The organism is Microbacterium sp. NPDC055442, from assembly GCF_053644215.1.
In genome coordinates this window covers 186873-302215 of record NZ_JBSHLF010000004.1, presented here as the reverse complement: position 1 = coordinate 302215, position 115343 = coordinate 186873, and the positions used below count along the sequence as shown (strand labels likewise).

General features: G+C 70.1%; 102 protein-coding genes (1 of these 102 only partly in view). 48 read left to right on the top strand and 54 right to left on the bottom strand.

Going from position 1 to position 115343, the window contains the following annotated elements; translation table 11 throughout:
- Nucleotides 1-586 carry the 3' portion of a GOLPH3/VPS74 family protein gene (locus ACWIBS_RS11080; protein WP_376129819.1) on the top strand. It extends 92 nt beyond the left edge of the window, so the window shows 586 of its 678 coding nt (coding positions 93-678); its start codon lies beyond the left edge, outside the window; its stop codon occupies nt 584-586.
- 16 nt (nt 587-602) lie between these two features.
- Here ACWIBS_RS11080 and ACWIBS_RS11075 read toward each other — a convergent pair whose 3' ends face one another.
- Both ACWIBS_RS11075 and ACWIBS_RS11070 read right to left on the bottom strand, forming a co-directional pair.
- Complete coding sequence (locus ACWIBS_RS11075) at nt 603-845, bottom strand: zf-HC2 domain-containing protein (protein WP_376129822.1); 243 nt, start codon at nt 843-845, stop codon at nt 603-605.
- The gene (locus ACWIBS_RS11070) at nt 842-1540 is read right to left on the bottom strand and encodes a sigma-70 family RNA polymerase sigma factor (protein WP_376129825.1); all 699 of its coding nucleotides are present in this window, start codon (nt 1538-1540) and stop codon (nt 842-844) included. Before ACWIBS_RS11070 ends, ACWIBS_RS11075 begins: the two co-directional genes overlap by 4 nt.
- Nucleotides 1541-1607: 67 nt before the next feature.
- Between ACWIBS_RS11070 and aroA the strand changes: the two genes are divergently transcribed.
- From aroA to bcp, 3 genes are read left to right on the top strand one after another with little or no spacing between them, the layout of a single operon-like run.
- Nucleotides 1608-2975: a 3-phosphoshikimate 1-carboxyvinyltransferase gene (gene aroA / locus ACWIBS_RS11065; RefSeq protein ID WP_376129828.1), complete on the top strand. Its 1368-nt coding sequence runs from the start codon at nt 1608-1610 to the stop codon at nt 2973-2975.
- Complete coding sequence (gene rsgA, locus ACWIBS_RS11060) at nt 2972-4015, top strand: ribosome small subunit-dependent GTPase A (RefSeq protein ID WP_376129831.1); 1044 nt, start codon at nt 2972-2974, stop codon at nt 4013-4015. Before aroA ends, rsgA begins: the two co-directional genes overlap by 4 nt.
- A 21-nt stretch (nt 4016-4036) precedes the next feature.
- The gene (gene bcp, locus ACWIBS_RS11055; protein ID WP_376129834.1) at nt 4037-4501 is read left to right on the top strand and encodes a thioredoxin-dependent thiol peroxidase; all 465 of its coding nucleotides are present in this window, start codon (nt 4037-4039) and stop codon (nt 4499-4501) included.
- 4 nt (nt 4502-4505) lie between these two features.
- Here the strand turns inward: bcp and ACWIBS_RS11050 are convergent, their stop codons facing one another.
- On the bottom strand, nt 4506-4916 hold the full coding sequence (locus tag ACWIBS_RS11050) for a histidine kinase (protein ID WP_376129836.1): 411 nt from the start codon (nt 4914-4916) through the stop codon (nt 4506-4508).
- A 214-nt stretch (nt 4917-5130) separates the two neighbouring features.
- On the opposite strand from ACWIBS_RS11050, the gene ACWIBS_RS11045 reads away from it, so the two are divergent.
- The gene (locus ACWIBS_RS11045) at nt 5131-5379 is read left to right on the top strand and encodes a WhiB family transcriptional regulator (protein ID WP_194425087.1); all 249 of its coding nucleotides are present in this window, start codon (nt 5131-5133) and stop codon (nt 5377-5379) included.
- Nucleotides 5380-5442: 63 nt separating this feature from the next.
- On the opposite strand, the gene ACWIBS_RS11040 is transcribed toward ACWIBS_RS11045, so the two are convergent.
- The 3 genes from ACWIBS_RS11040 to ACWIBS_RS11030 are packed head-to-tail and all read right to left on the bottom strand — an operon-like array spanning nt 5443 to nt 8824.
- Complete coding sequence (locus ACWIBS_RS11040; RefSeq protein ID WP_376129838.1) at nt 5443-6930, bottom strand: sensor histidine kinase; 1488 nt, start codon at nt 6928-6930, stop codon at nt 5443-5445.
- A gap of 26 nt (nt 6931-6956) precedes the next feature.
- Nucleotides 6957-8198 carry an AAA family ATPase gene (locus ACWIBS_RS11035; protein ID WP_376129841.1) on the bottom strand — a complete coding sequence of 414 codons (1242 nt, stop codon included), beginning with the start codon at nt 8196-8198 and terminating at the stop codon, nt 6957-6959.
- A complete protein-coding gene (locus ACWIBS_RS11030) occupies nt 8195-8824 on the bottom strand; it encodes an SAF domain-containing protein (protein ID WP_376129844.1) in 630 nt (209 codons plus the stop codon). Before ACWIBS_RS11030 ends, ACWIBS_RS11035 begins: the two co-directional genes overlap by 4 nt.
- A gap of 98 nt (nt 8825-8922) precedes the next feature.
- Between ACWIBS_RS11030 and ACWIBS_RS11025 the strand changes: the two genes are divergently transcribed.
- The gene (locus ACWIBS_RS11025; protein WP_376129846.1) at nt 8923-9204 is read left to right on the top strand and encodes a helix-turn-helix domain-containing protein; all 282 of its coding nucleotides are present in this window, start codon (nt 8923-8925) and stop codon (nt 9202-9204) included.
- Between the two features lie 6 nt (nt 9205-9210).
- Here ACWIBS_RS11025 and ACWIBS_RS11020 read toward each other — a convergent pair whose 3' ends face one another.
- Nucleotides 9211-9801: a hypothetical protein gene (locus ACWIBS_RS11020; RefSeq protein ID WP_376129849.1), complete on the bottom strand. Its 591-nt coding sequence runs from the start codon at nt 9799-9801 to the stop codon at nt 9211-9213.
- A 129-nt stretch (nt 9802-9930) separates the two neighbouring features.
- Between ACWIBS_RS11020 and ACWIBS_RS11015 the strand changes: the two genes are divergently transcribed.
- Nucleotides 9931-10371 (top strand): Rv3235 family protein, encoded by a 441-nt coding sequence (locus ACWIBS_RS11015; protein ID WP_376129852.1) that lies wholly within the window; start codon nt 9931-9933, stop codon nt 10369-10371.
- Between the two features lie 155 nt (nt 10372-10526).
- Here the strand turns inward: ACWIBS_RS11015 and ACWIBS_RS11010 are convergent, their stop codons facing one another.
- Nucleotides 10527-11750 (bottom strand): pyridoxal phosphate-dependent aminotransferase, encoded by a 1224-nt coding sequence (locus ACWIBS_RS11010; RefSeq protein WP_376129855.1) that lies wholly within the window; start codon nt 11748-11750, stop codon nt 10527-10529.
- Nucleotides 11751-11925: 175 nt separating this feature from the next.
- Nucleotides 11926-14748, bottom strand: a complete 2823-nt coding sequence (gene secA, locus ACWIBS_RS11005) for a preprotein translocase subunit SecA (protein ID WP_376129858.1) — start codon at nt 14746-14748, stop codon at nt 11926-11928.
- A 173-nt stretch (nt 14749-14921) separates the two neighbouring features.
- Here secA and ACWIBS_RS11000 point away from each other — a divergent pair, with 173 nt between their 5' ends.
- The 4 genes from ACWIBS_RS11000 to ACWIBS_RS10985 are packed head-to-tail and all read left to right on the top strand — an operon-like array spanning nt 14922 to nt 18455.
- Nucleotides 14922-15890, top strand: a complete 969-nt coding sequence (locus ACWIBS_RS11000) for an efflux RND transporter periplasmic adaptor subunit (protein ID WP_376129861.1) — start codon at nt 14922-14924, stop codon at nt 15888-15890.
- Nucleotides 15887-16648 carry an ABC transporter ATP-binding protein gene (locus ACWIBS_RS10995; RefSeq protein ID WP_376129881.1) on the top strand — a complete coding sequence of 254 codons (762 nt, stop codon included), beginning with the start codon at nt 15887-15889 and terminating at the stop codon, nt 16646-16648. Before ACWIBS_RS11000 ends, ACWIBS_RS10995 begins: the two co-directional genes overlap by 4 nt.
- Nucleotides 16645-17853 carry an ABC transporter permease gene (locus ACWIBS_RS10990; RefSeq protein WP_376129864.1) on the top strand — a complete coding sequence of 403 codons (1209 nt, stop codon included), beginning with the start codon at nt 16645-16647 and terminating at the stop codon, nt 17851-17853. Before ACWIBS_RS10995 ends, ACWIBS_RS10990 begins: the two co-directional genes overlap by 4 nt.
- A 14-nt stretch (nt 17854-17867) precedes the next feature.
- Nucleotides 17868-18455 carry a PadR family transcriptional regulator gene (locus ACWIBS_RS10985; protein ID WP_376129866.1) on the top strand — a complete coding sequence of 196 codons (588 nt, stop codon included), beginning with the start codon at nt 17868-17870 and terminating at the stop codon, nt 18453-18455.
- A gap of 47 nt (nt 18456-18502) precedes the next feature.
- Here the strand turns inward: ACWIBS_RS10985 and ACWIBS_RS10980 are convergent, their stop codons facing one another.
- Nucleotides 18503-18877: a PIN domain-containing protein gene (locus ACWIBS_RS10980; protein ID WP_376129869.1), complete on the bottom strand. Its 375-nt coding sequence runs from the start codon at nt 18875-18877 to the stop codon at nt 18503-18505.
- On the opposite strand from ACWIBS_RS10980, the gene ACWIBS_RS10975 reads away from it, so the two are divergent.
- Together ACWIBS_RS10975 and ACWIBS_RS10970 are read left to right on the top strand one after the other, a co-directional pair.
- The gene (locus ACWIBS_RS10975) at nt 18808-20586 is read left to right on the top strand and encodes a DEAD/DEAH box helicase (protein ID WP_376129872.1); all 1779 of its coding nucleotides are present in this window, start codon (nt 18808-18810) and stop codon (nt 20584-20586) included. The two genes, ACWIBS_RS10980 and ACWIBS_RS10975, sit on opposite strands and share 70 nt — an antisense overlap.
- Before the next feature lie 262 nt (nt 20587-20848).
- Nucleotides 20849-22195: a hypothetical protein gene (locus tag ACWIBS_RS10970; protein ID WP_376126816.1), complete on the top strand. Its 1347-nt coding sequence runs from the start codon at nt 20849-20851 to the stop codon at nt 22193-22195.
- A 156-nt stretch (nt 22196-22351) separates the two neighbouring features.
- Here ACWIBS_RS10970 and hpf read toward each other — a convergent pair whose 3' ends face one another.
- The 5 genes from hpf to mtrA form a co-directional block, all read right to left on the bottom strand.
- Entirely contained in the window at nt 22352-23011 is a 660-nt protein-coding gene (gene hpf / locus ACWIBS_RS10965; RefSeq protein WP_376126813.1) for a ribosome hibernation-promoting factor, HPF/YfiA family, read from the bottom strand.
- An 89-nt stretch (nt 23012-23100) separates the two neighbouring features.
- Nucleotides 23101-23766, bottom strand: coding sequence for a ComF family protein (locus ACWIBS_RS10960; protein ID WP_376126810.1), 666 nt, complete (start codon nt 23764-23766; stop codon nt 23101-23103).
- Between the two features lie 81 nt (nt 23767-23847).
- Nucleotides 23848-25524 (bottom strand): LpqB family beta-propeller domain-containing protein, encoded by a 1677-nt coding sequence (locus tag ACWIBS_RS10955; protein ID WP_376126807.1) that lies wholly within the window; start codon nt 25522-25524, stop codon nt 23848-23850.
- Complete coding sequence (gene mtrB, locus ACWIBS_RS10950; protein WP_376126804.1) at nt 25521-27233, bottom strand: MtrAB system histidine kinase MtrB; 1713 nt, start codon at nt 27231-27233, stop codon at nt 25521-25523. Before mtrB ends, ACWIBS_RS10955 begins: the two co-directional genes overlap by 4 nt.
- 7 nt (nt 27234-27240) lie before the next feature.
- Nucleotides 27241-27921, bottom strand: a complete 681-nt coding sequence (mtrA, locus tag ACWIBS_RS10945; protein WP_376126802.1) for an MtrAB system response regulator MtrA — start codon at nt 27919-27921, stop codon at nt 27241-27243.
- 156 nt (nt 27922-28077) lie between these two features.
- On the opposite strand from mtrA, the gene ACWIBS_RS10940 reads away from it, so the two are divergent.
- The 6 genes from ACWIBS_RS10940 to aqpZ all read left to right on the top strand — a co-directional run bounded on the left by ACWIBS_RS10940 (nt 28078) and on the right by aqpZ (nt 35100).
- Entirely contained in the window at nt 28078-29595 is a 1518-nt protein-coding gene (locus tag ACWIBS_RS10940; RefSeq protein ID WP_376126799.1) for a glycerophosphoryl diester phosphodiesterase membrane domain-containing protein, read from the top strand.
- The gene (locus ACWIBS_RS10935; RefSeq protein ID WP_376126796.1) at nt 29592-30266 is read left to right on the top strand and encodes a DUF4129 domain-containing protein; all 675 of its coding nucleotides are present in this window, start codon (nt 29592-29594) and stop codon (nt 30264-30266) included. The genes ACWIBS_RS10940 and ACWIBS_RS10935 overlap by 4 nt, the downstream gene beginning before the upstream one ends.
- Complete coding sequence (locus ACWIBS_RS10930; RefSeq protein ID WP_376126793.1) at nt 30263-31432, top strand: DUF4350 domain-containing protein; 1170 nt, start codon at nt 30263-30265, stop codon at nt 31430-31432. Before ACWIBS_RS10935 ends, ACWIBS_RS10930 begins: the two co-directional genes overlap by 4 nt.
- A complete protein-coding gene (locus ACWIBS_RS10925) occupies nt 31429-32415 on the top strand; it encodes an AAA family ATPase (protein ID WP_376126791.1) in 987 nt (328 codons plus the stop codon). The genes ACWIBS_RS10930 and ACWIBS_RS10925 overlap by 4 nt, the downstream gene beginning before the upstream one ends.
- A 114-nt stretch (nt 32416-32529) precedes the next feature.
- Nucleotides 32530-33831 carry a DUF58 domain-containing protein gene (locus tag ACWIBS_RS10920; protein ID WP_376126789.1) on the top strand — a complete coding sequence of 434 codons (1302 nt, stop codon included), beginning with the start codon at nt 32530-32532 and terminating at the stop codon, nt 33829-33831.
- 450 nt (nt 33832-34281) lie between these two features.
- Nucleotides 34282-35100, top strand: a complete 819-nt coding sequence (aqpZ, locus tag ACWIBS_RS10915) for an aquaporin Z (RefSeq protein WP_376126787.1) — start codon at nt 34282-34284, stop codon at nt 35098-35100.
- A 60-nt stretch (nt 35101-35160) separates the two neighbouring features.
- Here aqpZ and katG read toward each other — a convergent pair whose 3' ends face one another.
- The 3 genes from katG to ACWIBS_RS10900 are packed head-to-tail and all read right to left on the bottom strand — an operon-like array spanning nt 35161 to nt 39006.
- A complete protein-coding gene (katG, locus tag ACWIBS_RS10910) occupies nt 35161-37479 on the bottom strand; it encodes a catalase/peroxidase HPI (RefSeq protein ID WP_376126785.1) in 2319 nt (772 codons plus the stop codon).
- 29 nt (nt 37480-37508) lie between these two features.
- Nucleotides 37509-37967, bottom strand: coding sequence for a Fur family transcriptional regulator (locus ACWIBS_RS10905; protein ID WP_376126782.1), 459 nt, complete (start codon nt 37965-37967; stop codon nt 37509-37511).
- Between the two features lie 43 nt (nt 37968-38010).
- Nucleotides 38011-39006: a stage II sporulation protein M gene (locus tag ACWIBS_RS10900; protein ID WP_376126779.1), complete on the bottom strand. Its 996-nt coding sequence runs from the start codon at nt 39004-39006 to the stop codon at nt 38011-38013.
- 16 nt (nt 39007-39022) lie between these two features.
- On the opposite strand from ACWIBS_RS10900, the gene ACWIBS_RS10895 reads away from it, so the two are divergent.
- Nucleotides 39023-39877 (top strand): RDD family protein, encoded by an 855-nt coding sequence (locus tag ACWIBS_RS10895; protein ID WP_376126777.1) that lies wholly within the window; start codon nt 39023-39025, stop codon nt 39875-39877.
- 193 nt (nt 39878-40070) lie between these two features.
- Here ACWIBS_RS10895 and ACWIBS_RS10890 read toward each other — a convergent pair whose 3' ends face one another.
- Complete coding sequence (locus tag ACWIBS_RS10890; protein ID WP_376126775.1) at nt 40071-40277, bottom strand: DUF3499 family protein; 207 nt, start codon at nt 40275-40277, stop codon at nt 40071-40073.
- A 408-nt stretch (nt 40278-40685) separates the two neighbouring features.
- Here ACWIBS_RS10890 and ACWIBS_RS10885 point away from each other — a divergent pair, with 408 nt between their 5' ends.
- A complete protein-coding gene (locus ACWIBS_RS10885; protein ID WP_376126773.1) occupies nt 40686-41126 on the top strand; it encodes a metallopeptidase family protein in 441 nt (146 codons plus the stop codon).
- A gap of 37 nt (nt 41127-41163) precedes the next feature.
- Here ACWIBS_RS10885 and ACWIBS_RS10880 read toward each other — a convergent pair whose 3' ends face one another.
- The 4 genes from ACWIBS_RS10880 to manA form a co-directional block, all read right to left on the bottom strand.
- The gene (locus ACWIBS_RS10880) at nt 41164-42573 is read right to left on the bottom strand and encodes a DUF5719 family protein (protein WP_376126770.1); all 1410 of its coding nucleotides are present in this window, start codon (nt 42571-42573) and stop codon (nt 41164-41166) included.
- Nucleotides 42570-45416 (bottom strand): glycosyltransferase, encoded by a 2847-nt coding sequence (locus tag ACWIBS_RS10875; RefSeq protein ID WP_376126768.1) that lies wholly within the window; start codon nt 45414-45416, stop codon nt 42570-42572. Before ACWIBS_RS10875 ends, ACWIBS_RS10880 begins: the two co-directional genes overlap by 4 nt.
- A gap of 86 nt (nt 45417-45502) precedes the next feature.
- Entirely contained in the window at nt 45503-45829 is a 327-nt protein-coding gene (locus tag ACWIBS_RS10870; RefSeq protein ID WP_376126765.1) for a WhiB family transcriptional regulator, read from the bottom strand.
- A gap of 165 nt (nt 45830-45994) precedes the next feature.
- On the bottom strand, nt 45995-47143 hold the full coding sequence (manA, locus tag ACWIBS_RS10865; RefSeq protein ID WP_376126762.1) for a mannose-6-phosphate isomerase, class I: 1149 nt from the start codon (nt 47141-47143) through the stop codon (nt 45995-45997).
- Nucleotides 47144-47185: 42 nt separating this feature from the next.
- Between manA and ACWIBS_RS10860 the strand changes: the two genes are divergently transcribed.
- From ACWIBS_RS10860 to ACWIBS_RS10850, 3 genes are read left to right on the top strand one after another with little or no spacing between them, the layout of a single operon-like run.
- Nucleotides 47186-48586, top strand: a complete 1401-nt coding sequence (locus ACWIBS_RS10860) for an O-antigen ligase family protein (RefSeq protein ID WP_376126759.1) — start codon at nt 47186-47188, stop codon at nt 48584-48586.
- Entirely contained in the window at nt 48583-49908 is a 1326-nt protein-coding gene (locus ACWIBS_RS10855; RefSeq protein WP_376126757.1) for an O-antigen ligase family protein, read from the top strand. Before ACWIBS_RS10860 ends, ACWIBS_RS10855 begins: the two co-directional genes overlap by 4 nt.
- A 12-nt stretch (nt 49909-49920) precedes the next feature.
- Nucleotides 49921-50922, top strand: coding sequence for a glycosyltransferase family 2 protein (locus ACWIBS_RS10850; protein WP_376126755.1), 1002 nt, complete (start codon nt 49921-49923; stop codon nt 50920-50922).
- Between the two features lie 338 nt (nt 50923-51260).
- Here the strand turns inward: ACWIBS_RS10850 and galE are convergent, their stop codons facing one another.
- The gene (gene galE / locus ACWIBS_RS10845; protein ID WP_376126752.1) at nt 51261-52259 is read right to left on the bottom strand and encodes a UDP-glucose 4-epimerase GalE; all 999 of its coding nucleotides are present in this window, start codon (nt 52257-52259) and stop codon (nt 51261-51263) included.
- Between the two features lie 89 nt (nt 52260-52348).
- Here galE and rfbA point away from each other — a divergent pair, with 89 nt between their 5' ends.
- From rfbA to ACWIBS_RS10825, 4 genes are all read left to right on the top strand, one after another.
- Entirely contained in the window at nt 52349-53218 is an 870-nt protein-coding gene (gene rfbA, locus ACWIBS_RS10840) for a glucose-1-phosphate thymidylyltransferase RfbA (protein ID WP_376126750.1), read from the top strand.
- Complete coding sequence (rfbB, locus tag ACWIBS_RS10835; RefSeq protein WP_376126747.1) at nt 53218-54216, top strand: dTDP-glucose 4,6-dehydratase; 999 nt, start codon at nt 53218-53220, stop codon at nt 54214-54216. The genes rfbA and rfbB overlap by 1 nt, the downstream gene beginning before the upstream one ends.
- Nucleotides 54216-55640 (top strand): sugar nucleotide-binding protein, encoded by a 1425-nt coding sequence (locus ACWIBS_RS10830; protein ID WP_376126744.1) that lies wholly within the window; start codon nt 54216-54218, stop codon nt 55638-55640. The genes rfbB and ACWIBS_RS10830 overlap by 1 nt, the downstream gene beginning before the upstream one ends.
- A gap of 131 nt (nt 55641-55771) precedes the next feature.
- Complete coding sequence (locus ACWIBS_RS10825) at nt 55772-57682, top strand: glycosyltransferase (protein ID WP_376126740.1); 1911 nt, start codon at nt 55772-55774, stop codon at nt 57680-57682.
- 18 nt (nt 57683-57700) lie between these two features.
- Here ACWIBS_RS10825 and ACWIBS_RS10820 read toward each other — a convergent pair whose 3' ends face one another.
- From ACWIBS_RS10820 to glf, 4 genes are all read right to left on the bottom strand, one after another.
- Nucleotides 57701-58831, bottom strand: a complete 1131-nt coding sequence (locus ACWIBS_RS10820) for a polysaccharide pyruvyl transferase family protein (protein WP_376126737.1) — start codon at nt 58829-58831, stop codon at nt 57701-57703.
- Nucleotides 58828-59571 (bottom strand): ABC transporter ATP-binding protein, encoded by a 744-nt coding sequence (locus ACWIBS_RS10815; protein WP_376126734.1) that lies wholly within the window; start codon nt 59569-59571, stop codon nt 58828-58830. Before ACWIBS_RS10815 ends, ACWIBS_RS10820 begins: the two co-directional genes overlap by 4 nt.
- A complete protein-coding gene (locus tag ACWIBS_RS10810; protein ID WP_376126733.1) occupies nt 59571-60380 on the bottom strand; it encodes an ABC transporter permease in 810 nt (269 codons plus the stop codon). Before ACWIBS_RS10810 ends, ACWIBS_RS10815 begins: the two co-directional genes overlap by 1 nt.
- 100 nt (nt 60381-60480) lie before the next feature.
- The gene (glf, locus tag ACWIBS_RS10805; RefSeq protein WP_376126730.1) at nt 60481-61617 is read right to left on the bottom strand and encodes a UDP-galactopyranose mutase; all 1137 of its coding nucleotides are present in this window, start codon (nt 61615-61617) and stop codon (nt 60481-60483) included.
- Nucleotides 61618-61798: 181 nt separating this feature from the next.
- Here glf and ACWIBS_RS10800 point away from each other — a divergent pair, with 181 nt between their 5' ends.
- The 6 genes from ACWIBS_RS10800 to ACWIBS_RS10775 all read left to right on the top strand — a co-directional run bounded on the left by ACWIBS_RS10800 (nt 61799) and on the right by ACWIBS_RS10775 (nt 67780).
- Nucleotides 61799-63004 carry a glycosyltransferase family 4 protein gene (locus tag ACWIBS_RS10800; protein ID WP_376126727.1) on the top strand — a complete coding sequence of 402 codons (1206 nt, stop codon included), beginning with the start codon at nt 61799-61801 and terminating at the stop codon, nt 63002-63004.
- Complete coding sequence (locus ACWIBS_RS10795) at nt 63001-64182, top strand: glycosyltransferase family protein (protein WP_376126726.1); 1182 nt, start codon at nt 63001-63003, stop codon at nt 64180-64182. The genes ACWIBS_RS10800 and ACWIBS_RS10795 overlap by 4 nt, the downstream gene beginning before the upstream one ends.
- 84 nt (nt 64183-64266) lie before the next feature.
- Nucleotides 64267-65232, top strand: coding sequence for a glycosyltransferase family 2 protein (locus ACWIBS_RS10790; protein WP_376126724.1), 966 nt, complete (start codon nt 64267-64269; stop codon nt 65230-65232).
- Nucleotides 65229-66368, top strand: a complete 1140-nt coding sequence (locus ACWIBS_RS10785; RefSeq protein ID WP_376126721.1) for a DegT/DnrJ/EryC1/StrS family aminotransferase — start codon at nt 65229-65231, stop codon at nt 66366-66368. Before ACWIBS_RS10790 ends, ACWIBS_RS10785 begins: the two co-directional genes overlap by 4 nt.
- A 20-nt stretch (nt 66369-66388) precedes the next feature.
- Nucleotides 66389-67330: an NAD-dependent epimerase/dehydratase family protein gene (locus tag ACWIBS_RS10780; RefSeq protein ID WP_376126719.1), complete on the top strand. Its 942-nt coding sequence runs from the start codon at nt 66389-66391 to the stop codon at nt 67328-67330.
- Between the two features lie 3 nt (nt 67331-67333).
- The gene (locus tag ACWIBS_RS10775) at nt 67334-67780 is read left to right on the top strand and encodes an acyltransferase (protein ID WP_376126717.1); all 447 of its coding nucleotides are present in this window, start codon (nt 67334-67336) and stop codon (nt 67778-67780) included.
- A gap of 27 nt (nt 67781-67807) precedes the next feature.
- Here ACWIBS_RS10775 and ACWIBS_RS10770 read toward each other — a convergent pair whose 3' ends face one another.
- Nucleotides 67808-68773 carry a Gfo/Idh/MocA family protein gene (locus tag ACWIBS_RS10770; protein WP_376126715.1) on the bottom strand — a complete coding sequence of 322 codons (966 nt, stop codon included), beginning with the start codon at nt 68771-68773 and terminating at the stop codon, nt 67808-67810.
- On the bottom strand, nt 68770-69864 hold the full coding sequence (locus ACWIBS_RS10765; RefSeq protein WP_376126714.1) for a DegT/DnrJ/EryC1/StrS family aminotransferase: 1095 nt from the start codon (nt 69862-69864) through the stop codon (nt 68770-68772). The genes ACWIBS_RS10770 and ACWIBS_RS10765 overlap by 4 nt, the downstream gene beginning before the upstream one ends.
- A gap of 180 nt (nt 69865-70044) precedes the next feature.
- Between ACWIBS_RS10765 and ACWIBS_RS10760 the strand changes: the two genes are divergently transcribed.
- From ACWIBS_RS10760 to ACWIBS_RS10740, 5 genes are read left to right on the top strand one after another with little or no spacing between them, the layout of a single operon-like run.
- Nucleotides 70045-70770: an acyl-ACP--UDP-N- acetylglucosamine O-acyltransferase gene (locus ACWIBS_RS10760; RefSeq protein ID WP_376126832.1), complete on the top strand. Its 726-nt coding sequence runs from the start codon at nt 70045-70047 to the stop codon at nt 70768-70770.
- The gene (locus tag ACWIBS_RS10755; RefSeq protein ID WP_376126712.1) at nt 70767-71798 is read left to right on the top strand and encodes a lysylphosphatidylglycerol synthase domain-containing protein; all 1032 of its coding nucleotides are present in this window, start codon (nt 70767-70769) and stop codon (nt 71796-71798) included. Before ACWIBS_RS10760 ends, ACWIBS_RS10755 begins: the two co-directional genes overlap by 4 nt.
- A gap of 11 nt (nt 71799-71809) precedes the next feature.
- A complete protein-coding gene (gene lhgO / locus ACWIBS_RS10750; protein WP_376126710.1) occupies nt 71810-72997 on the top strand; it encodes an L-2-hydroxyglutarate oxidase in 1188 nt (395 codons plus the stop codon).
- Complete coding sequence (locus ACWIBS_RS10745; RefSeq protein ID WP_376126708.1) at nt 72994-75192, top strand: hypothetical protein; 2199 nt, start codon at nt 72994-72996, stop codon at nt 75190-75192. The genes lhgO and ACWIBS_RS10745 overlap by 4 nt, the downstream gene beginning before the upstream one ends.
- A gap of 44 nt (nt 75193-75236) precedes the next feature.
- Nucleotides 75237-77537, top strand: coding sequence for a hypothetical protein (locus ACWIBS_RS10740; RefSeq protein ID WP_454136967.1), 2301 nt, complete (start codon nt 75237-75239; stop codon nt 77535-77537).
- A 26-nt stretch (nt 77538-77563) separates the two neighbouring features.
- Here ACWIBS_RS10740 and ACWIBS_RS10735 read toward each other — a convergent pair whose 3' ends face one another.
- The 6 genes from ACWIBS_RS10735 to ACWIBS_RS10710 are packed head-to-tail and all read right to left on the bottom strand — an operon-like array spanning nt 77564 to nt 84380.
- Entirely contained in the window at nt 77564-78868 is a 1305-nt protein-coding gene (locus ACWIBS_RS10735) for a nucleotide sugar dehydrogenase (protein WP_376126702.1), read from the bottom strand.
- 38 nt (nt 78869-78906) lie between these two features.
- Entirely contained in the window at nt 78907-79725 is an 819-nt protein-coding gene (locus ACWIBS_RS10730) for an SDR family NAD(P)-dependent oxidoreductase (protein ID WP_454136965.1), read from the bottom strand.
- A 2-nt stretch (nt 79726-79727) separates the two neighbouring features.
- A complete protein-coding gene (locus ACWIBS_RS10725; protein WP_376126699.1) occupies nt 79728-81329 on the bottom strand; it encodes an aldo/keto reductase in 1602 nt (533 codons plus the stop codon).
- 11 nt (nt 81330-81340) lie between these two features.
- Nucleotides 81341-82399, bottom strand: a complete 1059-nt coding sequence (locus ACWIBS_RS10720) for a glycosyltransferase (protein ID WP_376126696.1) — start codon at nt 82397-82399, stop codon at nt 81341-81343.
- A complete protein-coding gene (locus ACWIBS_RS10715) occupies nt 82396-83457 on the bottom strand; it encodes an N-acetylneuraminate synthase family protein (protein WP_376126830.1) in 1062 nt (353 codons plus the stop codon). The genes ACWIBS_RS10720 and ACWIBS_RS10715 overlap by 4 nt, the downstream gene beginning before the upstream one ends.
- Before the next feature lie 2 nt (nt 83458-83459).
- Nucleotides 83460-84380 (bottom strand): SDR family oxidoreductase, encoded by a 921-nt coding sequence (locus ACWIBS_RS10710; protein WP_376126693.1) that lies wholly within the window; start codon nt 84378-84380, stop codon nt 83460-83462.
- Between the two features lie 139 nt (nt 84381-84519).
- On the opposite strand from ACWIBS_RS10710, the gene pseB reads away from it, so the two are divergent.
- From pseB to ACWIBS_RS10695, 3 genes are read left to right on the top strand one after another with little or no spacing between them, the layout of a single operon-like run.
- Complete coding sequence (gene pseB / locus ACWIBS_RS10705) at nt 84520-85515, top strand: UDP-N-acetylglucosamine 4,6-dehydratase (inverting) (RefSeq protein ID WP_376126690.1); 996 nt, start codon at nt 84520-84522, stop codon at nt 85513-85515.
- 55 nt (nt 85516-85570) lie between these two features.
- A complete protein-coding gene (locus tag ACWIBS_RS10700; protein ID WP_376126688.1) occupies nt 85571-87358 on the top strand; it encodes an ABC transporter ATP-binding protein in 1788 nt (595 codons plus the stop codon).
- Nucleotides 87359-87378: 20 nt separating this feature from the next.
- The gene (locus tag ACWIBS_RS10695; protein WP_376126685.1) at nt 87379-88830 is read left to right on the top strand and encodes a hypothetical protein; all 1452 of its coding nucleotides are present in this window, start codon (nt 87379-87381) and stop codon (nt 88828-88830) included.
- On the opposite strand, the gene ACWIBS_RS10690 is transcribed toward ACWIBS_RS10695, so the two are convergent.
- The 3 genes from ACWIBS_RS10690 to ACWIBS_RS10680 are packed head-to-tail and all read right to left on the bottom strand — an operon-like array spanning nt 88776 to nt 91287.
- Entirely contained in the window at nt 88776-89549 is a 774-nt protein-coding gene (locus tag ACWIBS_RS10690) for a HisA/HisF-related TIM barrel protein (protein ID WP_376126682.1), read from the bottom strand. The genes ACWIBS_RS10695 and ACWIBS_RS10690 overlap by 55 nt on opposite strands.
- Nucleotides 89546-90211, bottom strand: coding sequence for an imidazole glycerol phosphate synthase subunit HisH (gene hisH, locus ACWIBS_RS10685; RefSeq protein WP_376126679.1), 666 nt, complete (start codon nt 90209-90211; stop codon nt 89546-89548). Before hisH ends, ACWIBS_RS10690 begins: the two co-directional genes overlap by 4 nt.
- Complete coding sequence (locus ACWIBS_RS10680; RefSeq protein ID WP_376126678.1) at nt 90145-91287, bottom strand: N-acetyl sugar amidotransferase; 1143 nt, start codon at nt 91285-91287, stop codon at nt 90145-90147. The genes hisH and ACWIBS_RS10680 overlap by 67 nt, the downstream gene beginning before the upstream one ends.
- A gap of 139 nt (nt 91288-91426) precedes the next feature.
- Between ACWIBS_RS10680 and ACWIBS_RS10675 the strand changes: the two genes are divergently transcribed.
- Nucleotides 91427-92128 (top strand): glycosyltransferase family 2 protein, encoded by a 702-nt coding sequence (locus tag ACWIBS_RS10675; RefSeq protein ID WP_376126675.1) that lies wholly within the window; start codon nt 91427-91429, stop codon nt 92126-92128.
- A 4-nt stretch (nt 92129-92132) separates the two neighbouring features.
- The gene (locus ACWIBS_RS10670; RefSeq protein WP_376126674.1) at nt 92133-92498 is read left to right on the top strand and encodes a DUF2304 domain-containing protein; all 366 of its coding nucleotides are present in this window, start codon (nt 92133-92135) and stop codon (nt 92496-92498) included.
- Between the two features lie 7 nt (nt 92499-92505).
- On the opposite strand, the gene ACWIBS_RS10665 is transcribed toward ACWIBS_RS10670, so the two are convergent.
- The 11 genes from ACWIBS_RS10665 to ACWIBS_RS10615 form a co-directional block, all read right to left on the bottom strand.
- Nucleotides 92506-94455, bottom strand: a complete 1950-nt coding sequence (locus ACWIBS_RS10665; protein WP_376126672.1) for a DUF6541 family protein — start codon at nt 94453-94455, stop codon at nt 92506-92508.
- A 2-nt stretch (nt 94456-94457) separates the two neighbouring features.
- Nucleotides 94458-95198: an ABC transporter ATP-binding protein gene (locus ACWIBS_RS10660; protein ID WP_376126669.1), complete on the bottom strand. Its 741-nt coding sequence runs from the start codon at nt 95196-95198 to the stop codon at nt 94458-94460.
- Nucleotides 95195-96118, bottom strand: coding sequence for an ABC transporter permease (locus tag ACWIBS_RS10655; RefSeq protein WP_376126666.1), 924 nt, complete (start codon nt 96116-96118; stop codon nt 95195-95197). The genes ACWIBS_RS10660 and ACWIBS_RS10655 overlap by 4 nt, the downstream gene beginning before the upstream one ends.
- A 52-nt stretch (nt 96119-96170) precedes the next feature.
- The gene (locus ACWIBS_RS10650) at nt 96171-97280 is read right to left on the bottom strand and encodes a glycosyltransferase (RefSeq protein WP_376126664.1); all 1110 of its coding nucleotides are present in this window, start codon (nt 97278-97280) and stop codon (nt 96171-96173) included.
- A gap of 62 nt (nt 97281-97342) precedes the next feature.
- Entirely contained in the window at nt 97343-98785 is a 1443-nt protein-coding gene (locus ACWIBS_RS10645; RefSeq protein ID WP_376126661.1) for an LCP family protein, read from the bottom strand.
- The gene (gene purE / locus ACWIBS_RS10640; RefSeq protein ID WP_376126828.1) at nt 98782-99249 is read right to left on the bottom strand and encodes a 5-(carboxyamino)imidazole ribonucleotide mutase; all 468 of its coding nucleotides are present in this window, start codon (nt 99247-99249) and stop codon (nt 98782-98784) included. Before purE ends, ACWIBS_RS10645 begins: the two co-directional genes overlap by 4 nt.
- Before the next feature lie 253 nt (nt 99250-99502).
- Nucleotides 99503-100639: a 5-(carboxyamino)imidazole ribonucleotide synthase gene (locus tag ACWIBS_RS10635; protein ID WP_376126659.1), complete on the bottom strand. Its 1137-nt coding sequence runs from the start codon at nt 100637-100639 to the stop codon at nt 99503-99505.
- Nucleotides 100640-101408: 769 nt separating this feature from the next.
- Nucleotides 101409-101975 (bottom strand): PH domain-containing protein, encoded by a 567-nt coding sequence (locus ACWIBS_RS10630; protein ID WP_376126656.1) that lies wholly within the window; start codon nt 101973-101975, stop codon nt 101409-101411.
- Nucleotides 101976-102144: 169 nt separating this feature from the next.
- On the bottom strand, nt 102145-102942 hold the full coding sequence (locus tag ACWIBS_RS10625; RefSeq protein WP_376126654.1) for a biotin--[acetyl-CoA-carboxylase] ligase: 798 nt from the start codon (nt 102940-102942) through the stop codon (nt 102145-102147).
- Nucleotides 102943-103018: 76 nt separating this feature from the next.
- Nucleotides 103019-104143, bottom strand: coding sequence for a DUF1963 domain-containing protein (locus tag ACWIBS_RS10620; protein ID WP_376126652.1), 1125 nt, complete (start codon nt 104141-104143; stop codon nt 103019-103021).
- Nucleotides 104144-104209: 66 nt separating this feature from the next.
- Entirely contained in the window at nt 104210-105427 is a 1218-nt protein-coding gene (locus ACWIBS_RS10615; RefSeq protein ID WP_376126649.1) for a hypothetical protein, read from the bottom strand.
- A 230-nt stretch (nt 105428-105657) separates the two neighbouring features.
- On the opposite strand from ACWIBS_RS10615, the gene ACWIBS_RS10610 reads away from it, so the two are divergent.
- Nucleotides 105658-107265: an acyl-CoA carboxylase subunit beta gene (locus tag ACWIBS_RS10610; RefSeq protein WP_376126647.1), complete on the top strand. Its 1608-nt coding sequence runs from the start codon at nt 105658-105660 to the stop codon at nt 107263-107265.
- Nucleotides 107262-107486, top strand: a complete 225-nt coding sequence (locus ACWIBS_RS10605; protein ID WP_376126645.1) for an acyl-CoA carboxylase subunit epsilon — start codon at nt 107262-107264, stop codon at nt 107484-107486. The genes ACWIBS_RS10610 and ACWIBS_RS10605 overlap by 4 nt, the downstream gene beginning before the upstream one ends.
- Nucleotides 107487-107845: 359 nt before the next feature.
- On the opposite strand, the gene ACWIBS_RS10600 is transcribed toward ACWIBS_RS10605, so the two are convergent.
- From ACWIBS_RS10600 to ACWIBS_RS10585, 4 genes are all read right to left on the bottom strand, one after another.
- A complete protein-coding gene (locus ACWIBS_RS10600; protein WP_376126642.1) occupies nt 107846-108880 on the bottom strand; it encodes a hypothetical protein in 1035 nt (344 codons plus the stop codon).
- A complete protein-coding gene (locus tag ACWIBS_RS10595; protein WP_376126639.1) occupies nt 108877-110166 on the bottom strand; it encodes a sensor histidine kinase in 1290 nt (429 codons plus the stop codon). Before ACWIBS_RS10595 ends, ACWIBS_RS10600 begins: the two co-directional genes overlap by 4 nt.
- On the bottom strand, nt 110163-110849 hold the full coding sequence (locus ACWIBS_RS10590) for a response regulator transcription factor (RefSeq protein WP_376126637.1): 687 nt from the start codon (nt 110847-110849) through the stop codon (nt 110163-110165). Before ACWIBS_RS10590 ends, ACWIBS_RS10595 begins: the two co-directional genes overlap by 4 nt.
- Before the next feature lie 63 nt (nt 110850-110912).
- On the bottom strand, nt 110913-112223 hold the full coding sequence (locus ACWIBS_RS10585; RefSeq protein WP_376126634.1) for a class I SAM-dependent RNA methyltransferase: 1311 nt from the start codon (nt 112221-112223) through the stop codon (nt 110913-110915).
- A 74-nt stretch (nt 112224-112297) separates the two neighbouring features.
- Between ACWIBS_RS10585 and ACWIBS_RS10580 the strand changes: the two genes are divergently transcribed.
- Nucleotides 112298-112966: a Maf family protein gene (locus ACWIBS_RS10580; protein ID WP_376126631.1), complete on the top strand. Its 669-nt coding sequence runs from the start codon at nt 112298-112300 to the stop codon at nt 112964-112966.
- 75 nt (nt 112967-113041) lie between these two features.
- Nucleotides 113042-114820 carry an ATP-binding protein gene (locus ACWIBS_RS10575; protein ID WP_376126629.1) on the top strand — a complete coding sequence of 593 codons (1779 nt, stop codon included), beginning with the start codon at nt 113042-113044 and terminating at the stop codon, nt 114818-114820.
- The last annotated feature ends 523 nt before the right edge of the window (nt 114821-115343 follow it).

Below are 115343 nucleotides of genomic sequence, written 5' to 3'. Positions count from 1 at the left end.
CGGCGCGGTCCTCGTAGATCTCGTGCTCGACAGCGTCATCGACCTCGCCGCGACCGACGCGGACCGCACCGACGTGCGCATCGTACGCATCGCGGATGCCGCTGCCCTCGGCGCCGCCGCGGAGTGTCTGCCGCGGGACGCGCCCCTCACGCCCGGCCTCGTCTCGCGGGTGGGAAGTCGCTCGTACGACGACGCGGTCACCCGTCTTGTCCGACGAGGCCTGGTCGTGCGCGAGGAGGGCCGCGTGCTCGGACTCGTGCCCCGCACACGGGTGCGCCTGGCCGATGACCGCGTCGCCGAAGATGCCCGCGACGAACTGCGCCACGCGGCATCCGGACGCATCGAGATGGACCAGCGCGTCGCGACCGTCGTCACGCTGCTCGACGGCGCGGGAGTGCTCGATCGCATCGTGGGCGGATATGAAGCCCACGCTGCCCGCGACCGGATCGAGCAGGACACGACCGCCGCTGAGCAGGTCGCTCAGGTGCTCCACGGCATCTCGATCGTCGCGGGAGCCGCGAGCGCTGCCGCGACGGCGGCGGCGGCAGCCACCACGGCACCCGCTATCGCGGGGTGGCGCATCTAGGCGGAGCAGACCGCCGTCAGTGGGCCGCTTGCCGCTCGCGCAGGCGGGCGAGCACCTGGTCGCGCAGTTCTTCGGGCGCGGTCTCCTTGCACGCGCGCGCGACGACCTCGGTCAGAGTCCGGGCGACGAGCGCTTCGCTCTGGCATTCGGAGCAGTTCTCGAGGTGCTCCTTGATCTCGGAATGCTGGGTCTTGCAGACCTCGTTGCGCAGGTATTCCTCGAGATCCTTGCGCGCCTTCTCACACCCGCAGTCGGTCATTTCTTTCTCCTAGCCGCGGCCTCGGTGTCGATGCCGCGTTCCTTCGCGTAGTCGGCGAGCAGGTCACGCAGCTGCCGCCTGCCACGATGCAGGCGGCTCATGACCGTGCCGATGGGGGTCTTCATGATGTCGGCGATCTCCTGGTACGCGAATCCCTCGACATCGGCGAGATAGACCGCGAGCCGGAAGTCCTCGGGGATCGACTGCAGCGCATCCTTCACGACGGATGCCGGCATGTGATCGATCGCCTCGGCTTCGGCCGAGCGCGCGCTCGTCGCGGTCGTCGACTCGGCGCCGCCGAGCTGCCAGTCCTCGAGCTCGTCGATCGCGCTCTGATACGGCTCGCGCTGCTTCTTGCGGTACGTGTTGATGTAGGTGTTCGTCAGGATCCGATAGAGCCAGGCCTTGAGGTTGGTCCCCTGCGTGAAGGTGTGCCACGAGGCGAACGCCTTCACGAACGTCTCCTGCACGAGGTCGGCCGCATCCGCGGGATTGCGCGTCATGCGCATCCCCGCCGCATACAACTGATCCATGAAGGGCAGTGCCTGCTCTTCGAACTGGGTGCGCGGATCCTGCGTGTCCTGCGCCTGTTCTGCCTGCTCGGTCATCAGGCGCCAGTCTACGGGGGTCGCGTTCCACGACCGCTCGAGATCGTCGACGGAATCCGCCGTGAGGCGGTCAAGCGTTGCGTTCACTCGAGCTCCGTTCCGATCTGTGGGCTCCTCGCGGCACGAGCAGCGGGGTTCAGTAGGGTAGAACCCGATGACTGCCGACGGGTATTCCCCTTCTTCTGTGACCTCTTCGCGCGGCCGGTGGCACGCCCCCCTGGCCGGCGGACCGCTGCGCGCGACCGTGACCGTCCCGGGCTCGAAGTCGCTCACCAACCGAGAGCTGATCCTCGCCGCGATCGCCGACTCCCCCAGTCGCCTGACCGCGCCGCTGCACTCCGAGGATTCGGCGCACATGATCGAGGCGCTGCGCGTCCTCGGCGTGCACATCGAGCACGTGCCCGGCGAGGGCCGCTACGGCGACGACCTCATCGTGACGCCGACGTGGCCGCTGCGCGGCGACACGACGATCGACTGCGGCCAGGCCGGCACCGTCATGCGTTTCGTCTCACCGCTGGCCGGGTTCGCCGCGGGAGAGATCACCCTCACCGCCGACGAGAACGCGCTGCATCGCCCCATGGGCGCCATGATCAAGGCGCTGCGCGACGTGGGCGTGGACATCGACGACGGCGGCACGTGGTCGCTGCCGTTCTCGGTGCGCGGGCACGGCCGCGTGCGCGGCGGCGAGATCACGATCGACGCGAGCGGCTCGAGCCAGTTCGTCTCCGGCCTGCTGCTGGCCGCGGCGCGCTTCGATGTCGGCCTGCACCTCGTGCACACCGGCGACCGCCTGCCGAGCATGCCGCACATCGACATGACGATCGAGGCCCTCGCGCACCGCGGCGTGCACGTCGAGCGCCCCGCTCCCGGCGAATGGGTCGTCCCGGCGGGACCGGTCCGCGGCAAAGAGGTCGCGATCGAGCCCGACCTGTCCAACGCGGCGCCGTTCCTGGCGGCGGCGATGATCGCCGGTGGTTCGGTGTCGGTCACGGGATGGCCCGCTCACTCGACGCAGCCGGGCCACATGCTCACCGACATCCTCACCGTCATGGGCGCGCGCACCTCGCGTCGCGCGGGCACGCTCACCGTCTCGGCGGGAGCCTCGATCCAGGGCGTCGACCTCGATCTGTCCACCGCGGGCGAGCTCGCCCCGACGATCTTCGCGCTCGCCGCGTTCGCCGAGTCGCCGACCACGCTGTACGGCATCGGGCACATCCGCGGACACGAGACCGACCGCATCGCGGCGCTGATCGGCAACCTGCGTGCCATCGGCGGCGAAGCGCACGAGATGGAGGACGGCATCCGCATCGTGCCGCGCGACCTCCACGGCGGTCTGTGGCCGGCCCATCACGACCACCGCCTCGCCACGACGGGAGCCCTCATCGGTCTGGCCGTGCCCGACATCGAGGTCGACGACATCGGCACGACGGCCAAGACGATGCCGGCGTTCCCCGCCATGTGGCGGGGCATGCTCGACGGCGACGACACGACCGACGACCCCGAGGCGCAGCGCGCATCGTGAGCTGGCTCGCGGAGGACGACGAAGACGACGAACCGCAGTTCGACGAGCAGAGCGTGCGCGTCCGCCCCAATCCGAAGGCGAATCGGCCGCGCACGAAGCGACGCCCCGCGCACGACGACGCGCGGATCGCACGCGTGCTCGGGGTGGACCGCGGGCGGTACACGGTGCTCGTGGACGAAGACGAGCCCGATGAGCACACGGTGCTCGCGGTGCGGGCGCGCGAGCTGCGCAAGACCCCCATCGTGACGGGCGACCTCGCCCGTGTCGTGGGCGACGCGTCGGGCGACCAGGGGACACTCGCCCGCATCATCGGGATACAGGAGCGCACGTCGCTGCTGCGCCGCAGCGCCGATGACACCGACCAGGTCGAACGCGTCGTCGTCGCCAACGCCGACCAGATGCTCGTCGTCGTGGCGGCGGCCGATCCCGAACCGCGCGCGAGGCTCGTCGACCGTTATCTCGTCGCGGCGCTGGATGCCGGCATCCGCCCCCTGCTCGTCGTGACGAAGACCGACCTCGCCGACCCGAGCGAGTTCCTCGAGCACTTCGAGGGCCTCGATCTCGAGGTCTTCACGAGCGCGCGCGACGAAATGCCCGTCGAGCGGGTCGGCGCGGCGATCGCGGGGCATTCGACCGTCTTCGTGGGGCACTCCGGCGTCGGCAAGTCCACCCTCGTCAATGCCCTCGTGCCCGATGCGAAGCGTGCGACGGGGCACGTCAACGTCGTCACGGGACGCGGACGCCACACGTCGAGCTCGACCGTCTCGCTGCGCTATCGGGGACCCACCGGCGCGGGGTGGGTCATCGACACTCCGGGTGTGCGCTCGTTCGGGCTCGGGCACGTCGACACCGCCAACATCCTGAAGGCCTTCACCGACCTCGCCGTCGTCGCCGAGGAGTGCCCGCGAGGCTGCACGCACCTTCCGGATGCACCGGACTGCGCGATCGTCGAAGCCGTGGACGAGGGCCGTCTCGGGCCGACGGGTGCCGCGCGGCTGGATTCGCTGCAGCGCCTGCTCGAGACATTCGCCAAGTCCTGACGCGAGTGGTTGACTGGTCGTGTGACCCGTCTCGAGCCCGGCCAGCCCGCCCCCGACTTTTCCCTCGTCGACCAGGACGACACGACCGTGTCCTTGCGCGATCTGCGCGGCGGCAAGGTCATCGTCTTCTTCTACCCCAAGGCCATGACGCCCGGGTGCACGACCGAGGCGTGCGACTTCCGCGACAGCCTCGTCCCGCTGCAGCAGGCCGGTTACACCGTCCTCGGCATCTCGCGTGACGAGCCCGCCGTGCTGCGGCGCTTCCGCGAACGCGACGCGCTGACCTACGACCTGCTGAGCGATCCCGATCACGCCGTGCACGCCGCCTACGGCGCGTGGGGCGAGAAGATGAACTACGGCAAGGTCGTCGAGGGAGTCATCCGCTCGACGTTCGTCATCGACGCCGAGGGCTCCATCGAGCACGCGCTCTACAACGTCAAGGCGACGGGACACGTCGCGCGCGTGCGCGCGCTCGTCGGCGTCTGAGCTCTCACTCCGCGGCGTCTGCCGACGGCTCCTCGTCGGATGCCACGCGTCCGGCGGCGCGTGCCGCGAGAACCAGCAGCACGAACACGACGACGGCGGGCACCGCGATCGCCAGTGCCACCGTCGGGCTCGCCCACGCCCCCGTCGCCGCGCCGAGCGCGACGGCGAGGATGAGCAGCTGCGTCACGATCCCGCCGGAGCGCCCCCACGAGCGCCCGCGGTAGATCGCGACGGCGAAAGCGAGGAGCGCCGCGGCCCCGATGACGGTCAGCACGAGCAGCGCGATCGCGCTGCTGACGGCTTCGGTGTCGCCGGCGACGAGCGCGCCGGTCTCGAGCACGGCGAGCACGAGCACCCCCGCACCCTCGAGACCCACGAGCACGGCCGCGATCCGGCTGACGAGGTGTCGGCGCATCGTTCAGGGTTCTTTCGGTCGAAACGGACTCACGGCGAAAATTAGCAGGAAACTCGACGGAAATCTCTTGATCATACCGATGTGCTATGGGACGATTGGTAAAGCCGTGTGCTCCCACAGCGACGTGGGGCGAGTTCAATCTCGCACTCCCACAGGGTACCCGACCCGAACGAGTACCTCGCTAAAAACACCATCCCTAACAAGGAGCACAACCATGGATTGGCGCGACAAAGCCGCCTGCCTGACCGTCGACCCCGAACTGTTCTTCCCCGTCGGGAACACCGGTCCGGCAGTCGACCAGATCGAGAAGGCTAAGGCGGTCTGCGCTCGCTGCACCGTCACCGAGGTCTGTCTGCAGTACGCCCTCGAAAGCGGTCAAGACTCCGGCGTCTGGGGTGGGCTCTCCGAAGACGAGCGTCGCGCACTCAAGCGCCGCGCTGCACGCGCTCGCCGCGCGTCCTGACCCGCACCCGCGCGGGCTGACTCTCACCCGCGCGGGCGGACTCTCACCCGCGCGGGCTGACTCTCACCCGCGCGGGCGGTCGATGTAACGCAGCGGGATGTCGATCGTGACCTCGGTGCCGGCTCCGACCGCCGTGTGCCAGTCGATCGTTCCGCTGAGCTCGCCCTGGATCAGGGTGCGCACGATCTGCGTGCCGAGCCCGCGCCCGACCTGACCCTCGGGCAGGCCCACGCCGTCATCGCGCACCGTGACGGCCAGGTGCTCGTCGGAACGTTCGGCGACGATCTCGACCTCACCCTCCTGGCCTGCCAGACCGTGCTCGACGGCGTTGGTGACGAGTTCGGTGAGGGCGAGCGCGAGCGGCGTCGCGTATTCGCTCGGCAGCGTGCCGAAGCGCCCCGTCGTGCGGGTCCGCGCACGCGTGCTCGGGGCGGCGGCGACTTCGGCGATCAGTTTGAGGGCGCGTTCGAAGACGTCGTCGAAATCGACGTTCTGGGCGAGCCCCTCCGACAGGGTGTCGTGCACGACGGCGATCGCCGTCACGCGGCGCATGGCCTGCGTGAGCGCCTCGCGCGCCTCTTCCGAGTGCGAGCGGCGCGCCTGGATCCGCAGCAGCGATGCGACGGTCTGCAGATTGTTCTTGACGCGATGGTGGATCTCGCGGATCGTCGCGTCTTTCGTGATGAGCTCCTGCTCCTGGTGCCGGATCTCGGTGACGTCGCGGCACAGCACGATCGCGCCGATCCGTGCGCCGTGGTCCCAGAGCGGGATCGTGCGCAGCGACACGGTGACCCCGCGCGCCTCGAGGTCGGTGCGCCACGGGGCGCGGCCGGTCACGACGACGGGAAGGGTCTCGTCGAACTGGCGCTTGGCCGGGAGGATCTGCGTCACGACCTCGATGAGGGATTCGCCTTCGAGCTCGTCGTCGAAGCCGAGGCGGATGAAGGCCGACAGCGCGTTCGGGCTCGCGAACGTCGTGATCCCGTCGACGTCGAGGCGGATGAGCCCGTCCGAGGCGCGCGGCGCACCGCGGCGCGGCGCGGCGGGAGCTTCGAGGTCGGGGAACTCCCCCGACGCGATCATGCCGAACACGTCGTCGGCGCAATCGTTGAACGTGATCTGCTGGCGGCTGGGGGTGCGCGCCTCGCCGAGGTTGGTGTGCCGCGTCAGCACGCCGATCGTCTGCGGTTCCTCGCCGTTGGCCCGTCGCACGATCGGCACGGCACGCACCCGTGTGGGTGTCTCTTCGAACCAGTCGGGCGATGCGGAGTCGACGATGCGCGCGGTCTGGAAGGCCTCGCGAACCTGCGTCCGCCACTGCGGACGGACGTGATCCCCGACGATGTCGCGGTAGAACAGGGTCGCCGCACCGCCGGGCCGGGTGTGCCCGATCGCGACGAAGGAGTCGTCGCGGGTCGGCACCCAGATGACGATGTCGGCGAAGGCGAGATCGGCGAGCAGCTGCCCGTCGCCCGCGAGGCGGTGAAGCCATTCGACGTCTGCCGCGCTGGAGCGGCCCTGGGCATACACGAGATCGCTGAGGGTCGACACGCCTCCAGCGTAGGGCGTGCAGGCGTTCAGGCCGCGCGGCGACGCGACGTCGGGCGAGCCGCGCGTGCCGCGGGCACGAGCGCGTCGCCGACGAACCGCCGCAGCGCCAGCGTCAGGGGCGACTTCGGAGCGACCTCGGCGATGGGACGCGAGGCCAGCAGCGCAGCATCCGCCGAACGCGGGTCCTGGGGCACGAACCACACGTCGCGGATGCCGCCGAAGCGCTCGAGCGTGCGTCGCACCTGTCCGCGCGCGTCGATGCCGAGGGCACCGGGTCGCAGCCCGTTCGCGATCACCGCGACGGGGGTCGGTCCGACGGCTGCCCGCAGCTCGTCGTGCGCGCGCAGGAACCGCGCGACACCGACCGGGTCCGCCTTCGCGACCGCGACCACCGCGTCGGCCCGCTCGAGCGCTGCGAGGGTCGCGGCGTTGCGCCGTGGACCGTCGAGGTCGCTCACGATCTCCTCGTCGCGCTCGAGCGAGGAAGCGACGTCGACGACGGTGTAGTCGGCCCACTCGCGGCACACCGTCAGTGCGGCGGCGACCCGTGAGGCGGTCAGCTCGGGCCACCGCGACGGCCGGTTGATGCCCGTGAGCACGTCGACGCCGCTGCGGCCCAGCGGCAGGCTGATCCGCATGAGCTCGCGCGGATCGAGGCCGCCGAGCTCGGACTGCCGGCACGCCGCCGCGAACCCGGGCCCTTCGTCGGCCAGGCCGAGGGCGATCGCGATCGACGGGGCGTGGGTGTCGGCATCGACGAGCGCGACACGGCGGCCGCCGCGGGCGAGCTCGACGGCGAGCTCGATCGACAGGGTCGTCCGGCCCGGGGCACCGGCAGGACCCCACACGACGATCGTGCGCGGCCCCGGCACCGGCTCCGCCGCCTCGGCGGCTCGAACCGGCGGCGCCGCGAGCGCCGCCGCGAGCCGCCACGGTTCGATGTCGAGGGGACGGACGTCGTCGAAGCCGAACAGGGCCGCCGTGCGCGCGGCATCCGTCGTCGACCCGATCGGCACGATCCGCACCCCGGCACGGTCGCATGCCGCCACGAGCGCCGCCGTGGCCGATGCGCGGTGCGTCTCGAGCACGAGGATGTCCGCGTCGTCGATCGCGTTCGCGGCAGGCGCGGCATTCGGGTCGTGCGCGCCGCCGACGGCGCGGGCGGGGGCGGATGCCGCGACCACGTCGACGACGTCGACGTCCTCGCGCACGAGCCCGGCCGCGAGGCGCGAGCCGTGCGGCTCGTCGACGGCGACGATCACCCTCATCGGCTGCTCCCCGCCGACGGCACGACCGAAACCGCGGACTGGTCGGCGATCGCGGCGAGCACCGTCGCGACGTCGGCGCGCGGAATCGAGAGCTCGACCGACGCCGCACCGCCGCCCATCATCGACTCGTCGCGCTCGACCCGTGCGACGGTCGCATCGGCGACGAGGATGCGCGGCGGGTCGTAGAGTCCCCGCTCGACGAGCGGTGCGGCCCACACCTCGACCACCGAGCCGGGCCCGACGACGGCAGGCACGTCGGCTGCGCTGCGCACGACGACGCTCGTCGTGCGCGACGCCGACGCATCGCCGACGGCCGAGCGCGGGATGAGCTCACCCCGCGCCACCGTGCGCGTCGCGACGACGCCGGGCTCGAGGGCGCCGTCGGCGAGATACGTCGTGCCGGCCTGCCCGAGGGCGACCTCGACGACGCGGACGTCGTCGGCCGAGACGATCTGCCCCGCGACGATCGTGCGGGAGGCCGCGAGCATCGCGTCGGTCTGACGCGCCGCGCTCACGACGAACCAGACGCCGAGGACGGAGGCGACGATGAGCAGGATGCCGAGGAGGAAGCGGGCATCCGCCCACGGGGCGCGACGCGGCGCGCGGGTGTGTTCGACAGCGGTCATGCCTCCATCGTGAGACAGCGCGCGGGTGGGCTCCCGCGGTTATCCACAGGCCGAGCCCGTGCCCCGGCGCCCTCGCGCGAGGCCGCGATAATGGGACCATGCCCCGCACCCCGACGCCCGAGACGCGCCTGCTCGCGCTCGCGCAGGCGGCCGAGATCCTCGCCGTGTCGGTCGATGAGGTGCTCGATCTCGTGCAGCGCGCCGAACTGCGCGGCGTGCGGGTCGGCGCGTCGGCGCAGTGGCGGATCGACCAGGCGAGCATCTCCGACTACCTCGACGCGCAAGCCGAGATCGCACGCCGGGCCGCGCTGTGGAACCAGTCGCAAGAGGCCAGCTTCCCCGAGCTGTGGGGCACCGGGCCGGTCCGCCACACCGACTGAGGGGGCTCAGTACTCGAGCCGGGCTTCGAGCCGCACCCACACGATCGCCCACGACGGCACGACGCGATGCGCCGTCACGGCATCGGCGCGCCGGGCTTCGCCCGGCTCGTGCACCGCGAGATCGAGGTGGTCGGCGCCGGCACGGTCGATCGTCCCGGTGAGCAGCCGCTCGCCCGTGAGGCGGATCGTGACGCCGATCCGCCGGCGCGCGACGTCACGCAGCACGTATCCGAACGTCTGTCGCTCCGCGAGCCGGTCGGGAGCGGTACCGGCGGGCCGGGCGCTGCGCAGCAGGTCGGCGTGCGGCATCCCGATGCTGCGGATCGAGGCGAACGGCACGACGAGCGCTCGTCTCGGGGTGTCGTCGAGGTCGAGCCCGACCCAGTCCGCACCGACGGCTCGCACGCGGGCGGCGACGGCGGTGCCGTCGGCGAGGTCGACCGCGGCAGAGACGCCCTGGACGGCCGTGAGGCGCTCGCGCAGCGAGAGGCCCGAGCGCTGCAGACGCTCGGCCTCGGTGGCCAGCGCGGCGCGTTCGGCCTCCCATTCCGAGGCGATCTGGTCTTCGAGGTCGTCGAAGAATCGGTCCCAGCGCACCCGGGCAGAGTACGGCACCGGTCACGAGTGCGTCACGAGTTGTCCACAGATCGCCGCTCGGTTCGTCGGGGCGCTCGGGGATGTGCTGTACTTCTGCGTGGCATCCCCCCTGGCCAAGTAAGGCACCGCATGGCAACGTCGCCCGCGGGCAGCGCCCGCGCCTTCGTCCCGCCCGCCGACGCATGGGAGCTGTCGAAGTTCTTCGCGCCGCAGCGCACCTCGTCCACCGTCCTCCCCGACCCGGAGCCCCTCCTGCGCAACCTGACGCGGGGTGTGCTCGAGGTGTTCGCGGGGGTGCGCGACGTCGACCAGCTCGCGCGCTGGCTCACCGAGGACCCCTACCGCCGGCTCGTCGCCCGGGCGAACCTCGCCGCCCGGGCGCGCTCGGCCCGCGGCATCCCAGCGCGTCGTCCCGTGCACGCGCTGACCTCGGTGCGGCACCAGTCCCCCGCCGACGGCGTCGTGGAATCGGTCGTCATCGTGCAGGGTCCCGCCCGTACGCGCGCCGTCGCTCTGCGCCTGGAGGGCATGGACGGCCGGTGGCGCGCGACGTCTCTCGCCCTTCTCTAGCCCGGCGCCCCGTCTCGGCCGCCACCCGGTCGCGCCGCCCTGATCAGCGACTCAAGACGGCGAGACTGCAACGGGGCGCCGAGACTGCGGGTAAAGCCCACGGTCTCGGCGCGCCGTTGCAGTCTCGTGGTCACGGGCTACGGCGGGGGCGGCGGCTACTGGCGGTACGACGAGAGGAAGTTGCCGAGGCGCTCGACGGCCTCGGCGAGCACACGTGCTTCGGGCAGCGTGACGATCCGCAAGTGGTCGGGCGAAGCCCAGTTGAAGCCCGTGCCCTGCACGAGCAGCACGTGCTCGGCGACCAGGAAGTCGTAGACGAGCTTGCCGTCGTCGTGGATCTCGTGCACCTCGGGATCGAGCCGCGGGAACGCGTACAGCGCCCCCCGGGGCTTGACGCACGAGACGCCGGGAATCGCCTCGAGGCCCTGCCACGCGGCATCCCTCTGCTCGTGCAGGCGCCCCGATGGCGCGAGCATCGCATCGATGGACTGCACTCCCGAGAGGGCCGCCTGCACGGCATGCTGTGCGGGAACGTTGGGGCACAGCCGAGTCGACGCGAGCAGCGTGATGCCTTCGATGAACCCGCGGGCATGCCCCTTCGGCCCGGTGAGCACGAGCCAGCCCGAGCGGTATCCGGCGACGCGATACGTCTTGGACAGGCCGTTGAAGGTGAGCACGAGCAGATCCGGCGCGACGGATGCCATCGGGATGTGCACGGCATCGTCGAACAGGATCCGGTCGTAGATCTCATCCGAGAGCACCAGCAGCGAGTGCTCCCGCGCGATCTGCGCGATCCCCTCGAGGACGTCGCGCGAGTACACCGCTCCCGTGGGGTTGTTCGGGTTGATGACGACGATCGCCTTCGTGCGCGGTGTCACCTTGGCCCGGATGTCGTCGAGATCGGGTTGCCAGCCGTTCTGCTCGTCGGCGAGGTAGTGCACGGGCGTGCCGCCGCCGAGGCTGGTCATCGCCGTCCACAGCGGGTAGTCCGGCGCGGGGATGAGCACCTCGTCGCCCTCGTCGAGCAGCGCCTGCATCACCATCGTGATGAGCTCGGACACCCCGTTGCCGAGGTACACGTCCTCGGGGCCGAACGCGGGAAAGGTCGGGTCCTGCTCGTAGCGGTACACGACCGCCCGCCGCGCCGACATGATGCCCTTGCTGTCGCTGTAGCCGTGCGCGTGCGGTATCGAATCGATCATGTCGCGCACGATCTGGAACGGCGCCTCGAACCCGAACACGGCGGGGTTGCCCGTGTTGAGCTTGAGGATCGTGTGGCCCTCGGCCTCGAGCCGATCGGCCTCGACGAGCGCCTGCCCGCGGATCTCGTACAGGACGTCTTTCAGCTTTCCGGACTGGTCGAGGGGGCGCAGACTCATCGATTCAGACTAGCGCCGGATGCTGCACCCTCAGCGCCGGATGCTGCACCTCAGCGCCGCGGCCTCACCCACGCGGCATCCCCCATGACCGCGAAACCGCATCGGGGCGCCGAGACTGCGGGTAATACCCACTGTCTCGGCGCCCCGATGCAGTCTCACCGGAAAAGAGGGCGGGCTACTTCTTCTTGCTCGCGCGGCGGTCGGCGCGGTTCTGCGGAGCGGGTGCGGGGGCGGCTGCGGCATCCGTGCGCTGGCCGAAGGCACCGCGAGGGCCCTGGGGCTGGGTGGGTGCGGGCTGCGCGGGCCCGGCCGCGGCTGCCGCCTGGCGCAGCTTGTCGGTCGCCGCGCGCTGCACCTGTCCGCGCTCGTTGCGCACCTCGACCTCGCCGGCGTCATTGGCCGCCGAGTACTGCAGGCGCTGCGCGTCGACGGATGCTGCACCCAGGCCCTTCGCCTCGACCTGCGTGACCTCCGCGCCCTCTCCGTCGCCCTGGGAGCGCACCTCGACCTCGAGGTTGTAGAGGTAGCCGACCGACTCCTCCTTGATCTGTCCCATCATCGACTGGAACATCTCGAAGCCCTCGCGCTGGTACTCGATGAGCGGGTCGCGCTGGGCCATGGCGCGCAGGCCGATGCCGTCCTTGAGATAGTCCATCTCGTAGAGGTGGTCGCGCCAGCGGCGGTCGAGCACCTGCAGCACGACGCGCCGCTCGAGCTCGCGCATCGCCGGTGCGCCGAGGGACTCCTCGCGCTTCTGGTAGGCGATCGTCGCGTCCGAGAGGATCTCCCGCTTGAGGCCCTCTGCCGTGATGCCGCCCTTGCGGCCGGCACCCTCGGCGACGACCTCGTCGATCGTCACGCTGACGGGGTACAGCGTCTTGAGCTCGGTCCACAGCGAGTCGAAGTCCCAGCTCTCGTTGTGTCCCGAGCCGGTGTGCTCCTTGATGACCTCGTCGATCGCGTCCTCGATGAAGTGCGTGATGCGGTCGGCGATGTCATCGCCGTGCAGCATGTGACGGCGGTCGGTGTAGATCGCCTCGCGCTGGCGGTTCAGCACGTCGTCGTACTTGAGCACGTTCTTGCGGATCTCGGCGTTGCGCGATTCGACCTGGCTCTGCGCGCTCTTGATCGCGCGGCTGACCATGCTGGATTCGATCGCGACGTCGTCGGGGAAGTTCGTGCGCGAGAGGATCGCTTCGGCCGCCCCCGACTGGAACAGCCGCATCAGGTCGTCGGTGAGCGAGAGGTAGAAGCGGCTCTCGCCGGGGTCGCCCTGACGGCCCGAGCGACCGCGCAGCTGGTTGTCGATACGGCGCGACTCGTGCCGCTCCGTGCCCAGGACGTAGAGCCCGCCCGCCTCGGCGACCTTCGCCGCCTCGACGGCGACGACGTCGCGGGTCGCCTCGTACACGGCGTCCCACTCGGCTTCGTACTCTTCGGGCGTCTCGACGGGGTCGAGGCCCTTCGCCTTCATCTCCTGCACCGCGAGGAACTCCGCGTTGCCGCCGAGCATGATGTCCGTTCCACGACCGGCCATGTTCGTCGCGACCGTCACGGCGCCCAGGCGCCCCGCCCGCGCGACGATCTCGGCCTCACGCGCGTGGTTCTTGGCGTTGAGCACTTCGTGCTTGACGCCCTTCTTCGCCAGCAGCCGCGAGAGGTATTCGCTCTTCTCGACGCTGACCGTGCCGACCAGCACCGGCTGGCCCTTCGCGTGCCGTTCGGCGATGTCGTCGACGACCTGGGCGAACTTGGCCTGCTCGTTCTTGTAGACGAGGTCGGGCTGGTCCTTGCGGATCATGGGCTTGTTCGTCGGGATGGGCACGACGCCGAGCTTGTAGGTCGACATGAACTCGGCCGCCTCGGTCTCGGCGGTACCGGTCATGCCGGCGAGCTTGTCGTACAGGCGGAAGTAGTTCTGCAGCGTGACGGTCGCGAGAGTCTGGTTCTCGGCCTTGACCGGCACGTTCTCCTTCGCCTCGATCGCCTGATGGATGCCCTCGTTGTAGCGTCGTCCGGCGAGGATGCGGCCCGTGTGCTCGTCGACGATCATGACCTCGTCGTTGATGACGACGTAGTCGCTGTCGCGCTTGAACAGGGCCAGCGCCTTGATCGAGTTGTTCAGGAACGAGATGAGCGGGGTGTTCGCCGACTCGTACAGGTTGTCGATGCCGAGGTAGTCCTCGACCTTCTCGATGCCGGGCTCGAGCACGCCGATCGTGCGCTTCTTCTCGTCGACCTCGTAGTCGACGCCGGCCTCGAGGGTCTTGGCGATCTTCGCGAACTCGAGGAACCAGCGGTTGGCCTCGCCCGAGGACGGGCCCGAGATGATGAGCGGAGTACGGGCCTCGTCGATGAGGATCGAGTCGACCTCGTCGACGATCGCGAAGAAGTGACCGCGCTGCACGAGGTCTTCTTTGCGCCAGGCCATGTTGTCGCGCAGGTAGTCGAAGCCGAATTCGTTGTTGGTGCCGTAGGTGATGTCGGCGTTGTACTGCTCACGGCGCACTTCGGGCGTCTGGCCGGCGACGATCGTGCCCGTCGTCATGCCGAGGGCGCGGTAGATGCGACCCATGAGCTCGGCCTGATACGACGCGAGGTAGTCGTTGACCGTGATGACGTGCACGCCCTTGCCGGCGATCGCGTTCAGGTAGACGGGGAAGGCACCGGTGAGCGTCTTGCCCTCACCGGTCTTCATCTCGGCGATGTTGCCCAGGTGCAGGCCCGCGCCACCCATGATCTGCACGTCGTACGCGCGCTGACCGAGCGTGCGCTTGGCCGCCTCACGGACGGCGGCGAACGCTTCGGGCATGAGCTGGTCGAGGGTCTCGCCCGCTTCGTGCCGCGCGCGCAGCTCGGCGGTCTCGCTGCGCAGCTCCTCGTCGGTGAGGTGCTCGTAGTCCTCTTCGAGGGCGTTGACGCCCTTCACGACCTGCTGAAGTCGGCGAAGGATGCGTCCCTCGCCGGCGCGGAGCAGTTTCTCGAGAGGGTTGGCCACGGGGCATCTCCATCTGTCGGGTCGGGCACCGGTCGGCGCCAGTGCCGGGCGGGCGCGCAGTGCGCCCGGGCATACCTCCCCATGTTACTGGGCTGTGATCTTTGCGTGCGCTGTGTGCGTGTCATCGCCGCGCGGCATCCCGGATATGTATTCTCAGAAACTAGATACAGGGTATGCATCGCACCCCGGGCGTCCGCGCCGGAAAGGTTCTCATGATCGTCTGGCGCCGCTGGGTCTTCCCGATCCTCATGGTCATCGTGTTCTCGGCGATCGCCGCCGCCCTCGTCAAGCTCGCGTTCTTCCCCGACCGCACCGAAGCGGCCGTCGAGCCGACGGCGCAGATCGCCGACTCGATCGTCGTGGCCGAACGCGGTTCCGTCGTCAACGAGCTGAGCCTGTCGGGCACGGTGGCACGGGATGCCGCGTTCTCGATCCGCTCCGAGATCGACGGCACCGTGGCCACGGTCCATGTCGCGGCCGGCCAGGCGGTCACGGCGGGGCAGGTGCTCTTCACCATCAAGCAGGCCTCCCCCGAGCGGCTGATCGACGTCGTCGCCCCCGAAGCCGGCGACCTCACGGTGCTCGACATCGTGAAGGGCCAGACGGCCTCGGTCGGCGGCGAGCTCGCGCAGCTCACACCGGCGCGTTACCACGTGCTCAGCACGGTGCAGCCCGTGCAGCTGTACCGGCTGATCGACGCTCCCCGCGAGGCATCCGTCACGATCCAGGGCGGCCCCGAGCCGTTCACGTGCACGGGCTTGGCGGTGCAGGTCGCCGAGGACGGCGCGACGAGCGTGCGGTGCGCCATCCCGGCCGACCAGGTCGTGTTCGCGGGGCTGCAGGCGACGCTCGACATCACCGTCGGCACGGTCGAAGACGCCCTGCTCGTGCCGACGACGGCCGTCAAGGGCGGATCGGGAACGGGTGTCGTGTGGGTGGATGCCGGCGACGGCGGCACACCCGAAGAACGGTCCGTGACGCTCGGGGTGAGTGACGGCACGGTCGTCGAGGTCACGGAAGGGCTCGAGGCGGGCGAGCAGATCCGCCAGTTCGTGCCCGGTCTGACCGCTGACGACGAGCCCGTCTGCTACGACGACGGCATGGGCGGCCAGTACTGCGAAGAGCAGGGGTGGAGTTGGTGACGCTCGTCCGTCTGGAGGGCGTCACCAAGAGCGTCCTGCTGCCCGACGACTCGCGCCTCGAGATCCTGCGCGGAATCGACCTCGATGTCTCCGCGGGCGACCACGTGTCGATCGTCGGACGCAGCGGCTCGGGCAAGTCGACGCTGCTGAACATCCTCGGGATGCTGGACAGCCCGACCGACGGCATGGTGTCCTTCCGCGAGCGGCCGGTCGGCCGGATGCGCAAGGGCGCCCTCGATCGTCTGCGCGGGCGCAACGTCGGCTTCGTCTTCCAGCAGTTCAACCTGCTCGCGGGGCGCTCGGCGCTCGAGAACGTCGAGATGCCGCTCAGCTACGCCTCCGGCCGTGCGTTCTGGACGCGCCGGCGCGTTGCGACCGACATGCTCGAACGCGTCGGATTGGGCCACCGCATCGACTCGACCCCCGAGCAGCTGTCCGGCGGCGAGCAGCAGCGCGTCGCGATCGCGCGGGCGCTCGTGCGGCGCCCCTCGCTCATCCTCGCCGACGAGCCCACGGGTGCGCTCGACGTCGAGACCGGCGGCGCCGTCATGACGCTGCTCGACCAGATCGCCTCCGAAGCGGATGCCGCGCTCGTGACGATCACGCACGACGTGCACGTCGCGGCGCGGGCGCGACGGCATTACCGGCTCGAAGAGGGCGTGCTCACGCCCGTGCGTCTCGATCGCGCCTTCCGCGAGACGGCGCTGGGGGCGGTCACGACGGCCGAAGCGGTCGGCGACGCCGGAGTCCGCTCGTGAGCGGCGTCATCGGCGCGCTCGCGGACGCCTGGTCCGAGCTGCGGCACCACAAGCTGCGGGTGCTGCTGAGCCTCATCGGGATCGCCGTGTCGGTCGGTGCGATCACCGCCGTCGTCGCGTTCGGCGAGTACCAGCGGCAGTTCGCCGCCGAGCAGTCCGACCGCTCGGGCGGCCGCGTCGCGACGATCAACGTCTCGGCGAACACCTCGGACGGCTCGCCCATGGACTGGGCGGCGTTCGGCGACCGCGTCGAGCGCGTCTCGGAGCGCTTCGACTTCTCGCACGCGTCCCGCATCGTCGACGGGCTCATGCTCGACGTGCAGACCCCCGACCAGGTGCGCGCCGTCATGGCGCGCCTGGTCGATCCGGCCCATCCCGTCATCCACCGCACTCCCCTCCTCGAGGGACGGTGGTTCCGCGACGCCGACGCCGAACTGCTGGCGCCGCCGGTCGTCATGACCGAGGCCCTGTGGGAGAGCTTCGGCCGCCCCGACCTCGGCAGCGGATTCACGCTCGACGTGCAGGGCGAGGCGGGTGGCAGCTACGCTGTGATCGGTGTGACGCCGCGCCAGTACGCCGGCGACGAAGAGAAGTCGGTCACGCTCCTCTACGACGCGTACGCCGCGCGCGTCGACGCGCTGCCGCCCGACGTCTACGCGCAGTGGGAGTTCTGGGTCGGCGAGGACATCGTCGCCGATCTCGGCCCCGTGCTCGCGATGGATCTTCGCGCGGGGCTCGAGAACACCGACGTGTCGGTGTCGCGCAGCGACTGGGGGTCGCGCCCCGACATGGCCGCATCCACCGTCGTGTTCGAGCTCGTGACGGGATCGATCGCGGCGCTCGTGCTGCTGCTGGGAGGACTCGGCCTGGTCAACATCCAGCTCGTCGCGATGCGGCAGCGGATCCGCGAGATCGGCGTGCGGCGCAGCTTCGGCGCGACGGCGGGGCGCATCTTCACGTCGGTCATGCTCGAGAGCGTCGTCGCGACCGCCGTCGCAGGCGTCGTCGGGATCGCGATCGCGATCGTGGTTCTGCGGGCCCAGTTCGTGCTCGACATGTTCCCCGGCATGCAGGACATCCCGCCCTTCCCGCTGCGCGCCGCGCTCACGGGTCTCATCGCCGCCGTCGCGATCGGTGCGCTGGCCGGCTTCATCCCCGCTCTGGTCGCCGTGCGCGCGAAGGTCATCGACGCGCTGCGGTTCTGACGCAAGGAGTCATCATGTCCGTCCGGCAGAGTCTGCTCGCGATCCTCGATCAGGGGCCGTGCTACGGCTACCAGCTGCGCGCCGAGTTCGACCGGCGCACGGGGTCGACCTGGCCGCTCAACGTCGGTCAGATCTACAACACGCTCGACCGACTCGAGCGCGACGGCCTCGTCGTGAAGGACGACGTCGACGAACACGGGCACGTCTACTGGCAGATCACGGATGCCGGCACGGCGGCCGTGCGCGATTGGCTCGACTCGCCCGTGGAGCGCGGTCAGGGCACGCGCGACGAGCTCGCGATCAAGCTGGCGGTCGCCGCGACCCTGCCGGGCGTCGATGTCGCCGGGATCATCCAGGCGCAGCGGCGCTCATCCCTCGCGCGGCTGCAGTCGCTCAACCGCGCGAGGTACGCCGGCGCGAATCCCGAGGGGCCCGAAGAGCTCGCCTGGGCGCTCGTCGTGGACTCGATGATCTTCGCGGCCGAGGCCGAGGTGCGCTGGCTCGATCACGTCGAGCAGCGACTGGCGCAGCATCCGGAACACGCCCTCGAGCTGTCGCTGTCCACCGAGCGCCCCAAGCGCGGGCGACCGGCGGCGGAGTGAGCACGTCGGAGTCGGGCAGACGGCGCACCGCGATCACGTGAGCCGCGTCAGCCCTTCCACGGATCGAGCACCCGCACACCGAGCGGCGCGAAGTCTTTGGTGTTGCGCGTGACGACCGTGAGATTGTGATGCAGCGCCGTCGCGGCGATGAAGGAATCGGCGAGCGGCCTGGGATCGGGAACGTGCAGCGACGCCGCGATGATGGCCACGTCGGCGTCGACCGGGAGCACGCGCGCGACGTATTCGACCGTCCATCCGGAACTGACGCGTCGCGCAGAGTGCCCGGGTACCCTGAACTGTGTCCACAGATCAAGACCCGATCGATGTCGAGGCTCCTGCCGAGCCCGCGCCGATGACGTTCGCCGACCTCGGGCTCGGTGACGCGGCGCTGAAGGCCCTGCGCGACGTCGGATACGAGACACCGTCGGCGATTCAGGCGGCCACGATCCCGACGCTGCTCGACGGGCGTGACGTCGTCGGACTCGCGCAGACCGGCACGGGCAAGACGGCCGCCTTCGCGCTGCCGATCATCGACCGGCTCGACATCGAGCAGAAGACTCCGCAGGCGCTCGTGCTCGCTCCGACGCGCGAACTGGCACTGCAGGTGTGCGAGGCGTTCGAGAAGTACGCGTCGCACCTGAAGGGCGTGCATGTCCTGCCGGTGTACGGCGGGCAGGGGTACGGCGTGCAGCTGTCGGCCCTGCGCCGCGGCGTGCACATCGTCGTGGGCACCCCCGGTCGCATCATGGATCACCTCGACAAGGGCACGCTCGACCTGTCGGAGCTGCGCTTCCTCGTGCTCGACGAAGCCGACGAGATGCTCAAGATGGGCTTCGCCGAAGACGTCGAGACGATCCTCGCCGAGACCCCCGACACGAAGCAGGTCGCCCTGTTCTCGGCGACGATGCCCGCCGCGATCCGCCGCATCTCGAAGCAGTACCTGAACGATCCCGAAGAGATCACGGTCAAGTCCAAGACGACCACCTCGTCCAAGACGACGCAGCGCTATCTGATCGTCTCGTTCGCGCAGAAGATGGACGCCCTCACGCGCATCCTCGAGGTCGAGAACTTCGACGGCATGATCGTGTTCGGCCGCACCAAGAGCGTCACCGAGGAGATCGCCGAGAAGCTGCGCGCGCGCGGATACTCCGCCGCCGCGATCAACGGCGACGTCGCGCAGGTGCAGCGCGAGCGCACGGTCAACCAGTTGAAGTCGGGCAAGCTCGACATCCTCGTCGCGACCGACGTCGCCGCCCGCGGCCTCGACGTCGAGCGGATCTCGCACGTCGTGAACTTCGACATCCCCACCGACACCGAGTCCTACGTGCACCGCATCGGCCGCACGGGGCGGGCCGGACGCTCCGGCGACGCGATCAGCTTCGTCACGCCGCGCGAGCGCGGGCTGGTCCGGGCGATCGAGCGCGCAACCCGCCAGGAGCTCACCGAGATGCAGCTGCCGAGCGTCGACGAGGTCAACGTCACGCGGCTCTCGCGGTTCGACGACCGGATCACCGCCGCCCTCGGCGAGACCGCCCGCGTCGAGCGGTTCCGCGACATCGTCGCCCACTACGTGCGCCACCACGACGTGCCCGAGGTCGATGTGGCCGCAGCCCTCGCCGTCGTCGCGCAGGGCGAGGTTCCGCTGCTGCTCGAGGCCGAGCCCGAACGTCCCGCCCGCAGCAGGGACGACCGCGAACGCGGCGACCGGCCCGAGCGCGGTGACCGCGGCCCACGCCGGTCGCGCGAGGGCATGGCGACGTACCGCATCGCCGTCGGCAAGCGCCACCGCGTCGAGCCGCGGCAGATCGTCGGTGCACTCGCCAACGAGGGCGGCCTGCGCCGCGACGACTTCGGCGCGATCCAGATCCGACCGGACTTCTCGCTCGTCGAGCTGCCGGCCGACCTGCCGCGCGACACACTCTCACGCCTGGCCGACACCCGCATCTCGGGCAAGCTGATCGAGCTGCGCCCCGACACCGGCGGCCCCTCGCGGCGCCGGGACGACCGCGACGACCGCGCGCGTCGGGACGACCGTCGGGGCTCGTACCGCGACGACCGCGGGCACCGCGACGCCGCGCCCGACGACCGTCCCGCCCGCAAGCCCCGCCACAAGGCCGCCGACGACGCCTGACCCGCACCCCGGCGCCGGACCCGCACCCCGGCGCCTGACCCGCACCCCGGCGCACTCGACCCGAGCGGATGCCGCGACCCCGCGGCATCCCTCACCGCGAGACTGCAACGGCGCGCCGAGACCGTGGGGTTCACCCGCTGTCTCGGCGCGCCGTTGCAGTCTCGCGGTCTTCGGGGCTCGCGGTCGGGGGTTCGCGGTGGGCGGACGCACCGGGCCGCCCCCGCGCAGCCGACGTTCGGCCACCGCCCGTAGGATCGGAGGCATGGCTGGATTCTGGGGCAAACGCAAGCGCGAGCAGGAAGAACTGCAGACCCACGACGCAGATCTCGCCCGTAAGGCGCGCACCGCCCTCGTCGCCGCCGACGAGCGGATCCGCGTCACGAGCGACGAGCTCGCGTTCGCCGAAGCCGAGCTCGGACCCGACTCGACGAAGGAGCTGCGCGAGGCGCTCACCGCCGTGAAAGAGCACCTCGGCGAGGCCTTCCACCTGCACCAGCTCAACCACGACGAGATCCCGGACACCCCCGAAGAGCTGCGCACGCGCAACGCGCGCATCGTCCAGCTGTGCGGGTGGGCCGAAGACCTGCTCGATGACCGTACCGAATCCCTCGCCGAGCGCATCGCCCGCGCACGTCGCGCTCCCGAGATCATCGCGAAGGTGCGATCGGATGCCGCACACCTGCGCGCGCGCATCCCCGCAGCCCGCGACACGGTCTCCCGGCTCGCCGCGCGCTACGCTCCCGAGGCGCTCGCGCAGGTCGAGTCCAACCCCGCCGAAGCCGACCAGCTGCTCGTCTTCGCCGAGCACAGCGCCGGCGTCGCGGAGCGTCGACGCGAAGCAGGACAGCGTGAGCAGGCGAACCTCGCCCTCGAGGCCTCGACCGAGTCGGTGCGCCGCGCGGCGACGCTGCTCGATGCCGTCGAGACGTTCGAGGTCGAGGCACTGCGCGCCGAGTCGACGCTCGCCGCGATCGTCGAGGACTCCCGCGAAGACATCGTCGTCGCGCTCAAGGAGCCCCGCTCCCCCGGCGTCTCCGCCGCGATCAACGACCTCCAGGCCGCGCTCGCGGCGCTTCCCGCCGCGGGGGTCAACACCGACCCGTTCACGCAGCTCACGCGCCTGCGCGCCGCGAACGAGGGGCTGGATGCCGCCATCGCGACGGCGCGCGAGCGCGCTGCCCGCCCCATCCCACCGCTCGAGCACGTGCGGCACAGCATCGACGACTCCGACCGGCAGCTCGCCGTCGCCCGCGACGTCATCGCCGGTCACCGCGGCTGGATCGGCGCGGACGCGCGCACGCGCCTCGCCGAGGCCGAGCGCGTGCGGGTCGATCTCGACCGCTACCTGGGCACCTCGGCATCCGTCGTCACGCAGATCGACGAAGACCACCGCGAGCAGGCGATGGCGATGGCGCGCCGGGTGGCGTTCCTCGCCGGCGAAGCCCTGCAGCTCGCCCAGCGCGACATCGACGCGGCCCGCCCGCAGCAGGACCAGTGGGGCGGGAACTGGGGCGGTGGTCGCCGCGGCGGCGACGGGGGAAACGGCGTCATGGGCGGCATCCTCGGCGGCCTCGTGATCGGCAGCCTGCTCGACGGCATGTTCGACTGACCACCTCAGGCGGTTCGGGGCGCGTTCCTGGCGCGACACCCCGAGCACGACGGCGCGTCGCGATCGAAATCCGCCCCGAACCCGCCGGGCAGCGACCCCACGACACAGCGGATGCCGCGAGCCTGAGCCCGCGGCATCCGTGCGATCAGGTCGGTGCTACGACGCGACGGCCTCGGGCGAGGCCTGCGTCGCCAGCGAGATGACGCCGTAGTCCCAGCCCTTGCGGCGGTAGACGACGCTCGGGTGGTCGGTGCGCACGTCGATGAACAGGAAGAAGTCGTGCCCGACGAGCTCCATGCGGTCGACGGCGTCTTCGACGGTCATCCACTCGGGGGCGAACTCCTTCGTGCGGATGACGACGGGCGTGTAGTCCTCGTCGTCCTCCGCCCCCGCGAGGACCGGCACTTCACCGGTCGCGACCGCGCGCAGCGCTTCGACCGACGCCGGCTGGATGTCCACGCCCTGCAGCGATCCGCTCTCTTTGTCGAGCTTCGCACCGCGGGGGTGCTTGCGCGCGTCGATGCGCTTGTCCTTCGCGCGCCGCAGCTGCTCGGTGAGCTTGTCGACCGCCATGTCCAGCGCCGCGAACTTGTCGCCGTCGACGGCCTCGGCGCGGACGATGGGTCCTTTGCCGGTCACCGTGAGCTCGACCGTCTCGTCTTCGACACGGCCGTTGTGATAAGCGCGGTGCGTGACCTTGACGTCGAGTCGCTGCGCTTTCGGAGCGAGGTTCTCGATGCGGACGGCCTTCTCGTCGACCACGCCGCGGAAGCGATCCGAAATGCTCACTCCCACGCCGGCGATGTTGGTTTCCATCCTTGACCTCCTTGTTCCGGTCCGCCCGGTCAAGGGCGGACCATCAGTCGCCTTGTCCTCCCCACGCTATCGGCGCGGACCATGCCGTGTCACGCACGGCTTTCCCCTGTCAGCGAACGCCGCGGCGTGGCGGCGATCGTGACCGCCCCGAGAACGTCGGCCCCGGCCTCGCGCAGCGCCCGCGCAGCCTCGGCGAGCGTCGCACCGGTCGTCACGACATCGTCGAGCACAACGACGCGACGGGATGCCGCACCCCGCGCGATCACACTCCCCGCGACGTTGCGGCGCCGCTCGACCTCGTCGAGACCACGCTGGTCCGCCGGCTGCCGCACGAGCCGCAGGCGCCGCTCGACGCGCAGCCCCGCCCGCCGGGCGACGAGCTCGGCGACGTGATAGCCGCGGCGGCGGAACGACGCCCGCGAGGTCGGCACCGGCACGACGACGGCGGCCGCTCCGAAACCCCCGTCGATCGCCGCCCGCAGTGCGGGCGCCAGGGGCCGGGCGAGACCCGTGCGCCCCTCCTCCTTGAGCGCGCGCAGCACGCGCGCCGCGACACCGTCGAACGGCAGGCCGCTGCAGACATCGAGACCGGCGACGGTCCGGTGCTCGACGGCGGGCGCCAGCAGCCCGACGCACTGCTCGCACAGCGCGACATCGGGCACGCCGCATCCCGCGCAGTCGACGGGCAGCACGAAGGTGAGGGCATCGGCGAGCGCGCGCCGGACGGGCGATGACGGGTCCACGGCGCCGAGCATCGCAGCATCCGTTCGCACCGGCTGCCGCGCGGCCGCGTCCGGTGCACAGTCCGGCCCCGCCCGCGACTGGGGAGGGACCGTCTATTCGGGCGTGCCCTGCTGTGTCGCGAGCACGAGCACGCCCGCGCCGCTCTCCTGCCAGTTCGGACCCCGTCGCGTGTAGAGGAAGCCGTCGGCTCCGCGCAGTCGCGTCGAGGCGAGCGTGCTGCCGGTCGCGATCGAGACGGCTTCGGAGGGAGCCGTGACCGATGTGCCGGGCCCGCCGACGGGCTGTGTGAGCACGCTCGCCGTCTCGCCGCCACCCGCGAGCGCTCCGAGTGTCGTCTCGTCGAGCCACGCCAGCGCGCGCCCGTCGTCGCCGGCGATTCCGAGCACAATGGGCGCGCCGAGACCCGTCGGCACGCCGGCGTCGCCGCGCAGCACGCCCGAGACCCACACGGCGGTGCGGCCGCCGGCGGTCACGAGCCCCGCGATGCGTGCGCCGTCGCGCGACATCGCCATCGCCGAGATCTCGGTCGTCTCGGGCCAGGCTTCGGTGACGTCGACGACGGTGCCGTCGGGCAGCTGGGCGCGCACGGCGTGCGGGGTGTCGCGCGGGACGCTCCAGATGATCCCGAACGGGTCGACCGACGGCTCGACGAGCCGGGGCCGGTCATCGACGAGACTCGCCTCGCCCCCCGCGGGGACGCGCCATACCGAGCCGTCGGTGCGCTGCACGGCGGCGAGGTCGCGGTCGCCGGTGACCTGCACGGCGGTCGCGTCGACGTCGGCGATGGTGCCGGACAGGCCCGGGATCGGCAGCAGCTCGTCTCCCGACAGGAATCCGAAACCCGCCTCGGTCTTGACCAGGGCGGGCCCCGACACCGCCGTACGGCGCACCGGCACCGGCTCGGCGCTGAGCACCGTCGTGCCGACGACCATCTCGACCTGCGTGATGTTGGCCGTTCGGAGGCTCTCCTTGAGCTGCGTCTGCATGCGGTCGCGCGTCTCCTGATCGAGCGCGAGCGCGTCTTCGGTGAGGCCGACCGTCGCCACACCGCCGGCCGCGACCGTGACCGACGGCACGGCCGACACGCCCTCGGGGAAGGCTGATCTGACGGATGCCGCGAGCCACTCGCTCTTCGGACGGTTCACCAGCGCCGCCACGATCCTCGAGGCGACGCGCGAGCGGGGGAACCAGCGCACGTCGGGCACGAGGTAGTTCCACGTCGTGTCGAAGTAGGCGAGCGAGTAGTCGTTGAAGATCGAGGTGAACAGCGATCGGTCGAGCACGATGCCGTCGGGCGCTTCGGCGATGCGCCACTCGCCGTCGTCCTGCTGTGCGAGTTCGAACGTCAGTGTCGTCGGGCCCTCTTCGACGCGCTCGTACGATCCCTTCTCGTCGACGCGCGCGACCTGCGACACGAGCACCGAGACGGTGTCGTCGTCGAGCAGGCGCGTCTCGCGTGAGCCGAGCACGTCGATCGTGACGCCGGCGTTCGGATCCCACTCGCCGCGGAACTGCGGCGCGAGGAACTCCTGCGCGCGCGCCCAGTCGTCGGCGACCCCTGAGCCGGCGCGCAGGAAGCCGTCGACGATCTGCTCGGGCGTCGCCCCGGCCTGCGGCCGATCGGGGATGAGCGAGATGTCGGGCGGATCCACATCGCCGCCGCCCGCGAGACCCTCGTTGACGCCGCCGCCCGTGGGCAGACCGGTGCACGCCGACAGCGCGAGGGCGAGCACGGCCACCATCGCGACTGCCCACCGCCGGCGCGTCATCGTCTGCCCCCTGCCCCGGCGGCATCCGTTCCCGTCGTGTCGCGCAGCACCTCGATCGGCTGCGTGAGACCGAGGTCTTCCAGCGCCGCACCGACATCGTCGACGGGCTCGACGGGAAGGGGCGACGGTGCGGTGAGGCGTCCCTTGCGCCGGGGCAGCGTGAGCACGAAGTTCGTGCCGTTGCCGAGCTCCGACCAGACGGCGAGCTCTCCGCCGTGCAGTCGCGCGTCACCGAGGGCGATCGACAGCCCGAGCCCCGTGCCGCCGATCGTGCGCTTTCGCGACGGGTCGGCGCGCCAGAAGCGGTCGAACACGTGCTCGACCGATTCGGGGCTCATCCCCAGACCGTAGTCGCGCACGCCGAGAGCGACCGCGCCCCCGTCGCTGTCGACCGTGATGACGATGGGCCGCCCCTCGCCGTGCTCGATCGCGTTGCCCAGCAGGTTCCGCACGATACGGCGGATGCGGCGGGGATCCATGTCGACGAGCGTGTAGCCGCCGGGTGCCACGAGGCGCACATCGCTGCCGTGCTGCTCGGCCAGCTGCTCCATCGAGCCGATGACATCCTCGGCCAGGTGCGCGAGGCTCGTCGGCTCGAGCTCGAGCTGCACCGACCCGGCGTCGTAGCGGCTGATCTCGAGCAGGTCGGTCAGCAGCAGCTCGAAGCGCTGCACCTGCGCGTTGAGCAGCTCCGCCGCACGCGCCGTGGCGGGATCGAACTCGTCACGATGGTCGTTGATCATGTCGGCGGCCAGCCGGATCGTCGTGAGCGGCGTGCGCAGCTCGTGCGACACATCCGAGACGAACCGCTGCTGCACCAACGACAGGTCGGCGAGCTCCTTGATCTGCGACTCGATGCTGTCGGCCATCGCGTTGAACGAACGCCCGAGCGTCGCGAGCTCGTCTTCTCCGCGCACGGGCAGGCGCACATCGAGGCGTCCGGCGGCGAGCTTGGCGCTCGTCTCGGCCGCCTCGCCGATGGGTGTCGTGACCGAGCGCAGCACGAACCACGCGATGCCGCTGATGAGCAGCACGAGGGCGATGCCGACGCCCCACAGCGTGGCCTGCACGAACCCGAGCGTCTGCGCCGAGGCGCCGAGATCGTAGGCGAGATAGACGGCGTAGGGTCCGATGTCGGCGACGGGGATCGAGACCTGCTGCGCGACGACGATGCCGGGAACGACGGATCCGCCGATCTGCGGCAGCGCGACCGACTGCCACCACTGCTGACCGGAGTCCGCCTCGACGCGCTGGGCGAGCTCGGGAGTGATCGCCTGCTCGAACGAGGTTCCGACGGCGAGGTCCTGGGGCGCGATCTGCGAAGGCGCCGTGTCGATGCGGACGATGCGGATGCCGTCGCTCGCGGCCTGCGCCATGAGGTCCGTGCCGGTCGTGGAGAGCAGGTTCTGCAGCTGCGCCGCATCGCCGAGCACGGCGGAGTCGAGCGTCTCCTGTGCGGCCGTCGTCGCCCGGAGCGCGTCGGTGAGGATCTGATCCCGGCGCGAGTCGAACAGGTCGCGCTGAACCGAGATCGCCATCCACACGCAGGCCACGATGACGGCCAGCGCCGTCAGGGCGAGCGTCACGAGCACCGTCCGGAAGCGCAGCGACCGCCGCCACAGGCGCGCCACGTTGTCGGGCCACGCCCGCCAGCTGCGCCAATCCAGCACGGGGACGCGGACGATCCCGCCCGTGTCCACCGAGCTCATGTCCGCCTCAGGCGAGCGCGCCGGCGCGGTAGCCGACGCCGCGCACGGTCGTCACGATCTTCGGGTTGTCGGGATCCTTCTCGACCTTGGCGCGCAGACGCTGCACGTGCACGTTCACGAGGCGAGTGTCGGCCTTGTAGTGGTAGCCCCAGACCTGCTCGAGCAGCATCTCGCGTGAGAACACCTGCTGCGGCTTCGCGGCGAGCGCGACGAGCAGCTCGAACTCGAGCGGCGTGAGGGCGATGAGGTCGTCGCCGCGCCGCACTTCGTGGGCCGCGACGTCGACCGTGAGATCGCCGATGCGCAGCACCTCGCTCTCAGTCTGGGCGACGGGGCGCAGACGCGTGCGGATGCGCGCGACCAGCTCCTTCGGGTTGAACGGCTTGACGATGTAGTCGTCGGCGCCGGACTCGAGCCCCTTGACGACGTCAGCGGTATCGGTGCGGGCCGTGAGCATGATGATCGGGATGCCGGACTCGGCCCGCACACGCGTGCAGATCTCGATCCCGTCCATCCCGGGAAGCATGAGGTCGAGCAGGATGAGGTCGGGACGCTCGTCGCGCCACGTGTCGACGGCCTTCGCGCCGTCCGCGCAGAAGACGGTCTCGAAGCCCTCCGTGCGCAGCACGATCCCGATCATCTCGGCCAAGGCGGTGTCGTCGTCGACCACCAGGATGCGTGAAGTCATGACCCACTCGTCCTTTGCGTCCGCGGGGCGCCGATCCGGGAGCACCCATGCATTCCCACAGAGTAGTCGACACCGGCCGTACAGACGCCGAGCGCGTCGGCGGGGTGTGACACGATGGATCGACCCCGGCCCGCCGAGCCCTCAGGAGGATCAGCCGTGACCGCCTATCCGGCTTGGACGCCCGCATCCCGCCCGGGCATCGTGCCGCTGCATCCGCTCGGCTTCGGCACCATTCTGGGGCGATCCTTCGTCGCCCTGCGCCAGAACCCGCGCGTGCTGCTGGGCTTCGCGCTCGTCGTGCAGACCGTCGCCTTCGTCGTGATCCTCGTCGCGATCGGGCTCATCTCGTTCGCGTCCTTCTCGCGCCTGGACACGGTGCGCCCCGGCAGCGAGGAGTTCGAGGCGGTCCTCGCCGGCTCGATCGCCCTGACCGTCGTCGCGAGCTTCGTGCTCGGGCTGGCCGCGACCGCCCTGACCGTCATCGTGCAGGCGGTCGTCGTCGTCGAGGTCAGTCACGCCGTCGTCGCCGAGAAGCGCACGCTCGGTGCGCTCTGGCGTCAGGTGAAGCCCGTCGTGTGGCGCGTCATCGGGTGGTCGCTCATCATCGGAACCGCCGCGCTGCTGGCCATCGCCGTCCTCGCCGGTGTCGTCATCGCGGTCGGGTTCGTCGCGTGGCCCGTCGCGATCGTGCTGGGCATCCTGCTCGTCCTGGGTGCGATCCCGCTGTACTGGTGGCTCATGATCAAGCTGCTGCTCGTGCCGGCGGTCATCCTGATGGAGCGCGCCACGATCCGCGGTGCCGTGCGCCGCTCGTGGTCTCTCACGCGCGGGCGTTTCTGGCCCGCGCTGGGCGTCATCGTGCTCATCAGCGCCATCTTCGGTGTCGTCGGCCAGGTCGTGAGCCTGCCCTTCTCGTTCCTGTCGGCGGGGCTCGGCGTCATCATCTCTCCGACGGGTGAGAACGAGGCGACCTACGTCATCAGCATGATCGTCACGTTCCTGCTGACGTACGCCGTCGCGTTGCTCATCCAGTCGATCGCGCTCGTCGTGCAATCGACGGCGACGGCCCTCATCTACGTCGACTGCCGCATGCGGCACGAGGGTCTCGACCTCGACCTGCTCGAATACGTCGAGAAGCGAGATGCCGGTGCCACCGGTCTTCCCGACCCCTACGCCGCCCACATCGGCCGCGACATGCCGTCGCCGTACCTCACTCCCACGTACCCGGCCTACGCCGGCCAGCCGGGGTACGCGCCCCAGCCGGGCTACGCACCGCCGCCGGGGTACCCACCGCCGCCGGGGTACGCGCCCCAGCAGGGACACCCCACGCAGCAGGGGCACTCGCCGCAGCAGGGCTCCGCTCCGCAACAGGGCTACCCGGTGCCCCAGGGCCCGTCCGGCCCGCAGGGATACCCGGCACCCCCCTATCCGGCCGCGAATCAGCCGCCCTACGCGGCGCCGACGCCGCCCTACGCGACGCCGATGCCGCCCGACGCGTCGCCCGCGCAGCCGTCGCCCGCGCAGCCCTCGCACCCCGCGCAGCCCGCGGATGCCGCGGACGCGTCCCCCGCAGGTCCGGCGGCCTCCGCCCGGCCCCCCGCTCCTCCCGCAGCGCCGACGCAGTGGACGGCCCCCGGCGCCGCTCCGCCCGAGGCGGGCCGAGAGGCCCCGTGACGGTCGCCGCCACGCTGACCCGACTCGCCGACCTGCCCCTCATTCCCGACGGGGACGAGGCCCGCGAGTGGGCCGAGCGCGAGCTCGCCGATCCCGCCTACCGTGAGGCGGAGCCGACCTTCTTCGACCGCGCCGCACGCGCCGTCGCGCAGTTCATCGAACGGCTCTTCTCGACGCAGGTGAGCGGCGAGTGGGGCCTCGTGCTCGCGCTCATCGTGACGGGGATCGTCGTCCTCCTCATCGTCGTCGCCTTCCTCGTGTGGGGCATGCCGCGCTCGACCCGTCGTCTGCCTGCCGCCCGCGGCGTGCTCTTCGGCGAGACCGACGATCGTTCGGCGGCCGAACTGCGTGCGGCCGCGGCATCCCACGCATCGAAACAGGAATGGGATGCCGCGATCGTGCTGCGCTTCCGCGCTCTCGCGCGCGGCCTGCACGAGCGCGGTGTCGTCGAGACGCCGCCCGGAACGACGGTGCACGGGTTCGCGCGCGCCGCGTCCGCGGTGTTCCCCGCCTCGGCTGCGCCCCTCGAGGCGGCAGCGACGGCGTTCGACGATGTGCGGTACCTCCGCCGTCCCGGCACGCGCGACCTGTATGCCCGCGTCGCCGACGTCGACGACGCGCTCCGCGCCGCCCGCGCCCCGATCCCCGAGACCGCGGCGGCGAACGCGTGACGGCGGTCGAGGTGCGCGAGGGGACGCGACGTCGCCGCGTGGGGGCATGGGTCGTCATCGCCCTGATCATCCTCGTCGTCGGCGGCATCGGCGGCGCCATCGTCCAGCTCGGCGAGTGGACGCAGCGCGACGCGCTGGACCCCGACTCCGCGGGCATCCTCGGCACGCGTGCCGTCACCCAGCTGCTGCGCGCGCAGGGCGTCGACGTGATCGTCGCGCGTGATCGCGCCGAGGCCGCGTCGGCCCTGTCCGCTGCTGAGGCGACCCTCGTGCTCCCCGCCGCCCCCGCCCTGTCCGACGACGCCGTCGAGGAGCTCGGCGACGCCGCCACCGACCTCGTGCTGATCGAGCCGCGCTCGCGCGAGCTGCGCCTCTTCCTCGCCGGCTCCGCGACGGCGGGCTTCGCGTCGGGCGACGCCGTGGCCCCCGCGTGCGACCTCGCCGACGCCGAACGCGCCGGGCCGGTCGCGCCCGGCCGCGTCTTCTCCCCCGGCTCCGGCAGGACCGCCTGCTACCCGGCGGGCGAAGGCATGGGGCTGCTCGTCGGCACCGACGGCGATCGCCGCATCTCGGCCGTCGACGGCGAGACGCTGTTCACCAACGAGTACCTCGCCGACGCCGGCAACGCCGCGCTCGCTCTGAACCTCATGGGGCGGCATCCGCTCGTCGTCTGGTACGTGCCGAGCCTCGGCGACACGGATCTCGCCGCAACCGATCCGACGCTCGGCGAGCTCACTCCCCCGTGGGTCAGCCCCGCCATCGTCGTGCTCCTGGCCGCCGGGATCGCCGCCGCGATCTGGCGCGGACGCCGGTTCGGACCCCTCGTCGCGGAGCGGCTCCCGGTGACGGTGCGCGCGTCCGAGACGACCGAAGGACGCGGGCGGCTCTACGCCCGAGCCCGCGACGCCGGCCATGCGGCCGACCAGCTGCGCATCGGCGCGCTCGGACGGATCAGCCGGGCGCTCGCCCTCGGGCCCGCGGCATCCGCGCCCGAGATCGCCGACGCCGCCGCGTCCCGCACCGGCATGCCGCGCGGCGACGTGCGGGCGCTCCTCATCGACGACGTGCCCCGCACCGACGGCGACCTGCTGACGCTGCGCGGGCGCCTCCGCGACCTCGAAGACGCCGTGCACGCGGCCGTCCGCCCGGAAAGGAACCTGCCATGACCGACCTGAACCCCGAGCCCGCATCGCACGACGATGCGGCGCTGCGCGAGACGATGAACCGCGTGCGCCTCGAAGTCGGCAAGGCCGTCGTCGGGCAGGACGGCACCGTGACGGGCCTGCTGATCGCGCTGCTCGCGGGCGGCCACGTGCTGCTCGAGGGCGTGCCCGGCGTCGCGAAGACGCTGCTCGTGCGAGCCTTCTCGACGGCGCTCGGACTCGACACGAAGCGCATCCAGTTCACCCCCGACCTCATGCCCGGCGACGTGTCGGGCTCGCTCGTCTACGACGCGAAGGCAGGCGAGTTCGAGTTCCGCGAGGGGCCGGTCTTCACGAACGTTCTGCTCGCCGACGAGATCAACCGCACACCGCCCAAGACGCAGTCCGCTCTGCTCGAGGCGATGGAGGAGCGTCAGGTGTCGACCGACGGCGTGAGCCGGCGCCTGCCCGACCCGTTCCTCGTCGCCGCGACGCAGAACCCCGTCGAGCACGAGGGCACCTACACGCTGCCCGAGGCGCAGCTCGACCGGTTCCTGCTCAAGCTCCTGGTCGACGTGCCCGGACGCGACGCCGAACTCGACGTCCTGCGCCGCCACGCTGAAGGCTTCAATCCGCGCGACCTCGCGGCCGCGGGGGTCCGCCCTGCCGCGACGGCCGATCAGCTGCGGGCGGCGCGCGAGGCCGCGGCATCCGTCACCGTGTCCGACGACGTGCTCGGCTACGTCGTCGACCTGGCGCGGGCGACGCGCGAGAGTCCCTCCGTGCAGCTCGGGGTGAGCCCGCGCGCCTCGACGGCGCTGCTGGCCGCCGCGAAGGCATGGGCGTGGCTCGGCGGCTATCCCGCCATCACGCCCGATCACGTGCAGACGATGCTCGTGCCGACGTGGCGTCACCGCATCCGCCTGCGCCCCGACGCCGAGCTCGAAGGCGTCTCGGTCGATGCCGTGCTCGGCTCGGTGCTGCAGCAGACGCGGGTGCCGATCTGACGCGGGTCGGATCAATGCCGCGCAGCGGCGTTGATGCGACCCGGGTCAGATCGAGTAGCGCGCGAAGCGCGCGTATCGAGATCTCGTCAGCCTCAGGAGACCCCCACCCACACCATGTACCTCACCGGCCGCCTTCCCCTTCTCGTCGCCCTCGGCGTCGTGCCCGTCGTGCTGCTCTCGCTCGGCGGCGTCGACGCGTGGGTCGCAGCGGCGGGATGGCTCGCCCTGTGCGTCGTGGCGGCGATCGCGGATGCCGCGGCGGCACCTGATCCGCGCGCCCTCGCCGTCGAGCGCCCCGCACCGGCACGCACGCTTCTGGGTGCGCGAGTGGACACGACGCTGCGGCTGCGCAATACCGGAAGGCGCGGCATCCGGGGTCGCGTGCGCGACGCGTGGCAGCCGACCGCCGGTGCCCCGCTGGAGCGCTCGACGATCTCGATCCCGCCCGGCGAGAGCCGCGCGCTGACGATCCCGCTGCTGCCGCGGCGTCGCGGTGAGCTGCGCTCGTCGTTCGTCGTCGTGCGCTCCGACGGGCCGCTCCGCCTCGCGGGCCGCCAGGTGCGTCTGGATGCGCCGGGCAGCGTGCGCGTGCTGCCGCCCTTCACCTCCCGGCGGCACCTGCCGTCGCGCCTCGCGCGGCTGCGCGAGCTGGACGGTTCCACGAGCGTGCAGGTGCGCGGCCAGGGCACCGAGTTCGACAGCCTGCGCGAGTACGTGCGCGGTGATGACGTGCGCTCGATCGACTGGCGGGCGACCGCGCGCTCGGCGACGACGATGATCCGCACGTGGCGCCCCGAGCGGGATCGGCACGTCGTCATCGTCATCGACACGGGGCGCACGGCGGCCGCGCGCGTCGGCGACGGCGTGCGGCTGGATGCCGCGATGGAGGCGGCGCTGCTGCTCGCGGCGCTCGCGAACCGCGCGGGCGACCACGTGCACCTGGTCATGTTCGACCGCACGATCCGGGCGCGCGTGACGCGGGTCGACGGGCCGGGGCTGCTTCCCGCGCTCGTCGAGGCGATGGCTCCCGTCGAGCCGCAGCTGATCGACACCGATTGGGATGCCGCCTTCGCCCAGGTGCGCGCCCTCACTTCGCGCCCCTCGCTCGTGGTCGTACTGACGGCGCAGGACGCCGTCGACGCGTCGCGCGGGTTCCTCGGATCGCTGCCCGCGCTCGCGCAGCGCGCGCACGTGCTGGTCGGCACGGTCGCCGATGAGCGCCCCGGGCCCGTCGCACGTCCGGACGCGGCCGACGTCTACGGCGAAGCCGCCGCCGAGCGCACGGCGCGCGAGGCCGAGCGCGTCGCGAGCGCGATGGCCCGCGCCGGCGCCGAGGCCATCACCGACACCCCCGACGCCCTCCCGCCCCGCATCGCCGACCGCTACCTCGCCCTCAAGGCCGCCGGCCGCCTCTGACGGCTCCCCTCGAGGGCTCCCGGGGTTCAGTTGCCTCACTCTGCTGCCCGGGCCCGGGGCCGAGCACAATGTGAGGCAAACGAACCAAACGCCGACCGGGTTCAGTTGCCTCACTCTGCTGCCCGCGCCCAGGTTCGAGAGCAATGTGAGGCAAACGAACCAAACACCGACAGGGTTCAGTTGCCTCACTCTGCTGCCCGGCCCGGATTCGAGCACAATGTGAGGCAAACGAACCAAACGCCGACCGGGTCAGTTGCCTCACTCTGCTGCCCGGCCCGAGTTCGAGCGCAATGTGAGGCAAACGAACCGAACGCACCGAACGCACCGAACGCACCGAACGCACCGAACGCACCGGAGCCGGATGTGCCGCTTCGGACACGCGAGCGCGCCGAAACCTGGGAAACGGCTGTGCAGGGTCTACGCTCCGGATCGAGGAAAGGAGGCCGTCACATGTCGGACACCCTCGTCACCCCACCCACCACGGCCAACAAACTCGTCGCCGAGGCGCTCGGCACGTTCCTGCTCGTCTTCGGCTCTATCGGAACCGCCCTCTTCGCCGCCGACTTCGGCACCGGAGCCAACGGCACGTCCCTCGGCGTCGGCTTCGTCGGCGTCTCGTTCGCGTTCGGCCTGACCCTCATGGCGGGCATCTACGCGTGGGGCAACATCTCGGGCGGACACTTCAACCCCGCCGTGACCTTCGGCCTGGCCGCCGCGGGCCGCTTCGCGTGGAAGGATGCACCCGGCTACATCATCGCCCAGCTCGTCGGCGGAGCCGTGGGCACGACGCTCATCGTCCTGATCGGGCTGTTCGGGCCGGCGAACTGGCTCGCGAACGCGCAGGACGGCGGCTTCGCGAGCAACGGCTTCGACGCGCACTCTCCGGGCGGGTTCGGGCTGGGCGCGGCGATCGTCGCCGAGATCATCCTCACGGCGATCTTCGTCATGGTGATCCTCGGCGTCACGCACACCAAGCGCGGCAACGGCAACGTCGCGGGGCTCTCGATCGGTCTGACCCTCACGGTCATCCACCTCATCTCGATCCCGATCGACAACACGTCGGTGAACCCCGCGCGCTCGATCGCGACGGCCATCTACGGCGGCATCGACGCGCTCGCGCAGCTGTGGGTGTTCATCGTGTTCCCGCTCGTCGGCGCGGTCCTTGCGGGCTGGCTGCATCGCGCACTGTTCGAGCCGGTGCAGCTGCCGCCGCTGCAGTCCGAGGCGCGCGTGCCCGACGCCCGCGGCGCGAAGCGCCGGGGTCGCTGACACGAACGCGAAGCGGCCCGCCCCGAGGACATCGGGACGGGCCGCTTCTGCGTGTGTGCGTCAGCTCAGGTCGAACCGGTCGAGCTCGGTGACCTTGCCCCACGCCTCGACGAAGTCGCGCACGAACTTCTCCTGCGCGTCATCCGAGGCGTACACCTCGGCGACGGCGCGCAGCTCGGAGTTCGAGCCGAACAGCAGGTCGACGCGCGTGCCGCGGCCGAAGAACTCGTCCGAGCCGTCACGGCGTCCTTCGAACGCGTGCGAGCCCGGGTCGAGCGGCTTCCACGTCGTGCCGAGGTCGAGCAGGTTCACGAAGTAGTCGTTCGTGAGCACGCCGACGCGGTCGGTGAACACGCCGTACTCGGACTCGTCCCAGTTGGCGCCCAGCACCCGCAGGCCGCCGACGAGCACGGTCATCTCGGGAGCCGTGAGCGTGAGCAGGTTCGCCTTGTCGAGCAGCAGGTACTCGGCGGGCGTGGCCATCGCGGTCGTCGCCTGGTAGTTGCGGAAGCCATCGGCTGCCGGCTCGAGGAAGCGGAACGACTCGACGTCGGTCTGCTCCTGCGTCGCGTCGGTGCGTCCGGCGCGGAAGGGCACCGTGGCATCCACACCGGCATCCTTCGCGGCCTTCTCGACACCCGCGTTGCCCGCGAGCACGATGAGGTCGGCGAGGGAAACCTGCTTGCCGTCGGTGCGACCGTCGTTGAACGAGGACTGGATGCCCTCGAGCACGCCCAGCACACGCTGCAGCTGCGACGGCTTGTTGACGACCCAGTCCTTCTGCGGGGCGAGGCGGATGCGGGCGCCGTTGACGCCGCCGCGCTTGTCGCTGCCACGGAAGGTGGATGCCGCAGCCCATGTCGTCGAGACGAGCTCGGTGACGGTGAGGCCCGACTCGAGGATCTGCGCCTTCAGCGCCGCCGCGTCGGCGTCGTCGATCAGTTCGTGATCGACCGCCGGCACGGGGTCCTGCCAGACGAGTTCCTCGGTGGGAACCTCGGAACCGAGATAGCGTGCGACCGGGCCCATGTCACGGTGCGTGAGCTTGAACCAGGCGCGGGCGAACGCGTCGCCGAACGCCACGGGGTCATCCTTGAACCGACGCGAGATCTTGTCGTACTCGGGGTCGGTCCGCAGGGCGATGTCGCTCGTGAGCATGCGGGGCTCGCGACGGGCCGACGAGTGCGCCATCGGAACCATGTCGGCGCCGCCGCCGTTGATGGGACGCCACTGGTGGCCGCCGCCGGGGCTGCGCATGAGCTCCCACTCGTACGCGTAGAGGATGTGGAAGAACTCGTTGTCCCAGCGGGTGGGGTGATAGGTCCACGTCACCTCGAGGCCCGACGTGATCGTGTCGTCGCCCTTGCCGGTGCCGTGGTTGTTCTTCCAGCCGAGGCCCTGGCGCTCCAGGCCCGCGGCCTCGGGGTTGTCCTCGAGGTTCGTGTCGGGCGCCGCGCCGTGGGTCTTTCCGAAGGTGTGGCCGCCCGCGATGAGCGCGACGGTCTCTTCGTCGTTCATGGCCATCCGGCCGAACGTCTCGCGGATGTCGCGCGCCGAGGCGAGCGGGTCGGGGTTGCCGTTGGGGCCCTCGGGGTTGACGTAGATGAGGCCCATCTGCACGGCGGCCAGCGGCTTGTCGAGGTCACGGTCGCCCGTGTAGCGCTCGTCGCCGAGCCACGTGGTCTCGGGGCCCCAATACACGTCGTCGTCGGGCTCCCAGACGTCGGGACGACCGCCGGCGTAGCCGAAGGTGTTGAAGCCCATCGACTCGAGCGCGACGTTGCCCGAGAGGATCATCAGGTCGCCCCACGAGAGCTTCTGGCCGTACTTCTTCTTGACGGGCCACAGCAGACGGCGGGCTTTGTCGAGGCTGACGTTGTCGGGCCAGCTGTTCAGCGGCGCGAAGCGCTGCTGGCCGGTGCCGGCGCCGCCGCGGCCGTCGGTGACACGGTAGGTTCCGGCGGCGTGCCACGCCATGCGGATGATGAGCGGGCCGTAGTGGCCGAAGTCGGCGGGCCACCAGTCCTGGCTCGTCGTGAGCGTCTTCTCGATCTCGGCCTTGACCTCGGCGAGGTCGAGGCTCTCGAACGCGGCCTTGTAGTCGAAGTCCTCGCCGAGCGGGTTACGCGCGGGCGGGTTCTTCGCGAGGATCTTGATGTTCAGCTGGTTGGGCCACCACACGCGGTTGGCCGATCCCGTCGCCGGGTGCGGCTGGCTGTCGCCGTGGATGACGGGGCAGCTGCCCTCGTCCTCGTTCGGGCGCGGGCGGGTCTCGCCGTCCTCGCGCTCGTCGACGGGCGTGTCGATGGGGGTGACGGCCTGATCGGTGTCGGTCGGGTTCTCGCCGATGCCGGTCTTCGTGTCGTCGATGTCGCTCATGGTTTCCTTCCTCGTGGATGTCGGTGGAGTCAAGCGGTGGGGGTGGATGCTGCGGCCGCGCAGTCGGGACACAGGCCCCAGTACGTCACCTCGGCCGTGTGCAACGTGAAGCCGTGCGGATTGGACGGCGTCAGGCACGGCGCTTCGCCGACGGCGCAGTCGACGTCTCGAACGTCGCCGCACGTCGTGCACACGAGGTGGTGGTGGTTGTCGCCGACGCGCAGCTCGAACAGTCCGGGACGACCCGCGGGCTCGATGCGTCGCACGAGACCGGCTTCGGCGAAATCGCCGAGCGCGTTGTAGACGGACTGCAGGCTCGTCTGCGGAACCGTGCGCGCGACGACCTGGAAGATCGCGTCGGCGCTGGCGTGCGGGTGCGTGCGCAGGGCGTCGACCACGGCGCGGCGGGGCTCGGTGACGCGCAAGCCGACGGTGCGGATGAGCTCGGCAGCATCCGTCTCGTAGACGTCGACCGCGGGTGCACTCATGGCACCATCTTACCGCGTTATTTTGAAGAATTCAAAGTAACGGTCACCCGGAAACGAGGGTCGGAGTTCCCGTCTCGTACTCGGTGAGGTCACCCGACTCGCCCCGGCGTGCGGCGCGCCCGCCGATGACCACCATGTAGAACACGAACGCGCCGAGCGCGAGCGCGCCGATGCCGATCTTGACGGGCCACGGCCACGGCTGAGCCGTCACGAAGCCCTCGATGAGCCCGGCGACGGCGAGGGCGATGACGAGCCCGATCGCGATCGTCGCGAGCGAGCGTCCCGCTTCTGCGAGGGCGGCGCCCCGCGACCGGCGCCCGGGGGCGACCCAGGCCCAGAAGATGTGCAGACCCGCCGCTCCGGCGACGAAGATGCAGGTCAGTTCGAGCAGGCCGTGCGGAAGGATGAAGAGCACGAAGACGTCGCCGCGATCGAACGCCAGCATGATCGCCGCCGCCGTGCCGACGCCGACGGCGTTCTGCACGAGCACCATGAGCGGCCAGAACCCGGTGATGCCGAACAGGACGCACTGCGCGGCGATCCAGGCGTTGTTGGTCCACACGGTGCCCGCGAACACGGCTGCCGGGTTCTCGCTGTAATACTCGGTGAACTGGTTCTCGGCGTAGTCCTCGAGCTGCAGCTGCGTTCCGAGGGTGGCCACCAGCGCGGGATCCGACGAGACCCAGAACGCCACGAGGGCGCCGACCGCGACGAAGCCGAGCGCGATGACGAGGGTCGTCCATCGCACGCGGTACAGCGCCGCCGGCAGCTGCAGGGCGAAGAACCGCGGGATCTGCTTCAGCACGTTCTCGGGTGTGCCCGTCAGCGCGAGCCGTGCCCGGGCGAGGATCGTCGAGACGAGGTCGCCCTGCGGCGTGCGGCCCGCCGAGGTCTTCAGATCGGCCAGATCGGCCGAGGCGGACTGGTAGCGCGCGACGAGTTCGTCGGCCTGCGCACCGCTCAGGCGACGGGCCCGGCTCAGCTCGTCGAGACGCTCCCATTCCTGCCGGCGGGCGGCGGTGAGCGCGTCGAGGTCCATTTGGTTAACTGTACGCATGCCTTCGACCGTCGTGCCCGACTCGCGGATGACGACGATCCATCAGGACGAGGTGCTCACGGGCGAGGCCGTCGCCCTCGATGTGCAGCCCGTCGGATTCTTCCTGCGCGCGCTCGGCGCCCTCATCGACATCGTCGTCGGGCTCGTGCTGCTGATCGTGTTCGTCCTCGTCGCGACGTTCCTGTTCGGGCTCGACCTCTTCGCGGATTCGGCCGCGCAGATGGTGACGATCGCGATGGTGGTCCTCGTGCTGGTCGTGATCCCGACCGCCGTCGAGACGTTCACGCGCGGGCGCAGCCTCGGCAAGCTCGCCGTCGGCGGGCGCATCGTGCGCACCGACGGCGGGGCGACGGGGTTCCGTCAGGCGTTCATCCGCGCCCTCGTCGGAGTGCTCGAGCTGTGGTTCACCTTCGGCGGGCTCGCCGCCATCGTGGGTGCGTTCACGCCGCGGTCGCAGCGGCTGGGCGATCTGCTCGCCGGCACGTACTCCGAGCGCACCCGCACGCCGCCCCTTCCCGCTCCCGCGCCCGGTCTGCCGCCCGCCCTGGCCGAATGGGGAGCCGTCGCCGACGTCGCCCGCCTGCCCGACCGCCTGGCGCGGCGCATCGCGCAGTTCGCGCGACAGGCTCCCGAGCTGGAGCCTGCGGCGCGGGCACGCCTGGCGGCATCCCTCGCCTCGGAAGCCGCGGCCCACGTCTCCCCCGTGCCGGCGGTCGACCCCGAGTCGTTCGTGTGCGGCGTCGCCGCGATCCGGCGCGACCGCGAGCTGAACGCCCTCGTGCTCGAGGATCAGCGGGTCACCGCCCTCACCTCCGGCGTCCCCGACGTGCCGCGCGGTTTCCCCGCCCGCTGACACCGCCCGTCTCCCGCGCGCCCTTGACCGCGAGGCCTTGACCGCGAGACTGCAACGGCAGGTCGAGACTGCGGGTACTACCCGCTGTCTCGGCGCTCCGTTGCAGTCTCGGCGTCATGGGATGCCGCGGAGCGGCGGGCGCGGATGCCGCGGCGCGGCGGCGGCGGAGGGCGGCAGCGTCCGCGGTCGCGGGTCAGGCGCGGAGCGTCTCGTGCCGCACGACGACCCAGCCCTTGGGTACCGACAGGCGATCGGTGTGGATCGCGCAGAGGTCGTGCGCGTGCGGATCGCCCGACGCTCCGAGCGGACCGAGGGCCGCCATCTGGTCGTTGTAGTCGTAGGTCAGGGTCGACACCGCCTCGCGGGCGCATCCCACCTTGGAGCAGAGTCTCTCGCGCATCGCTCCGACACTAGTCGCGCCCTGACTCCGATTCCGGATGCCGCGCCGCGCGGTCCGCCGCTGACCCCGGCCACCGGGCGGGGGCACTCCCGGTTCACTTGTCACAGAACGTCGCCCGACCGGTGGGCAGGCAGCCGAGTGAGGCAAGTGAACCGAGGGCCCGCACCCCGACCAGCTCACCACCCCAACGTCGCTCACTTGTCGCAGAACGTCGCCGACCCCGCACCCCGACAGCAGAACGAGGCAAGTGAACCGAGGGCCCGCACCCCGACCAGCCCACCACCCCAACGTCGTTCATTTGTCACAGAACGTCGCCCGACCGGTGGGCAGGCAGCAGAGTGAGGCAAGTGAACCGAGGGACCCAGCCCTCGTGAGCCCGCTACGCACCACCGCCGTAGGATGGGGCGCATGCCATGGCGTCGTTCCTCGAGTGCGTCGAGGCCTGTCCGCCGCCCCGCGCGGCACGGCCGCCACGGGCGTCTCGGACGCAGCGCGGTCGTCCGCCCGCCGCTGCCTCCGCTCGATACCCGCGTCGAGCGGTTCGACCTCGCCGTCGGCACGGCGGCGGAGTTCCTGCGGTCGGCGTGGCCCGAGCTGCGCGAGGTGAGCTTCGAGATCGCCGACATGCCCGCGGCATCCGATGCAGACGGCATCCCCCGCTGGCTCGTGCTCAGCGCGAAGAAGCGGATCATCGTGTTCCGGCTGCCGATCGAACGCCTCAGCCACCTGCACCGCGACGACGAGCTGCACCGCCGCATGATGATCGAGAGCGCCGTCTTCCGAGCAGCGGCCGAATACCTCGATCGCGACCCGTGGGACCTCGGCCCCGAACGGTTCCGCTACTTCTGACGACGACGACGCACCCGCACCCGCACCCGAACCCGCCTCACGGGTAGACGCGGATCGCGGGAGCGGCGGCATCCGCGGGCCAGATCGGGAACCCGGCGAGCGCGCCCGGCCCGCTCATCGTGACCGCCGCGAGCACGGGAGCCCCGCCGCTGTCGAGCGTGTAGATCGTGCGCGACTGCACGCCCAGCGTCGCACTCTCGCCCGGCTCGAGCATCAGCTCGCCCGCGAGTGAGCCCGTGCGATCGGTCACGGCGACGGTCACCGGCGCCTCACCGGGGTTGGCGACGGTGAGCGTGGCGTCCGGGCCAACGGGAACCGCGAACAGGCTCGGGACCGTGATCTCGGGCGAGGGCAGCAGCCAGGCGAAGTCGGCTCCTTCTTCGAAGCCCGAGGCCTGCCACAGTCCGGCCACGACGGGTGAGCCCGCAATCACCTCGACGTCGTACTCGCCCTCGGCGAGCCCGCCGAGACCGACCTCGGTCGGCACCCCCGCCGCGAGCGGCACGCTCAGCGGCTCGAGCATCTGCTGGTCGCCGCCGACGGCGCGCACCATGACGGTCGCCTCGGTGTCGGCGCCGGGCGACAGCACGCGCAGCACGGTGCCCGCTCCCGTGGGACTCGCCACGTCGGACTCGGTCACGACGACGCCCAGGATCCGCTGCACGGGCGCGGTCGCCCCGACGCCGCCCGTCTGGTCGACGCCGAGCGGTTCGAGCACGCGCGTCAGGCTCGACTGCACCGATGCCTGCACGGGGGCTCCGACGGCGCTCACGCGCACGACGGGGCTGGTCTCGCCCCGCACGAGCCCGGCGAGGGGCACCACCCGCTGCGCACCGGCGGCGACGACGAGGTTCGAGCCGCCGGGAGGAGTCTCGGGCCCCGTCGCACCGTAGACGGTGAGCTGCACGGTCGCCCCCACGGTGCCGGGGTTGGACAGCAGCACGAAGTCCGCCGACCCGGTCGCCGCCGATCCGGCGACGATCCACGATTCCATGAGCGGCGGTCGACACGCGGATGCGGCGAACCCGGCCATATCGTCGGAGTCGGCCGTCATCGAGCCTGACGCCGCGACGTCGGTGCGCTCGGCGCCCGACGGCGGTGCCGTGTAGGCCTGGGGGCTCGCCCCCGGCGCCGACCCGATCAGGCTCCGCCCTTCGGGCTGCGGAGCGTCGGGCAGCGCCCCGACCGTGACGGTCTGCGGCGCGACGAGGGCGAGGTCGCTCGGCGAGTCGAGGTCTCGTCCGAGCGCGAGCAGGCCGCCCGCGCACGCGATGACCGTATCGGCGGGTGCGGGCTTGGCCGAGACGGCGACGGGCTCGCGCTCGAGCGTCGGCCAGGGCAGCGTCACGGCGGTCGCGACGGCGACGACGGCGCCCGCGGCGACGACGGTGCCCGCGAGCATCCGCGCGCTCGTCGAGGCCCAGCGGAAGAAGCGGCGATCGCTCATCGTCCCTCCTCCCAGTGCGGTCCGACGATGCGCGGCATCCGCTTCGCTTCGCGTCGGGATGCGGCGGTGGGCGCGGCGAGCAGCACCGCGATCGCGACGACGGCGAGTTGCGCGGTGAAGATGATCCCCGATATCCGATCGACGGATGCCGCCGGCTGGGGCCGCGGCGGGATGTCGAGTTCGACGCGCCACAGCGAACCGCGCGCGGTCTCGCCGACGGCTTCGAGGTTGTCGCGCTGGTCGATGGCCGATTCGGCGGCGAGGCGGAACGCGCGGGCGGCGTCGGATTCGGGTGCGGCGCCGTGCGCGAGCAGCACGAAGCTCACCCCGTGAGCGGCGAGCTGGGTGACGGGGTCGTCGGCGGCACCCGTCGTGAGCCCTGCCGCGAGCTGGGCGATCTCGCGGTCCTGCGCCGACGGCACGGTGCGGGTCGCGAGCACGGTGCTCTGCGCGCCGAGGGTTTCGCTGCCGCCCCACACGACACGGGCCGAGAGGGCGCCCGAGTTCTGCGGTGTGAGCACGAACGTGCCGACGTCGGAGTCGTCCGCGCCGCGCGCCGCGACGTAGGCGGGCAGCGTGCTGGCGGGGCCGTTCGTGAGCAGCGTCGTGTCGCGGGCGGCCGAGGTGAGCGCGGGGACGGCCAGGGCGATGACCCCCGCCCCGACGAGCACGACGAGTCCGCCGCGCAGCAGCGCGACCTTGGGGGCGAGACCGGCGTCGAGGGTGACCAGCGCGCCGCCGACGACGCCGAGCCACGCGAGGCTGAGGCCCGTGCCCGGCCACAGCGGCACGGCCTCGGACTGTGCGAACGCGACCGAGATGCCGACGGCGGCGAACGCCGTGCCGATGCCGAGGGCCGCGATGCCGAGCAGGGTCATGCCGGCGGCCCACCGCTGCGTGAGCGGCGCGACGAGGGCGAGGATCGCCAGCGGCGCCGCGAGCAGCGGCACCCACCACGTGGGGGCGTCGCCGAGCAGCGTCGCCCAGCCCGCGACATCGGCGGTGGGGATGCCCGCGGCGAGCAGGCTGCGACCCGCGGCATCCGGCCCCACCTGGGGCCCGGCCCACGGCACACCGGGGTCGGCGAGCAGGCCCCACACGCCGTTCGAGGTCAGCGCGTGCCACACGAGCGGACCGGCCATCGCCAGGGTCGGGATGACGGTCCAGATCAGCCGGGCGACGCCGCGTCCGGCGCGCAGCGCGATCGACAGCACGATCGTGACGACCCACAGCACGATGAGCGCCGGGGCGAGCGACGGGGCGCACGCGATGACGCCGGCCAGAGCGAGGGATGCCACACCCGCTCCCGACCACGAGCGGTGGGCGACGGCACCGGCGCAGAACAGCCACGGCAGCAGCAGGTGGGCGATGACGGCGGCGGGGCGGCCCTGCGTGAGCGCCATGAGGAACGTCGGGGCGAGCGCCCACACGGCCCCGCCCAGCACGCGCAGCACGCCGCGATCCGTGACGCGCGTCGCGGCGAACCAGCCGCCCAGCGCTGCGAGCGGCAGGGCGAACAGCCACAGCAGCACGAGGCCGCGGGAGGGATCGCCCGGCCACAGGGTGCCGACGACGGCGACGACCGTCGCGAAGGGGTCGGCGGGCGCGATCGTGTCGAGCCCGAGACCGCGCTGGCCGTACAGCGTGTCGGCCCACAGCTGCCCCACGGTCGTGCGCAGCGGCTGGACGCCGCCTCCGCCCAGCACGGGCCAGGCGAGCAGCATCGGCAACGCCGCGATCGAGGCGACGAGGGCACCGAGCACGAGCCATGCGCCGCCGCCCGAGAAGAACCGCAGCTCGCCGCGCAGGCGCGCGCCGGGTTCGACCGGGTCGTCGCCGAGACGCGCCCGCAGCTGCGCGTTCGTGACGCGCAGGGGGGCGATCTGGCTCCACGGCAGCCGGCGCGTGCGCCTCAGGTGCGCACGCGCTCTGACGACGGCGACGACCTGCACCATGGCCAGCGCCGAGGCGACCCATTCGGGGCCGATGCGTGCGGGCTGCTTGCGCACCAGGTGCACGATCGTGCGCAGCAGCGCGAGCGGAAGGAGCGAGAGCCAGAGCAGCGGAACCGCCCACAGCGCCGCGTAGACCAGGCGGCGGTGCAGCTGCGCGACCCGCTCGGCGAATGCGATCCGGCGGCGGTGCTGCCGCGTGACCGGTGCGGGAAGCCCCGCCACGCCGTCGTTCGAGACCGCCACGATCGCGGTCGGGGCGAGAGCGACGCGCGAGTCGGCGAGCCGGGCGCGCACGCCCAGGTCGAGGCCTTCGTCGGCGCCGTGCAGCGCGGGGTCGAGCCCGCCGAGCGCGGTCCACGCGTCGGTGCGCACGAGCACGCCGCGCACGTCGGCGCCGAGCACGTCGTCGGCGGCGTCGTGCTGGCCTTGATCGAGTTCGCCGTCGGTGAGGCCGACGGTGCGCCCGAAGCGGGTCATGCCGACCCCGAGCGACACGATCTCGCTGCGGTCGTCGGCGCGCACGAGCTTGGGTGCGGCGAACGCGACCGACGGAGACAGCTCGAGCACACCGGCGAGCCGGGCGAGGGCCTGCCGGTCGGGTGTCGTGTCCTGCGCGAGCAGCCAGACGGCGTCGGCGCCGCGCGCGGGGGTCGCGAGCGCGAGCGCTTCGGCGAAGCGGGTGGATGCCGGTGCTTCGACGACGGTTCCGGCCCGCGATTCGCGGGCCGCCTCGACCACGCCGGGCTCGGCACCGCACAGCACGATCGTCAGGCTGTCGACGGGGCGCGTCTGCGCTGCGAGGGCTCCGACGGTGCGCCGCAGGTGGTGCGCTGCGGGTGTTCGTCCGTCGGGGCGCACGACGAGAAGAGCGTGGACACGTGCGGGCATGGCCTGGTCAGCCTAGGCGCGCGTCGCGCGTGAGCCGTGTCGCACGCGCCGTTCGCCGCGATCCGGCCGCGGATTCGGACGACAGATCAGACCGCGCGGCGCTTGAGCTTGCGGCGCTCGCGCTCGCTGAGACCGCCCCAGATGCCGAAGCGCTCGTCGTTCTGCAGCGCGTATTCGAGGCACTGGTCGCGCACGTCGCACGTCGTGCAGATGCGCTTGGCGTCGCGCGTCGAGCCGCCCTTCTCGGGAAAGAACGCCTCGGGGTCGGTCTGCGAGCACAGGGCGTCGGTCTGCCACGACAGCGGGTTGTCGTCGTCGCCGTCGACGGCACGGCGAACGCCGGGCACCCCGAGATTGACGGGGTCGACGAACCAGTTGTCGGGTACCGCAGAGCGATACTGGGAACCGGTCATGTCGTTCTCCCCCCGGAGGTCCTACCCGCGACATGGTTGCCGCGTTAGGGATAATTACACCCGTGTAGTTCGGCTCGGTCAAGTCGCAGATACTAAAGCCTCATGCAGGGGTTGAACCTTCACGACGCGCCGACGGCGTGTCGCCTTCGCATAACGACCGCGTGATCAGGATGCCGGTGTCGCGAGGAACACCTCGCCCGAGCCCGCGACCCGCACGGTCCGCTCGTCGGCCGTCACGAGCACGGCCTCGCCCGGCGAGAGCGTGACCGCCTCGCCGCTCGCTGCCCCCGCGACGGTCACCGAGCCCGATGTCGCCAGGATGATCGCGACGCCGTCGATCCCGACCTCGAGCGCTGCCCCGTCGGGCCGCGCGACGCGCAGCGCGAAGTCGGGCACCGGCGCGGCGTAGCGCTCGACGCCCGGCGCCTCGGCGACCGGCCGCACGACCGGCGGCGGGCCCGTGCGCGCGTCGAGCACGGCGACGAGCTCGGCGGCATCGATGTGCTTGGGCGTCAGGCCCCCGCGCAGCACGTTGTCGCTCGTCGCCATGATCTCGACGCCGAGGCCCTCGAGGTAGGCGTGCAGCACACCGGCGGCGACGAACAGCCCCTCGCCCCGGCGCAGCGTCACGAGGTTCATCAGCAGCGCGACGACGATCCCCGGATCCCCCGGGTACCGGTCGTCCAAGCGTGCGGCGAGCGCGAGCTCGGCGGTGAACTCCGCGTCGGCCTGTGCGGCCCCGGCCGCACGCGCGGCGCCGATGACGGCGCGCACGTCGCCGGTGGCGGCATCCGACAGCAGCCAGGCGATCGCGGCGCTCGTCGCCTCGGGCGACCCGTCGAGACGCGACGACAGTCCGGCGGTCGCGTCGCCGATCAGCGCCAGCAGACGACGCGTCTCGGGCAGCGGCCGCAGACCGGCGAGCGCGTGGAACTCGGCGCTCAGCGCGACGATCAGCTCGGGCTTGTGGTTCGCATCGCGATACGTGCGATGTGCGCCGTCACGCGGCATCCCGGCGTCCTCTTCGCGCACGAAGCCCGCCTCGGCCTGCGCTTTGGAGGGGTGCGCCTGGATCGACAGGGGGGATCCCGCGGCGAGCAGCTTCAGCAGGTAGGGCAGCGGCTGCGCGCCCCGGGCGGCGAGCCACGCGCCGAGCGGTGCGCCGTCGGCGGCGAAGGCCGGTGCGCCGGGGTGGTCGCCGAACCACAGCTCGGCCTCGGGTGCGCCCGAAGGCGTGCGTCCCTGCAGCTCGGGCAGCAGCGTCGTGGAGCCCCACGCGTAGTCGCGGGCCGTGTTCGACAGGAGGGTGAGCATGCCCCCGAGCGTATCCGCGCGACCGAGTACCCTTGGGAGGCGATGGCCGTCTATTCGAAGCATCCGGCATCGGCACCGCCGACAGCCCCGGTCCGCGAGAAGACGGGGCAGCTCTTGCTGCGCGGCTGGTGCGTCTTCGTGCTCGTCACGGCGTTCGCCGGCACGGCGTGGGTGCACGCCTTCGGCGACCTCGTCGCGGCCGTCGTCGGCGTGGGCGGGATGCTCGTGTCGATCCTGCTGTGGTTCATCGTGCGTCCGCCCGTGCAGTGGCGGCGTCTGCCGTGGTTCGCCGTGGCGTACATCGTGTGGGCGACGCTGTCGATCCTCTGGTCGGCGTGGCCGGCGACGTCGGCGCTGACGCTGCTGCTGCTGTACGTGACGACCGTGCAGGGGTTCTTCGTGGGGGCGGTGCTGACGTGGCGAGAACTGGTGCGCACCGTGGCATCCGCTCTCAAGTGGACGCTCGCCCTCTCGCTCATCTTCGAGCTGTGGGTGTCGATCTTCGTGCGCGTGCCGCTTCTGCCGGGCTTCGTGCCCCGTGATGAGCCGGTCGATCCGATCCTCTACTGGTCGCGCAACAACCTCTTCGACGGCGGCCGGATCCAGGGGATCATGGGCAACGCGAACCTGCTCGGGCCCATCGCGCTGCTCGCGTTCGTCGTGTTCGCGATCCGGTTCGCCGCGCGCGCTCCCCGCCGCGCTCTGCTGGTCGGCTGGATGCTGCTGTCGGCGTTCCTGTTCGTGCGGGCAGCGTCGGCGACCGCGTTCGTCGCGGCGGCCGCGGTCGTGCTCGTGCTGGCGACGGTGCTGCTCATGCGCACGACGAAGCGGCCGGGCGAGCGCACCCGCTACTACATCGGCTACGCCGTCGTCGGTCTCGGCGGGGGCCTCGGCCTGTGGCTGCTGCGCGACCGCCTGTTCGAGGCGATCGGGCGCGGCTCGGATCTGACGGGCCGCGAGGCCATCTGGCAGTCCGTCGCCGAGCGCGCCGGCGAGCGGCCGTTCGCCGGCTGGGGCTTCGCGACGCCCTGGATGCCGTGGGACCCCGCGTTCGACGGCTGGATCGTCGACCACGGCGAGACCGTCATGCAGGCCCACAACGTCTGGGTCGACGTCTACCTGCAGCTGGGCATCGTCGGGATCGTGCTGTTCGCGCTGCTCATGTTCGCCTACGTGTGGCGCACGTGGTTCTTCGCCGTCGACCGTCCGCGCTGGGATCTGCGCGCCGACCGGCCGTACTCGCCGCTCACGCTGCTGCCCACGCTCGTCGGCACGATCCTGCTCGTGCAGGGCATCGCCGAGTCCGCGCCCCTGTTGCTGTGGGGGTGGATGCTGCTGGTCATGCTCGGCTTCAAGATCAAGCAGTCGCCGCACATCGGCGTCGGACCGGCCGAGCAGAGCGCGGCGATCGAGCGGGGCGAGCCGACGAAGCAGGAGCCGTGACGGTGGGCCCGAGCGAGCAGCGGCGCTGGCTCGGCGCGCTGCTCAGTTCGCCCTCGTTCGCGCGGGCCTACACTCTCACGGCCCTCGCTGCGGTGTTCTCATCGTTCGCGATCGAGCGGCTCATGAGCCCCGTGACCTACGTCACGATCGTCGCGGGTCTGTGCGTCGTCGGCGCCGGCGTCCTCTTCGCCCGGCGCCGCGAGATCTCGTTCGTGCGGCTCGTGCCCACGACGCTCGTGGTGTTCCTCGGCTGGGCGCTCGCGAGCGTCTTCTGGTCGTTCGACCGGCCCGAGTCGTGGTGGGGCTGGGTCTCGCTCGCGGCGATCGCGTTCCTCGCCATCGTCGTGGGCCACATCCGCGACACGCTGCAGACGGCGCGAGCCGTCGGCGACGTGCTGCGGGTGCTGCTGTCGATCTCGCTCGGCGTCGAGATCCTCTCGGGCATCCTGCTCGACATCCCCTTCCGCTTCCTCGGGGTCGAGGGGCAGATCGCCGCGCTCGGCCCCGTGCAGGGCATCTTCGGCACGCGCAACATGCTGGGGTTCGTCGCCGTCGTCGCGCTCATCACGTTCCTCGTCGAGTACCGCACGCAGTCGGTGCGACCGGGGGTCTCGCTCTTCTCGGTCGTGCTGGCGGGCATGCTCGCGGCCTTCTCGGACTCCCCCACGGTGCTCGTGCTCGCCGTCGGCGTCGGACTCGCCGTCGGCGCGCTCGCGCTCGTGCGGCACGCGCGGCCGGCGCAGCGCAGCGCCCTGCAGTGGGTGCTGGGCGGCCTCGTCGTGGTCGGAGTGATCGTGGGCTATCTGGCGCGGCATCCGATCATCGCGTGGCTCGGCGCGGGCAGCGACTTCTCGACGCGCGTCGACCTGTGGAACGTCATGGTCGACTACCTGCGCACGCGGCCCGTGCAGGGCTGGGGCTGGTACGGGCTGTGGCCGCAGGACGGCGTGCCGTTCGGATCGATCAACTTCCTGCTCAACGACACGCACGCGACCGGCCTGAACGCCTACTTCGATGTGCTGCTGCAGCTGGGCTGGGTGGGTCTCGTGCTGTTCCTCGGGTTCGCCGGTGTCGCGCTCGTGCGCTCGTGGCTCGACGCGAGCGAGCGCCGCTCGATCATCTACGCCTGGACGCCGCTCATCCTCGTGGCGCTGTTCATCGACTCGTTCTTCGAGAGCTTCACCCTGATCGGGATCGGGTGGATGCTGCTGGTCCTGTGCGCCGTGCGCGCGGGGCAGTCCCGCTCGTGGCGGGAGCGGATGGGCTCGTCTGCGGCGCCGGGGCTTCCGCGCATCCAGGATCCCCCGAACGCGGCGGGGTAGGATGCTGAGGCCATGCCCACTGCCTCTGACAGCCCTGCGAAGACGTCCTCCACCGGCCCATTCCGGCCCGCGTCGGCGACGATCGCCGTCGTGACCTTCAACCGCTCGGGACTGCTCACGCGACTGCTCGAGAGCATCGAGCGCATGGAGCCGAAGCCCGGTCACGTCGTGATCGTCGACAATGCGTCCTCCGATGACACGACCGAGGTCGTCGAGTCGTTCCGCGCGCGGATCGGCACCGACCTCGTCTACCGCAGGCTCGACACGAACACGGGCGGGTCAGGCGGCTTCAGCGAGGGCATGCGCGTTGCGTTCGAGCTGGGGTCCGAGTGGATCTGGCTCATGGACGACGACGTCGAGGTCTTGCCCGACGGCCTCGCCAAGATGGGCAGGTGGGCGCCGCGGTTCAAGAGCATCCAGGGCCGCCGCTACGACTACGACGGCAGCGAGTTCTACTGGCAGTACCGCATCGCCGAGCGCTTGGGCATCCCGATCCCCTTCGCGCCGTCGAAGTTCGACGCCTCGGGGTTCAAGGAGATGAACTCCGGATGCTTCGAGGGCATGTTCATCCACCGCGACATCGTCGAGCAGATCGGTCTTCCCGACCCACGCTTCTTCATCTACTGGGATGACCAGACCTACGGCTGGCTCGCATCGCGCAAGACGACGTCGGTCATCGTCGACGAGTTCGTGCTGCGCCGCACGCGCGAGATCAAGCAGTGGGACATGGGCATCCGCCACATGAACGCCTCGAGCGACAACTACCGCTACTACATCATGCGCAACCGCGCGATCATCAAGCAGTACTACCGGGCGCACGGCGTCTACAACCCCGTGCTGTTCGGATTGGGCACCGCACTGACGTTCGCGAAGGAGCTCATCCGCCTCATCGCGGTGGAGCGCAAGGTGCGCGGCACGTCGAACCTCTTCCGAGGGCTGAAGGACGGTCGCGCGATCGCCAAGGACGCAAGCTGGCGCCCGATGGAGCCGCTCGCCGCACCCAGCAAATCCTGAACACCGCCACGCCACCGATCTCGGTGATCGGGTCGGGCTACCTCGGAGTGGTGCACTTCGTCCCGGTCGGTACTCAGCACTAGCGCGATTAGATACGGTCGACCTGTCGTACGCGCGGTCGGCGTTCGCGCAGCTCGCTCCTCATCTCGCGCCGGGTGCGATCGTCGGCGGCAAGCCGACGGTGCTCGTCACCGAGCGGGACGGGTATCGAGCTTCACACCCCGCCGCCTCGCGGGTCCCCGCCGGCAAGAACATCGTGGACTGCCGCAATGCGCTCATTCCGCGCGCTTGGCGCGACACGGGCGGGAACTGCCGCGGGATGAGCCGGGGGTCGCGCGTCAGCGCTGAGCTTCGGTCTCGGAAGCCGCGCGGTCCTCCCACGCGAGAGCGTCGCGGATTGCGTCGTCGATCGACAGCTCGGCGCGCCACCGCAGGGCGTGCTCCGCCGCATCGACGAGGGCGAAACCGCCGGCGACGTCGCCTGGACGGCGAGTACCTTCATTCACCGGCAGCGGCCCGGCGATCGCGACGAAGGCGTCGACGAGCTCGCGCACTGTCGTGCCGCGACCCGTACCGACGTTGAGCACGACGGCGGGGACCTCGTCTGTCACGATCTCGTCGAAGTGCTCGACGGCCGCTACGTGGGCGCGGGCGAGATCCCACACGTGCACGAAGTCGCGCAGGCCGGAGCCGTCACGGGTGGGCCAGTCGACACCAGTGATCGTGAAGTCTCTGTCCTCGCGTCGCGCCGCCAGCAGCAGCCCGAGCACATGGCTCGGGCGCGGTGACGTCGGTCCGGTCCGCAGCCGCGGGTCGCAGCCAATGGGGTTGAAGTATCGCAGCGACAACGTACGCAGGTCGCCGGACGCTGCGGTGTCGGAGAGGATGCGCTCCACGTCGGCCTTCGTGCGCGCGTACGGGCTGGCGGGAGCGAGTGGCGCGGACTCGTGGAGCCCGCCGACGAGGTCGCCGGCGTACACCGACGCCGAGGAGCTGAAGACGATGCGGCGGACGCCACGCCGGCGCAGGTGCTGCAGCATCCGCACCGTGCGCCCCACGTTGACGTCGTAGTAGCCGAGCGGATCGGCAACCGACTCGGGCACGACGGTGCGAGCGGCGCAGTGGATGACGGCGAAGACCTCGGGATGCTCGTCGAGGATCCGGTCGAGAAGCCCGCCGTCGGCGATGTCGCCGTCGAAGAAGATCCGACCGACGGTGTGCGCGGCGATCCCCTTCGAGAGGTCGTCGAGGATGACCGGTTCGATCCCCGCGTCGAGACAGGCCGAAGCGATTGTGCTCCCGATGTAGCCGGCGCCTCCCGTGATGAGTATCTTCATGCTCCACTTCCTGTGCCCGGCGTCTCCCCGCATCGATCGTACCGAGGCACCCCGGGTCGCCACCCCGAGCACTGTGCCACGATTGATCCGTGAAAGGCATCATCCTCGCGGGCGGATCGGGTACGCGGCTGCACCCCATCACGCTGGGCGTCTCGAAGCAGCTGATCCCGGTGTACGACAAGCCGATGGTTTACTACCCACTGTCGACGCTCATGCTCGCTGGGATCGATGACATCCTGGTGATCACGACGCCCCACGACGCCCCGTTCTTCGAGCGTCTGCTCGGCGACGGGTCGCAGTTCGGCATCCGGCTATCTTTCGCACAGCAGCCATCTCCGGACGGACTCGCGCAGGCGTTCACGATCGGCGCGGACTTCATCGGCGACGACTCCGTTGCCCTCGTGCTCGGCGACAACTTGCTCTACGGCCCCGGGCTCGGCTCCCAGCTCACCCGCTTCGCCGACATCGACGGCGGCGCGATCTTCGCGTACTGGGTGGCCGAGCCGACCGCGTACGGCGTCGTCGAGTTCGACGCGCACGGCGCCGCCGTCTCGCTCGAAGAGAAGCCCTCCGCTCCCAAAAGCAACTACGCCGTGCCCGGGCTGTACTTCTATGACAACGATGTCGTCGAGATCGCACGGGGCCTGAGGCCCAGCGCGCGCGGAGAGTATGAGATCACCGACGTCAACCGCGCCTACCTCGAGCGCGGCAGGCTCCAGGTGGAGGTTCTCCCCCGCGGCACCGCGTGGCTCGACACGGGGACGTTCGACCAGATGCTGGATGCTGCGGAGTACGTGCGCACCATCCAGCGGCGGACGGGCATGAGTATCGGCGTGCCTGAGGAGGTCGCTTGGCGTCGCAGGCGCCTGTCGGACGACGCCCTGCGCACCCGCGCCGAGAAACTCGTGAAGTCCGGCTACGGCACGTATCTGCTCGAAGTCCTGGAGAGGGGTCGCTGATGTCGCATCTGCTCGTGACGGGAGGCGCCGGTTTCATCGGGTCGAACTTCGTGCACCACGTCGTCCGCCACACCGATCACCACGTGACTGTGCTCGACGCGCTCACCTACGCCGGCAACCTGGAGTCGCTGGCAGGGCTCCCGGAAGACCGTGTCACGTTCGTCAAGGGCGACATCACCGACGCCGGCCTCGTCGACGAGCTGTTCGCCCGAGTCGACGCCGTCGTGCACTACGCGGCCGAGTCGCACAACGACAATTCGCTGCACGATCCGCGTCCGTTCCTCGACACGAACATCGTCGGCACCTACACGCTGCTCGAGGCCGCCCGCCGGCAGGACCAGCGGCTCCACCACATCTCGACCGACGAGGTCTACGGTGAGCTCGAGCTGGACGATCCTGCCCGGTTCACGGAGTCCACGCCCTACAACCCGTCGAGCCCCTACTCGTCGACGAAGGCCGGCAGCGATCTGCTCGTGCGCGCGTGGGTGCGCTCATTCGGCGTCCGCGCGACGATCTCCAACTGCTCGAACAACTACGGTCCCTACCAGCACGTCGAGAAGTTCATCCCGCGTCAGATCACGAACGTCATCCGCGGCATCCGCCCGAAGCTGTACGGCGCGGGCGAGAACGTGCGCGACTGGATCCACGCAGACGACCACTCGTCCGCCGTGCTGACGATCCTCGACAGGGGTGAGATCGGCGAGACCTATCTGATCGGCGCCGACGGCGAGAAGAACAACAAGGACGTCATCGAGCTCATCCTCGGGCTCATGGGCGAGCCGACGGACGCCTACGACCACGTCACGGATCGCGCGGGCCATGACCTGCGCTATGCGATCGACTCGACGAAGCTGCGCACCGAGCTGGGCTGGACGCCCTCATACGGCGATTTCGAGGCCGGGCTCGCGGCGACGATCCAGTGGTACCGCGACAACGAATCGTGGTGGGCTCTGTCGAAGCACGACGTCGAGGCCTTCTATGCCTCGAAAGGCCAGTGATGAGTTTCGGCAAGTCCCTCGAGCGCGTCGAGACCCCGATCCCGGGGCTCGTCGTGTGGGAACTGCCCGTCCACGGCGACAATCGTGGATGGTTCAAGGAGAACTGGCAGCGCGAGAAGATGATCGCACTGGGGCTCCCCGACTTCGGGCCCGTGCAGAACAACGTGTCGTTCAACGACGCCGTGGGCACCACGCGCGGCATCCACGCCGAGCCATGGGACAAGTGGGTCTCGGTCGCCACAGGCCGCATCTTCGGCGCGTGGGTCGACCTGCGCGAGGGCCCGACGTTCGGGGCCGTCTTCACGACCGAGATCGATCCATCCCGCGCGATCCTCGTGCCGCGCGGAGTCGGCAACGGGTACCAGACGCTCGAGCCCGACACGGCCTACACCTATCTCGTGAACGACCACTGGTCGCCCGAGGCGGAGTACACGTTCCTCAACCTCGCTGATGAGACCGCGGCGATCGCGTGGCCGATCCCGCTGGTCGACGTCGAGATCTCGGCGAAGGACGCCGCGCACCCGCGTCTCGCCGATGTCGTGCCCATGGCGCCGCGCAGGACCCTCGTGATCGGTGCGAACGGTCAGCTCGGCCGTGCGCTGCGCCAGGAGTTCGGCGACGCCTCCCACATCGAGTACACAGGACGCGACGATTTTGATCTCGCTGGGGGCGATTTGGCGACCGCACGTCGCTGGCGCGACTACGGCGTCATCGTCAACGCCGCCGCCTACACGGCCGTCGACCTCGCCGAATCGGCAGAGGGACGCAGGGAAGCATGGGCGGCCAACGCGACGGGAGTGGCAGCCCTCGCCCGCGTCGCGGCGGAGAACAGCATCACCCTCGTGCATGTCTCGAGCGATTACGTGTTCGACGGCACGCGCGACGGCGCGTATCCCGAAGATGCGCCGTTCGCGCCGCTCGGCGTGTACGGCCAGACAAAGGCCGCCGGCGACGCGGCCGTCACGACGGCACCACGACATTACATCGTGCGCACGTCGTGGGTAATCGGCGACGGAAAGAACTTCGTGCGCACGATGGCCTCGCTCGCCGAGCACGGCATAGATCCGGATGTCGTCGATGACCAGGTAGGGCGCTTGACGTCCACGGACGACATCGCGGTCGGCATCCATCACTTGCTCACCACCGGAGCCCCGTTCGGCACGTACAACCTCACCGGCGGGGGGGAGCCGATGTCATGGGCGGACGTCGCGCGCGGTGTCTACGAGCTCACGGGCCACGACCCCGCACGGGTGACCGGCGTGCCGACAGAGCAGTACTTCAGAGGGGTTGCCGCGCCCGTCGCGCCGCGCCCGCGTAACTGCGTGCTGGATCTGACGAAGATCACCGCTGCGGGGTTCGCGCCAACCGACTCGATGAAGATACTCGCGGCCCATCTGCGCAGGGACACCACGTCGCACGCGTGACTCGCGACATCCTGCGGAGCTCGGCGACCGCCCCGTAGCTGAGTACGCACTCATGCTGCCGGAGCGGGGAAGGGTAGGATTTCGAGTTGGCCCCGACGCCTTCGGCGCCTGTCCGCCTACGGAGACCCCTCGTGTCACACATCCTCCAGAACATCGTCTTTCCACTCGATCGCGACCCTGATCTCCTCCCCCTCTACGTCGACCCCGAGACCTGGTCGGTCATCGACGAACAACCCGTGCGCGTGTCCAGCCGGGCGCAGCTCGGCAATATCCTCGACCGCACGACGGCACGCATCGTCGCCGGTCGCCGTGTCTCGTTCGGCACGTACTTCAATGCCTTTCCCGCATCGTATTGGCAGCACTGGACCGCTGTGCGCGACGTGAAGCTGCACGTACGGACGAGCGGACCCGCGACGATCCTTGTCTACCGCTCGAACGGCGGCGGCACAAAGCAGCGCCTCGACACCCGCGAGGTCGACGGCATAACCGAATCGACGTTCGACCTCGTCCTTGACCAGTACAGCGACGGCGGGTGGATCTGGTTCGACATCGTCGCGGACGAGAAGAACGCCGTCTTCCAAGGCGCGGAGTGGACAACCGAACAGGAGCCCGCCCGCGCCGGCAACGCCTCCATCGGCATCACGACATACAACAAGCCCGACTACTGCGTCGAGACGCTCAAGACGCTCTCGGAGTCGCCGGGGGTGATGGAGCTCATCGACCGCGTCTACGTCATCGATCAGGGCACCGAGCGCGTCGCCGACCGCCCCGAATACCCAGAACTGCAGGAAGCCCTGGGCGACGCACTCGCCGTACTGACACAGCCCAACCTCGGTGGCTCCGGCGGTTTCGCGCGCGCGATGTCCGAGACTCTCGACGCGGGCGCGAGCGAGTTTGTCCAGTTGCTCGACGACGATGTGCGTATCGAGCCCGAGTCGTTGCGCCGCTCGATCATGTTCGGCCGGTTCGCCACCACGCCCATGATCGTGGGCGCGCACATGTTTGATCTGCTCGACCGACCGAAGCTCCATGCGTGGGCCGAGGTCGTCGACGATCGCTCCTTCATGTGGCGTAATCTCTTTCAAGAGAAGATGCCGCACGACTTTAGCGTGTCGAACCTGCGTCAGTCGCCGATCCTCCACATGCGGCTCGATGCCGACTACAACGGCTGGTGGATGTGCCTGATCCCGGTCCAAGTGATCCGCGAAGTGGGGCTGTCGCTCCCCGCGTTCATCAAGTGGGACGACGCCGAATTCTGCCTACGCGCGCGAAAGTCGGGCTTCCCGACCGTGTCGGTCCCGGGAGTCGCGCTGTGGCACGTCTCGTGGGTGGGCAAGGACGACTCGATCGACTGGCAGGCGTACTTCCACGCCCGCAACCGCATCGTCGCGGCGCTATTGCACTCGGGTCAGCCTAACGGCGGCACGCTACTGCGCCACAGCCGCCGGGTTGATCTGAAGCACCTCATGATGATGCAGTACTACCCCGTCGCGCTGCGCCACCGCGCCCTCCGCGACCTGCTGACCGGCCCGGCGCACATGTGGGACACCCTCGGCACGGCGATGCCCGCCGCCCGCAAGATGGCCGCGGACTTCCCCGAGACCGTCGTGCACCGCAAGGCCGGCGTGCCGCTGCGCGCGCGGCGCGGGCGCCTCGTGTTCAAGCGACTGAAGATGCACCAGTTCGACAGCCCCACGGGGCTGCACCTGAGGTGGTTCACTCTGAGAACCATCGTGTCGCACTGGTTTCACAGACCGGACGCCGCCAATGTAACCCAGCCCGAGGTCGAGTTCGGCAAGGGCGATGCCAATTGGTGGCGTGTGCCGCTCTACGACAGCGCGCTCGTCAACTCGGCGGACGGCTCGGGCAAGTCGATCTATACGCGCGACCGCGCCAAGTTCCGCCGCATGCTAATCGACAGCGTGCGTCTGCACGGCCGCATCGCGAAGGAATGGCCCCGCCTGGCGGCGGAGTATCGCGCGGCGCTGGGCGATCTGACGTCGCACGAGGCGTGGCATCGGCGGTTCGACGAAACGCGCTGACCCCGCCGGGCGCCAGAGTTACGGGCGGTAAAAGCCGTCGGCGACATCCCGCTTGCGCCCGGCGAGCCGACGCGCCAGCGTTGGGAAAGCGGGGTCGGCGGTGGGGCGGTTCTGCTCCTCGCGCAGGTCGGCCCCCGCCTCGACGAGGTTCCACCCGGTGCCGAGATCAAGCAACGACTGGTGCTTGATGTCGTAATAACCTGGCCGCCCGAGGATGACGGTTCCCGCGGCGCCCGCCGCAGCGGCCATGAGGTGCAGGTGGAATCGCGTGGTCAGCCACTGCTGGCGCGCCCGTGCGGGCAGCCCATCGTTCCATACTCGCCCGAACGGGTAGAAGGTCGCCTCCGGCCGCAGACGGGCGTAGTGCGCGTCGTCGGGAGCGACGGCTTCGACGAACCCGACCTCCGCTTTCGGGTTCCCCCCAGTAAAGGTGAGCACCGAGTGCTCCGCCGCCTGCTCAGACCACGCGCGCATGTCGCCCTGGACGAGCACCATCCGATCGGGCGTCGGTTCCTGCGCATACAACGCCCGTCGCATACCGATCGCGAGAAAGGCATCGTCCAGTCCGACCGGCACACCGCAGAACGCGGAGGTCGCGGCATCCCGCACCTCCACGACGTCAAACTGGGCGAGCTGGGATCGCACCCACTCAGCGTGCGCGTCGTCGATAGGGAGCAGACCCAGGCCCGTCACGGCGATGCGGACGCCGAACTCTCGGTGTACCGCGGTCGCGGCGGCGAGCAGCCCAAGATTGTCCTGCCACATCGAGTTGAGATAGCCGCCGCCGACGATGTGGAGTGACGCGATGTCGCGGAGCGCGAGCAAACCTGCGTCGAAGCGAGGTGAGCCGAGGTCGAGGATGAGGGCCGAGATCCTCCCCTCATCCTCGACCGGATCATGGCTCGGGCTCCCCATCGCGAGCTCCCATAGGGTGTTCGTCACCTGAAGGTGCGGATGCGCGCCGCGAAAGAGGTGCGCGGCGCGGCCCGGATGCGGTGAGTCGAGCCACACGGGACTGCGCGGATGGGTCTTGGCGAGGTAGTCGAGCCAGGATCGCGTAATGAGCTCATCGCCGTAGTTGGGATGACCCGCCGTCGACACGAGGTACAGGGGCTTCGGACGCAGCCACGGCCCGACCACGCGCCTCACGAGGCGTACTCGGCGTTGTAGCGGTCGAGCACCTCGGCGATCGGAGCGTCTAGCTGCAGGCGTCCCTTGTCGAGGTAGAGGCCGCGTTTGCAGAACCGGCGCAGGTCGCGCTCGCTGTGCGAGACGAAGAACAGGGTGCGCCCTTCTGCTAGAAGCTCGTCGATGCGCTGATAGCACTTGTTGCGGAAGGCCTTGTCCCCCACGGCGAGCACTTCGTCTACGAGGAGGATCGGCTCCTCGAGCTGCGAGACGACCGAGAACGCGAGGCGAACCTTCATGCCGTTGGAAAGGTGCTTGTAGGGGGTGTCGATGAAACCCTCAAGCTCGGCGAAGCCGATGATGTCGTCGAAGCGCCGGGCGACCTCGGATTTTCGCATCCCGTGAAGGCCCGCCGTGAGGTCGACATTCTCACGCACCGTGAGGTCTCCGACGAAACCGCCTGTGATCTCGATGAGCGGCGCGACGCCGCCGTGTACGGTAACCGAGCCCTCGTCGGGCAGCAGCACGCCCGCCACGAGCTTGAGCAGCGTCGACTTGCCTTGGCCGTTGCGCCCGACGACGCCGATCGACTCGCCCGGACGCACACTGAAGGTCACGTCCCGCAGCGGCCAGAACTCGCCCGGCCGGCTGCGGCGCGGCGAATCGGCGAACAGGTCTTTGATGCTGCGCCGACCGCGTCGATTGCGCCGGAAGCGCACGCCGAGGTCGCGCACCTCAATCGCCAGTTCGCCAGACGTCATCACAGCTCCTTCAGCACGGGTCGCTCGAGTCGGCGGAAAGTGTAGACACCCGCTACGAGGAAGCCAACGCACATGACGACGCCGACTACGACGCTCAGGGTGTCCCACGCCTCGGAGAAGAATCCGACGCGATAGAGGATGAAGACCCCCGACAGGGGATTGAAGGCCGCGATCGGCTCGGCCCAGCTCGGCAGATCCGACACCGAGTAGATGATGGGCGAGGCATAGAAGAGCACGCGAAGGATGAGCCTGGTCGTGCGCTCGAGATCGGAGTAGAGCACGCATAGCGGCGCCACCAGCAGACCCAGCCCGACCAGGAGCATCGTCTGCAGCAGTGCGGCGACCGGGAACAGCAACAGACTCCAGTTAATCTCGATGGCGGTCGTGCTGGTGAACATCGCGACGACGACGAAGCCGGCGAGCACGGGCAGAGAGCACAAGAACTCGATGCCCTTGCTCAGCACGATGCGGTTCACCCAAATCGAGCGCGGGATCGCTGTCGAGCGCACGAGCCGCGCATCTTTGCTGAACGCCCGTGTGAAGTCCGACACGCACGCGTTGAACCATACCCACGGCAGCAGCGCCGTGATTAGGAACACGATGTATGGGTCGTGGCCTACTGTGCGCTGGAATACCTGCGTGAAGACGAACCAGTAGATGAGGCTCATGACCAGCGGATCGAGGATCGACCACAGGTAGCCGAGCGCGCTCGTCGCATAGCGCACGCGCAGATCGCGCGCCGAGAGTAGCCACAGCGAGTGGAGGTAGCGTTGCGGGGATCCCGGCGCGCCGACGGTGGCGGAGCTCACAGTATCGATCCTAGGCGGCGCCTCGCGTGCACGACGTCACCAGCCGAGCCGCGCATCCCGAGCCGGGTGGTCGAACGAAGTCATACCTGAAGAGAGGACCTCACGCGAGCTGGTTGTTCCACATCGACAGTGCCGAGCCGATGGCCATGTGCATGTCGAGGTACTGATATGTGCCGAGCCGGCCGCCGAAGAAGACGTCCTTCTCGCCCTTGCCTAGTTCGCGGTACGCGAGCAAGCCATTACGGTCGTCGGGTGTGTTGATCGGATAATATGGCTCGTCGTCCCGGTCGGCGAAGCGCGAGAATTCGCGCATGATGACCGTCTTGTCCTTCGGATAGCGGTCTTCGCGCTCGGGGTGGAAGTGACGGAACTCGTGGATGCGGGTGTACGGCACACCCGCATCGGCGTAGTTCATGACCGACGTGCCCTGGAAGTCGCCGACCGACAACACCTCCTGCTCGAGGTCGATCGTGCGCCAGCTGAGCGCACCCTCGGTGTAGTCGAAGTAGCGGTCGACGGGGCCGGTGTAGACGATGGGGACCTGCCCAACGGTCGCCTTCTTGTTATAGGGCTGTGACTCGTCGAAGAAGTCGGTCGATAGGCGAACCTCGATGTTCGAGTGGTCGGCCATCCGCTCGATCCACGCGGTGTAGCCGTCGGTCGGCAGGCCCTCCCATGTGTCGTTGAAGTAGCGGTTGTCGTAGGTGTAGCGGACGGGAAGGCGGCTGATGATGTCGGCCGGCAGCTCCTTGGGGTCGGTCTGCCACTGCTTGCCGGTGTAGTCGCGAATGAACGCCTCGTACAGGGGCCGGCCGATGAGACCGATGCCGCGCTCCTCGAGGTTCTGCGCCGTCTTGGGGTCGAACTCGCCCGCGAGTTCGTGCACGAGGGCGCGCGCCTCGTCGGGCGAGTGGGCGCTCTGGAAGAACTGGTTGATCGTGCCGAGGTTGATCGGCAGTGGGAACACGACACCCTTATGGTTCGTATACACGCGGTGGACATAGTCCGTGAAGGTCGTGAAGCGATTGACGTACTCCCACACCGTCGGATTCGACGTGTGGAAGAGGTGCGCTCCATAGCGGTGCACCTCGATGCCCGTCTCGGGCTCGTTTTCGCTGTATGCGTTGCCGCCGATGTGGTGACGGCGGTCGATGACGGTGACCTTGCGGCCGGCGGCCGCGGCCCGTTCGGCGATCGTAAGACCGAAGAAACCGGAACCGACGATGAGGAGATCCATGCGATGCGAGTGCTTTCGTGAGGCGGATGCCGCCGACACGGCGACGCGGCGGACAGAGGCGCCGACACGGCGTTCGAGTCTACCGGGTGGCAACGGCCGCACCCTGTGAGACCGCCTCCTGGTGCCGCCTCCCGCTGCCGCGTTCGGGAGAGGCGGCGCCTGCTCCTGCACAATTGGCTTCATGCATTCTCTCGCCGGTCGCCGCGTCGCGATCATCTCACGGATCTACGGCCCCGAACCAGGAGCCGCGTCCTTCCGGCTCGGCTCGCTCGCCCGTGTTCTTCGCGACCGTGGCGCCGAGGTGACGGTCCGCACCACGACGAGGCCCGCCGGCTACGAGGGCGACCCGCCGGATCATGAGGGCATCACGATCCGGCGGGCGTGGGCGTTGCGCGATCGCGCCGGTTACATCCGCGGCTATCTGCAATACATGAGCTTCGACATCCCCGCGTTCTTCCGAGTGCTGTTCTCCCGCCGTGTCGACTTCGTGATTGTCGAGCCGCCGCCCACGACGGGCGCCGTGGTGCGCATCGCGTGCGCTCTGCGCCGCATCCCCTACGCCTACTACGCCGCCGACGTCTGGTCGGACGCCGTCGAGCTCACGGAAGCACCCTCGTTGGTCGCGCGGGTCGTGCGCACTTTCGAGCGCTTCGCGTATCGGGGCGCCGCGGTCGTCGTGTCGGTCTCGGAGGACTTCACCGCGCGGATCCGCGCCATCGCGCCGACGGCACGGATCGCGACGGTCGGCAACGGGTTTGACGAGTCGCTGTTCTCCGACGAGGGCATGCATCGCAGCCTGGCCGGGCCGTATCTGCTCTATGCCGGGACGGCGTCCGAGGTCCACGGTGCCGGCGTCTTCGTCGAGGCCATGCCGGCGGTGCGCGCCGCGGTCCCGGACGCCCGGCTCGTCTTCGTGGGCCAGGGCGCCGATCGCGCGGCCATGCAGGCGCGCGCCGACGAGCTCGCCCCTGGCGCCGTGCAGTTCCATCCGCGGCTCTCGCCGCAGGAGACGGCGGAGTGGATCCGCGGCGCGGCTGCCTCGCTCGCGAGCATGCGGCCCGAGGGGCGATACCGCGCATTCCCCGCGAAGATGCACGCCTCGGTCGGGTGCGGCACGCCCGTCGTCTACGCGGGCGACGACCCCGGACGCTCGTTCACCGAGATCAACGGCATCGGGTGGGGCGTCGACTACGACGTGGATGCCGCGGCCACCGCCATGATCAGCGCGCTCACACGCCCGCGGGACGACGGAGAGCGGCGTCGCCTCGCGCGGTGGGCCCGCGAGAACGTCTCTCTGCGCGCCGTCTCGGAACGGTTCGTCGAAGCCGTCGAGTCCGCTCCCGCCCAGCGCCGTCCCCCCGCTTCGCCCCAGGAGTCAGACCGTTGAGCAGTCTCGCCCCCCGCGCCCGCATCCTGTGCATCTCGCTGTCGCACATCGTCTCCGATGCACGCGTGCTGCGGCAGATCTCGCTCCTCGCCGAGTTCGGCGACGTCACGACGATCGGCTATGGACCTGCCCCGGCCGACGCGACGGAGCACATCATCGTCCCCGATCACCTCAAGACCCTCCCCCAATCCCCGACCGGGGTGATCAAGCTGGCCCTCCGTCGGCTCAGCGCCGCCGAGCTCGCCGCGCCGGCCATCCAGTGGTCGCTTCGCGCCCTCGAGGGGCACGAATTCGACCTCGTCGTCGCGAACGAGGCGCGCGTGCTCGCCCTCGCCGATCGTGTCGCGCAGGGAGCACCCGTGTGGGCCGACATGCATGAGTGGGCCCCCGAGGAGCGCACCCACATCCTGTCCTGGCGTCTTCTCGTAGCGCCTCTCATGACCCACCTGTGCGCGCGCTATCTGCCGCAGGCGGCCGTCGTCACCACCGTCGCCGAGAACATCGCCGACCTCTACCGCGAGCGGTTCGGTGTCACGTGCGTACTCATGCGGAACGCCGGGCCGTGGCGCAACCTCGCCGTCACTCCGCTCGAAGAAGATCGGATCCGGCTGGTGCACAGCGGCATGGCGGTGCACGGCCGCCGCCTCGAGCTCATGATCGATGCGATGCGGCGACTGGACGACCGGTACACGCTCGATCTGTACCTCGTCGGGGCGGGCGACGGCGGCGCCTACCTGCAGGAGCTCAAGCAGTCGGCGGCGGACGATCCGCGCATAATCTTCCAAGAGCCCGTCGCCCCCGCACTGCTCCCGGACGCGCTCAACGAATACGACGTGGGGGTGTTCTGGATCCCTCCGACGCACACCAACGCGCGCTTCGCGCTGCCCAACAAGTTCTTCGACTTCGTGCAGGCAAGGCTCGCGATCGCGGTCGGGCCTTCGATCGAGATGGCGACGCTGCTCGAGCGGTACTCGCTCGGCGTCGTCAGCGCCGGCTTCGACGTCGAGGACTGCGTCGCGTCGCTCGAGTCGCTCGATCCCACGGCGATCCTCGCGGCCAAGAACGCCTCGGACGCGGCCTCGAAGGAACTCAGCTTCGAGCACGAGGCGACCGTCGCGCGCGAGTTCCTCCGGCGGGTGCTCGGCGTTGCCGAGATCGAGTCCTCGGGTCAAGCCTGATACCATCGTAGCAATCCTCGACACGTGCGACCGGCACGCCGAGGGCGTTTTTCTGTGTGAGGGAAGGTATCGATGGCGTCGGCGATGCCACTGCTCAGTCTCGTCATCCCCGCGTACAACGAGGTCGATTCCGCGGAAGACATCGCGGGCTTCTATCGGGACATCATCGCGGCCCACCCCGACGTGGCGTTCGAGCTCATCGTCGTCGACGACGGCTCGACGGACGGCACGAAAGATGCCTTGCTCGAGACGCTCGATGGTGTCGGGCCGGCCCGGATCGTCAGCCTCTCGCGCAACTTCGGCTCGCACGCGGGGATCAGTGCGGGCTTCGCCCACGCGCGCGGTGACGCTGCACTCACCCTGAGCGCCGACGGGCAGGAGCCCCTCGAGGCCATCGCCGACTTCATCCAGGAGTGGCGCGAGGGCGCCGACATCGTGTGGGGCCTGCGCGCCACACGGGCCGTCAAAAAGGGCATGGGCGACTCGTTCGCACGCGGCTTCTCACGCATCTACGGCGCCAACTCCGATGTGCCGAACTATCCCGCCGAAGGCCCCTCGCAGATCCTCGCTTCGCGTGCCGTCCTCGACGCCCTCGTCGCGATGCCCGAGCTCAACCGCAACGTCCTCGCGATGGCGGCCTGGGTCGGGTTCGATCAGCGACGCGTGTACTTCGAGCAGCTCCCCCGCCCGCACGGCGTGAGCAAGTGGACGACCAAGCGCAAGATGAAGCTCGTCGTCGACTCATTCGTCGAGTTCTCGCACGCCCCCGTGGAGTGGGTCGCGTGGGGCGGCCTCATCATCGGCGCGCTCGGCGCCCTCAGCCTCATCGCAGCGATCGTGCTCGCCTTCTTCACGCCGCTCGGCGCTATCGCGGCCCTGCTCAGCGGCCTCGTGCTCGCGGTCGGGGGCATGGTCCTCGTCGGCATCGGCGTGCTGGGCGAGTACGTCTGGCGCGCCGGCGACGACGCCCGCCGCCGACCCGTCTACATCGTCCGCTCGGTCGCCGAAATCACGGTCGGCGCCCGGAAGAACCCCTCAGGAGAGTCATGAACCGCACCGTCGCCCTCGGCGCTCCCACCGTCGGCCAGGAGGAGCTCGACGCGATCAAGGAGGTGTTCGAGTCGGGCTGGCTCTCCGGCGCCGGCCCCTCGTGCCTGGCGTTCGAGAAGGAGTTCGCCGACGTCGCAGGTGTGGCGAATGTGCTCTCGACGAGCAACTGCGGCTCGGCGCTGCACCTCGCCCAGCTCACGCTGGGCGTGAAGCCCGGCGACGAGGTCATCGTCGGCGACTACACCTTCCCCGCCACCGGCCACTCCGTCCTGTGGTCGGGCGCGAAGCCCGTCTTCGTCGACGTGCGTCCCGACACGTGGTCCATCGACCCCGCGCTCATCGAGGCGGCCATCACACCCCGCACGGTCGGCATCATCGCCGTCGACCCGTTCGGGCAGCCGGCCGATTACGACGAGATCACCGCAATCGCGCGCAAGCACGGACTGTGGGTCATCGAGGATGCCGCGTGCGCGACCGGTGCGACCTACAAGGGCCGCAAGGTCGGCTCGCTCGCCGACGCCACCGCCTACAGCTTCCACGGCCGTAAGGGCATCACCTCGGGCGAGGGCGGGGCGCTCGCGAGCGCCGACGCCGACCTCATCGCCCACGCGCGCAAGCTCCACACCTACGGCATCGCGCCCGCGATCACGCGCGAGGGCTCGACCGAGCTCCCCGTGCCGTCGTTCGACGAGCTCGGCTACAACTACCGCCTTTCGGACGTGCAGGCCGCCATCATGCGCGTGCAGGTGCGCCGACTGCCCGAGCTGCTCGCTGCCCGCGGCCGCGCAGCGGACGGCTATGCCCAGCTGCTCGGCGACATCGCCGAAGTGACGCTCCCGACCGCCCTCCCCGACCGCACGCACCCGTGGCAGTCCTACGTCATCGCCGTCGCCCCCGAGCTCGACCGCGGCTCCGTCGCGATGGCGCTGCGCGCCGCCGGCGTCGGATGCAACTTCGGCACTTACGCCAGCCATCTGCAGCCGCTGTACGGCGAGCAGGCTCCGCTGCCCGTGTCGGCCGACGTCTTCGCCCGGCACATCGCCATCCCGATGCACGCCAACCTCATTGAGGACGACGTCGCGTACGTCGCCGAGACGCTCCGCCAGGTCGTCACCGACCCCGCCAACCGCCGTTGACCCACGCAAGGAACCAGGACATGACTCAGAACCGCACCGCATTCGTCACCGGAGGGGCCGGCTTCATCGGCCTGCACGTCGTCAACCAGCTGCTGGAGCGCGACTGGAAAGTCCGCATCTTCGACAGCATGTGGCGCGGCGACCGCGACCGCGCCAACGCGCTCGCGCAGTCGCACGGTGTCGAGGTCGTCGACCAGGACGTCCGCTCGGGCTCGGCCGTCGCGGCGGCGATGAAGGGATCTACCCACGTCATCCACCTCGCCGCCGACTCGATCAACAAGAGCGTCGCCGATTCGTACAGCTCGGTCGACATCAACATGGTCGGCTCGCACAACGTGTTCGCCACGGCTGCCGACCAGGGCATCCAGCGTGTCGTCTATGCCTCAAGCGCCTCGGTCTACGGCGACCCCAAGAAGCTCCCCATGCACGAGGACGACGAGCTTAGCCCCCTGACGCCGTACTGCATCGGCAAGCGCACGGGCGAAGACCTCCTGCGCTACTACGAGCGCAAGGCCGGCCTGTCGTGGATCGCGCTGCGGTTCTTCAACGTCTACGGACCCGGCCAGAAGACCACTGCGTACTACACCAGCGTCATCAACCACTTCGTCAACCGTCTTCGCAACGGCGAGCCGCCCATCATCGACGGCGCCGGTGAGCAGTCAATGGACTTCATCCACGTGCACGACATCGCGCGCGCCGTGGTCCTCGCGACCGAGGCCGACCAGGGCAACGCAGCGATCAACGTCGGCACGGGCATCGACACGAGCGTCGCCGACCTCGCCCGCATCCTCATCGATGCGATCGGCGCCAAGGTCGAGCCGCAGTTCAACCCGCGGGAGGTGCTCGTGAGCCGCCGTGCGGCCGACACGACCCGCGCCAAGGAGATGATCGGGTTCGAGTACAGCATCCCCGTCGGCGAGGGCATGACCGACCTCATCCGCTACGAGCACGCGCAGGGCTGACCGATGGGCGCCGGCCTGCCGCCGAACCCCTACAGCGACCACGCCTGGGTCATCGGCGCGCCCGCCGTCGGGGTCGGCACGTGGATCGGCGCCTTCACGGTGATCGATGGCTCGGGCGGTCTCACGATCGGCGCCGGCTGCGACATCTCGTCGGGCGTGCAGATCTACACGCACTCCTCGGCGCGTCGGTGCGTCTCGGGCCGGAGCTTCGCCGAGGTCGAGAGGCAGCCTGTCACGATCGGCGACCGCGTCTTCATCGGCGCGGGAGCGATCATCAACATGGGCGTCACGATCGGCGATGAGGCGGTCGTGGGCGCCGGAGCCGTCGTCACGACGGATGTCGCGCCGCGGACGGTCGTCGCGGGCGTGCCCGCCCGCCTCGTCGCCCAGGTCGAGCTTGGGACGCCCGACTCCCCCCGCCCGGAGTTCCGCCGCGTCGACCCGTCCTGACGGGCCACGACGCCGGGTGCGCCGGTGTCAGCGCGCGGCGCCTGCCGTGAGGGCCGCGTCGACGATGCGGTGCGCGGGCAGAATCGAGCGACGCTCGGCATCTTGATCCACGCGGCCGTCGACGACGTCGAGGAAGCGATCCAGCTGCGTCGCGAGCGGCTCGCGGCCCGTGATCTCGGGCACCTCCATCTCGGTGACCTGACGGAATCCGGCGCCGCCGGGTCGGTCCTCCGAGATCGACGTGTGGCGGTACAGCGTCACGCCACGGCGCAGCAAGTCGATCTCGACCATGTCATCGAGCGTCTGCACGAGGAGCGACCGCACTTTGCGCTGACCGAGTCGCGATGCCGACGCCGAGGCCATGCCACCGCCCGCGAAGGCGAGCGAGACGTCGACGACGTCCTCGGCCCCTTCGACCGACAACGGGTGGAAATGGCCTACCTCGACGTTGATCGAGCACGGGTCCTCGCCGCCGAACAGCTGCGAGATGAGGTCGACGTCGTGCACGAGCAGGTCCCACGCTACGCCTGTCTTGATGCGCGGCACGTAGGGCGAATGCCGGTCGGCGCGCGCGTAGAGCGGACCCTCGATCATGCGCTTCGCCGCGATGACTGCGGGGTTGTAACGCTCGAGGAAGCCGCACATGATCGGAGTGCCGGTCGATTCGGCGAGATCCAGGATCTCGACGGTCTGGTCGAGCGAAGGGCACACGGGCTTCTCGACGAGGAGCGGCTTGCCCGCCCGCAAGACGTCGCCCGCGATCGTGTAGTGGTGCTCGGTGGATGCCGCGACCACGACGGCGTCGACGGACGAGACGACCTCGAGGTCGGGCCTCCACTCGGCGCCGTGCTGCTCGGCGAGCGCGCGCCCGGACTCCTCGAAGGGGTCAATGACGTAGGCGAGTTCGGCTGCCGGGCTCTCGGCGATTACGCGGGCGTGGTTGCGCCCCATCGATCCGGCGCCGACGAGCGCGAGGCGACGCTCGGCCATCATGCCCCCAGCGCGGCGCGGACAGCCGTCGAGATCGTATCGAGATCGGCCTCGGCCACGTAGGGGTGCACCGGGATCGATAGGCAGCGACGCGCCGCCTCTTCAGCGACGGGGGTCTCGGAGCGCACGACGTCGGCACGGTCGCGATACGTGTCGTAGTCGTAGACGGGCTTGGGGTAGTAGATTCCGCTGCCGACGCCGTCCTCGGCGAGCGATGCGATGACGGCATCGCGGTCGGTGCCCTCGGGCAGCAGCACGGTGTACTGGTGCCACACGTGCTCGCGCCCCTCGAGCTGCGCGGGCAGGACGAGCCCGGGGATATCACCGAGCCGCGCGGTCAGGCCGGCGGCGTTACGGCGTCGAGCCTCGAGCTGCGCTGGGTAGGCGTCGAGCTGCGGCAGCACGAGCGCCGCCTGGAGGTCGGTCATGCGGTAGTTGTGACCCGCCATGACGTACTCGTAGCGCTGGCGCATGCCCTGATTGCGCATGATGCGCAGCTTCTCGGCGATCGCGTCGTCGTTGGTCGTGAGGATGCCGCCCTCGCCGGTCGTGAGGTTCTTCGTCGCGTAGAACGAGAAGCTGCCGATGCCGAAGCCGCCGACGGGCGTGCCCCGATACATCGCGCCGTGGGCCTGCGCGGCGTCTTCGACGATCGCGAGACCGTGTTGCTCAGCCAGCTCGACGAGCGGTGCCATATCGGCCGACTGGCCGTACAGGTGCACGGGCATGATGACCTTCGTGCGGTCGGTGATCTGCGCGGCCACCGATGCCGGGTCGAGGGCGAAGTCGTTCGTGCGGATGTCGCCGAACTTCGCGGTCGCGCCCGCCTCCAGGATCGCGTTGAGCGTCGCGATGAACGTGAACGGGCTCGTGATCACCTCGTCGCCTGGCTGCAGATCCAGCGCCTGGATGGCTGCCACGAGAGCGGTCGTCCCGTTGTTGAGGGCCACGGCGTGTCTGACGCCGTGCATCTCGGCGAACCGCGCCTCGAACTCTGCGACGACCGGACCCTGGGCGACGATTCCGGAGCGGATGACGGCGAGTACACGCTCTTCAACTTCGGGGCCGAGCTTCACGACGGAGACGGGAATCACGGGGACTGCCTTTCGGAGGATTGTCGACCGGATGGCCACCGAGAATCTTATCCGAGTGCACTCCGGGGCCCTGCCGGGTATGCCGCTCTCAGGTTCGGGATCGACCCTGCGGTAGACTCTTCCAGTTCTCGAAGGCCCGTCGGGCCGCAACGACAAGGGTTTCTATTGGTCTTCGCTGAAGTGCACTCGGCGGCTTTCGTCGGTCCTGGAGTCACCCTCGGTGATAATGTCGTGATCGGCCCCTTGGCCGTCATCCTCGGCCCGTGCACGATCGGTGCCCGCACGTGGATAGGCGCCGGGAGCAAGATCGGCTCGCCGCCCGAGATTTCCTCCCTCCGCCAGAACGCCGCGTGGACGGGTGACCTGGCCCACGAGGGCGTCGTGATCGGCGCGGGTGTCGTCATCCGCGAGAACGTCGTCATCCATCAGGGCAGCCATCGCGCGACGACCGTCGACGACGGCGCGTGGATCCTCAATAGCGCCTACCTCGCGCATGACACCCACGTCGGTGCGGGTGCCACTGTATCGGCAGGCGTCATGGTCGGCGGCCACGCCGAGATAGGCGTCGGCGCGAACATCGGCATGAACGCGACTATCCACCAGCGCCGCCTCGTGGCACCAGGCGCGATGGTCGGCATGGGCACCCCCGTCACGCGCGACATCCCGCCGTTCGCGAAGGTCTACGGCACGCCTCCGCGTGTGCAGGGGGTCAACGCGGTCGGCATGCGACGTGCGGGAGTTCCGGATGCCGCGATCGAGGCGCTCAGCGAGCTGTACGTGTCAGAGACCTCCGATCTGGGCGTCCTCCTCGAAAGCAAGCCGTGGGCGGCTCACCGAGAGCTCCTCGAGTGGTGGTCCACACGCGGAGAGCTTCGTCCGACCCAGCCCGGGGAGCGCACCCGATGACCGAGCCCACCGCGAACGACGGCGTCGAGCAGACGCCCGATCCGACGACGGATGCCCCAGTCACGCCGGCCCAGCGTCGCCGGGCGTTCATCGTCAACGTCATCCGCTGGGTGCTGATTGTCCTCGTGGTGGCGGCTGCGTCGTTCCAGCTCTGGCTCAACTGGAACGTCGTCGTCGAGACCGTCACCGACATGCAGTGGCCCCGCGTCATCCTCTCGTTCCTCGCGGCGATGGCGGGCGTCGGGTTCGCGACCCTCAGCTGGATCGTGCTCGTCGACGACCTCGGCAAGCCGATCGGCTTCGGCCGTGGCGCGCAGATCTTCCTCGTGGGCCAGCTTGGCAAGTACCTGCCCGGCTCGGTGTGGGCGTACGTCCTGCAGATCGAGCTCGGCCACAAGGCCGGTCTCGCGCGGGCGCGCACGTTCGCCGCGACGGTCTTCAACCTCGCCGTCATCCTCGTCGCCGCGCTCCTTGCCGGCGCACTCGCGGTGCCCGAGCTCGTCGCGTCGAACCCCGAGCTCTCGTGGTTGCCGTGGCTCTACCTGCTGCTGCCGGTGGGCCTCGTGATGCTGCATCCGAAGATCCTCACCTCACTCGCGAACTTCGGCTTCCGAATCCTGCGCCGCCCGCGACCCGACCACCCGATCCGGCTCCGCGTCGTGGCCACGTCACTGGGCTTCGCCCTCCTCACCTACCTCTGCTACGGCGCGCACCTGTGGCTGCTCGCCGACACGTGGCAGGGTCTCACGTTCGCGCCGCTGCTCCTGTGCATCGGTACCATGGCGATCGCAATGGTCGTCGGACTCGTCGCCTTCCTGCTGCCGTCCGGCTTCGGCGCGCGGGAGTTCGTCATCATCGCCGCACTCTCGCCGATCGTCGGCATCGGCCCCGCCACCGCCTACGCAGCGGTGAGCCGCCTCATGTTCATCGTCGTCGATCTGCTGTCTGCCGGAACCGCCGCGGGCATCGCCGTCGTCGCCCGGCGCCGTGAGGGCGCGTACCACGGCGACCCCGGCGTCATCAACTGATTCGGAGCACCATGTCTCGCATCCTCGTCGTCGGGGCGGGCATCGTCGGTCTCGCGGCCGCCGAGCGCATCGCCCGGGGCGGTCACACCGTCACGGTCATCGAGAAGGAAGACCGCGTCGCGGCGCATCAGACCGGACGCAATTCAGGAGTCATCCACTCGGGCCTCTATTACAAGCCGGGCAGCATGAAGGCGCAGATGTGCGTCGCGGGGGCGGCCTCGATGAAGTCGTTCGCGCGCGAGCACGGCATCGCAATGAAGGAGACCGGCAAGCTCGTCGTCGCGGTGAAGGACGAGGAGCGTCCGCGCCTCGCCGAGCTCGAACGCCGAGGAATCGCCAATGGCGTGCCACTCGAGCGTCTGACGCCCGAGCAGGCGGCCGAGTACGAGCCGAACGTCGCGTGCGTCGACGCGCTGCACGTCAAGACGACGGCGATCGTCGACTACACGGGCGTCTCGCGAGCTCTCGCGGATTCCGTGCTCGCCCACGGCGGCGAGATCCAGTTTGGACGCCGATTCGTCTCGGCGCACGAGACCGCCGACGGTGTAACGGTCGAGACCCATGCCGGCTCGCACCACGTCGATCTGCTCGTCAACTGCGCCGGCCTCTACAGCGACCGGGTCGCACTGGCCTCGGGCACCCGTCCGGACGTGCGCATAGTGCCGTTTCGCGGCGAGTACTTCGAGCTGCGGCCCGAGCTGCACGACCTGGTCAACGGGCTGATCTACCCCGTGCCCGACCCCGAGTTCCCTTTCCTCGGCGTGCACCTGACGAAGATGGTCGACGGCTCTGTGCACGCGGGCCCCAATGCCGTGCTCGCGCTCGCGCGCGAAGGCTATCGCTGGCGCGATGTGCGCCCTTCGGAGCTCGCGCTGTCACTGACCTGGCCGGGCCTCTGGCGCCTGGGCGCCAAGAATATGAGCGCGGGCGCGAAGGAGATGACCCGATCGGTGTCGCGAAGCCTCTTCGCGCGCAGTCTCTCGGTGCTCGTGCCCGGCATCACTGCTGACGACCTCGTCCCGGCGCCTGCGGGCGTGCGCGCGCAGGCGATGCACCGCGACGGGTCGCTCGTCGACGACTTCTACATCCAGCGGTCGGCGCGCCAGCTTCACATCCTCAACGCCCCCTCGCCGGCGGCCACCGCCGCGCTCGAGATCGCCGCGCACGTCGAGCGCGAAGTCGCGGAGGTGCTCGCATGAGCGTGACGACTGACATCCAGGCCGGGAACGAGACGCCCGACGCGATTGCTTCGCGCGTGCGGGCCTTCATCCCCGCCACGGCGATGGTGGTGCTCGTCGTCGTGGGGTCACTCATCCCGCTGCTGCGCAACCCGGTCTTCTACTACTGGGACGATACGGCCGCCGTCGCCGTCGGCGTGTGGCAGCGCATCCCCGCTGCTCTGCTCTCAGGCGAGCTGCCCTTCCTGCAGCTCGACATGTGGCGAGGCGGCAACCTCATCGCCGAAGCCGCGACCGGCATGTGGAACCCCGTGATGCTCGGACTCATGTTCGTGACGCATCCAATCGACAACCTCGCGGCGGCCATCACGATCTGCAAGATCGCCCTCTTCGTCATCACGGCACTCGGCGTCTACCGCCTCGCTCGGGGCTACGGCGCCGACAGATGGATGTCGGCCCTCGCGGGCACGATGTTGCCGCTCAGCGGATGGGCTCTGTTCATCGACGGCTCGTCGTGGATCAACGGCTCGGCGATCACCGCCTTCACGCCGTGGGCGTGGTGGGCGCTGCGCCGCGCGTTCCGCAAGGGCTTCACGCCGTGGTCGATCGTCGTGGCGGTCGCCTGCGGGTACCTGCTGACATCTGTGGGCAACCCGTACGGGCTCCTGACGATCCTGGTCACCTACATCGCGATCGCGGTCGAGGCGATCGTGACCAAGCGCGCGAAGGCGCTGTGGTGGCTCATTGCAATCGGCGCGATCACGCTCGCCCTGAGCGTCGTGGTGTATCTACCGTTCCTGCTCACCTCGTCGGTCGGCTTCAGGGCAAACTCCGAGATCATGAACGACGAGTTCCTCGCCGTCAGCGTGAGCAACCTGCTGGGCATGAGCACGCCGTCGTATCTGCCCTATATCCGCATGTTCGGACTCCCCGAGATCCGCACGCCCGCGATGTACCTCGCGTGGTTCCTACTGCCAATCCTTCCGTGGCTGCGCTGGCGTGTGACCCGCGAACGGTTCCTCGCCCTGTCGAGTGTCTTCGTCTTCGGTGGCCTGTTCCTACTGCTCGTGCTCGGCCCCTCGCAGTTCCTGATGTTCCGGTGGCCTGCGCGCCTAACCCCATTCCTCTACCTCGCTGTGGTCGTCGCGTTCGCCGTCTTCGCTTCGAAGGGATTCGCACGTGACCGGTTCGGTCTGCGCGTCACGATCTCGATCACGGCCGTCATGGTGGGCGCATGGCTCGCGGCATCCGACGTCCCCCGTCTTGTCTTCTGGCACGTACTGAGCATCGTCGGCGTGTTGGCGTTGGGCGCCGTGTTCCTGCGCTGGTTCCGCGGCAGCACGAAGAAGGCGTTCGCGCTGCTCGCAGCCGGGATGATCGTCTTCCTCGGCATGCAGATGGCGATGGTGCGAGGCAATGTGAACGTCGCTCAGTACGATCTCCCGACGTCTCGCGCCGTGCTGCAGGACGGCATCGGCCAGCGGTATCAGGGCGTCACTGTGCAGATCGCCAATCCGATGGGTACCTTCGATCGCAGACCCGAAGGCGGCTGGAGCGACATGCTCATCGGCACGCAGTTCGCGATCGCGGGCGTCGACGCGACTAATTCGTACAGCGGTATCGGTTACAACGAGCTCGACAGCGCGATGTGCATGACGTACAACGGATCCACCTGCCCCGCCCTGTGGACAGCGCTCTGGGAGCGTCCCGATGGCGCGCCAGCGATCCTCGCCGACCTGCTCGGCGCCCAGACCGTGGTTCTGCAGAAGGACTTCGTGGAAGAGCCGCAGACCCCCGAAGGCTGGAGTATCGCCGAAACGACGGAGTACGCGACGGTCTACGTGCGGGATGACACATCTACGGGAGACGGCACCGTGACATGGTCGGACGCCGACATCCTCTCGGACACCCGCGTGGACACGACAGGCGAGGATGTCGAGTTCTCGGCCGTGGATGGATCTTCGGTTGTGTTCGGCCGCATCGCTTGGCCGGGCTATTCGGCCACCGTCGACGGCAGGCCGCTCGAGGTCGGCGCCGGTCCGGCTGGACTCCTCGAGGTGCAACTGCCGGTGGACGTCGAGGACGGAACGCTCGAACTGCGCTTCACTCCGCCCGGGCTGAACATAGGCCTCGCCGCCACGGCCGTGGGAGCCGCGGGGCTTATGGGACTCTTGGTGTTCATGTTTCTCATGGTGCGGAAGAAATCCAACGGGTAGACTCACGCGGACGAAGACCGACCAGTCCCGGGAGATTCATGCGGATGCGCCGACGACGTTTCGTCCATGCCGCGGTGGCGCTGAGTGTTGCGACGGTAGTCACTCTGTCGCTGGTGGGCGGGGCGCCCACCAGCGCAGAGGCCGCTCCCGTCGTTGCGGCGCCACCTCCCGCTTTCGCGGCCCAGCCGACCGCGATCTCGGGCTCATCGTTCGATCCAAGCTACATAATCAGCGACGAGCGGTTTTTCGACAACGCCGCGATGTCGCAGGCGCAGATCCAGGCGTTTCTCGACAAGATGGTGCCGACCTGCCGCGCGACCAACTCCAATCGGCCGTGCCTGAAGAACCTCGTCACGTCTACCAACACGCGTGCCGCCCAGGCCCCAGGACACTGCACGGGCTACAACTCGGAAGGCTGGGAGTCGGCCGCGCGCATCATTTGGCGCGTCGCGCAGGCCTGTCGCATCAGCCCACAGGTGATCCTGGCGACCCTGCAGAAGGAGCAGGGTCTGGTAACCGCAACCGCGCCCACGGACTGGCAGTACAAGGCAGCCATGGGCTACGGCTGCCCCGATACGGCGCCGTGTGACGCCCGCTACTACAACTTCTTCAATCAGGTCTACATGGGTGCCTGGCAGTTCCGGCAGTACACATACAACCCGTCACCGTGGCGGCATCGCATCGGACCCACCGCCGTCTTCTGGCACCCTAACTCGGGCTGCGGCACCTCGATCGTGAACATCCGCAACCAGGCGACGGCGAATCTGTACAACTACACGCCGTACCGGCCCAATGCCGCAGCCCTTCAGAACCTCTACGGGCTCGGCGACGGCTGTAGCTCGTACGGCAACCGCAACTTCTGGCGCACCTTCACTGAGTGGTTCGGTTCACCCACACTAAGCGGGATCCCCGAGATCGATCGCGTGTACAACGCGATGGGCGGAGCGACCGGCAACCTCGGAGCGGCGACGAGCGACTACCTGACGATAAGCGGCAATGGCGCCGGCACGGCACGCGCATACACGAGCGGATCGATCTACTGGACGGCGCGCACCGGCGCGCACGCCGTCTACGGCGCATACCGCGACCGGTACTTCGCGTATCAGGGAGCGACGGGCTGGCTCTCGTGGCCCACCTCGAGCGTCATCCCGCTCGCAGGGCGCGCCAACTCCGGCGGACAGGCGTTCGCGGGCGGCTCGATCTACTACAGCCCAGCAACGGGCTCCCACTCGGTGCGCGGTGCGATCCGTGCGCAGTACTTCGCGCTCAACGGTGCCGACGGGTGGCTTGGGCTCCCCGACAGCGAGCCCGTGTCGGCTGCGGGGGGGCAACTGCAGCAGTTCACCGGGGGTGCGATCGCGTGGACGAGCACCGGCGGGGCACGTCCCATCACAGCAGCCATCAACGCGGCGTACGCCGCGAGCGGCGGTCCGGCCGGCATCCTCGGCTGGCCGACGAGCACGACGTACTCCTACAGCGTTAACGGCGGCGGGTCGGCACAGACCTTCGCAGGGGGCACAATATACGCATCGGCGGCGGGCGCCTTCGCCGTGCGGGGCGGGTTGCGTGCCGCATACTTCGCGAACGGCGGCGGCACCGGCACGCTCGGTTGGCCGACATCTGACATGACGTGCGCCTCGAGCTCGGCCTGCCAACAGGACTTCCAAGGCGGCACGCTCTTCTGGACACCGACCGGCAGTCGCATCGGCGACACGGCCATAGAGGCAGCGTACGCAGCGAACGGCGGCGCCGCGAGCCTCGGCGCGCGCATGAGCGGCGTCGTCAAGGTTCCCCAGAACGGCGGTGGCTACGCGCAGGCGTTCCAGAACGCGTCCATCTACGCTTCGACAGCGGGAGCATTCGTCGTCAAGGGCGGGGTGCGCCAGGCGTACTTTTCGCTCAACGGCTCAGCCGGCACACTCGGTTGGCCCACCGCGGCGATGACCTGCGTCGGTTCGGTGTGCGAACAGTCGTTCCAGGGCGGCACGCTTTACTGGACACCCACGGGCTGGCGTGTCGGTCTCCCCGTGATCGAAGCGGTGCACACGTCGCTCGGCGGCGACACCGGCGCGCTCGGAAAGCGCACGAGCGTGCTCATCCGCATCCCGCAGAACGGCGGCGGCTACGGCCAGACCTACGAGACCGGCTCGGTCTACTCGTCGGCGGCGGGCGCATTCGCCGTCGTCGGCGGCATCCGCGCGACGTACTTCACGGTCGACGGATCCGCCGGGCTCCTCGGCTGGCCGACCTCGGCGCAGTCCTGTGACGCGAACGGCGCGTGCAGCCAGAGCTTCCAGGGCGGCACGATCGACTGGTCGTCGGCCACGGGTGGCCGAATCCGCTGACGCGGAGAGGGCTCAACGCAGGCCGATCAACTGCGTGCGCCGCCACCTCCGACGACCATGCGCGGCGTGCCGGCCCACGCAGCGGGGTCCGTCACGTTCCGGCCGTCGATGAGCAGGCGCGCCGAAGGGAAGTCGCTCGCCGCGAGTGTTCGGTAGGCCGCGTGGTCGGTCTGGATGATGACGACATCGGCCGCGCCGCCGAGCGCATACGGCTCGAACCCGAGCGCGCGCAGTTCCTCGTCGGAGTAGAGCGGGTCGTGCACCCGGGGCTTCGCTCCCCCGGCGCGCAGCGCTTCGACGACAGGGAAGACGCCCGAGAACGCCGTCTCCTTCACTCCGCCGCGGTAGGCGGCTCCGAGGACGGCGACCTCGAGCCCGGTGAGATCGCCGAGCACGTCTGCGGCACGGGCAACGACGGCCGTCGGCATCCCGGCGTTGACCTCGCGCGCGACCCGCACGATGTCGGCGCCGGGGTCGGTCGACAGGTAGAGGCGGGGATAAACGGGGATGCAGTGACCGCCGACCGAGATCCCCGGCCGATGGATGTGACTGTACGGCTGCGAGTTGCACGCCTCGATGACCTGGTAGACGTCGAGGCCCACGCGGTCGGCGAACAGGGCGAACTGATTGGCGAGACCGATGTTGACGTCGCGGTACGTCGTCTCGGCGAGCTTCGCCATCTCACTCGCCTCGGCGGTGCCGAGATCCCAGACGCCGTTGGCCCGGGCGAGGTCGGGGCGCTCGTCGAATTCGAGGACGGCCTCGTAGAACTCGGTCGCGCGACGCGCGCCCTCGGGGCTGAGCGCTCCAATGAGCTTCGGGTACCGTCTCAGGTCGGCAAAGACGCGCCCCGTCAGCACGCGCTCGGGCGAGAAAACAACGTGGAAGTCGTCGCCCTCCGTGAGTCCCGAGCCCTCCTCGAGCATCGGCTTCCAGCGGTCGCGCGTCGTTCCCACGGGCAGCGTCGTCTCGTAGCTCACGAGAGCTCCGGGAGTGAGGTTCGCCGCGACTTCGCGGGTCGCGGCATCCATCCAACCGAAATCGGGCAGACCCGTCGTCTCGTCGACGAAGAGGGGCACGACGATCACGACTGCGTCGGCGCCGGGGATAGCCTCCGCGTAGTCGGTCGTCGCCCGCAGGCGCCCCGCGGGCACGAGCGCGGTGAGCTTCTCGGCGAGACCCGCCTCGCCCGGGAACGGCTCGAGGCCATCGTTAATCTTCGCGACCGTCGCCGGGTTGACGTCGACGCCGATCACCTCATAGCCGGCGTCGGCGAACTGAGCGGCGAGAGGAAGCCCGATCTTTCCGAGGGCGACGACGGCGATGCGCATTAGACGATTCTACGTTCGCGCGGAGGCGCTCGACGGCGTCACCAGGCGGTCCAGCCGCCGTCGACGGGCACATCGATGCCGGTGACGAACGAAGAGTACGGCGAGGCGAGGAACAGCAGCGCGGTGGCGAGCTCGTCGGCGCGCCCCACACGGCCGGCCGGCACACGCGCGGCGAGGGTGCGAAGGAACTCGGGGGCAGCGTTCTCCTGACGCGGAAACGGTCCCGGGCTCAGTGTGTTCACACGAATTCCCTGGCCGGCCAGGTGCACCGCGGCATGGCGTGCGTACTGCTTGAGGCCGGCCTTCGCCGCCCCGTAGTCGGGCGGGTTCTGGCTCTCGGGCGTCGGGTAGTTGCGCGGATCGGGACTCACCGAGCCGTACATAGACGCGACCGCGACGACGCTGCTCGGCAGCTCGCCGCCCGTGCGCCGCAGCGCCGGCTCGAACGCCTGCACGAGCTCGTGGGTCGCGCCGGCGGCCATCCCCGCGGCACGCGCGAAATCGGCGCCCATGACCGATGAGAACGATGCCGACCGCTGGTAGTGCGCGTTGCTCACCAGCACATCGAGCCGGTCGTGCTCCCGCGTGTAGGCCGCGGCGGCTTCGCGGATGGATGCCGCGTCCTCGACGTCGACGACGAGCCCGACCGCCCGCGCGCCCGACTCGGCGGTGAGCCGCTGAGCGGCATCCGCACAGCGCTCGGCGTCGCGGCCGGCGAGCCACACGTCGGCGCCCGCCCCCGCGAGCGCACGAGCGAACGCCGCACCTAGATGCCCCGTACCGCCGGTGACGAGCGCCACCCGGCCGGACAGGTCGAACAGCCGCCCTGCCGCGCTCGCGGCACCCTGCTCGTCCATGGTCATCCCTTCGTCCACGTCGTCGGATCGATGATGCGGAGCGGCACCTCGCCGAGAATCTCGGCGACTTCGACCGCCTCGGCCGCCGACAGCGGCGCTGCGGCGAACCGCATTACGAGGTCATCGAGCTGCTCCGGCCGCTCGCAACCCACGACGAAGGCGTCGATCCAGGGCTGCGCGCGTGCGAACGCGAGCGCCAGAGCCATCGTGTCACTCCTGCCGACGCGCCGGCGGGCTGCGTCGATGCGATCGAGCAGCGCTGCAGGATCGAACGCGGGCGCGGTCGGCCAGTCCTCGACCGGCACACGCCCGGTGAGCAGCCCCTGCAGGAAGACGCTCCGCGCCGTCACGTGCACGTCCGCGCGGCCGTGAGCCTGCTCGGCGAACGCCTCCCACCGGCGGTCGAGCATGTTGAACGGGATCTGCAGCGCGCCGACCTCTGGCAGGTCGAGCGCGCGGAGCGCCTGGTCGGGATGCTGCACGCTGACGCCGATCCGGCGCACGAGGCCGTCGGCGCGGAGCGCGCGCAGGGCGTCCCATGCCGCCGGCCGGAAGGCGTCGTCGGGGCGATGGAAAAGCACCGCGTCGAACGACGCTCCCCCACCGACGTCGGCGCCGATCCGCACTGCCGAACGCAGGACGGATGCCTCGACGGCGGACGGAAGCCCCGCGTCGGGCAGACCTTCGAGCGACGAGACCTTCGTGGCGACCGCGAGCCGGTCGCGATAGCCGCGGTCGAGGAATCGTCCGATCCGAATCTCCGAGGCGCCGTACCCCACCGCCGTGTCGACGAGATCGATGCCGTGCCGCACGGCGGCGCGCAGCAGTGCCGTCACCGTTTCGTCGTCGGGCATGCCGGTGTCGTTCGCGATGCCGTACGCCATGCCGAGCTGCACGCCGCCCAGCACGAGCTCGCTGCGGCCGGCGCGACGCGGCACCTGCGCGGCGCCCGTCGCGACGGCGAAGCGCTCCGAGAGACGTGTCCAGGGCACACCGACGGGGTCATCCGTGTGCGCCAGCACATCCGCGAGCACGACGTAGTCGTCGAAATTGTCGACGGTTGCGCGGCCGAACGAGTGCGTGCCCGGCGCCCGGGAGTCGTCGGCCGCGTAGGTTCGGCGGATCCACGGGGTGACGTGCTCGCGGTCGAACGCGGCGTCCGTCGAACGATCGGCTTCGCGCAGCGCCGCGACGTCGAACACCTCGACCGAAACGCCATAGGGCACGTCGCGATCCGAATCGGACACGCGATGGTAGCGAAGATCGCGCTGTCCGAGTTCGGCGACCGCCGTCTCGACCAGCTCGCCGTCGGGGATCACGTTGTCAGCGGTGAGCCGCACGACGATGTCGTCGTCGTCGAGATCGGCCGTCGCGAGCACGAAGCGACGAAGGGTGTCGTCGAGGGGGCCGCGCACGGAGCGGATGCCGTGCCCATCGAGCATCGAGACGATGTGCGCGTCTTCGGGCGCCTCGCTCGTTGCGACGACGACGTCGGCGCCCCGGTTCGCCGCGCGCAGCGCGACGAGGGCCGTCAACGGGAGTCCGCCCGCCGACAGGAGGGCCTTAGCGGGGAGCCGCGAAGACGAGAGCCTCGACTGGATCACGACCCGCACCGTCACCGGGAGACTTCCAGCTGCTCGTGGGTGCGCACGACGCGCTGCGCCAAGGCGCCGAACCCGGCTGCCGTCTCACGCCAGTCGGCTCGGGCTTCGACGGCGCGTCGCACCCGGCACGAGGCGACTGCGCGCTCGGCCCGCGGAGTCGCCGCGCGCAGCCGCGTCGCGAGCTCGGATGCAGAGCCGAGCGCGAACGGCTCGACGGCATCCGCGAGCAGCCATGCGCGGTTGCCGGGGATGTCGCTCACCGCCGCGGGGGTACCGCTGGCCATCGCCTCGAGGAGCGAGATCGAGGTGCCGTCGGTCGTCGACGTGCTGACGTACAGGTCGGCCGTGCGATAGAGGTCGGCGAGCCGCGCGTTGTCGGTCTCGCCGACGAACCGCACGCGGTCGGCCAGGCCCGCGGCGTCGACCACTGAGCGCAGGTGAACGGTCTCGCTCCCGGAGCCGGCGATGATCGCGTGGATGCGCGGTTCGTCCGCGACGAGCGCGAGGGCGTCGGCGAGGGTGCCCACCGAGTAGATCGGCTCGTGGCGACGCGTCGAGAGGATGACGACGTCATCGCGATCGAGCCCGAGATCGTCGCGCAGGTCGGCGCCCTCGGGGTGGAACCGCTCGAGGTCGACGCCCCACGGGAACTGCATCGTGCGATCCTCCGGGAATCCGAGAGCCGCGGCGGCCGCGCGGCCGGGATCGCTATCGACGAGCAGCACCGTCGAGGCGGCGATCGATCGGGCGACGCTCGCGCCCGCGGCCCCGCCCCGCTCCAGGTCCTGCAGCAGGTCGTAGCCCCACGACGTGCCCAGGAGCGGCCCGTTCCAGGCGCGTCGGACGTTCTCGACGACATGGGTGAGCGGTCCTGCCTGCACGAGGTCGACCGGCCCTTCGCCGAGCAGTGCGGCGAGGTCTTGCCAGACGGCCGCACGCGGGTCTGCGACGTCGTCGCGCGACACCGAAACCGACCCCACCTCCGCGCCCGCTGCGCGCCACGCCGCGACGAAGCGGTCGTCGTGGCCACTCCATCCCTGGGTGACGTACGCGAGGCGCACGGAGGTCACGTGTGCTCGATGTCCTCGGGGCGGATCCCCTCGTCCTCGCCGACGGCACGGCGCAGCGCCGCACCGACGGCATCCGCGAGGCGATCGGCGGGGATCAGGTCGGGCGTGGCCGGACGCACGACGACGAGATCCTCGCGCCTCAGCACGGTTCCCGCGACGAGATCGCGCGCCGCACGCACGCCGCGGCGCTGGATCACGACGGTCTCGGACTCGTTGGCCTCGACGCGCTTCACGGTGTCGCCGAGGGCAGCCTCGAGGTCCCGTGCGCTGTCGACCATGGCGCGCCACGACGCGGGGTCCATCGAGAACGCGTGGTCGGGGCCCTCTCGGGTGGTGTCGTCGGTGAAGTGCTTCTCGATGACGCGTGCGCCCAGCGCGATGGCGCCCAGCACCGAGGTGTGCCCCGCCGTGTGATCGGACAGACCGAGCACGACATCGGGGAACAGCGCCGCGTACGACGAGAGCACGCGCAGCGACAGGAAACGCATGTTGTCGGCCGACGCCGTGTAGTTGGTGTTGCACTGCATCAGCACGAGCTCGGGGTTGACGGCGCGGATCACGTCGACCGCCGCCACAACGTCGCCGAGCGAGGCTGCGCCGGTCGCGAGGAGCATCGGCTTGCCCTTGCGCGCCGTATGGTCGAGCGACTCGAGCCACGTGATGTCGCCCGAGCCGATCTTGAATGCCGGCACGTAGGGATCGAGCATATCGACCGCCTCGAGGTCGTACGCGGCCGAGAAATAGGCGATACCCGCCTCGTCGCAGGCGGCGCGCAGGGCGGGCGTCCACTCGTGCGGGATGGAGGCATCGGCGTAGACGTCGAACACCGACTTGCTCCATTTCGACTGGTGACTCACGCCCCCGAGCTCGTCGAAGCCGCGGCGCGAGACGATCTTCGGTGCGGTGAAGTTCTGGAACTTCGCCGCGTCTGCGCCGGCCTGCGCCGCGAGGTGGATCAGGTCGACCGCCCTCGAGAGCTCGCCGTCATGGCTCGCCGCGATGTCGGCGATGAAGTAGGTCGGGTCGTCGGGTCCGACGCTGCGATCCGCGATTCTCATGGTCACGGGCCCTCTCCGGGCGCGAATGCCCGCACACGCCCGGGAAGATCCCGAGCCAGATCATCGTATGCGGCATCCAGTCCCGCCGCCTGTCCGGGGAGGTCGCCCACCGTCGCGCGATACCGCGACGTGTCGAGCGACAGGTCGTTCCCGCGGGCGAGTTCCAGCACCGCCCGCGACTCGATCGGCTCGACTCTCTCGGGATCCCACGCGAACCGCCGCGCGATCGCCCGGCCGAAGTCGAACTTCGTCGTGCTCTCGCACGAGACGACGTGGAGGATGCCGGAGGCCTCCGCCTCCTGCGCGGCGACGAGCGCGTCGACGAGAAATCCCGCGTACAGCGTCGACACCGTCACATCGGTGAAGCCGCCGACGGTCTTCCCCGCGCGCAGGGCGTTGACGAAGAACTCGAGCAGGCTGCGCCGGCCAGACGGGCTCCAGCCGTAGAAGTTGACGCGCGCCACGAGCGCATCGGAATGGACGTCGAGCACGGCGGCCTCGGCATCCCGCTTCGTCCGGCCGTAGACCGATGTCGGCGAGGTCGGGTCCGTCTCGCGGTACCCACCGCGCTCCCCGTCGAAGACGGCGTCGGTGGAGATGTGGATGAAGGCCGCACCCTCGCGTCGCGCCTGCGCCGCGAGGTCCGCCGCGGCGGTGACGTTCAGCTCGTACGCCGCATCGGGGTCGCGCTCGCACTCCTCGTGCGATGCCAAGGCCGCGGTGTGCAGCACGACGGCGGGGCCCGACGCGGCGACGAGTCCGGCACGCCCGTCGGCTGACCGCAGGTCGCGCGCCAGATGCGGAGCCGAGGCTCCCGCGGGCGGCCGCCTGCTGACCCCGACGACGTCGACACCGCGATCGGCGAGCCGCGTCGCCGCCGTGGCTCCGAGCAGACCCGAGACTCCTGTGACCAGCCAGGACAATGCGCACCCTCCCCCGTCCGCGCCATGCGGCGGAGGATCCGCCGAGCGAGCGTCCGTTCGCGCGGCCAGCATACCCAAGCGACCGCAGGCCCCACTGATAGGCTGTGGAGGTTGACCACGCAGTCAGAAAGGCGACAACGTGTCGATTCTCAAAGGCTCCTCGCTGCTCGTTACGGGCGGGACCGGGTCCTTCGGAAAAGCCTTCATCCGAAGCATCCTCGATGCCGGCCTTCCTGAGCGGGTCGTGATCTACTCGCGCGACGAGTTGAAGCAGTACGAAGCACGGCTCGCCTTCGGCGACGACCCCCGTCTGCGCTGGTTCATCGGCGACATCCGCGACGAGGCACGGCTCCGCCGGGCGATGCACGGCGTCGACCACGTGGTGCACGCGGCGGCGCTCAAGCAGGTCGACACTGCTGAGTACAACCCGTTCGAGTTCGTGCGCACCAACATCATTGGCTCGCAGAACGTCATCGAGGCCGCGATCGACTCGGGCGTGAAGAAGGTCGTGGCGCTGTCGACCGACAAGGCGTCGAGCCCGCTCAACCTCTACGGCGCGACGAAGCTCGCCGCCGACAAGCTCTTCCAGTCGGCGAACCACTACGCCGCGGGCTACGACGCCCGGTTCTCGGTCGTGCGCTACGGCAACGTCATGGGCAGTCGCGGTTCCGTCGTGCCGTTCTTCCGCAAGCTCGCTGAGGCGGGCCAGCCCCTCCCCATCACCGACGCCCGCATGACGCGCTTCTGGATCACGCTCCCCCAGGCCGTGCAGTTCGTGCTCGACAGCTTCGACACGATGAACGGCGGCGAGCTCTTCGTGCCGCGCATCCCCAGCACGCGCGTCGTCGACATCGCCGAGGCGATCGCCCCCGGCGCCGAGCTCGTCGACATCGGCATTCGCCCGGGCGAGAAGCTGCACGAGGAGATGATCTCGGCCGACGACAGCCGCCGCACGCTCAAGCTCGCCGATCGCTACGTCGTGCTCCCCACGATCGCCAATTGGGGCTTCGTCGCACCCGAGGGCGAGCCGGCCCCCGACGGGTTCGCCTACCGCTCCGACAGCAACGACGAATGGCTCACCGTCGACGAGATCCGCGAGGCGATCGCCGGGCTGGACGCCGCCGCAGGAAGCTGATCGACGCCGTGTCGACTCTTGACCGCGGTCGCAGCCGTGCACGCGGGAGCGCTTCGTGCGGGCGCTGAACCTGCTCTACCGTGAGCTGCTCGCGGCCGCTCCCCCCGGTGCCGCCCGCTTCGCACGCCGCTACTCGGTGACCCTCGGATTCCTCTCGATCCTCGACGCCGCCGCGCTGGGGCTCCTCGCGCTCATCGTCGGCCCCATCGCGTCGGGGTCGACTCCGACCCTCCCGGTCATCGGAAGGCTCGAAGGCGCGAGCGTCTTCATCACGCTGGGCATCGTGTGCCTGCTCATCGTCGTCAAAGGCGGGGCCGCCTCGGTCCTGCTCTGGATCGCCACGAGGCGCTTCGCGCGCTTCGAGTTCGAGATCGGTGCTCGCCTGTTCGGCGCGTACATCTCGGCCCCGTGGGCCGAGCGGCTGAAGAAGAACTCGTCCGACCTCATCCGGCTCACCGACAGCAGCCTGTCGCTCGCGGTCGGGGGCTTCCTCCTGCCGGGTTCGACCGTCGTCGGCGAGGCCATGAGCCTCGTGGCGATCCTGGTGGTGCTCGCCATCGCCTCTCCGGGGATCGCGATCGTCGCGATCGCCTTCGTCGCGGTGCTGGGCGCCGTGCTGTACGTCTGGATCGCCCGCAACGCCCGTGTCGCGGGCCGCGTCAACCTCGCCGCGACACTGCGCACGTCTCGGCTTATGACCGAGATGGTGGGCGCTCTCAAAGAACTCACGCTGCGCGGCAAAGAGCCCGAGATGACGGCCGTCGTCGGCGATGCGCGCTCGCAGGCGACGCGGGCGCGCGGCAACATCCATTTCCTCAATCAGGTCCCCCGGTACGTGCTCGAAGCGGGAGTCGTCGTGGGCATCGCGCTCGTCGGAGTCGTCGGCTTCACCTTCGGCGGCCCGACCGGCGCCCTGAGCGCCGTCGCCCTGTTCGGGCTTGCCGGCTTCCGGATGACACCCGCCGTCATCCGCCTGCAGGCGATCGCGTCGCAGATGGCCGCGAACGCCCCGCAGGCACGGGCGATCCTCGACGAGATCCACGCCTCCGAGGCCTCCGTCGAGGCTCCGAGCGAGACCCGGGACGACGGCATCCCGACCGCTCCCGAGCTGCTGATCCTCGACAGCGTCGGGTTCCGGTACGCACCGGATGCCGCGCCCGCCGTCGACGACGTCTCGCTGCAGATCCCCTTCGGCTCGACGGTCGCTTTCGTCGGGTCGTCGGGTTCGGGAAAATCCACGACGGTCGACCTGATCCTGAGCCTCCTCTCGCCGACCTCGGGGGCCATTCGCATCGACGAGACGCCGCTGCGCGACGTCAGCACGTCGTGGAAGCAGCACGTCGGCTACGTGCCCCAAGAAGTCGCACTGTTCGACACAACGGTCGGCCAGAACGTCGCGCTCACGTGGAAGGACGACTACGACCGGGATCGCGCCGTCGACGCCCTCCGTCGGGCCCAGGTGTGGGACGTGTTCGACGCCCGCGGCGGGCTCGACAGCCCGATCGGCGAGCGCGGACTCTCCCTGTCGGGCGGTCAGCGCCAACGCCTCGGAATCGCGCGCGCCCTCTACGCCGACCCCTACGTGCTCGTAATGGACGAGGCGACGAGCGCTCTCGACACGTCGACCGAGGCGGCCGTCACCTCCGCGATCGGCGCCCTTCACGGCCGGACGACCGTCATCGTCGTCGCGCACCGGCTCGCGACCATCCAGCACGCCGACCGGATCTTCTTCATGCGCGAGGGGCGGGTGACGGCCCAGGGCACGTTCGCCGAGCTCGTGCGCGACGAGCCCGACTTCGCCCGTCAGGCGATGCTCGCGGGTCTCACACAGGGCGAGCTGTGACCGCGCCGACGTCGGAGTCCGTGAGCGGAGTTGTCGCATTCGAAGACTCGCGTCACGATTCGCTGTACACGGTACTGCCAGGTGCGGACTGGCACGTGTGGCCGCTCGTCCGGTGGCCACTCGTCACCGGCGCCGTAGACGCGGAGCTCGCGACACACGCCCCCGTGCACACCGGCACCCCCCGCATCTTCGACGAGATCCGCAGCGCCGCGGCTGGACTCGCCGTGGGGCGCGGGAGCCTCGGCCGCATGCCCGCTCACAGGCGATTCCTCTTCGTCACGGGTGGAGTCACGGTCCATCCCACGCCGGAAGGCGAACGCAACTGGCTCGCCGACGCATACCTTGCCGCAGCGCCGGAAGAATCGGTGCTCCTCACCGATGCGATCAGACCGCGAGGTCGCACGCGCCGCACTGCCTTCCCCGCGACCTTCACGACGAGCGCTGCATTGGTGGGCGGCGAGCTCGCCGATCGGCTCCCGCGCGGGCGCCGCGCCGACGTCGATGCGGCTCGCCGAGCGGTGGACGACCTCGTCGACGCCTTCGAGCCCTTCCTCCCTGTTCCGATTCCGCAAGAGGCGCGAGGCATCGCCGTCCAGCGGCTCCTCCGCGCCGACCGTCGCCACCGCACCCTGAGACGTGTCACGGAACGACTCGACCCCGACGTGGTCCTCATGGAGGACGCCTCCTACGGCAGCAGATCCCCCTCTGTCGAGTGGATGCGACGACAGGGAATCACCGTCGTCGAGCCTCAGCACGGGTGGATCGGGGGCGCGCACGGCGCGTACAACTTCGGCGCCGCCATGTGGGACGACGAGCTTCGGGACTCACTTCCGTCGGAGCTCCTCCTGTTCGGCGAGTTTTGGGGACGTGACCTCGCCCACCCCGCGCGACCGGTCATCATCGGAAAGCCTCATCTCGAGACCGCCGCCGCGAAGATCCGCGAGAAGGGGCAGCGCTCGCGACGAGCGATCGTCGTCTCCAGCGTGTACCGCCGCGAATCGATGATGGATCTGACACTGCGCGTGCGCGATGTCCTGCCGAGTGACTGGACCGTCGCGTTCCGCCCGCATCCGTCCGAACGGGCCACCGTCGAAGAGCTTTACCCTCGGCTCGCCGGTGCGCACCGCGTCGAGTTCGACCGCATTGCCGATGTCTACGAGAGCCTGGGCGATGCTCGCATCGTGGTCGGCACGGCGAGCACGGTTCTGTATGAGGCACTGCGCTTCGATGTGGACGTGCTCGTCATGCAGAGCCCGCTGACGGCGATGTACGCACCCGCTGACGTCTTCGGCCCCTCGATCTCGGACGACTCGCAGCTCAGTCGCGCAATTGCGTCGGCCGTCGACGGCTCTCGGCGCACGCACGCCGTGAACGCGGCCTCGATCTGGGCACCGCGCGCGTCCGAGAACGCTGCAGCTTACCTCGCGTCTGCAGGCGCCCGTAGCGATTCGACTTCGGCCACCGACGGATAGGTGATCAGCACCGCCCGGTGCTTGCCGTTCAGAACGAAGGCGCCGCCGGCGGCGACGCCACTCGCACCCGCGGCGAGCCCCTCTCGGAAGTCGTCCATGCCTCGGGCCCCTCCCAGGGCGACGACGGGGATGTCGACGGCCGCGGCGACCGCGGCGATCTGCTTCACGTCGTAACCCGAGAAGGTGCTCTCGCGATCGACGGACGAGAGCAGGATCTCGCCGGCACCGAGCGCTTCGGCGCGACGTGCGAGGTCCACGGGACCGATCCCAAGCGACGTGGTGCCGTGGACGGCGACCGTGTCGTACCCCGTCAGTCGCTTGCGGAAGTCGACGCTCACGACCGTGCTCGACGAGCCGAGCGACTGCGAGACCTCCGAGACCAGATCCGGGCGACGTGCCATCGCGGAACCCAGGACGACCTTCTCGATGCCGAGGCCGACGATGCGCTCGGCCTCGGAGACCGCCGCGATCCCGCCGCCGTAGCCCACCGGCATGAATGCTTCGGTCGCGATCTCCTCGATCAATCCATAGTCGATCGGGCGCCCCTTCACCGACGCGTCGATGTCGCAGATGAAGAGCTCGTCCACGCGCTTCTCGTTGAAGATCTTGACGGCGTTGATCGGATCGCCGATGTACTTGGATCGACCGAATTTGACCGGCTTGACGAGGTAGCCGTCGCTGATGGTCAGGACGGGGATGACGCGGGGAAAGGCCGTCATGCTGCAGCGAAGTTCGTCAGGAGCCGCATGCCGAAGGCGTGGCTCTTCTCGGGGTGGAACTGCGCGCCGGCGATGTTGTCGCGTCGCACCATGGAGGTGAATTCCGCTCCGTGAGGCGTCCTGGCGAGGACGTGCTCGGGAGCGGTCGGCACCACGTGATAGCTGTGGACGAAGTAGAAGCGCGGATCATCCAGCTCGTCGAACAGCGCATCCGGACGCGCCGGGGTGACCGTGTTCCAGCCCATGTGCGGCACTCTGACCCCGGCAGAAGGCTCGAAGCGCGTAGCCGTGCCCTCGATCAGACCCAGGCCGCTGGAGACACCCTCCGCGCTGGAGTCCATCAGCAGCTGCATTCCGAGGCAGACGCCCAGGACGGGCTTGCCCGTCGCGGCGAAGTCGCGGATGGCCGAGGTCAGTCCCTTGCCTTCGAGGCGGGCGGTCGCCTGGTCGAACGCGCCGACGCCGGGAAGGAGCAGCCGGTCGCTCGCCGCCACTTCCTCCGGTGTGGAGACAAGGCGCGCATCGACTTCGATCCGCCGGAACATGTTGAGGACGGACCCGAGGTTCCCCATTCCGTACTGGATGACTCCGACGGTCAACGCATGACCTTCGTGACCCCCGGGAACTTGCCCGAGACCCGCAGCGCGAGGTCCCAGAGCCACTTCTCGTTCGGATACTCGAGATGATCCACGGGCGCCTGGTCCAGGATGCGGCGGAACTCCTCGGCGGAGACGCCGAGCTTCTTGGCGATGAACTCTTCGTCCTGTCGACGCAGGGCATCGTCGTAGTCCGAGACCGCGAGCTGTGCGAGGGCGTCCTCCCGATCGATCTGACCGGACAGGATGAGCGACGAGAGATGGGCCTTGCGCTTGTCGAATCCGAACTTCGTCGGCAGGTAGTAGCCCTGGAAGTACCGCGTGAAGACCGACTCGTAGTGCTTGCCGCCGTAATCGCGCCATCCGAGCTCATCGGCGATCGCCTGCTTGGCCTCGGTCTTGTAGTACGGCATGTAGTTGAGGAGCGCGACGGTCGTGATCCCGCGGGCACGCGGGTACCAGACGTAGCGGCCGAAGAGACCCATGGTCGGGTACGTGCGCAGCTTCACCGAGCCGAACCGGCGCTGGATCCCCTTGACGTGGCGCACGTCGGCGGCGCTGTAGCCCCACGACTTCGGGAGGATCGACTCCGTCGCGTAGTTGCTGCCCGTGAGGATGTACTTGATCCCGTACTTCGCGGCCTGTCGATAGGCGACCGCAGGGAAGGCGTGATCGGTCGGAATGTCGCAGTTGGCGACGGATGCCTTGAAGAACGACAGCTGGAGGTCGCGCATCTCGCGCCAGTCGACGACGTCGGTGTAGAGATCGAGGTCGAGCTTCTTGACGATGCGCTCGATGTTGCTGACGGCCAGCTCGGAGTTCCAGCCGCTGTCGAAATGCACCGCGAGCGGCCGGAGGCCGAGCTTGACGGCCTGAAGGACGAGGTACGAGCTGTCCACACCTCCGCTGACCCCGATGACGCAGTCGTACGGCTTGCCCTCGCCGGACCGCTTGATCTTGTCGACGATGGCGGACAGCTCGTCGGCACGACCGCCCGTCTGCGCGCGCTCGACCCGGTCTGCAAACAGCTCGTCGAAGCGCAGCGCGTGACTCGAAACGCCGGCATCGTCGAACCAGACGTCGGGGTCCGTCGTGTCCATGACGGTCCTCGTGCACACCTGGGTGACCGTTGCAAGGCTCACGTGCATCCTCCTTGGGAGGGCGCTGATGCACCCCCTGCTCGCGAAATTGTACCCAAGGCGCCTGAGCGACCGCCGACCGCACGCGGCCATGCGCCACCGCCTGTCTCGACGCGCCGAACACTCTGCCAGAATGGAAGACATGCCTTCTGCTGCCCCGGGCACCTCCGCGAAGCCCGACCAGGAGACCTGGGTGGTGATCCCGCTCTATAACGAGGCGTCGGTCATCGGCGAGGTCATCGCCGAGTTGAAGCCGGAATTCACGAACATCGTCTGCGTCGACGACGGCTCGACCGACGGTTCGGCCGCTGCCGCGCGCGCAGCGGGCGCGTTCCTCGTCGAGCACCCCGTCAACCTCGGTCAGGGCGCGGCGCTGCAGACCGGCATCGAGTTCGCGCTCGCGCATCCCTCCTGCGCCTACATCGTCACCTTCGACGCCGACGGACAGCACCGCGTCGAGGACGCCGTCGGGATGGTCGCGATCGCGCGCTCGCACAATGCCGCGATCATCTTCGGCTCGCGCTTCCTCGACGATCGCACCAAGCCCGGGCTGCTCAAGCGCGTAATCCTCAAGACCGCTGTTTGGGTGACGAACATGACGACCGGGATGCGCCTCTCCGACGCACACAACGGGCTGCGCGCCCTGCGGCGCGACGCCGCCGAGAACGTGCACCTCAAGCAGGACCGCATGGCGCACGCGACAGAGATCGTCCTCCAGCTCGGCCGCTCGGGCCTCCCCTGGGAGGAATACCCGGTCGAGCTCCTCTACACCGATTACTCCAAGGCCAAGGGCCAGAGCGTGCTCAACTCCGTGAACATCCTCGTCGACCTGATCGTGAGGTGATCCCATGTGGATCCAGATCATCCTGATCGTCGCCATCCTGGCGCTCGGGTACGCGTTCTTCCGCCGGCCCGGCAGCGACAGCCACCTCGCGATCCAGCGGCTCCTGCTGCTCGCGTTCGTGGTGATCGCCGTGCTCTCGGTGCTCTTCCCCACGTGGCTGTCGTGGCTCGCCAACCTGCTCGGCGTCGGCCGCGGCACCGACCTGCTCCTGTACGGCCTGCTCGTCGTGTTCCTCGTCTTCGTCTACACGCAGTACCGACGCAACGTCGACCTGAATCGGCGCATCACGCAGCTCAGCCGACGCATCGCGCTCGACGAAGCGCTCGCCCGTGAGAAGGCGACGGCCGACGACCGCGCGAGCGACGACTAGCGGCGGATCAGCCGCACGCGGTGACGCGCCACAGGCTCGCGTCGCCTTCGCGGGCCACGAGCTCGAAGCCGTCCCGCCCGTCGAACCCCGACATGGCGGGGATGACGTAGCGACCCGGGGTCGCCTCGCCCGGCCCGAAGTCGAGCACGTACTCGGCTCCGATATCGTCCAGCGCCGCGCAGACCTCCGGGTTGTCGGCGACGTCGCGCAACTCCTGCGAGATCAGGTCGAATTCCTCGGTGCGCGGCGGCGACCAGGTCCTCGGGTAGACGTCGCGATCGGTGAGGACGTACCCGAATGCGATGCCCGTCGACGGGTTGCCGACGGCCACCGCGCCCTCGGGCATCAGGTCGTCCAGCTGGGCGAAGAGCGCCAGCTCGTCGGCCGAGAGGTGGCTTGAGCGCGTGACCTCGTACCGCGTCTCGTCCTCGGTGATGCCCGTGTAGACGCGTCGCATCTGCACGACGGGCGCGACGGCGACGGCGAGGAGTCCGACGATCGCGATGACCGCGACCGCGCCCATCGCGCCGGACCCCGCCTGACGAGGGGCGGCGACCGCCCGCGCCGCCCATGCGGCGATCGCGGCGGCGCCGACCGCGGCCAGCGGCACGACGGTCAGCGGAGCAAGGGCCGCCAGGCGGTAGGGGTCGCCGTACCAGACGCCAAGGAGCAGGTCGCGCAGCGCGGGTGACGCGACGGACGCGGCGATCGCGTAGAGGCCCGAGAAGATGAGCCAGACCGCGAGGATCCACCGCAGCGCCGCGGTGCGCACGGCGATCACGATGCCGACGATCAGGAGCAGGCTCACGCCCCACAGGAACGGGAGCATGACCTGGCCGTTGAACAGGATGTCGGCGATCGTCCGCCATCGTCCTTGGAATGTGCCCCACGTCGATCCGGATGTGCCGCGCGCGAGGAACAGCCACGCCGCCGTGACGGCGAGCAGCGCCGCCACGATGCCGACGGCGCGAAGCAGACGGGCCCGCCCGCCGAGGTCGCGCCAGCCCGCCAGCATCCACCACACCACGACACAGGCGCCCATGATCGCGAACGCCAGCACGGTGGACGGCTGCGCGATCGCGATGCCCACGGCGGCGATCGCGAGAAGGAGGATCGCGCCGACGATGCCGCGCGCCGAGAGCCGATCGGGCTGCCGGCGCTCGCGCCAGGAGGGCAGCGAGAGCAGGAGACCCACGGCACCGGGGAGGATCGCGAGCGACAGCGCGTACGGGTAGACGACGCCCCACTCGAACATCAGGTAGGGGAAGGTCAGCGTGAGGGCGGAGAGCACACCGGCCAGCGCCGTCGCGGGAGCCGATCCGCCGGTCGCCCGGTTCGTCATCCACGCGATGCCCAGGGGCCAGACGACCGCCGCGAGGGCGATCGAGAGCACGTTGGCCGCCACGACGGGCTCGGCGCCCGAGAGCAGAGAGGTGAAGGATGCCAGCGCGTGCCAGGCCGCGGGATAGAACGCCTCGCGCCCGATGACCCCGCTGATGTCGAAGGACGATGCCGAACCCGTCTCGGCGATGAATCTCAGGGAGTTGAGGTGGAAGATCGCGTCGTTGGTCTGCGAGACGTTCGCGGGCGCGCCGATGTAGATGCCCAGGCGGACGGCGATGAGGATCGCGCCCGCGGCGAGCCCCACGCCGATCAGGAGCCGATCGGCTCGCACCCGTGCGGGTCGGTCGGGAGTCGGACGACCGAGGAGGACGGCCACGCCCCAGACGGCCGCGCTCAGCACGAGGCAGCCGAGCGTCGCCGACAGCGCCGTCCAGGCGATGCCCGCGAAGCCGAGGACCGTCGCCGTGACGGCGACCATGGCCGTGCTCAGCGCCGGTGCCACCGCCCAGAGCGCGAGGCCGCGGAGGCGAAAGGCGAGGGCCGCGATGAGGCCCGGGACGAACAGGACGACGAGGGCGACGAGGAATGCGGGGATCGCGAGAAGCCAGTCCACGCTCACGCCTCCAGCGCCGCGAGCGCCTCTTCGACGGGGCCGTCGAAGATGATCTCGCCGCGCTTGACGACGACGCCGCGGGTGCACAGCTCGCGCACCATCGTCGCATCGTGGCTGACCACGACGAGGGTCTTGCGCTGCGCGATGAGCTCTTCGAACTTCAGTCGGCACTTCTCGCGGAAGGGCGCGTCGCCCACCGAGAGGATCTCGTCGACGAGGAGGATGTCGAGCTCGACGTGGATCGCGACCGAGAACGCGAGGCGCATGAACATGCCCGACGAGTAGTGCTTGACCTCCTGGTCGATGAACTCCTCGATCTCGCTGAACGCGACGATGTCGTCGTAGCGCTCCTCGATCTCCCTGCGGGTCATACCGAGGATCGCGGCGTTGAGGAAGACGTTCTCGCGACCGGAGAGCTCCGGGTGGAAGCCCGCGCCCACCTCGATGAGGCCGGCAACGCGTCCGCGTGTGAGCACCTGGCCGGCGTCGGGCTGCATGACACCCGAGACGAGCTTGAGTAGCGTCGACTTGCCCGAGCCGTTGAGGCCGAGGATCGCGACGGACTCGCCCTCGTCGATGACGAGGTCGACGCCCTTGAGGGCGTCGAACGAGCTCGTGAGCCGGCGACCGCGCACCCAGCTGACCAGGGTGTCCTTCAGCGAGAACGCGTGGTTGAGGGTGAAGGTCTTGCGCACGCTGTCGACGATGACGCTCGGGCGCGAGGGAGTGATCTGACTGGTCATAGCGCCTGCGCGAACCTTCCCTCGAGACGGCGGAACACCGTCTGGCCGATCGCGACCGTCGCGATCACGATCAGGAAGGTCCACAGCGTGTTGATCCCCAGCATCGGCGGAAGCGGGATGTCGGCCGCGTTGCCCGGGGTCGCGGTGATCGGGTACCAGAAGGCGTAGTGGAAGAGCTCGACCGCCTGCGTGATCGGGTTGAGCATGTAGACCTCGAGGAGCCACGCCGGGAGCACGTCGCGCACCATCGTCCAGCTGTAGAGCACGGGCGACGCCCAGGTCGCCAGCAGGAGGAAAAGCTCCACGATGTTCTCGGCGTCGCGGAACCGCACGTTCACCGCGCCGAAGAACAGGCCGAGGCCGAGCGAGAAGAGCATCACCAGCAGCATTCCGGCGATGATCGCGAGGATCGCGAGGAACGAGAGCTTGACGATCCAGCCGAAGAAGAGGCAGACGATGAGCAGCAGCGCGACCTGTGGCAGGAAGTGCACGAACGCGACCACGACCGAAGACACGGCGAACAGCTGCCGGGGCAGGTAGACCTTGCGCACCAGCGAGGCGTTGTTGACGATCGACGTCGTCGCGTTCTTGAACCCCTCGCTGAAGAGATTGATGACGACGATGCCCGAGAAGAGGTAGATCGCGTAGTTCGGGATGCCCTTGTTGAGGTCGAGGAAGATCCCCAGCACGACGAAGAAGACCAGGAACTGCGCGGCGGGCCGCACGTACGACCACGTCCAGCCGAGCACGCTATTGCGGTAGCGGGTGGTGACTCCCGTGCGCACGAGCAGGCGCAGCAGGTAGTGCCAGCGGAAGACGTCGAGCAGCCCTCGGCTGCGGCCGGGGGTGTCGAACGCGCTGCGGGGCACGGTTGCGAAGAGTTCGGGGTTGTCGCTCACGTCTGTCAGTTCTCGAGGCATGAGGGTCGCTCCCTCGGTGCAAACCATCACATTCTAGGTGACCCGCCCCCGCTCAGAGTTCGGCGTGGAGCTGCCACACGCGGCCGGCCGCCTCACGCCACGAGAAGGCGCGTCCGCGATCGCCAGCGAGCACGCCGAGACGCCCCGCGGAATCGACAGACGACAGCGCATCCCCGAGGGCGTCGCCGAGCTCGCCGGCATCCGCCCCTGCGACAAGCACGCCGCCGTCGACGATGACTTCGCGGTGCACGGCCGAGTCCGCCGCGATGACGGGCACGCCGAGCGTGAGCGCGTCGACGACCCGCCACGGGAACGCCGCGCGATGCGATGGGGCGACGAAGGCGACGGATGCGCCGTAGACCGCGGCACGATCGCCCGGATCGAGCGTGCCGCGCACGTGCAGCCGTCGCTCGGGCAGACCCGCGGCGGACGCGAGTTCGGCGACGGCGGGCTCGTGCCCCTCGTCGACGTCGATCACGACGACCGGCAGGTCGACGCCCGATGCGGCGACGGCCGCGAAACCAGCGGAGAGAGCATCGGAGGGCAGGGGGCCACCCGCGAGCAGCACGAACCCTTCGGGCAGGTCGAGCGCGCGACGGCGGCCCACCTCGTCGGTCGGCACCGCGAACCCGCGCGGCGACGCGCCCGCGATCACGCGGATCCGGTCGCCGAGCTTGGGCGCGATCTGCCGGATGCCGTCGGCGAGCGAATGCGTGGGCACGACGACGGCATCGGCGTGCTTGACCGCACGCTTGACCATCGCCTTCTGCCACCCCGCAGACCCACGGCCCACCTCGTCGGGCGTCTCCCACGCGGCGAGGCTCCACACCGTCACGACGGTCTGGTCGCTGTCGTGCATCCGGTCGTGCCGCACGAGCGGAGCCAGCAGCGTCGGGGAATGGATCATGCCCCCGCCGATCCCGAAACCGATCCCCCGCTGCAGCGCCGTCGCGAGCTCACGGCGCGCGAGGGCGAGTCGGCGCACGTCGGCGAGGCCGGGCACAGCGTCGAACTCCGGCCCTGCCGGCACGATCGCCGCCACCTCGCAGCGGTCGGGCGCCCCGGCGATGAGGGCCTGCGTCAGTTCGCGCGATGCTTCGGCGAGATCGCGGTCGGTGGGCGCGACCATCTGGTCGAGCATCACCCGCAGCGTCGCCACCATGCGATGAGCCTAATGGCGTGCGCGGCCGTTGCCGGGGAGCGGCGCGGGTGGTCTCGTGACGCCTATTCGGTCGGCGTCGGAGTCGGAGGATGCAACGCGGTGCGCACGAGTTGCTGGATGTGCGGATAGTCCGGGTTGTACTCGTCGATGCCGTGATCGGGCGTCAGCTCGATCGTCGTCACGGGGTGCTCCCTGGCCTTGATCGCGAGCTCGACGAGGAACGGGATGAGCGACTGCGGCAGATCCGTCTCGACGATGTCGGCACCCGCGTTCGCGACGTCTTGGAAGCGGGTGAGCACGGTCTGCGGAGTGAACTGTGCGAGCATCGCCTGCTGCAGGATGCGCTGACGCTCCATGCGGTCGAAGTCGCTCGTCGTGTAGCGCGATCGGGCGTACCACTGGGCGGTGTCGCCGTCCATGTGCTGCGTTCCCGCCTCGATCCAGCCGATCGCCCATTCCGCGGCGGGCTGTCCCGGATACGCCGGTCCGCCGCCCTTGGGCAGGCGTTCGGCGACCGTGATCTCGACACCGCCGAGCGCATCGATGAGCGACGCGAAACCGTGCATGTCGATGAAGACGTAGTACGGGATCGTGATGCCGAGGATTCCCTCTGCGGCATCCTTCGTCGCCTCGATCCCCGGCGCCGAGCCTTGGGCGGCAGCATCCGGATACAGGGCGTTGCCGTCCTGACACACCTCGACCTCGGTGCGCAGCTGGTTGATGCCGCTCCCCCACCCGCAGTTCGGGTCGGTGTGACTGGCATGCCCGTTCGGGTATTTGTCCTGCATCGGGCCGGGCGCGAAGGGGAAGTTCGGCATGTCACGAGGGATGCCGGTGATCGTCGTCGCCCCCGTGTCGGCGTTGACCGACACGACCGAAATGCTGTCGAAGCGCATCGAATCGCGGCCTTCGCCGCTGTCGGCGCCGAGCAGGAGGATGTTGTAGTAGCCGTCATCGGGCGGAACCGACGGTCCGCTCTCGCCGAAGATGATGCCGATCGTGTCGCGCGTGACGCCCGCGATGTTGGCGGCATAGGCCGCCGATCCGCCCGAGACGACGAGCAGCACGACGGCGAGCAGCGCGATGCCGAAGCGGGCGAGCCCGCCCGTCTTGACCAGGCGCACGAGCCGCAGCGTGTCGATCGTCAACACGATCCAGAGCACGGCGTAGCCGATCAACACGACCTGCACGGCGAGCAACGCGAACCAGTTCGTCGCGACCGTGAGGAAGACGCTCTGCCACAGCAGGGCGCACAGGGCCGTGAGCACGACGGCGACCCACAGCACGATCGTCGCGGCGAGTCCGAACCGGCCGAGCCGGCGGTTGCCCGCGAGCACCTGCGCCGACCCCGGGATGACGAAGTTGCACAGCACGAGCCACCAGCCGCGCCGCGACATGAACGCCGGCGACCGGGTGTCGGGGTTGCGCAGCGGGCGATCCTCGACGAGCCTCGCGGTGCTGTAGGGCGCAGCGGCGCCGGGTCGCGGCGGGCTCGCCACGCTCACAGGGAGTCCTTCAGCCGCCGGTTCTTGTCTTCGACCTGCCCCTCGAGTTCGCGCGCATACGCTTCGACGGCGTCTGCGAGCGCAGCATCCGCCCCTCCGAGCATGCGCACGGCGAGCAGTCCCGCGTTCTTCGCGCCGTTGATCGACACGGTCGCCACCGGGATGCCGGCGGGCATCTGCACGATGCTGAGGAGCGAGTCGAGGCCGTCGAGCGTTGCGAGCTGCACGGGAACGCCGATGACGGGCAGAGCGGTGACCGAGGCGAGCATGCCCGGCAGGTGTGCGGCGCCGCCCGCTCCGGCGATGATGACGCGGATGCCGCGGGCCCGGGCCTCGCGCCCGTAGCGGATCAGCTTGTCAGGGGTGCGGTGGGCCGAGACGACTTCGACCTCGTGCGCGACGCCGAAGTCGGTGAGCAGCTGGGACGCGTCGCTCATGACGCGCCAATCGGAGTCGGAGCCCATGACGACGCCGACCAGGGGCGCGTCGGAGGAATGCAGCGGCCGGGTCACTCGACCAGGCTAGGGCGCGTCGCTGGAAACTCCCCGCAACGGCACGCCTCCCGCTGCGCCTCGCGTGGCCTCATTTGACCGCGAGACTGCAACGGCGCGCCGAGACTGCGGGGTCTACCCGCTCTCTCGGCGTGCGGTTGCAGTCTCGCGGGTGTGGGGTGTGGGGTGTGGTCGGGTGTGGGGGGCGTGGGGGCGTCGGGCGGAGTCAGTCGAGGAAGTGGGCGGCGGCGGCGCGAGCCTGATAGGCGACGTCATCGAGGTCGGCCCCGGCGACATTGACGTGGCCGACCTTGCGGCCGGGGCGCGGGGCCTTGCCGTAGGTGTGGATCTTGGCCTCAGGGTGCTCCGACATCGCCACGGCGAACCGCTCGTCGAGCCCACCCTCGGCGGGGCCGCCGAGGATGTTGACCATGACCGTCCACGGCACACGCGGCGACGGGTCGCCCAGCGGCAGGTCGGCGACGGCACGCAGGTGCTGCTCGAACTGGCTCGTGACGGCGCCGTCCTGGCTCCAGTGGCCGCTGTTGTGCGGACGCATCGCCAGCTCGTTCACGAGCAGCCGCTCGTCGGTCGTCTCGAAGAGCTCGACCGCCAGCATCCCGGTCACGCCCAGTCCTTCGGCGATCGCGACGCCGATGTCGCGGGCGACGTCGCGCAGACGGGTTCCCGCCCCGGGAGCGGGCGCGAGCACCTCGGCGCAGACGCCGTCGCGCTGCACGGTCTCGACGACCGGGTACGCGCGCACTTCGCCCGACGGGCGCCGTGCGACCTGCTGCGCCAGCTCGCGCGAGAAGTCGACGAGCTCCTCGACCAGCAGCGCTCCCCCGCGCGCGTCCTCGGCGAGCGCGGCGAACCAGTCCTCGGCCTCGGTCGCCGCCCGCACGACACGCACTCCCTTGCCGTCGTAGCCGCCGCGCGGTGTCTTGACGACGGCGTGACCGCCGTGCGCGTCGATGAAGGCCTGCAGCTCGACGGCATCGGTCACACCGGCCCAGTCAGGCTGCGGCATCCCGAGCTCTTCGAGCTTCGCGCGCATGACGAGCTTGTCCTGCGCGACACCGAGCGGCGACGGGCCGGGATGCACCTGGACCCCCGCCTCGACGAGCTGCGCGAGCACGTCCTGAGGCACGTGCTCGTGGTCGAACGTCACGACGTCGACCTCGCGTGCGAACGCCAGCACCGTGTCGGCGTCGCGATAGTCACCGACGGCGGTCGCGGCGAGCGACGCCGACATCCCTTCGTCTTCGGCCAGCACGCGCAGCTCGATACCGAGCTCGACGGCGGGCGCGATCATCATTCGGGCGAGCTGTCCGCCACCGACGACTCCGACGCGCAATGTCATGGGACCCATCATCCCAGCCCGGGCCGGGGCGCGTGTCCCGGCATCCGTTGCTCTCCTCGGGTTTGGGGCGCGTTCTGTCGGCGACACGCCGTGGCCGGCGGCGTGGCGGTGTCGAGATGCGCCCCAAACCCGGTGGGTGTCCGGTTCGCGAGGCTCACCCGCAGTTCGGGGCGAACACGGTGGTCGTTCCCGGCTCGCGAGCCTCACCCGCAGTTCGGGGCGCGTTGTGTCGGCGACACGCCGCGGCCGGCGGCGTGTCGGTGTCGAAATGCGCCCCAAACCCGGTGGGCGTCCCCGGCTCGCGAGCCTCACCCGCAGTTCGGGGCGAAGGCGGTGGGCCTCCCCGGCTCGCGAGCCTCACCCGCAGTTCGGGGCGCGTTCTGTCGGCGACACGCCGCGGCCGGCGGGGTGTCGGTGTCGAGATGCGCCCCAAACCCCGCGGGGGCGTCCCCGGCTCGCGAGGCTCACCCGCAACGCGGGGCGACCACGGTGGGCGTCCCCGGTTCACGAGCCTCACCCGCAGTTCGGGGCGCGTTCTGTCGGCGACACGCCGTGACCGGCGGCGTGTCGATGCCGAAATACGCCCCAAACCCGGTGGGCGTCCCCGGCTCGCGAGGCTCACCCGCAGCGCGGGGCGAACACGGTGGGCATCCCCGGCGCGCGAGCCTCACCCGCAGTTCGGGGCGCGTTCTGTCGACGACACGCCGTGGCCGGCGGCGTGTCGATGCCGAAATACGCCCCAAACGCCGCGGGGGGCGGTGCGCCGGGGTCAGGGCAGCGGCGGCATGGGAGGCGTGCCCGGAGGAAGCGGCGGCTGCGCATCGCGATGCGCGAGGATCTGGTTCACCTCGACCTGATCTACGAGCGCCTCGTGCACGAGCGCCATACTCGGCACGTTCACGAGCCGCAGTGGCTCGTCGACGCCGTTCGACAGCACGAGCGTGCCCGTGCCCCACATGCGCTGCAGGATGCCGCGCCTCGCCCGGATCGTGTACCCGCGGACGTGCGCGAGTTCACGCCGGTGCGTGACGAGCACGCCGCGCCGCTCGATGACGCGACGCGTCGTGATCGTGTAGACGTGCGTCCACCACACGAGGAACGGCAGCAGCACGAGCAGGAAGACGACGGCAGCGGCCGCGGTCAGCAGCATCCAGTTCTCGTATCCCGCCGGGAGGTTGTTGTAGAGATAGCCGGTGGCACCGGCCACCGCGATCAGCACGAGCGCCGACCACGTCAGCCGCCGCGCGTGCGGGCGGAACCGCGCAACACGCAGCTCGGGCGTCGGTGCGCCCGGCGCCGGCGTCAGGGGGCGCCCGCCGTAGATCGGCTGCGTCATGTTTCTTATTGTGGGGGCGCGATCGCGCGGTGCCGCGACGCCACGACGGATGAGGGCACGAATTCGGTGCGGGCGGGCGACCCTTCGGCAGGCTCAGGGACCGGCGAGCTCAGGGACCCGGCCCGACGGGCCCAGGGGTCGGAGACCGGAGCAGGGCGGATGCCGCGGCTCAGCGCACGTGCAGCACGTCGCCGGCGGACACGGCGGTCTCGACGGCGAGGCCGCCCACGACGACGAGGCGTCCCTCGGCGTCCAGACGCGCGGCGCGACCGATGAGACGCGAGCTGTCCGGAAGCAGCACGACGACCTCGCGCCCGATCGTCGAGCACAGCACCTCGATCTCGGCCGCGAGCCCCGCCGTGACGGCGTTGCCCAGCGCGTCGGCGAGAGCCGTGAGCTGCTCATCGAGCGCCTTCAGGTAGTCGGCGATGAGCTGGTCGTCGTCGCATTCGAGCCCGAGCGCGGCGAACGAGGTCGCGGTGTCGACGGGAAGGTCGACGCGAGGCATGCGCGTGTTCACGCCCGTGCCGATCACGATCGCGTCGGGGTGATCGGGCACGACCTCCGCGAGGATGCCGCAGATCTTGCCGCCGTCGACGAGCACGTCGTTGGGCCATTTCAGCGACGCGGAGTGCGGACTCCCTGCCAGCTGCGCTGCGATCGCCCGGGTCATCGCGGCGCCGGCGATGAGCGGGACCCACCCGCGCGCGGCCATCGGCACCCTCGTCGCGTCGATCAGCGTCGACACCGCCAGCGCCGTGTCGGGTGGTGTCGTCCACGTGCGGTCGAGGCGGCCCCGTCCCGCGCGCTGGTCGGTCGTGAGCAGCACCGACAGGTGCGGCCACTCGCCCGGCGCCTCGGTCACGTGCGTGACGACGTCGGCGTTGGTGGAGTCGGTCGCCTCGACGACCTGCACGCGGGGACTGATCGCGGCGGTGAGGGGATAGCCCTCGTCAGGGATAGGCATGAACGCCACGCTACTCGGGGGTCGGGCTCGCCACCCTGGGTTGACACGCGGCGGCACCGGACCGCGAGACCCGACGTCAGGCGCTGCGGATGAAGGTGGCCAGCGGAGAGAAGCGGTGCGCGTCGAGGTCGCTGCGGCGGATCCAGATCTCGAGATGCCCGCTGTCGCCGAAGACGCCGCCGAACGAGGGGTCTCCGGGGATGTCGAACAGCAGCACGTGCTCATCAGACGGATGCTGGAGCGGTAGCTGCACGCTCAGCACGTGCACGTCGTCGAGCGACATGCCGAAGTCCGGCGCCGCGAGACCGCCCAGATGCACGACCGCACCCGCCCGCGCCTCGAAGGGGCTGCGCTCGGCCGCGGCCTCGAAACCGTCCGGGTAGGAGCCGTTGCGGGCGACCTGATCCGCTTCGAGCTGAAGCCAGCCGGCGCGCTCGACCGCGTCGGCCGACGCGTCCGGCGACGGCTGGAACGTCGGCAGCGCGATGATCTCGACGGCGTGTGCCGACGTCTGGCCCGATTCGATGGGGCCGCGGGCGCGAACATCGTCCTCCGCGACATGGCGCACGACCGCGCCGCCGTTCGGCACGTCCGGTGCGGTGCGCGAGTCACCGAGGGTCGTGTGGAAGACCTGCACGAGCCCATCGGCCGGCCACGCGTGAGCCCGCAGCATCGCCGCGATCGTCTCGTCGTCTTCGGCGAGCCGCGTGAGCGCCGCACCGTCGAGCTGCAGGAGGAACACGGTCCCGTCCGGCATCGACGATCCGGGAGTCGCCGTCGGCACCCCGCCGATACGCGAAAGGTCGCGCCAGTCGTCGTCGAGCTCTTCCGCCGCGTACGGGTCGTCTTCGGAACCGACCTCCGCCAGATACAGCGCGGGGCGGATGTCGAGATCGCCGGACACATCCGCGACGCGCGGGTCGGCCCGCAGCGCGCCGAGGTCGGCACGGTGCTCCCACACGGCCCCGGTCAAGACCTCGTGGAGCACCGCCGCCTCGTCGGGTGCGCTGGTGGCCACGAGCCCCCGCAGCTCTCGCATCAGGTTGCCGTCGGACCGCACATCGCGCGCCGCGGCGACCTGCTCGTCGGCGAGCGCGTTCCACCTCTGTGCCGGAATCTCGTGGATACGCGGTGTCAGCTCGGCGATCTGCGCGTGGAGCTCGACAAGCCTGCGCCAGGCCGGGTGGTCGATGTGAGGCACGTCGTGATTCTTTCGGTCGAGCCCGTGGCCCCGCGCGGCGAACACGCACGGGACCACGAGCGTCGGTCAGATGTTGATTCCGCAGTGGCGCAGGAGCTGGACTCCGAACTTGTGCTGGTTGGTCCAGCTCATCGCCCTCACCTGTGAGCGGATGGTCGCAGTGTTGCGGAAGGCGAAGCCCGCGACACTCCCCGCGAACTTCTTCGCCATCCACGAGTTGACGCACTTCTGGTGAATCGCCGTCGGGATCTGCACCAGGTTCTGCGGGTTGTGGATCGCAGCGGCGGGGAACTTCGTGTTGCCCTGCTCGACGACATGGTGCCACTGATAATTCGGCTTGGCGTTACCGGCCCACGTCTTGAACCTCGCGAACGTCGAGAAGCCCCCTCGGGTCGTCATCGCCATCCCCGCCCGGATCGCCGTCGTCACGAACGCACGAGCAGTCGCCGCCACGAAGATGCGGGCAGCGGCGAGAAGGCCCAGCACGATGAGCGGCGCCGGATCCGAGACGACCGGGAACGCGGCACCTTCGGTGTCGACGACCTGGACGAGCGTGTCTCCCTCGATCTCGTAGTGCGTGGGCAGCGGCATGCCGTCCGCGTCCACGGACCAAGGCGCCAGGAACGCCCCGACGACGACCTCGCCGTCGCCGACGGCTGCGTCGTCAGCACCGATGCCCTCGGCGGCCTCGGCCAGGCCGGCCTCGTACTCCACCGGATCGACCTCGGGGGCCAGCTCGACCTCGGCGTCGGGGTGGGGTCCACCGGTCACGTCGACGATGACGACGTCACCCGAAGACAGCTGCCGCAGCTCCACACCCCCCTGAAGGCGGATGTCGTACTCGTACGCGTGCACCGGGGTGTCGCTGTAGAACTCGTCGGCGACCGTGATGAGGCGAGCCGTACCCCCTTCGACGGGAGCCACCACGACGCCGAGTCCCGACTGCGCATCCGTCGCCGCGGCGAGACCGTCCTCGCCGAGCTCGAGCGGCGTATCGGTGGGCAGATCGATCGAGAAGTCACCCGTGGTCACCTCTGTGCCGATGATCGTCATCGTCCCGTCCGCGTCGGCGATTCCCGCGGCGTACTGCGTCAGCGCGGCGTCGTCGACAGCCCCGACACCGGCGGCTTCAAGCCCGGCCACAGCTGCGTGCGCGGTCGCTTCATGCGGTGTTTCCTCTGCGGCGGCAGCGGGCGCGGCGTGCAGGGCCGCGATGAGCAGCGCAGCAGTCGCGACGGTGGCCACTGCGCCCTGTGCCCGGCGCACATGCATCGTCTGGGACATATTCCTCAATCTTCCTCGAGAGAGCAATCGATGCAGCGAGTGCGACATCGGCGAGTAGAGACTCGGCGATATGTCTACTGCATCCGAAGATCGCGGCGCCACAGAAATTTCCGGTCGCGCCGCTCGACGGGCCTCGTGCCGCGGCATCCGACGATCACGACAGCGGATGCCGCGGGCACTTGTGCGAACCCTCCAACGGTCTGCGAACACCCGCCACTAGGGTGGAATCCGTGACCGAGCAGCCCGACCTCTCGACGACCGCCGGCAAGATCGCCGACCTCCGCGCCCGCTATCAGGAGGCCGTCCTCGATGCCGAGGCGGTCGCGAAGCAGAAGCAGCACGCGAAGGGCAAGGGCACGGCGCGTGAGCGCATCGAGATGCTCGTCGACCCGGGCAGCTTCGTCGAGCTCGACGAATACGTGCGGCACCGCACGTCGGCGTTCGGCATGGACCGTTCACGCCCGTACGGCGACTCGGTCGTCACCGGCACCGGCACGATCCACGGGCGCACGGTCGCCGTCTACGCGCAGGACTTCTCGACCTTCGGCGGCTCGCTCGGCGAGGTCGCCGGCGACAAGATCATCAAGATCATGGAATTCGCACTGCGCAGCGGCATCCCCGTCGTCGGGATCCTCGACTCGGGCGGAGCGCGCATCCAGGAAGGCGTCGTCGCCCTCGGCAAGTACGGCGAGATCTTCCGCCTGAACACGCAGGCCTCCGGTGTCATCCCGCAGATCTCGATCATCATGGGACCCGCCGCCGGCGGCGCGGTGTACTCCCCCGCGCTGACCGACTTCGTCGTCATGGTCGACAAGACGAGCCAGATGTTCGTCACCGGCCCGGACGTCATCAAGACGGTCACGGGCGAAGACGTCGGCATGGAAGAGCTCGGCGGCGCCTACACGCACAACACCCGCTCCGGGGTCGCGCACTACCTGGCCGAAGACGAAGACGACGCGATCGACTACGTGCGGACCATGCTGGGGTTCCTCCCCGACAACAACCTCGCCGAGCTGCCCGACTACGAGTCCGGGTTCGACTTCGAGACGACGGATTCCGACCTCAAGCTGAACACCGTCATCCCGGACTCCCCGAACCAGCCGTACGACATCCACGAGGTCATCCGCCGGATCGTCGACCCCGCCGCGGGCTCGGAGACCGGCGAGTTCCTCGAGGTGCAGCCGCTGTTCGCGCCGAACATCGTGATCGGCTTCGGTCGCGTCGAGGGGCGCAGCGTCGGCATCATCGCCAACCAGCCGTCGCAGATGGCCGGCACGCTCAACATCGAGGCCGGCGAGAAGGCGAGCCGCTTCGTGCGGTTCTGCGACGCGTTCTCTATCCCGATCGTCACGCTCGTCGACGTGCCCGGCTACCTGCCCGGCACCGACCAGGAGTGGACGGGCGTCATCCGCCGCGGCGCGAAGCTGCTCTACGCGTACGCCGAGGCGACCGTGCCGCTGGTCACCGTGATCCTGCGCAAGGCCTACGGCGGCGCGTACATCGTCATGGGGTCCAAGCAGCTCGGCGCCGACATCAACCTCGCCTGGCCCACGGCCGAGATCGCCGTCATGGGCGGTCAAGGTGCGGTCAACATCCTGTATCGGGGCGAGATCAAGAAGGCCGAGGAGGCCGGCGAAGACGTCGCCGCCGTGCGCACGCGGCTCGCGAACGAGTACACCTACAACGTCGCCTCGCCGTTCCTCGCCGCCGAGCGTGGCGAGCTGGACGGCATCATCGAGCCCGCGCAGACCCGCGTATCGATCGCGAAGGCGCTGCGTGCCCTGCGCGGCAAGCGCGCGTCGCTTCCGCCCAAGAAGCACGGGAACATCCCCCTGTGACGAACGACGAGCAGGCTCCGCCGGTCACGATCGACGTGCGCCGCGGCAACCCCACCCCCGAAGAGCTCGCGGCGCTCATCGCCGTCGTCACCGAGGCGTACGCGCAAGAGAGCGCGGGCGCCGTCGCCGACGACGCCCCGCGCCGTTCGGCGTGGTCGGTCACGCAGCGGGGACTGCGCCGGCCGCTCGCGCGGGAGCTCGGCTGGCGCGCGACGTTCTGAGTCGTTGTCCCCCGAAATACCTACAGACAGCCGCATCCCCGCCCTCAGATACTTGAGGTGCTGGAACGCATTACGCGTTCGGTCGGCCTGCACCCTCATGGGTCGCCCAGGTTCGGCCTTGCGGGCGGTTTTCGGGTAACTGCTCGCACTTGGCGAGGGGCGGGCGGCTTCGCCGCCCCTCGCCTTCTCCACTTCGTCGCTCCTCGTCTCGGTTCGCCCTCCCCCACCGAGGCGAGGAGCGAGACTCTGTCCGGCCGGGCTGGGTTCACGTGCCCCACTCTGCTCGGGCCCCGGTTCTTCGCGCGCGTTCCGAGGCAAACGAACGGATGCCGAGGAGACGGCGACGGCACGCGAGTCGGTCAGGAGTGCGGGATCTCACTCCACAGGTCGACGCCGTCTTCGTCGCTGAGGCCGTGCTCCGAGGTCGAGCGTCCCACGACCGTCACGGCGATGCTCTCGTGCGGCGACGTGCGGATGTAGAGGCGATCGGATGCCGCGCTGCGCAATGTCTCGGCGAGCTGAGCGCGGATGACCCCCAGCGCCTCTTCGTCGAGCCCGTCTAGGCCTCCCTCGTCGAGCACCGTGACGACGGCGCCCCGGCGACGGGCGCGCTCGAGCTCGGCGCGCACGTCGTCGTCGAGCAGGCGAGGTCCGCGAAGTTCGTCCCGCAGACGCCCCTCGGCCAGCCGGGCCTCGAGCCGATCGTCTTCGTCGAGCCGGCCGCGCGTCGAGACGACGCGGGTCAGCACGGGACCGGCGACGGCGAGCGCCCGCTGCACCTGCACGCGTCGTTCACGCTGACGCACGACCTGCGATGCCTGCCACGCCGAGGCGGCACGCTGCAGCTGGGCGAGCTGCGTCGTGTCGTGGGCGGCGCGGTCGAGCGAGAACCGGACGAGGTGGGCCACGATGACCCACACGACCGAGCCGACCAGGCCGAGTGCGAGGGCCGGGCCCGCGCCCATCCAGGCGACCGACCCGATCCCGAGGATCGCGATGCCCGACCAGGCCACCCAGGGTCGGCGGCGCACCATCACGATGACCATGAGCGCGCCGAGACCGCCGAGATACCACGTCGCGAACGTCGCCGTGCGATTGCCGTCGCCGACGCCGATCGCGATCGCCGTCGGCACGATCGCCGTCGTCGCCAGGGCCAGGACAGCGGCCCAGACGGGCAGGCGCGCCGTTCCGCCGCGACCCGCGGCATCCGTCGTCGCGGTGCGCGATCGGACGGGGTACCAGTAGATGCACAGCCAGGTCGTGACCAGATAGAGCGCGACGACCGTGACGAGCACGAGGGGAAAGGGCACGGGTTCGGTGAGGGCCAGCGCTCGCGCCGCGATGTAGGCCGTGAATGCGACCGCCAGGGCGGACAGGATGTTGCGGACTCTCATCCGTCGACCTCCCCCGCGGCGAGGTCCGCCTCGGTCACGCCCTGCGGCAGCGGGGCGGGCCAATCGAGCACGACCACCGTGCCGGCCCGACTGGATTCCAGCTGCGCCGTACCGCCCACCGCGGCCACGCGCGCGATGATCGACCCGCGGATGCCGAGCCGGTCGTCGGGGACGCCGGCCATGTCGAAGCCCTCGCCCGCATCGCGCACGACGATGCGGATCCGCTCGGGCGTGCCGTCGACCGTCACGGTCAGGCCCACGCCGCCGGCGTGCTGCACGGCGTTGGCGATCGCCTGCGTCGTGGCGAGCACGAGCGCGCGCGCGACGCGTCCCGGCACGGAGGGCGCGTCGGCGACGACGCTGCGCTGGACCGCGAACTGCACACCGACCTCGCGCGCGGCGACTTCGATGTCGTCGGCCAGCGACGCCGAGTCCTGCGGTGCGTCGCTGCCCTCACGGGCGTCCTGCTCGGCGTTGGCGAGGCGGGTCAGCGCTTCGCGCGCCATCGCCGCGGCGAGCGTGCGCGCGCGGGGACCGTCAGCGCGCTCGGCCGCGATCAGGGCGGCCAGCACGCTGTCGTGCATGAGGGCGGCGACGGCGACGCGCTCCTGCTCCGCGGCATTGGCCGCCGCCGCGCGCGCGTACGACTCGACGGCCTTGCCGCGCGCGTCGTCGACTCCGACGGCGATCGAGCGCAGCACCCACCCGAGGCTCAGCAGCACTCCCCCGAGGATGAGGGCGAACGACACGTCGATCGCGACGGCGGCCCACACGTCGGGACGGAACTCCCCCTGCACGAGGCGCACGAATCCGAACAGCAGCGGCGCGAGAGCCGTCCACACCAGCTGCAGCGGAAGCGAGAACGCCAGGACGGCGGCGAGCGTCGCGATGTTGACGAGGTACCAGATCCACGGCGCTTCGGTGGGGGCGAGGGTCGAGTCCGTCGTCGCGAGCGGCCACACCGCGAGCATGGCGACGTACACGATCGCGAAGACGCCGGCCGAGACGCGCACGCCGCGACCGACGAGGCACGCGACGATCATGAACAGCAGCGGAGCGAACACGACGATCAGCAGCGGCACCTGCCAGCTGCCGAGCTCGGCGCGCTGGCCGAGCGCCGTCACCGCCGCCTGGGCGCCGAGGATGAGCGAGCCGACACCCGACGACACCGAGATGATGCGCTCGACGCGCTGGCGCGTGAAAGCGCCGATCCCCGCCGTCGCCTCACGCGAACGCGGGATGTGGCCCCAGGCGTCATCGAGCGACGAGGGGCCCTCTTGAGTCACCGTGCGCGCCCCGGTGGAGCGGCGGGCGGCGCCGCGCCCGCGGAGTCGGCCAGGATGCCGTCTTCCATCGCGCGACGCAGCAGGTCGACCTTCGTGGGAGCCGGACGCCCCACCTCGACGTACTTGACGCGCACGCGCGTGATGTTCTCTTTCGCCGTCGAGTACGCCACGCCCAGCCGGTCGGCGACGACCTTGAGCGGCAGCCCCGCCGCATACAACCGCAGCACGTCGCGTTCGCGGGCCGACAGCTGCGCGTCGGCGAACTCACGATCGCCCTCGACGGCGCTGGCCCACTCGACGTTGTTGAGGGGTTCTCCGCGGGCGACGGTGTGGATCGCGGCGAGCACGTCGTCGATGCGCGACGACTTGCTGATGACGCCCGCGGCCCCCGCGGCGAGCGCTTCGCGCACGGCCGCCGGACGGTCGGCGACGGAGTGGATGATGACGCTCGAACCGTCGCGGATCAGCGTCGTGACGTTCTCGGTCACGGTCGTGCCGTCGCCGAGCGTGAGGTCGAGCACGACGACATCGGCCGGGGCGGACTGGCTGAACGTTCGCCAGTTGATGTACTCGGTGACCGTCGACCCCGAGAAGACGACGTCCTTCGTCTGAGCGCGCACGCAAGCCGCCTCGAGTCCCAGGCGGACGGACTCGTGGTCGTCGATAAGGGCGACGCGCGTCATTCCCCTTACTTTAGGGCAGACCCGCGACCACCAGGCGGCCTTGCGCTTTACGGCTCGAGGGCTCTAAGGGCTCTCGACGCGAGTGAGCGTGGCGACCGCTTCGACGTGGTGCGAGTTCGGGAACAGGTCGAGCGCCTCGACGCTGCGCGTCTCGTACCCCACCGCCCGGAACGTGCCGAGATCCCGCGCGAGAGCGACGGGGTCGCACGCGACGTAGACGACGGTCGCGGGCGCCAGAGCGGCGATCCCCTCCACGACGGCGCGTCCGGCTCCCGCGCGGGGCGGATCGAGCAGCACGACGCCCCGCGCGAGCCGCTCGCGCTCGACGGCGGATGCTGCGCCCCCGAGCTGCGTGATCCAGCGGTCGACCCGGGCGGTCTCGGCCCGGGCGCCGATCCACTCCGCGAGGTTCTCGCCCGCGTGGTCGGTCGCGCGCGTGTCGGACTCGACCGAGGTGACGCGGGTCGACGGGCCGCCCAGGCTCGCGAGGGTCGCCGCGAACAGGCCGACCCCGCCGTACAGGTCGAGGTGCCACGCGTCAGGGTCGACGGCGTCCTCGAGAGTGCGCGCGACGAGGTCCGTGAGCGACGCGGCGGCGAGCCGGTGCACCTGCCAGAACCCACCCGCATCCACGTGGAAATCGCGACCCGCGACGGTCTCGACGACGACTTCGCGCGCAGGATCGTTGCGGACCGGGGCGCCCGGTGCCGGTGTGCGGCCCCGCCGGCGGGATCCGGCGCGCACCGTCTCGGGACGCGGGACGACCCGCACGCGACCGTCCGCGGGCTGCACGAGGTCGATGCGTCCGGCCGCGCCCTGCGCGAGCTGCCGTGCCGCCTGCGCGACGGCGGCGGTCGCGAGCGGCAACTCGTCGACGGGGATGACGCGGTGGCTGCGGGCGGCGTACGGGCCGACCCTGCCGTCGTCGTCGACGTGCAGGCTGACCCGGGTGCGCCAGCCCGTGCCGTCGTCGGTCTCGGGGTCGGCGCCGTCGGCCCCGGCCGCGCGGATCGCCACCGGCAGCTCGAGGCCGGCGAACCGGCGCAGGGCGTCGGAGAGCACGTCGAGCTTGAGCTCGCGCTGGTGGGCGAGGTCGATGTGGCCGAAGTCGGCGCCGCCGGGACGCAGCTCGGGCGGAGTGTCCACGTCGGCCTGACGCCACACGTGCGCACGACGGTGCGGTGAGGCATCCCGCACCTCGATCGTCTCGGCGCGCCAGAACGAGCTCTTCGACGTGTCCGTCAGCCGGGCGCGCACGCGTTCGCCGGGGATGGCGTCGGGCACGAAGACGACGCGGCCCTCGTGTCGGGCGACGAAGACGCCGCCGTGGGCGACGCCCGTGATGTCGAGGTCGAGCAGATCACCGGAGTCCATTCCCCGATTCTCCCCCACGCGCGGTTCGGGTCGCGGCGCGGGGACCGCGCGCCGACGGCCCCTACCCTGGGGGGATGCGCGTATGCCTCGCCTCGACGTCGCCGGCCCGTCTCATGCTGCTGCGGCAAGCCGGCATCACCCCCCACACGCTCCCGCCCGACGTCGACGAGGAAGCCGTCGTCGCCGCCGTCGAGACGGCCGAGGAGCGCACGCTCGATCCCGACGAGCACGTACTGCTGCTCGCGCGACGCAAAGCCGCCGACGTCGCGGCCCGGCTGGTCGACGACATCCCCGACTTCGACGGCATCGTCATCGGCGGCGATTCGATGTTCGAACTCGACGGCGACGTGCTCGGAAAGCCGCACACGCCCGAGAACGCCGTCGCACGGTGGCGTGCGATGCGCGGCCGCACGGGCGTGCTGCACTCGGGCCACGCCGTCGTGCGCGTCGAACCCGGACGCTCGCCGCGCGAGGTGCACGCTGTGGCCGCGGCATCCGTCACGTTCGCCGAAGACGTCACGGATGCCGAGATCGCGGCCTACGTCGCGACGGGAGAGCCCCTGCACGTGGCCGGCGCCTTCACGGTCGACTCGCTCGGGGGCGCCTTCATCGAGCGCGTCGAGGGCGACCCGTCGACCGTCGTGGGCATGTCGCTCTCGACGATCCGCCGCCTCGTGCGCGAGCTCGGAGTCGAGTGGACCTCGTTGTGGAATTCGGTCGACGACGGTCCGACGTTGTCGTAGGACTCCCACGTTTTTCGTCGGTTCTTGTAGGGAGTGCTCAAAAGGGCTCGCACAACCCTCGCTAGGCTGGCATCCATGCCTCAGACCGCCCCGGCGAAGATCAGCAAGGTCCTCATTGCCAATCGCGGCGAGATCGCCGTCCGCATCATCCGTGCCGCACGTGACGCCGGTATCTCGTCGGTCGCGGTGTACGCCGATCAGGATCGCGATGCCCTGCACGTGCGACTCGCCGACGAGGCGTACGCGCTCGACGGGTCCACGAGCGCCGAGACCTACCTCTCGATCGACAAGATCCTCTCCGTCGCGCGCCGCTCCGGCGCCGACGCCGTGCACCCCGGCTACGGGTTCCTCGCCGAGAACGCCGACTTCGCCCGCGCCGTCGCCGGCGCGGGGCTCATCTGGATCGGCCCCTCGCCCGAGGCGATCGAAGCGCTCGGCGACAAGGTCACCGCCCGCCACGTCGCCGAGAAGGTGGGCGCACCGCTCGCACCCGGCACTCCCGGCCCCGTCGCGGGCGCCGACGAGGTCATCGCCTTCGCCGACGAGTTCGGTCTGCCCATCGCGATCAAGGCCGCGTACGGCGGCGGCGGACGCGGCCTGAAGGTCGCCCGCACGACCGACGAGATCGCCGAGCAGTTCGAATCGGCCACCCGCGAGGCCGTCACCGCGTTCGGTCGCGGCGAGTGCTTCGTCGAGAAGTACCTCGACAAGCCCCGGCACGTCGAGACGCAGTGCCTCGCGGATGCCGCCGGCAACGTCGTCGTCATCTCGACGCGGGACTGCTCGCTGCAGCGCCGCCACCAGAAGCTCGTCGAAGAGGCACCGGCACCGTTCCTGACCGACGAGCAGAACCGGATCCTCTACGAATCGTCGAAGGCGATCCTGCGCGAGGTCGGCTACGTCGGCGCGGGCACGTGCGAGTTCCTCATCGGCGCCGACGGCACGATCTCGTTCCTCGAGGTCAACACGCGCCTGCAGGTCGAGCACCCGGTGTCCGAAGAAGTCACCGGCATCGACCTCGTGCGCGAGCAGTTCCGCCTCGCCGAGGGCCAGGAGATCGGCTACGACGACCCCGTCGCCGAGGGCCACTCGATCGAGTTCCGCATCAACGGTGAAGACCCCGGGCGCGGTTTCCTGCCCCAGCCCGGACCCATTCACGTCTTCAAGACGTTCGGGGGCCCCGGCATCCGTCTCGATTCGGGTGTGACGGCGGGCGACAGCGTCTCGGGCGCGTTCGACTCGCTGCTGGCGAAGATCATCGTGACCGGGCGCGACCGCGCCGAGGCGCTGCAGCGCGCACGCCGCGCGCTCGACGAGTTCGAGATCACCGGGCTGCCGACCGTGCTGCCGTTCCACCGCGAGGTCGTGCGCGATCCGGCCTTCACCGCCGAGGACGGCCGCTTCGGCGTCTTCACGCGCTGGATCGAGACCGAGTTCGCGGGCGAGATCGCCCCGTGGGACGGCGAGCTCGAAGCCCCCGCCGCCCCCGAGCCGCGGCATACCGTCGTCGTCGAGGTGAGCGGCAAGCGCCTCGAGGTGCGCCTGCCCGACCGCATCACCGCGACGCCCGGCACCGGACGCCCCGCCGCCGCTCCCCCGTCGCGCCGTTCGCACGCGACGACCGTCACGGCCGGCGCGTCCGGCGACGCCGTCAAGGCTCCGATGCAGGCCACGATCGTCAAGGTCGCAGTCGAAGACGGGCAGCACGTCGTCAAGGGCGACCTCGTCATCGTGCTCGAGGCGATGAAGATGGAGCAGCCGATCCAGGCGCACAAGGACGGCGTCATCGGCTCGATCAGCGCCGCCGCCGGCACGACCGTCTCCGCCGGCCACCAGCTCCTGACGATCAGCTGACGGCGCGGCCGTCCCCCGGCGTGGTGCCGGGTGTGCCGCCGCGCGTTGCGGCGCGCGGCGTGCCCGTGCGTTGCGCCGTTCCTTTCGTTGACTTGCGCCCTATGCCGGCGACACGCCGCGCGCGAGCGACAAAGGCCGCAAGTCAACGAACGGGGTCGGCCCCTGGCATCCCGCCTCGCGCGTGACCGCCACCCCGCGCGCTGCGCGCGCGGTGCCGCTGCCGCTGCCCACGTGCGTTGCGCCGTTCCTCTCGTCGACTTGCGCCCAATGCCGGCGACACGCCGAGGGCGAGCGACAAAGGCCGCAAGTCAACGAACAGGGTCGGGCCCCGTGCATCCGCCTCGCGCGTGACCGCCGCCCCGCGCGCTGCGCGCCCATCGGCCTTCCCCCGCTCCACGAGCCGCGCGCCCGCCGCACCGTTCCTTCGTCGACTTGCGCCCAATGCCGGCGACACGCCGAGGGCGAGCGACAAAGGCCGCAAGTCAACGAACAGGGTCGGGCCCCGTGCATCCGCCTCGCGCGT

Bases quoted from the DNA above. Each gene is read 5' to 3' on its own strand.
- ACWIBS_RS10615 (WP_376126649.1), bottom strand. From the start codon at position 105,427: ATGTCCCAGACGATGCATGTGCGCCGGGCACAGGGCGCAGTGGCCACC.
- ACWIBS_RS10660 (WP_376126669.1), bottom strand. From the start codon at position 95,198: ATGACCAGTCAGATCACTCCCTCGCGCCCGAGCGTCATCGTCGACAGC.
- ACWIBS_RS10850 (WP_376126755.1), top strand. From the start codon at position 49,921: ATGCCCACTGCCTCTGACAGCCCTGCGAAGACGTCCTCCACCGGCCCA.
- ACWIBS_RS10755 (WP_376126712.1), top strand. From the start codon at position 70,767: ATGACCGAGCCCACCGCGAACGACGGCGTCGAGCAGACGCCCGATCCG.
- ACWIBS_RS11035 (WP_376129841.1), bottom strand. From the start codon at position 8,198: ATGAGGGTGATCGTCGCCGTCGACGAGCCGCACGGCTCGCGCCTCGCG.
- ACWIBS_RS10675 (WP_376126675.1), top strand. From the start codon at position 91,427: ATGCCTTCTGCTGCCCCGGGCACCTCCGCGAAGCCCGACCAGGAGACC.
- aqpZ (WP_376126787.1), top strand. From the start codon at position 34,282: ATGTCGGACACCCTCGTCACCCCACCCACCACGGCCAACAAACTCGTC.
- ACWIBS_RS10785 (WP_376126721.1), top strand. From the start codon at position 65,229: ATGAACCGCACCGTCGCCCTCGGCGCTCCCACCGTCGGCCAGGAGGAG.
- manA (WP_376126762.1), bottom strand. From the start codon at position 47,143: ATGCTCACCCTCCTGTCGAACACGGCCCGCGACTACGCGTGGGGCTCC.
- ACWIBS_RS10575 (WP_376126629.1), top strand. From the start codon at position 113,042: ATGCCTCAGACCGCCCCGGCGAAGATCAGCAAGGTCCTCATTGCCAAT.
- ACWIBS_RS10960 (WP_376126810.1), bottom strand. From the start codon at position 23,766: ATGCTCGGCGCCGTGGACCCGTCATCGCCCGTCCGGCGCGCGCTCGCC.
- ACWIBS_RS10800 (WP_376126727.1), top strand. From the start codon at position 61,799: ATGCATTCTCTCGCCGGTCGCCGCGTCGCGATCATCTCACGGATCTAC.
- ACWIBS_RS10815 (WP_376126734.1), bottom strand. From the start codon at position 59,571: ATGACGTCTGGCGAACTGGCGATTGAGGTGCGCGACCTCGGCGTGCGC.
- ACWIBS_RS10870 (WP_376126765.1), bottom strand. From the start codon at position 45,829: ATGACCGGTTCCCAGTATCGCTCTGCGGTACCCGACAACTGGTTCGTC.
- lhgO (WP_376126710.1), top strand. From the start codon at position 71,810: ATGTCTCGCATCCTCGTCGTCGGGGCGGGCATCGTCGGTCTCGCGGCC.
- ACWIBS_RS10895 (WP_376126777.1), top strand. From the start codon at position 39,023: ATGCCTTCGACCGTCGTGCCCGACTCGCGGATGACGACGATCCATCAG.
- ACWIBS_RS10890 (WP_376126775.1), bottom strand. From the start codon at position 40,277: ATGCGCGAGAGACTCTGCTCCAAGGTGGGATGCGCCCGCGAGGCGGTG.
- rfbB (WP_376126747.1), top strand. From the start codon at position 53,218: ATGTCGCATCTGCTCGTGACGGGAGGCGCCGGTTTCATCGGGTCGAAC.
- ACWIBS_RS10655 (WP_376126666.1), bottom strand. From the start codon at position 96,118: ATGCCTCGAGAACTGACAGACGTGAGCGACAACCCCGAACTCTTCGCA.
- glf (WP_376126730.1), bottom strand. From the start codon at position 61,617: ATGGATCTCCTCATCGTCGGTTCCGGTTTCTTCGGTCTTACGATCGCC.
- ACWIBS_RS10775 (WP_376126717.1), top strand. From the start codon at position 67,334: ATGGGCGCCGGCCTGCCGCCGAACCCCTACAGCGACCACGCCTGGGTC.
- ACWIBS_RS10715 (WP_376126830.1), bottom strand. From the start codon at position 83,457: ATGAGAATCGCGGATCGCAGCGTCGGACCCGACGACCCGACCTACTTC.
- ACWIBS_RS10985 (WP_376129866.1), top strand. From the start codon at position 17,868: ATGTCCGTCCGGCAGAGTCTGCTCGCGATCCTCGATCAGGGGCCGTGC.
- katG (WP_376126785.1), bottom strand. From the start codon at position 37,479: ATGAGCGACATCGACGACACGAAGACCGGCATCGGCGAGAACCCGACC.
- ACWIBS_RS10690 (WP_376126682.1), bottom strand. From the start codon at position 89,549: ATGACGGCCTTTCCCCGCGTCATCCCCGTCCTGACCATCAGCGACGGC.
- mtrA (WP_376126802.1), bottom strand. From the start codon at position 27,921: ATGACTTCACGCATCCTGGTGGTCGACGACGACACCGCCTTGGCCGAG.
- galE (WP_376126752.1), bottom strand. From the start codon at position 52,259: ATGAAGATACTCATCACGGGAGGCGCCGGCTACATCGGGAGCACAATC.
- ACWIBS_RS10650 (WP_376126664.1), bottom strand. From the start codon at position 97,280: ATGGTGGCGACGCTGCGGGTGATGCTCGACCAGATGGTCGCGCCCACC.
- ACWIBS_RS11045 (WP_194425087.1), top strand. From the start codon at position 5,131: ATGGATTGGCGCGACAAAGCCGCCTGCCTGACCGTCGACCCCGAACTG.
- ACWIBS_RS10790 (WP_376126724.1), top strand. From the start codon at position 64,267: ATGCCACTGCTCAGTCTCGTCATCCCCGCGTACAACGAGGTCGATTCC.
- ACWIBS_RS10780 (WP_376126719.1), top strand. From the start codon at position 66,389: ATGACTCAGAACCGCACCGCATTCGTCACCGGAGGGGCCGGCTTCATC.
- ACWIBS_RS10635 (WP_376126659.1), bottom strand. From the start codon at position 100,639: ATGACATTGCGCGTCGGAGTCGTCGGTGGCGGACAGCTCGCCCGAATG.
- ACWIBS_RS11030 (WP_376129844.1), bottom strand. From the start codon at position 8,824: ATGACCGCTGTCGAACACACCCGCGCGCCGCGTCGCGCCCCGTGGGCG.
- ACWIBS_RS10830 (WP_376126744.1), top strand. From the start codon at position 54,216: ATGAGTTTCGGCAAGTCCCTCGAGCGCGTCGAGACCCCGATCCCGGGG.
- ACWIBS_RS10735 (WP_376126702.1), bottom strand. From the start codon at position 78,868: ATGCGCATCGCCGTCGTCGCCCTCGGAAAGATCGGGCTTCCTCTCGCC.
- ACWIBS_RS10630 (WP_376126656.1), bottom strand. From the start codon at position 101,975: ATGACGCAGCCGATCTACGGCGGGCGCCCCCTGACGCCGGCGCCGGGC.
- ACWIBS_RS10600 (WP_376126642.1), bottom strand. From the start codon at position 108,880: ATGAGAGTCCGCAACATCCTGTCCGCCCTGGCGGTCGCATTCACGGCC.
- ACWIBS_RS10580 (WP_376126631.1), top strand. From the start codon at position 112,298: ATGCGCGTATGCCTCGCCTCGACGTCGCCGGCCCGTCTCATGCTGCTG.
- ACWIBS_RS10745 (WP_376126708.1), top strand. From the start codon at position 72,994: ATGAGCGTGACGACTGACATCCAGGCCGGGAACGAGACGCCCGACGCG.
- ACWIBS_RS10740 (WP_454136967.1), top strand. From the start codon at position 75,237: ATGCGCCGACGACGTTTCGTCCATGCCGCGGTGGCGCTGAGTGTTGCG.
- ACWIBS_RS10590 (WP_376126637.1), bottom strand. From the start codon at position 110,849: ATGACGCGCGTCGCCCTTATCGACGACCACGAGTCCGTCCGCCTGGGA.
- ACWIBS_RS11010 (WP_376129855.1), bottom strand. From the start codon at position 11,750: ATGAGTCTGCGCCCCCTCGACCAGTCCGGAAAGCTGAAAGACGTCCTG.
- ACWIBS_RS10900 (WP_376126779.1), bottom strand. From the start codon at position 39,006: ATGGACCTCGACGCGCTCACCGCCGCCCGCCGGCAGGAATGGGAGCGT.
- ACWIBS_RS10880 (WP_376126770.1), bottom strand. From the start codon at position 42,573: ATGAGCGATCGCCGCTTCTTCCGCTGGGCCTCGACGAGCGCGCGGATG.
- ACWIBS_RS10925 (WP_376126791.1), top strand. From the start codon at position 31,429: ATGACCGACCTGAACCCCGAGCCCGCATCGCACGACGATGCGGCGCTG.
- ACWIBS_RS10975 (WP_376129872.1), top strand. From the start codon at position 18,808: ATGACGTTCGCCGACCTCGGGCTCGGTGACGCGGCGCTGAAGGCCCTG.
- ACWIBS_RS11000 (WP_376129861.1), top strand. From the start codon at position 14,922: ATGCATCGCACCCCGGGCGTCCGCGCCGGAAAGGTTCTCATGATCGTC.
- aroA (WP_376129828.1), top strand. From the start codon at position 1,608: ATGACTGCCGACGGGTATTCCCCTTCTTCTGTGACCTCTTCGCGCGGC.
- ACWIBS_RS11015 (WP_376129852.1), top strand. From the start codon at position 9,931: ATGGCAACGTCGCCCGCGGGCAGCGCCCGCGCCTTCGTCCCGCCCGCC.
- ACWIBS_RS10920 (WP_376126789.1), top strand. From the start codon at position 32,530: ATGTACCTCACCGGCCGCCTTCCCCTTCTCGTCGCCCTCGGCGTCGTG.
- ACWIBS_RS10625 (WP_376126654.1), bottom strand. From the start codon at position 102,942: ATGCCTATCCCTGACGAGGGCTATCCCCTCACCGCCGCGATCAGTCCC.
- mtrB (WP_376126804.1), bottom strand. From the start codon at position 27,233: ATGAGCTCGGTGGACACGGGCGGGATCGTCCGCGTCCCCGTGCTGGAT.
- ACWIBS_RS10770 (WP_376126715.1), bottom strand. From the start codon at position 68,773: ATGATGGCCGAGCGTCGCCTCGCGCTCGTCGGCGCCGGATCGATGGGG.
- ACWIBS_RS10970 (WP_376126816.1), top strand. From the start codon at position 20,849: ATGGCTGGATTCTGGGGCAAACGCAAGCGCGAGCAGGAAGAACTGCAG.
- ACWIBS_RS11075 (WP_376129822.1), bottom strand. From the start codon at position 845: ATGACCGACTGCGGGTGTGAGAAGGCGCGCAAGGATCTCGAGGAATAC.
- ACWIBS_RS11050 (WP_376129836.1), bottom strand. From the start codon at position 4,916: ATGCGCCGACACCTCGTCAGCCGGATCGCGGCCGTGCTCGTGGGTCTC.
- ACWIBS_RS10730 (WP_454136965.1), bottom strand. From the start codon at position 79,725: ATGGACGAGCAGGGTGCCGCGAGCGCGGCAGGGCGGCTGTTCGACCTG.
- ACWIBS_RS10585 (WP_376126634.1), bottom strand. From the start codon at position 112,223: ATGGACTCCGGTGATCTGCTCGACCTCGACATCACGGGCGTCGCCCAC.
- purE (WP_376126828.1), bottom strand. From the start codon at position 99,249: ATGGGCTCCGACTCCGATTGGCGCGTCATGAGCGACGCGTCCCAGCTG.
- ACWIBS_RS11025 (WP_376129846.1), top strand. From the start codon at position 8,923: ATGCCCCGCACCCCGACGCCCGAGACGCGCCTGCTCGCGCTCGCGCAG.
- hpf (WP_376126813.1), bottom strand. From the start codon at position 23,011: ATGGAAACCAACATCGCCGGCGTGGGAGTGAGCATTTCGGATCGCTTC.
- ACWIBS_RS10885 (WP_376126773.1), top strand. From the start codon at position 40,686: ATGCCATGGCGTCGTTCCTCGAGTGCGTCGAGGCCTGTCCGCCGCCCC.
- ACWIBS_RS10670 (WP_376126674.1), top strand. From the start codon at position 92,133: ATGTGGATCCAGATCATCCTGATCGTCGCCATCCTGGCGCTCGGGTAC.
- ACWIBS_RS10905 (WP_376126782.1), bottom strand. From the start codon at position 37,967: ATGAGTGCACCCGCGGTCGACGTCTACGAGACGGATGCTGCCGAGCTC.
- ACWIBS_RS10875 (WP_376126768.1), bottom strand. From the start codon at position 45,416: ATGCCCGCACGTGTCCACGCTCTTCTCGTCGTGCGCCCCGACGGACGA.
- ACWIBS_RS10860 (WP_376126759.1), top strand. From the start codon at position 47,186: ATGGCCGTCTATTCGAAGCATCCGGCATCGGCACCGCCGACAGCCCCG.
- ACWIBS_RS10955 (WP_376126807.1), bottom strand. From the start codon at position 25,524: ATGACGCGCCGGCGGTGGGCAGTCGCGATGGTGGCCGTGCTCGCCCTC.